Consider the following 97,226-nt stretch of genomic DNA (forward strand, 5'->3'; position numbering starts at 1 on the left):
TACAAACAATAATCCTAAAACACCAAAAGCTGGAAGAGCTTTAATTAAAATATCCATATTAATATGTGTTAGTTAGTTACTAATTTTTAACGCTGCCAAAAATAGAAAAATATACCTGATAAAAAAAGCTACCTTTAATTAAAGATAGCATTCGATTTTATTGTGTTCAAGGCTCTTGTTAAATTGTAAATGTTCTTTTCTTTTTGTGTTCACTCTCCTCATAGCGCTCTACACATTTCAAATAAATTTTCCGGGCTTCTTCGGCATTTCCCCAACCACCTACATCTACTTTTTTCTCCTCTAAATCTTTATAAACCTGAAAAAAATGTTCAATTTCACGAAGTCGATGTGGATTTAAATCATCAATATCTGAACGCTTATTCCACACTGGATCTGAAACCGGTACACAAATAATTTTTTCATCAGGTCCTTTTTCGTCAGTCATATGGAAAACACCAATTGGTCTTACCTCCATAACTACCATAGGGTACGATGGTTCTGTAGAAAGGACCAATACATCCAGGGGATCTTGATCTAACGCAAGCGTTTCTGGCACAAAGCCGTAATCACCAGGATACATCATGGAAGAGAACAAGGTTCTATCGAATCTTATTTTGTTCAATGCAAAATCGTACTCGTATTTATTTCTACTTCCTTTTGGAATTTCAATTAGAACATCAAAGGTAATTTTCTTACTATCTTTCATTTAATTCATATTTAGGTTACGCCAATATTGGAGCATTTGGTTCAAATTTTTGGGCTGCAAATATATAACATCAAGTCTGTTTTACCTAAGAAATTAGGCATTGTAATTTTTGACATTGGCGGCATTAATCCATTAAAAATAAAATCCAAAACTCCCTGTCACACCAAAGCGTCTGGCATCTGGTAAATCAAGATAATTCCCTCTAAAGTTGAAATCTATTCTTAGAATTTTAAAAATGTTTGCAATGCCAAAACTGTATTCATAATACACTTTAGAATTAGGTGCTATTAATGGGAATTCAAGCGGATTTCCTGTTGTGCTCAAAGCAATATTTTCGTCTGATAATTCACCCCAAACACCACGTAATGCTAGAATCGCCCTAAGATTGTATTTCTTTAAAAATGGTATTCTCGAAAATAGTCTACCATTAAAATTGTGTTCTAAATGGAGTGACGTATAAGTATCCGTAACAAACTCATAAAAATCTAACTGTGGGAATGTATTGTAAATTGAAAAATAAGTTTGGTTACCTGGAACAACACTCAACAATGCCAAAGGGACCTCGCCAAATGTTTTACCCATCTCCACAGAACTCACCAATCTTCCAAAACCTCCTATCTGCCATGGTTGAATATATGAAAACTGAAGTTTAGTATAATTAAAATCACTATTAAACCAATCGCTATCGCCTCGAGTTACTTGAGCAAATAATCTTGCGAAACTGTCATTTTTCTCTTTTCGTTCTACCCCAAATCCTGTCATTTGACGTTTAGGAAAGTAACCAAGTGAAAACCTACTTTCAAATTGGTAAACTTCAGATGAAACTCCTGTGGCAGAATCTGGGTCATTAAAATCCAAGCTAAAAGTTGGTGACGCACTGCTTATGCGTCTAAAGCTACCATCCCAACGTACTTCTAAATTTCGAAAAGGTTCTAATGCAATACCAAAATTAGTTAGGTTAATATTAGATAACTTATCATTTGCTCCCGCTGTAAATACAGCATTTGAGGCTAAGCTACGACCCAGTACATCCGTAGAACTGGTTAAGCTGGCTCCGATTTGTTCTATATCCCTCCTGTGACCCCCAAAAATGGTAAACCTACTTTTTTTGTCTAGTAACCATTTTCCGGAAATACCATGTTTGAATTTATTATCCCTAAAACCATATGCCAAAAACCCTTCTAATCGCCACAAATCATTTGGACCAAAATAAGTACGACCACCTGTTCGAATTCGTAAACCTTCAACATCGTTAAACCCTAAAGTTGAAAATATTGGCCCGTAATCAAAGTTGATGCTGGGGAATTCAATGTAACCAGATGCCAAAATACTTCCAAGGTTATAAAGTCGCTTAAACTTTTTGACTGTTTTAAGTGTATCAAGCATAGTGTAGACGCCCTTTTCATCCTTGTTTAGCGCTTCTAATCTATTTCTTTCCCAAAACTCGTCATTTCGGTTATATACATCCTCGTCATAATTATAAACCACTTTGTCATAATACTTTGGATCCTTTGGTTCATTAAATTTATAATTATCATAGAGGGTGGTCCGTTTCCCGTAAATGCCGCGAGATTTTTCTTTCTTATTTAAAGCAAAATCAGACAGAAAATAATCCCGCTTAATCAAAAAGACCGAATCATTTAGAACTTCAAATTCTTGTTCTATGTAAATTTCCTTGACCCAATTAATATTAGCACTCTTTGAGGCTTGCATATTAATTTCTTTTATGGCATAGGTCGAATCATTAACCCAAAAATCTCCTTTAAAAGTGAGTTCATTTCTACGCCTTGGGTAATACACAATATTATAACACCATTTGTTGTCTATAAATGCACTGTCCGACAGAACATAGTTATAAGTCTGGATACCTGATCTACCTATTGGGCTCACAAAACTTTTGTCAAAAAATTTAATGTAGTTGCTGTAAACATTATATTCTGAATAGAGATCGTCAATAAAATCTATTATGACTTGGTTGTTGCTAAAACCACTATTCTTATTTCCAACTAAATCCTGACGCTCTTTACCTATGACATTATCACCTGAAATATGTTTTACCGATTCGTTTAGAAAAACGGGCAGGTACGTTTTTCCTGTTACACTTGAGGTATCTACTTCCTCAAAAACAAATTCCATCCCCTTAAAGAGTTTACTCTTTATCAAGGTGCTATCAATTGTATTGAGATCAAATTCTACTTTTTCGTATTGATCGTATTCGTATTGATTAAACTGATTTAATCCATTTTGACGTTTGCGTTCCCATATTTTCTTAAGAAGCCTAATGGCAGGGTTTTCTGATGCTTTCTTCGACTGTTTACCTGTAACGATTACAACTTCATCAAGTGATGAGACTTCCTCTTTTAGAATAAACTTTAGATCAAAATTAACGCGTTTAACAATTGGGATTTCCAAACGCTCATAACCTATAAACGAAACCACTAGGGTATCCCAATTTTCGCTTGACTCAAGATAAAACCGACCATTCTCATTCGAAGTAGTCCCTTCTGTAGAACCTTTAAAGAGGATATTTGCATAGGCAATAGGTTCATTGTTTTCATCATAAACGTGACCACTTACCTTTGTTTGGGCAAATGCACAAATAGAAAATAGGGCAAATAGACTTGTAAGTAGTTTTAACCTCATACTAAAAACAAACTTCATCAATAACCAAATCTTTTGATTTTTTCTAGTTATTAATGAAGTTCATTAAACGCAAAAAAATGCGAATTATTTATTTATACATTACTTTTTTGACCGCTTTGATGACATCGTTACTGTTTGGAAGCCATTCTTCTAATAAAACTGGTGAATACGGTGCAGGTGTGTCTGCTGTATTAAGTTTAATAACTGGGGCATCCAAATAGTCAAATGCTTCAGATTGTACCAAATATGTAATTTCTGTCGCCACATTTCCAAATGGCCATGCCTCTTCTAGTACTACTAAGCGATTGGTTTTCTTAACTGAGTCTAGGATTGCTTTTCGGTCCATAGGTCTTACCGTGCGCAAATCGATAATCTCACAGCTAATTCCTTCTTCCGCTAAAGCATCTGCCGCTTTATACGCTTCCTTAATGATTTTACCAAAAGAAACAATTGTCACGTCAGTACCCTCGCGCTTTATATCCGCAACACCTATTGGAATTGTGTATTCGCCTTCAGGAACCTCTCCTTTATCACCATACATTTGTTCACTCTCCATAAAAATCACAGGATCATCGTCTCTAATAGCAGATTTCAATAATCCTTTTGCATCGTAAGGATTTGAAGGTACAATTACCTTTAAGCCTGGTGTGTTCGCAAACCAATTTTCAAATGCTTGTGAGTGTGTTGCTGCCAATTGACCTGCAGAAGCAGTAGGGCCTCTAAATACAATAGGACACTTAAATTGACCTCCAGACATCTGCCTAATTTTTGCAGCGTTGTTTATTATTTGATCAATTCCTACTAGTGAGAAGTTAAATGTCATATACTCAACAATTGGTCTGTTGCCAGTCATCGTAGATCCTATGGCAACACCAGCAAATCCTAATTCTGCAATGGGTGTATCAATGACACGTTTAGGCCCGAACTCATCGAGCATGCCCTTTGATGCCTTATAGGCTCCATTATACTCTGCAACCTCCTCACCCATTAGATAAACACTCTCATCACGGCGCATTTCCTCGCTCATGGCCTCGCATACAGCTTCTCTAAATTGAATTGTCTTCATTATCTTTCTTTTAATCGAATAGCAAAAATAGGAATAAATGAAAAACTAAATAAATCAAATTTCCTTTAAATTTATTATGCGTGCATAGTAAAAATTCGAAATAAAATAATTAACTTCGCAGTCGCAATTACTTAAACATTTAAGTACAATAAAATTGCCCAAAAAAGATTTTTTTTTTCTTCATTACGATAACGTTATCGTATTGATGCAATAAACAAACATAAACTTAAATAAGATTTGAAAATGAAGATTTTAGTCTGTATTAGTCATGTGCCAGATACAACATCAAAGATCAATTTTACAGAAGGCGATACAAAGTTTGACACCAATGGAGTGCAATTTGTAATTAACCCTAATGATGAATTTGGTTTAACGCGTGCCATGTGGTTCAAAGAAAAACAAGGTGCTAGTGTAGATGTCGTAAATGTTGGCGGGCCAGAAACTGAACCCACTTTAAGAAAAGCCTTGGCCATTGGAGCTGATGCCGCAATAAGAGTAAATACAGAAGCTGTAGACGGTGCAACAGTTGCTAAGCAATTAGCTAAAGTTGTTACAGATGGCGGTTATGATTTAGTAATTGCTGGACGTGAGTCTATTGACTACAACGGTGGAATGGTCCCTGGCATGTTAGCTGCTATGACAGGCGCAAACTTTGTTACCAACTGTATTAGCCTAGAAATAGATGGAACAAATGCTAAAGCTGTAAGGGAGATTGATGGTGGAAAAGAAACAGTTTCTACTTCTTTACCTTTGGTTATAGGTGGTCAAAAAGGTTTAGTTGAGGAAAGTGATCTTAGAATACCAAACATGAGAGGAATAATGATGGCAAGAAAGAAACCGTTAACCATTGTTGAGCCGGTAGACGCAAATGTTGAAACTAAATCAACAGGTTTTGAAAAACCTGCACCTAAAGGAGCCGTTAAGCTTGTTGATGCTGAAAATATAGATGAATTGGTGAATTTGCTTCATAACGAGGCAAAAGTGATTTAATTGAACTAAATCATTCCGAACGTGTTTCGGAATCTTTTGAAATTAAAGAAATAATTAATGAGATCCTGAAACAAGTTCAGGGTGACAAAACTAAGGAATATGTCAGTAATAGTATATACAGAATCAGAAAAAGGAAAATTTAAAAAAGTTGCATTTGAGGTTGTTTCTTATGCCAAGGCAATTGCAGACAAAATGGGTACGTCTGTAACAGCAATAGCTGTTAACGCTGAAAATCCTGAAAGCTTAGGCAATTATGGCGCTTCAAAAGTATTAGCGGTTAATGACGACAGTTTAAATGTTTTTAATGCAAAAAAATATGCTTCGGCCATAGAGCAAGCTACTAAACAAGAAAATGCAAATGTAGTTGTGTTGAGCTCTAGTGCAGACAGTAAATACTTAGCACCAATCTTAGCCGTTGGTTTAGAGGCAGGTTATGTATCAAATGTGGTTGAAGTACCTTCAAACACTGCGCCATTTACAGTTAAAAGAACAGCGTTTACAAACAAAGCATTTGCCCATACAGAAATAAACACAGAAGTTAAATTAATTGGTTTGTCCAATAATTCATTTGGTTTAGTAGAATCAGGAGGTAGTGCATCCGTTGAGACTTTTACTCCAAATATTCCTGACTCAGGCGTTACTGTAGAGTCCGTAGATAAGGCAACAGACAAAGTTAGCATCGCTGATGCTGAAGTAGTCGTTTCTGGCGGCAGAGGTTTAAAAGGACCGGAAAATTGGGCATTAATTGAAGATTTAGCTGAAGTTCTAAATGCGGCAACTGCTTGTTCTAAGCCAGTTTCGGACCTTGGTTGGAGACCTCATAGCGAACATGTTGGCCAAACCGGTAAACCTGTGGCATCCAACTTATACATAGCAATTGGAATATCTGGAGCAATTCAGCATTTAGCAGGTATTAATTCTTCAAAGGTAAAGGTGGTTATCAACACAGATCCAGAAGCGCCATTTTTTAAAGCTGCAGATTACGGCATCGTTGGCGATGCTTTTGAAGTGGTTCCTGTTCTGACAGAAAAATTAAAAGCTTTTAAGGCACAAAACGCATAATTTTATTAACTTGTATATTCCTTAGGACTGTTTAAATTAGGATTTTTTACTGTTGTATTATCGTTTTATCGATTGAACAGGAAAAACAACCAAAACTGTATTTTTCAGTTGGTAAAGTCCAAATTTAAACGGTTCTTTGTGTTTTAGATTTTATGAGTTTAGTTCGTTTAAATATAAAGGGTATTTCCTATAGCCAGACCCAAAATGGTGCTTATGCCCTTATACTCAATGAGGTTGATGGCGACAGAAAACTTCCTATCGTTATAGGTGCTTTTGAAGCACAATCCATTGCAATCGCATTAGAAAAAGAAATAAGGCCTCCACGACCGCTTACACATGATTTGTTTAAGAACTTTGCAGACCGTTTTGATATTGTTGTAAAACAAGTTATTATTCACAAATTGGTAGATGGTGTATTCTATTCCAGCCTTATTTGTGAACGCGACAAAATTGAAGAAATAATTGATGCTAGAACCAGTGATGCTATTGCTTTAGCACTACGGTTTCAAGCACCAATTTTTACCTACAAAAACATTTTGGATAAAGCGGGAATATATCTTAAGGTAAATCCTAAAAAAGACGATGAGGATCAAGATAGCATTTTAGTCGATGACCTTGTCGCCGAAGAAATTGAAAATGCAGTCATTGAACAAGAAGGCTTTAAAGACAAGTCCTTAGACGAACTTGAAAAACTACTGGAGGAGGCTGTAAAGAATGAAGATTACGAAAAAGCAGCCAAAATTCGCGATGAAATTTCCAAACGCTAACTAACTATCATTTCAATGTCAAAATTTTTCAAGGCCATCTTAGCTATATTTGTCTCAATTTGGTCAATTACCGCGCAAGATCTTGAAAAAAGCTGGCAATTTGAATCTATTAAAGACAGTACTAGCAATGCCCTTTTTGATATTACTGAGTCAGACACTTTAAACTTTAAAGATGGTAAGTTTAATTACACCCTTAAAGCCAAAAACAATTTAAAAGCACAAGGGGATTATCTTTACCAAAACAATATCTTGGTGTTATACTACACCACACCAAAAGACACAATTCGTCATTTTAGAATTGAGGCTTTGACCGACTCTTCATTGGTATTTACAGAAAACAAAATAACCTACAGTTACAAACCATTTGTTAAAGAACGAACAATTGCCAATGACATTATTCCCAGTCAAGGATTTACATTAAATAGTTTACTGCGTGGTGCATTGGGAATGCTTGTTTTACTTCTTATTGCCTTTTTATTAAGTAAAAATAGAAAAGCCATTAATTGGCGAACTGTTGGATTTGGCCTATTAGCACAACTTATTTTAGCAGTTGGTGTTCTTAAAGTCCCTTTTGTTCAGGCTGCTTTTGAATGGGTTGGCAGTCTTTTTATAAGCGTTTTAGATTTTACAATGGCAGGTACTAAATTTTTATTTGCTGCTTTTAGTACAAATGAAATTGCAGATTCCTTGTTAACCTTTGCTGTTTCAATACTACCAACAATCATTTTCTTTTCTGCATTGACATCGGTGCTTTTCTATTTGGGTATTATCCAGAAAGTAGTAAAAGGTATGGCTTGGTTGCTCACCAAATTATTACAAATATCTGGTGCAGAAAGCCTAAGTGTTGCAGGTAATATTTTCTTAGGACAAACAGAATCGCCTTTAATGATAAAGGCTTATCTCGAAAAAATGACCAAATCAGAAATTCTCTTGGTAATGATTGGAGGTATGGCGACCGTTGCTGGAGGTGTATTAGCTGCTTATATAGGGTTTCTTGGAGGAACGGACGAAGCACTTCGTTTATTTTATGCGAAACACCTACTAACTGCATCTGTGATGGCTGCTCCCGGTGCAATTGTAGTGTCTAAAATTCTGTATCCACAACAAGAAGAAATTAATTCAGAAATAAAAATAACCCAAGACAAGATAGGCTCTAATATTCTCGATGCGATTGCAAATGGAACAACAGAAGGATTAAAACTTGCTGTAAATGTTGGTGCCATGCTGTTGGTATTCTTAGCCTTTATTGCAATGATAAATGGTATTTTATCTTGGGCAGGGGATATTACCAATCTTAACTCATGGATTGCCAATAACACAACCTATAAAACCTTCTCACTAGAATTTATACTTGGTTACACTTTTGCGCCTCTCATGTGGTTAATAGGTGTTGCTAAAGAAGATATTGCATTAATGGGGCAATTATTGGGTATTAAACTGGCTGCTAGCGAGTTTGTGGGCTACATACAACTAGCAGAATTAAAAAATCCAGCTCAACTTCTTCATTTAAAATATCAGAAATCCATAATCATGGCTACCTACATGCTATGTGGATTTGCCAATTTTGCATCTATCGGCATTCAAATTGGAGGCATAGGGTCACTTGCTCCAGGGCAACGTAAAACCCTATCTGAATTTGGCATTAAAGCATTGATAGGTGGTACTTTGGCGTCTCTTTTATCTGCGACTATCGCTGGAATGATTATTGGATAAAAGCCCATTTAATTCCCCAAAGGGGAAAACACATTCTCGTTAATAACTTTTTATATCTGCGGACAGAAATCTGACGTCTTTAATATTCATTTTAATTAATTTCGTCTTAAATTATTTTAACTATATATAAAAGTTTCTTCCCTTTGGGAAGACAGTAGATGGGCCTATGAAACAATATCACGACCTAGTAGAACATGTTTTAGAAAATGGTAACGAAAAAATGGATAGAACTGGCACTGGCACAAAGAGTGTTTTTGGCTATCAAATGCGTTTTGATTTGAGCGAAGGCTTTCCAATGGTTACTACAAAAAAATTGCACCTTAAATCCATAATTTACGAACTTCTTTGGTTTTTAAAAGGTGACACTAATATAAAATATCTCACAGAAAATGGTGTTAGAATTTGGAATGAATGGGCGGACGAAAATGGTGACCTTGGGCCAGTTTACGGGCACCAATGGCGTAATTGGGCCAGTGAAGAAATCGATCAAATTAAAGCGGTCATTAATGGATTAAAAAAGAATCCAGACAGTCGAAGAATGTTAGTTTCTGCTTGGAATCCCTCAGTCTTACCTGATACCTCCAAATCGTTCTCCGAGAATGTTGCTAACGGCAAAGCGGCTTTACCTCCTTGTCACGCATTTTTTCAGTTCTATGTTGCAGATGGGAAATTGTCTTGCCAATTGTACCAAAGAAGCGCAGATATTTTCTTAGGCGTTCCTTTTAATATTGCTTCTTATGCATTGCTTACCTTGATGGTAGCACAAGTTTGCGGCTTTCAGCCAGGAGAATTTATTCATACGTTTGGCGATGCACATATTTATAATAATCATTTAGAGCAATTAGAATTGCAACTTTCAAGAGACATAAGGCCTTTACCAAAAATGATTTTAAATCCTGAAATAACAGATATCTTTGACTTCAAGTTTGAAGATTTCACACTAGTGGATTACAATCCGCATCCGCATATAAAAGGGGTTGTTGCGGTATAAAAAAACTTCATAAAAAAAGCGTCTCAATTGAGACGCTTTTCATTTTACTTTTTTAATTGCTTACAGGTTTAAAACACCATTCTCTGCTCCAGCGTAATCGCTCCATGCATATGCATCTGCTTGGTCGTCATTGATATAGGCACCATCAACAACATATCTAAACTCATAAGAATTATCTTTTTCTAAATCTACAGTCCCTTTAAAGGTTCCGTTTTTTAACTTTTTAAGCTTAACAGCCTTCTTTTCGTTCCATTCGTTAAATGTTCCAACAACTGCTACTTTTTTTGCTTCTTCTGCAGGCACAGAAAATGTTACTTTACAAACTGGCTTGCTTTTTAAATACTGCTTTTTAATTGCCATAATAGATAGATTTAATTTCGGGTCAAAAGTATAAAAGAAAAATCCACATATTGTAGTTTAATTAACTTATAACTAAAGAATTATTATTTTGGTAAAATAGACTTTACTTTTTCGTAAAGTTCATAATAATAGGGCGTAAAAATTAGTATATTGATAAGACTATTTTTATGGCTTAAGTATTGATAATCAACTATATCGTTTTCGATAATTACTAATTATCAAACTTCAGTTAATACTAAAACGTTTTAGTTAAAAAAGGGTATCTTTAACCCGTCAAATTTAGATTATGTTTGGAAAGAAAAAGCAAGTTTCTACGATAGACAAAGACCAGTTAGAGCTCATAGAATACGCTCAAAAAAGAATCCGTCAAAAAAAGCGTCTTTACTTACATTTTGTGGTGTTTTTAATTGGGGCCGTTTTCCTAATCATAGCTAATACAGTGTTGGGAATTGGTAAAGACTTTACCATTGCTGGCATAAATTGGTTTGTTTACGGCATCCTCATATGGCTATTCTTATTTATATATCACTTTATAAATGTGTTTATTACGAATAAGTTTATGGGTAAGGATTGGGAAAAACTTCAGCTCGATAAACTTGTTAACCAACAACAACAACGAATAGATGCATTAAAGCGTGACATTCTCAAAGAAGAATCTAAGATTGCACAGTCTCAGGCTTACAATGAATCTCTTTTAAAAGGTGAAACGGTCGTAAAAAAAAAGAATAGTGAATTAACCATAATAGTTGCGGTTGGTGAAAATAATGCCATTGGTAAGGACAATGATTTAATTTGGCACCTAAGCAACGACCTCAAACGGTTTAAAAAATTAACTAATGGGCATCATATCATAATGGGGCGTAAAACGTTTGAAAGTTTTCCTAAACCGTTACCCAATAGAAAACATATTGTAATTACACGACAAGACAACTATTCTGTACCAGATGGTGTAATAGTAGTGAATAATCTGAACGATGCGATAGACGCAGCTCAATCTGATGAGCAGCCGTTTATAATTGGTGGAGGTGAAATTTATAAACAATCTATGGCGTTGGCAGACAAACTAGAAATCACAAGAGTGCATGCTAGCTTTAAAGATGCTGATACCTTTTTTCCAGAAATTGACAAGACTATTTGGAAAGAAGTAAACCGCGAAACTAACGATGCTGACGAAAAACATGCCCATGCCTTCTCATTTATTACCTATATGAGAAAATAAATATTTCTATTTTTGCACCACTAAATTGAACATGATATGAAAGCATATATATTCCCAGGACAAGGCGCCCAATTTTCTGGAATGGGCCTGGATCTTTACGAAAAATCACCTTTAGCACAAGAGTTGTTCGAAACCGCAAATGAAATATTAGGGTTTCATATAACTGACATAATGTTTGAAGGCTCAGACGAAGATTTAAAGCAAACCAAAGTTACACAGCCTGCAATATTTCTTCATTCGGTAATATTGGCTAAAACATTAGGCAACCATTTTAATCCAGACATGGTTGCTGGTCATTCATTAGGTGAATTTTCTGCGCTTGTAGCTAACGGTGCGCTTACATTTGAGGATGGCCTTAAACTGGTTTCACAACGTGCCCAAGCGATGCAAAAAGCATGCGAAATACAACCTAGTACCATGGCTGCGGTTCTTGGTTTAGACGATGATATTGTAGAAAAGGTTTGTGGTATGACAGAAGGTGTTGTAGTTGCTGCCAATTACAATTGCCCTGGCCAACTTGTTATTTCAGGAGAGATAGACGCAGTAAATAGAGCCTGTGAAACCTTGAAAGAAGAAGGTGCGAGACGTGCGCTAGTTTTACCCGTTGGTGGTGCATTTCATTCACCCCTAATGGAACCTGCAAGAGAAGAATTAGCATCTGCTATTGAGAATACCGTTTTTAGCAAACCTAATTGTCCTATTTATCAAAATGTTACCGCCTCTGCTGTGACAGACCAAAAGGAAATCAAAGTTAATCTGATTTCTCAACTAACTGCACCGGTAAAATGGACTCAAACTGTTCAACAAATGGTCGCAGACGGAGCAATGCATTTCACTGAAGTTGGGCCTGGAAAGGTACTTCAAGGCTTGGTTAAGAAAATCCATCGAGAAGCCGAAACTGTATCTGCAAGTTTAGACACTAACGCCTAATTTTATTTGTTTTGAACAGAAACCTATTTATCACCCTTTTAATTGTTTTCAATATAGCAATAGATCAGATTTCGAAAGCCATAGTCAGGTCCAACATGATCGAAGGAGCGGCTGGAGAAATTGATGTAATTAAAGGTTATTTTCAACTCATATGGGTTGAAAATAAAGGTGCTTTCCTCGGCATGGGAAGTGATATGAACCCTACTTTAAAACTGATCTTTCTCTTAATTTTACCAACTGTAGTTCTTGGTTATGTTATATACTACATTATTAAAACCAAGGAACTGGACCGTACAAGTTTAATTGCCTTTTGTTGCATTGTAGGTGGCGGTATTGCAAATGTTTTTGACCGAATTGTCTATGGACAGGTTACAGATTTCTTCTTCATTAGAATTACCGATTCGATTAAAACAGGAATCTTTAATGTAGCTGATTTGTCAGTTACAACGGGAATGATTATGCTATTATTTAGCGGTGTCTTTACAAAGAAAAAAAAGACGACAGTTGCTTAGCGTTCTAGCACACAATTTTTACAATCCTTTACCTCGCCATAGTAAGTCTCACGGTATTTATGGATGGTTTTGTAGGGAATATTAAGAATTTGCTTCTTGATGTAGGTAACGTTTGTTTTTAAACGTCCCATTTTTCTGGTGAATCTTGTTTCTACCTTTGTTTCTCGTTTAACGCTTATCAATTTCATTAGTAATCAATTATCATTAGATGCAAAACAACAAAGACTAAGATGCAAACCCAAGTATATCTCGTTAAATTAGTGTTAAGCTATTTAAACGCTATGCTAAAAGATGTTTTCTAATAGTTTTCATCACATCTATATAAACAATCGCAAGTCGAAATAGTGCAATTTTTGATTTAACCTAATAGGCATCCAAAGGGATAAACTGTTATGAAATAGAAATTTCTAGCCTCGTATTTTTTTCTCCCAATTCCAAGCAGAGCGCATAGCGTCATCTAAACTAGATTCTGTTTTCCAACCCAGAACCTCATTGGCGTGTTTTGTGTTGGCATAAGCAGCTGTAATATCGCCTTCCCTTCGCTCAACAATTTTATAATTGAGCTTTGTTCCAGATACTCTTTCAAAAGATTGGATAACTTCAAGTACTGAGCTTCCTTTGCCAGTTCCCAAATTAAATACTTCATAGTTTGAAGCAGTCTTGTTTTGAAAAAGACGTTCTAAAGCCACAACATGTGCCTTGGCCAAATCTACCACATGAATGTAATCTCTTATACAAGTTCCGTCTGGTGTTGGATAATCGTCGCCAAAAACAGAGAGTTGTTCCCTCATACCAATAGCTGTTTGTGTGATGTACGGGACCAGATTTTGTGGTACTCCGATTGGTAATTCTCCTATTTCTGCTGACGGATGCGCACCAATTGGATTAAAATAACGCAATGCAATGGCATTTAAATCATTATTGACCTTACAAGCATCTCTTATTATCTCCTCACCTATTTGCTTGGTGTTACCATATGGCGACTCTGCAGGTTTGACAGGTGCGTCTTCTGTTATTGGTAGTTTATCAGCTTGACCGTAAACAGTACATGACGAGCTAAAAATGAAATTTTTTTGATCTAGTTCACAAATTTGCTGAAGCATGTAAACAAGAGTAGTTAGGTTATTCTCATAATACAAAAGTGGATTTTTCACACTCTCTCCTACCGCCTTACTTGCGGCAAAATGAATAACTCCAGCAATGTCATTATGCTTTTTAAAAAACATAATAACCTTTTCTTTATCTCTTAAATCTAAATTCTCAAAAACTGGTTTCTTACCTGTTATTTTTGCTATACCATCAAGTACATCAATAGAAGAATTGCTTAGATTATCAATAATTACAACATCGTATCCTTTATTCTGCAATTCTACAACGGTATGGGATCCTATAAAACCCAAACCTCCTGTAACTAATACTTTCATTATTATTTATTTGGAGTTATTTATAAAATCTAAAACGGTTTGAGTTATAAAGTTTATTTGATCATCATCTAATTCCGTATGCATTGGTAATGAAATTACGCTATTAATAAGCGTATTAGTCACTTTAAAATCATCTTCATTGTAGCGTTCATCCAAGTAGGCCTTTTGTCTATGAAGTGGAATAGGATAATACACACCGCATGGAATCCCGTTTTCATTTAAATGGACAACAAGTGCATCTCTATCTACGTCTCTTAGGTTTAGTGTATACTGATGAAATACATGGCAGTCACAAGTACTACAAATACCGTCACATTCAGTTCTACCAGATGGAATTGTAATCTGAGGATGGCCATTAAAAGCTTCATTATATTTTCTAGCGGCATTGCGACGCGTATTGTTGTATTCATCTAGATGTGGCAATTTAGCATCTAAAACAGCAGCCTGAATAGAGTCTAATCTTGAGTTTACACCCACCACATCATGATGGTAACGTTTGTACATACCATGATTTACAATTCCTCTAATTGTATGTGCCAAGTTATCATCATTTGTGAAAATTGCACCACCATCACCATAACAACCTAGGTTTTTAGAGGGAAAAAAAGATGTTGATGCCACATCACCAATAACACCTGTTTTTATTTTTGAGCCATTTCTTCGGGTGTAGTTAGCACCAATTCCTTGAGCGTTGTCTTCAATAACATACAGATTATGCTCTTTTGCCAGTTCCAATAGTTCATCCATATTGGCAGCCAATCCAAATAAATGCACTGGTACTATTGCCTTGGTCTTTGATGTTATGGCTTTTCGTACTGCTTCGACATCGATATTAAAAGTAACAGGATCAACATCCACTAAAACAGGTGTTAATTGCAAAAGCGCAATGACCTCAACTGTTGCGGCAAATGTGAAATCTGCTGTGATAACTTCATCGCCAGGCTCTAGCCCTAAACCCATCATAGCAATTTGCAGGGCATCTGTACCATTCGCACAAGGGATAACATGCTTGACACCTAAATAATCCTCTAAATTCTTTTGAAATTGATGCACCTTAGGTCCATTTATAAAGGATGCGCTATCCATTACTTCTTGAATTGATGGATCTACAACATCCTTTATTTTGGCATACTGACCTTGAAGATCAACCATTTGGATTTTTTTCATTCTACTGAAATACTTTAAATAGTTATAAGTCTTAAGACTTTAGCGAAAATACGAAAATGTAATTGCTACTCCAATGCAATTAATTGAAAGAAACGTATTTTAGCACAAATCTAAATTGTTGAGTGTTTTATATAACATAGGTGTCTATTTAATAGCTTTTATGCTAAGGATTCTTGCTGTTTTTAACCAAAAATTAAAACTTGGTGTAATTGGAAGAAAAAACACATTCAGATTATTAAAAAATGGTATCGCCAAGGAGCATAAAACATTTTGGTTTCATTGTGCTTCATTAGGTGAATATGAACAAGGTTTGCCCGTATTTAAGGCTTTACGTAAAACTTACCCTGATCATAAAGTTGTTTTAAGTTTCTTTTCGCCTTCAGGTTATGAAGTGCGTAAAAATACAGATGTGGCAGATGTTGTTGTTTATCTGCCACTAGATACAAAACGAAATGCCAAGAGGTTTTTGGATTTGGTTAATCCAGATTATATCATATTCGTAAAATATGAAATTTGGCCAAATCTCCTCAGTGAAATTAAAAGACGAAAAGCTAAGGCCATTCTTATTTCTGCGCTTTTTAGAGAAACTCAAAGTTTTTTTAAATGGTACGGTAAATTTATGCGTAACGCATTGAAAGCCTTTCAGTATATTTTTACTCAAGATGAAAAATCAAAGTTTCTTCTAGAAAGTTTTGGTTTTAACAATATAACTGTTGCAGGAGATACAAGGTTTGACAGAGTTTCTGATCAGCTAGCAATTAATAACGATATTCCATTTTTGGAAGAATTTGTATCTAACAATGTTTGTATTGTTTTTGGAAGCACTTGGCCTGCAGATGATGAATTGTATATAGACTATATAAATTCACATTCTAATAACGGGACAAAATTTATCATTGCTCCTCACAATGTTAAAGCCAATTATATTGAAGCCCTAAAAAATCAACTCAAGGTAAAAACTGTCTGTTATTCTGAAAAGAAAACCAAAAACCTTTCCGAGTATGGAGTATTTATCCTGGACACTATAGGTTATCTCTCAAAAGCATATAGTTATGCTTCCATTGCTTATGTTGGAGGAGGCGCAGGAACTACAGGGTTGCATAATATACTTGAACCCGCTGTATTTGGCATTCCTATATTAATAGGAAAAAATTATCAAAAATTCCCGGAAGCTAAAAGATTAATTCAACTGGGTGGTGTTAAGGCTGTAGCAACAAATCAAGAGTTTGAAAATCATTTAAACGCCTTATTGAAAGATGAATCCTTGAGACTTAAAATCGGTACAATAAATGGTAATTATATCAAAGAAAATAAAGGTGCTGTAAACCAAATACTTGATGTAATACGTATATAGAGCTCTGAGAAGCTAATATAAAATGGAAATTATGTTAAAATTTCATTAAAATTAGTATTTTGGTCAAGTAACAATTAACACTAAAACTATTAACATGAAAAGAATTGTAATGAGCCTTGCACTAGTTGCTGCTCTTGGATTATCATTAAACTCTTGTAGAGAGACAAAAGAAAAAGCTGAAGACGCTGTTGAAAATGCAACAGATGCAGCTGAGGATGCAGCAGATTCTGCAACAGATGCCGTTGACGAAGCTAAAGATATGGCAAGTGATGCCGTTGACGAAGCGACTGATGCAGCTAAGGATGCAATGGACAGCGCTAAAGATGCTGCTACTGATGCAGTAGATGCTGTTAAAGAAGGTGCTGAAGACATGGCTAACGATGCCAAAGATGCAGCAAGTGATGCGATGGATAAAGCTAAAAAGGCTGGTAATGACGCATTAGATAAAGCCCAAAAAGCTGGTAATGATGCAGTTGATAAAGCCAAAGGTACTATTGGTAACTAATTTATCTATAAAACTGAATTAAGAAAGCCTGATCAAATGATTAGGCTTTTTTTGTAGATTCGCTCAATTTAAGTTCACTCGGAACGATTATCGTTTGGCGTTCGTGCTCGTCGTTGTTTAAATTCTCTATCAAGAGCTTTATGGCCATCTCTCCTATTTCAAAGGCTTTTTGATGGATTATTGAAATCTTAGGGCTAGAAACAATTTGGGTATTTTCATAACCAAAACCAATTACAGAAATATCATCCGGTATTTTTCGTCCTAGTTTTCGCGCCATATTGAGCGCGACTATACCAGTAATGTGATCATTTGAAATTATAGCATCAATAGATTTATTCTTCTTCAAATAATTAAATAAGGCTTTTTCAACATTTTCAACATTGTCTAATTTTAACACATCAGCCTTAAGATTGTGTTCCTCAAGTGCCTTTTGATATCCTTTAATTCTCAACTTGCCAACACTCAACTCTTCTATATTGCTTATAAGCAAAATACTATTCCTGTTTTCTTTCTCTATGAGGTATTTGGTAGCCTCGTAAACCGATTTAAAATCATCAACAATTACCTTGTCACAATCAATTTGTCTAACCACTCTATCGAACATTAACACGGGTATTTTTCTATTTATAACGGCATCTATATGGTCCCATCGTTGTTTAACCTGGGTTTCTCTAGCTACCGCAATGATAAAACCATCAACACTACCGTTAGACAAAAGTTCCATACTTCTTGCTTCTTTAGAACAGGTCTCTTCGGACAAACAAACTATTATATCATAATTATTTTGTGAAGCTGCAGTCTCCGCACCATGCAAAACCTCCGCAAAAAAAGGATTAATAACCGTTGGTAGTATAACACCAATGGTTTTAGTTTTATTGGTTTTTAATTGCTGTGCAATTCTATTTGGCTTATAGTTAAGTTTTTCAGCCAACTCTTGAACCCTAATTTTCGTCTGTTCGCTTATTTCGTGACTATCGTTTAGAGCCTTAGAAACTGTAGATACAGAAATATTAAGAAGCTTCGCTAATTCCTTAAGTGTTGTCATATCTCAATAAATTGAATAAAAAAGGGCGTATTAAACATACACCCTTTTATTGATTATTTGCTATTCTTCAATCTAGTTTTTAACTAACTTGATTGTTTTACTACCATTTACTGTTGAAAGCTTAGCCAAATAAATTCCGCTTTTTAAGCTAGATGCATTGATAGTGACTTCTGTTGAATTCGGGTTTAAAACCATCACTTCCTTACCCAATAAGTCATAAATTCTAACTGAGGTAAGATTTTGATTATTTGAAGATGTAATATTCCAATTATCTTTAGATGGATTAGGGAATATTCTTAACTCCAAGTTAGCTGTAGCATCGTTAACACTCAACACCTCATCGTTATTTACCATAGATACATTGTCAATAAAGAAATTAGCTTGAGAACCTGGAGCTCCACCTGTTGCAGCATTAAACTGCAATGATATACCACCACTAACATCTGGCCCTACATTAGTAGTAAATTCAAAGGTGGTCCACACATCAGGATCAGCATTTGGAAAGACTGGTCCACCTCCCAAAAGTTCTGAAGCTGAAGTACCACCTCCAGAAAGTTCTGAAAATAACTCCGCAAAAAATACACCTCCTGCTGGGCCACTTCCTCGTAAATCAAATTTTATGGTTACCTCATCACCTGGATTAACAATACCTATTCCACGATTCGCACTTTTGATAGTACTTGCTGATGGCGCATTTGTATTATTTATGTTCGCTGCGAATGATCCTTCTGATGGATTTGTACCAACTACTGTCTGTTGGCCTGGTGAACTTTCTGCTTGTGTCCATCCCGTAAAGTCGCCTGTTTCAAAACTACCATTTTCAATTAATTCTGTGCCTGGAACTTGTATCGTGAAGTTGACAGTATAAGTTTCAGTAACACTACTATCTTCAGATGTAACATCAAATGTAGCAGCACCTGGAACGCCTGAAGCTTGCGTAATAGTTCCTACAACAGCGTTTGGATTATTTGTTACCACAGATGTAATTTGCGGAACTGGTGTAGCAGAAGCCAAACCAATATCATAGGTTGTTGTAGATGGCCCAAACCCATCTATGGTCACTCCATCGATTTGTAAATCAGATAATGATACATCCTGTGCTGGATTACCACATATTGCATCAAACGGAACTGTAGCGTTAGGTACTGTGTCTCCTAATTGCCAAGTAGCAGGACCTGTTCCAGTCTTACGCCACTGAATAAACTCAAACACCACATCTGTTGGTGGCGCTCCTGCCCATGTTAATGTTAAACTTACACCTCCAGTAATCGGTACAGGAGAGCCTATTGTTGCACCCGAAGGTGGTGTTCCTGCAATTCCTAAAAAGTTTGGTTCTCCACCAAGACCACCAGGATTGGTAGCTGTTAGCGTTATACTATCAGCACCTGTATTTTCAATAGTTAAATTTATAACTGAATCTGCATTACCACCAAAATGGGTTACTTCTGTATCACAAAATGCTGATTGTGGCGGCGTTCCACCTCCAGTATCGGGACAAACGCCAAATTCATCCATCTTATCTTCACCTGCCGCATGTATTCTGTTTGCGAATGAACTATTATCTGTATTAATAGTCACTCCATCATTGGTACAAGAAAGTAAGTCTTCATTCGTGTCGGCTGCAGCCGTACCAGCATCATCGTTTAAAATCCATTTGTATTCAAAACTAGCAGTAGGTCTAACAATAGCAGTATATGTTCCATCACCATTATCTACAGCTCCGGGACCACCAAATTCACTAAATCCATTTACATCATATAAGATGTAGTAATTCTCGCCTGGACCAGGTGCAGAAGCAGTCAAAGTCAACTCTGTGTAGACAACTCCAGGTTGTCTCCATGAATTAAAATAGGTTGTTGGCACATCAGCACCACCAATGGTAACACGTCTGTTACAGAAACTGAAGAAATTAGTGTTAAAATCAAAATCTACAGCCAAGTCATTTTCAATAGCTTGGCCTACAACTGTCGGAATTAAATCCTCCTGCAATGTATTGGTGTCTGTAAAAGTAACTAACCAAACATACTCGTTCTGCACATCGCCTGAACCACTCATGTCAAAGGACCATACACCCCCACCGTCATCAGTCGCTTGATAAACATTAAATGCTCCGCCAAAATTGGCAACCAATTGGACGTTTTGCACGTTAGTTAATTCGGTGACATCGACACTAACGGTCTGTCCCCAAATAAATCCTGTTAGCAACAGAAATACCAAAGTAATTTTTTTCATAATCGTTATTTATTTGTTGTTATTAATTAGTAATTCGCAAATTCCATCGTTACAATTTGCTATATCCGTAAATTTAAATATTAAAATTCAATTTTCTCTTAATTATACCTTAACAATAGACATACAACTAATTTCATCGCCTTAGATTCGATATTACGCCTTTTTTCAGAGCAAACTGAACAAATTCTACATTTCTAAATGTTAAACCAATTTACAATGTATGGGTAATGTTGTGTTCTTGAAGGCAATCTTATATGTCTTTTAAAATTTTAAATTTTCGTTTTTGTCCCAAAGGCCCCAATAGGCACCGACATCGCCTTCATCTCCTGTTTTCCAGGATTCATCAAAGGATGAAAAATAGAAAATAGGAATATCATTTTCTTTAGTCCAATTAACAGCATCAATAAAATACTTCATAAAGGCTGTTTGACTTGCTATTGCACCGTTATAGCCACCACCTTCACTAGGCCAACCTGTTTCGGTAATAATAATTGGCTTACCTTGTGCAGCATCTACAACCTGACCGTACATGGCTTGCATATGTCCAAGTGCATACTCAATTGGACATCCTTCCCAAAATGGATATAAGTTGGCTAAAAGTATGTCTGTTTGTTCCACTATTTCTGGATGGCGTGAAAACTCATAGTAGGCATCGACATAACCAACAGGTATATCCAAGCCCTTCAACGCCTCTCTTACCCTTCTAATATAATCTAACAACTCTTCCTTGGTTAAATCATTACGGTATAATACTTCGTTCCCTACAGCCGCCACATCTACATGACCCGCTCTTGCAAGTGCTATTAGCCCTTCTATTTCTTTCTCATTATCATCTTTATCATCACTTAACCAAGCTCCAACCAATGTCTTTAAACCGTGTTTCTTTGCGGCCACAGGAACATGCTCATTTCCCTCTATACAAGAAAAAGAGCGTATGGCCGTGACATATGGCTTTAAAATATTTATTCGTCGCTCTACTTGCTCAAAGCTTATATGGTCTCCTGGTTCTTGCCCATCTTCATACATACTAAAACAAATACCATGAAACCCACTATTTAACGTTTTTAACCAAAGGCTCTTCAATTCTTCAAGCGATAAACCAGATATATCTATACCTTGTGTCGCTTTTTGGCTGTAGCCTTTATACTTGTAATAACCTTCTCTTCTATAACCCATTAATTACTATATTTTGTTTTTATAATTCTCCTCGTCGTTCTATTAGTTCTGATTTTATTTCTCGCGCTCTATCTTCAGTTAAACTGTACTTCCACATCACCAGAACAGCTAATCCAGCGGTCAATGATGGTACAATTATATCTGCAATCCTCAAGTTATTCATTGTTTCTAAAGATTGTTCCGTGACATTTGGATCAAATCCAACAACACTTAGGATTACACCACCTAGAACTAATGCTATGGACTGTCCTATTTTTACCATTAACCAATAAATTGCACCAAATGTTCCTTCTTTTCTCGGCATTCCATTTTCTAATTCATCCAAATCACAGACATCTGCCGTCATAGACATCATGAGTGTAAATAATCCGCCCATACCAAAGGCAAACAAAGGAATTGGGACAAAGATTAGCCAAGGAATTTCAGTGCCTGGATCTATGCTAAACCATGACATTCCGATACTGTCTAATGTAGGATTAATAGATTCAAAAATTGAACCCACGCCAGAATTCAGACTTTTCGCTAGGCCTGTCTGGGAAAACTCAGCATTTAATTCTTTATCAAATCCCCACCATTTGAGGATATATCCAATAATTGACAACACTGTTGATATTATAAATGCATTCTTTTTACCCCATTTATTTGCCATTTTTGAAATAATCGGTATTACTATAAAGGCAGTAATCATAGCGTTTATGGTGTTAAACCATGCGGGCCAGGTCCCAGCTGTTTCGTAGCTACCATTATACATATAGAATACGATTATAAAAACACCAAATGCCGCAACTAGTTGAAAGCCATTAAAAACAAGAAATGTTGCACCACAAAGCTTCATAAATGGTCTGTTTTTTGAAACCTGTACAATTCCCTTTAACAAATCCTTCATGTTTGAAGCAAGTGATTTAAAATTGATTTCCTTACGATTTTCCATATGAGAGGAATCTATTCCCTTACAAAATAATGCAGGTAAAATCCCAAAAACAACACACATTATACCAACAATAAGCGCCATAGTTCGGACACCCTCCGTTTGGGTATTAAATGTTTCAGAATCTGGAATAATAACATATAACCATGGTACAATCATCCAAGCTATTTGACCCATAGTATTTGAAAATGCCATTAATCTGGTACGCTCATTATAATCCGAAGTCATTTCATATCCCAAGCCCACTAGTGGCGTTGCAAACATGGTATTACCAATTAAAAAGAGTAACTGAAGCACCATTACATGCCAAATAATATAGGTTTGAGATGCATTATCATCTAACTGCCACATTAAAAAGAAGAGAAGACCGCTAATTATAGCACCCACAAATATGTATGGTCTTCGTCTTCCCCATTTGGATTTTGTGTTATCTGAAATGAAGCCCATAATAGGGTCTGTAACACTATCAAATATTCTTGGTAAACCCCCTAGAAGTCCAGCCCAAAGTGGGTCCACACCCCAAGCTGTGAGTAAGAAGAACTGTATAAATACACCTAAAGTACCAGGTAGAATATTTAAAATAAAGTGTCCTGCACCGAATGCCGCTTTCTGTCCTACAGGTACTTTATCCTTCGCCGAAGTCTTGTATTGTGACATATGTTAATATATTTAGTTAGTTAGTTTCTTTTATGCTTTCGCTGGAATTATTATTGTTTGAATGGCGTGCGCATTAATTGAAATTTGCCTTGTTTCCTCGCCGAGTTTTAGATCGAATGCTTTTGTCTCATTTCCTTCATTAAAAACAACCACTGCTACCGAACCATCCGGGTTTTTTGCTGCAGCAACCATTAAGGAATCATCCGTTTTATCAACACCAACAACTTCTGCTCCTGGTCGAATATATTTACTAAAATGAGCCATTGTATAATAAAGCGGCGTAAAGTAAATTTCATCTTTATCGGGATCTACAATCACCGGTGCTATACACCAATTTTCAAACCAATTTGGCCCTCCTTTGATATCTAAAACCATATTCCAATCTACCCAACCATCTACCCAATTGTTCAAGCATCCTATTATATCTCTTGCATAACGATTAACCGGAGCGTATTTTGGATGTAAATGCTTGTCTTCTTCTGGTGCCCAGGTAAAACCCCAATCTGTAGCTTCTTTTTTCCAGTACCAAGAATCATCCTTCCAAACAGGGACCTCTGCATCTACACAGGCTTCGGACTGAATAAGCAATTTATCTGGTGCCTTATTATGAGCATATTGTAGTTCTTCTGGAAACACGTGAAATGTACTTGCATACCAATGAATCGCTGTCCCATCAAAATATTTTGACGTTTCCTCATTTTTAAATTGAGAATCTACCCATTCCCTTAGATGTTCTCTATTTTGATCGTATCCCAAAATCTTAAGCGCTCCCTTTCCATCTTCATTTAATCTAGGGCCTAAATGATTTACAACAAAATCTGTCATTTCATCAGGCGTATAATGCATACTTTCCCAGTTATTGCCATTACCTAGCGGCTCGTTTTCGACGGTGAATCCCCAAATATCAATACCTTGTTCTTTGTACGCATCGACATATTTTGAGAAGAACAAAGCCCATGTTGGATAATATTCTGGCAATAACTTACCACCAACCCAATCCTTATTATCTTTCATCCACGGTGGTGCAGTCCAAGGTGAAGCAAATAGTTTAAATCCATCACTGGAAATTGCACTGGCTTCCTTAATCATAGGTATTAAATCGTCCAAATCTTCCTTAACCGAAAAGTCTTTTAATTCTTTATCTTCCTTTGGCGTGTAAGAGTATTGTCCTAATGAAAAGTCACAAGAATTCATATGTGTTCTACATAATGAATAATGTGCACCATCCTTACCAAAATACGCCTGCAAAATGGTATCTCGATTTTTCTTGCTGAGTTGATTTAAAAGATAAGCTGAAGACTCTGTAAAGGCACCTCCAAAACCGGTAATGGTTTGAAATTTTTTATTCGGGTTTATCGTTATTGTTGATACATAATCTAAGGAAGCGAACTCGTTTAAAAGTGTTAATTTATTTCCACTTTCAGACGTTTCGTAAACATCTGCATTAAGTTCTATTTTCTCTTCCTTACAACTCATAGCTACCACTAACAAACAAAAAAATCCAAATTTGAGTAATTTCATAGTTTATCGATTTGCCATAATTTCTTCTTCTAATGGTGGTACTAAAACATCCTTTAGGAGTTCTTTTTTATCGCCATTATACGTTTTAGTAATTTCATTACCATTTCTGGTTAATCCTTCAAAAATCCCTTTGTCCACCAAATCCCAAATTGGAAATTTTGCCTGACCCTCTATAGTAAATAAACCAAAATGATTTTCAGAACCTTTTGGGTTATGCGAGTCTTTCCATTGCTCGTTAAAAGCCTCAAAATAAAAGCACGAAATACCTGCTCTATTTGTCCATCGTCTCATTTGTTTATAATACAGCCCTTGCTTGTATTCGTCTGTTGCTCGAGATCCATTTGGGCCATAATATCCTGTCGAGGTCGTTGCCCATCCTGTTTCACCAATATGTACAGGTTTGTTCACCCCTAAACTTTTCATATAATTTGTAACACTGTCGTATTGCATTTGGGCGAACTTTATAGCCCGCTCCATTGCCATTTCAATTTTAGTAGTGTCGGGCATATTGGAATGTGCCGCTGGTACACCCCAAAATTCTGGGTTATAATGTGTATTATGATAAGGATAGGTATGCATTGATATGAAATCCACAGCCTCAATCAATTTGTTTAAATCTTCGACATGGTATTTTGAGTCTCCTCCTCCCCAAGACGAAAAATCATCGGAACTGGTTATCCATAAATCCTTTGGCAACTTCCCGTCTTTTTTGAGATTTTGTAGATGTGTTACCCATTTTAAAATCACATCTGGTTGTACGTAGTATGAGGTTGCCCATTTTACCATCGCTTCATTCCCAACTGCAATAACTTTAACAATATCTGGGTATTTGTTGGCTAAAGCTACCGCTCTTTTAATTTCTCCAGCATTGTTTGGACTTTCAACATCATGATTAGGCTCTTTATCCGTCCAAGCATTTAAACAATCAATCCATGCACCGAGCATGACATACATTTCAAAATTCTCATCTTCTGATTTTAATTCGGAAATTGCTTTTAAAACATTGGAGGCATGTGGTAGTTTAGGCTGGACGTTATAGGTCCTCAATACCTTTACACCCATGGCAGATAATATTTTTAAATCTTCCTTAAGTTCGGATAGTGTTGGCTGGCTATCTCGTGTCTTCTCGCGATAACCGCCATATGAAATTGCCAAATAATCCGGATTTCCTAAAATATCTTTTGCTGTCACTTCTTTCTTAATTTGGGTTAAAGGAGCTTGATCCTTTTTATTTTCATCATTACAAGACACCACGAAAATTAAAGATATAACACAAGCTATTATTTTATTGATTTTCATGATACTAAATTTATTTTAAATAGTCCGCTTTAATATGAACCGTAATCGCTTTTACATTACCTGAACGATTAAAAACCAATTGACTCGTTGTCTTATCCAAGCCCATTTGTTTATAGGTTTCTGATTTACCATCGTTAAAAGCAACCACAGTTTTGTATTCTTTTGCGATTTCATAAATTACTGGCACCTGACAATAGGTGAATACAAGTTGATCTTTATTTACTTGTATTGATGTTTCATTACCATTTGCATCAACGTAATTAAATGTTTGTGAAGTACTGAGGAATTCATCCTTTCTGAGCATACAAGGATTGAATACTAACAATCCGTCTCTAACAAAAGCTCCCAGCTCTCCAAAACGACTTAAAATATCTTCCTTAACCTGTCCTGTCATTCCTGGTTGTTGTGCTCCCTTTCCAGCTGGTGTGTGCGAATAGGGATCCGTTGGGAATGCACCATAAAGTTCTGGTGATTTATGTACACCTATACCCTCGTTAATTTCATAATAATGCTCCAATAATCTACCCACAACTTCGGCAGATTCGTTTTCTGAAATTGCCTTATGGCAACATTCCATAACCGCTAATTGAAGTTTTGAAACCATATGCCAATAGATAGACCCTAGACCTTCATATCCATAGAAGGTTCCTGACCGACCGGTAAATGCCTTATGATTAAATAGCTCCTCAAATATTTGAAGCACATTAGATTTATCTTTTTTTGCTAGTTCCTCATAAGCTGTTCCCTCTAAGCTATCTAATGCCTGTTCTAAATCGTTAGCGTTTTTAAAATTGCCATTAAAATGGAAATTTCCTTCTATGTCCTTATTCAGAATATGGCTATTACCTTCTTTTATTAAAGAACTAAGTAATATTGAACTATTAACCGCCTTGGAAGGAATAGTGTTTCTATCCATAAACCCTTTTAAGTTCTTATATGGATATAATACATAACTGTATTGGTCTGCTCTAAATAACTTGCTGTTTTTAAGACCATCTAAAACTGATAAATTCTCTTTGGAGCTTAGGTAACCAGCACTCAACACAGCAACTTGCCCTTCAAGCATCTCGTCTAGATAAGAGATTGAAATGCCATTATCGCCTTTAACGGTCATTATATTATAGGCGTGGTATAAATTATCCTTTCTTATATTGGCTTCGATTGCGTGTTCTAAATGTTTTAGTGAGGTTCTTATAAAAGCCTTTAAATCTTCTGAAGATAAGGTCATCTTTTTACCTGAAAAAGAATGTTTGTAGATGGCTTCCCTATAAGCACTACCAGCTATTCCTAAACTATCAAGAATGGCTTTTCTGTCCTTGTCGTTGATTGAATTAGAGAGTAAATTTTCATTTTTTTGCAACGTAACTTTTATCGCTTGGAAAAATTCTGCCAACTCCAAAGAAACCTGAATATTAGTTGTTTTAGTATTTTCAAATACACCTTCAAAGAACTTTAAGAATCGCCTCAAGTAGTATAAAGTTACCATAGAAACGCCATTACCCACCAAGGCATTATTGGCATCATTCCATTCTGGTCGCTGTGTATTCATCCAGATACCACCTTCTGGAATAAAATTTGAAAGCTTTGCTAAAGTTGTAGCAAGGATTTTTTCCATGAAATTAGCTCTTACTACCGAACCGTCGTTATGCTGTAAAAGAGCGCCATCTGCTCCTATTTTTTCTCTCTTTTCCCTAATTTCATGATCTGAATCGTCATCAAATACTATAGTGTCCTTTGGATTATTTAGTAGGTCCTGATATTCTTTAATCCTATAGGGTACATTAGCATAAACAAAAATATCTTGATTGAAGAAACTCTCTAATTTCCCAGGGTTATAATCTTCCATAAATTCTAAAAACTTAAGCAGATATATAATCTGATGATCTCCCCAATAGCCTATATAAGACCAAGGATCGTCCGGCTCAATAGTTTCCCAGTCAAATCCGCCTTTAGTAACTCTGTAAGGATTATAACCATCAAAAGTTGTAGCATTTAAGAATTTATGAATCATATTCTCAATAAACTCTGGAAACGAGCAGGCTAATGCTTCCCAATTCTGAAAAATATCACGCCAATTACCTTCGTAATCTAATATTTTTGAACCGTCTACTTCACTTCTTGTATTTATGGAAAATTTGTTCCAAGGTCTACTCGGATCACCATGGCGCCTACTAAATTTTAATGGCAAATACTCTAAACAAAGACGCTTAAAATCCTTATCTGAACTTTTATCAGCAACATTTTTTAGCTCAGTTAGTGTAAACTTTTCTGGCAATGTCTTCAGGGAATGTTTACATTCTTCAGCAACCTTATTATTGGCATTTGCTAGATACCTTTCAAGATCCCATTTTTCAATAGTATAACCGTCATCAAAAATACCGCCTCGCATGATATTAAAGAGGGTATTGGAAAAATGGCGTGTATCTCTATAATTATCAGAGGTAAGTTGTAATGCATCAGATGATGCATTCAGCTTAATAAGTTTAGTTGTTCCAAGCTCAATGTTTTCGTCGAGTTCGGCTCTTAATTTATTTGGGCTCTTAATTTTACTCGAAACACTAACTATATCTGATGTGTCTTGATTTACATTGGTAACAATAACCCATTCTCTTGTCGCTTGAGATGCTAATTGCATTTTTGTAGTAACAAAGTAAGCGCCTTTTTCTGCCTTAACATCGGTCTCTTGTTCAATACTACCAAAATTTCTGAATTTATCAAGCTGCAAAGACGACAGTAAATACTTAGGTTCATCAATACCCAAAGACCAGGCAATATTTGCTTTAAGTGCTTCACTTGGTTCTGCTTTATCTACAATAATAGCACTTAGGGCAAAAATGCCAATGCCAGTTTCCTCAACTAATTCGGTGCGCTTGTAGGCATCTACCAGGTTACTACTTGCATTTTGTAACGCACTGCTAACACCGTAGGGCAAAACATTTTGAATTCCATCCAGAATATTTACTTCAAGATCGGAATGCGAATTATTGATTAATGTAGATTTTTTCACAAAACCGTACATATTACTAGAACACCATTCGTATCTAAAGGTTAGTTCTAGATCGAGATTCTCTTCTTCAAAAACAATAGCGTTTCCGTATACACTTTTGTATAGGTTACAACGTGTGTTGTAATTATCTTGAAAACGAATAGAAAAGGGTTCCCAGATATATCTTTCGCCATTTTTAGTAACCTGAAAGATAGATTTTGCACCTGTTATCTCAGAGGATTCGGTAACTTTATCGTCAGAATAATATGGAAAAAGTGAATATTCTGCATTTTTACGCCCAGCGGTTAAACCACCATTACTAGAAATGAACATCCAGTGATTGGAATCACTCACTATGCTCATAAAAAAGGGGCGCATTTGACTGCTATTTGATATTTTGAAATAAGCCTTGTTGTTCAATTCTACAGGCTCTAATCGAACATCTCTACCTTGTGTGATAGTATTTTTCACAATAAAGTTAATTTATGTTATAATTTTTCTTCGGGTACAAAAAGGTCAAGAGTTTAATTCTTGACCTTTTTATTATGATAAAAATTAATTTAGTCCAATCTTAAATCGTCAAAGTAAAAAACACGCTCTTCGGTCGTGAGGTCTCCATCACTTCCATTAGGATTATCAGGTTTTATTACAAGTTGATTGTAAGTTGTAGGCGACGCTGGTAAATTCTCAAATGTAAATTCTAACTCTACCCATTCATTGGCACCACCAGATACCTGCCTAAACTGAGGCGCTGGATTACCAGTTACTGGAGTTGTTTGAGGTACTAAAGCAAGCTCAAAGCGGTAAGTAACGTCAGGTACACTTGAATATACCTTTATTTTAAATGTATTGGTTGTTATATCAATTACCCCTGCTGGAAATGGATTCTGAATACCTCCCCATCGGTTAATGTTGGCTTGTTTTACAACTTGCAAGACATTGTCTGATGTATTTATACCGGATGGATTTGGATTTGCAACCAAACTTGGTATAACACCATCAGGTCCTATACTTGAGAACGACTCTATAAAAGACTCACAACCCTCAAAATCAACTGGAAAAGTTGTAGCAGCAACAACGTCACCAGAACAACCTCCTCCGCCACCGCCGCCAGAGCCTTGAACAAATAAAGATACATTATCAATATTAACTTCTCCGGCTTCAGCTGCTAAGTCAAATAAAACTCGAGCGTCTGGTGCATTGATATCTTCACCAGAATTTGGATCTGTGGCTACTAAAGTCAATTGATAAGTGGTTGGTGTACTAGAAATATTAACAGCCTGAGTGTTGCTCGCAAAGGTCCCTCCACTAAGACCAATTCCGGCAACTATACTTCTAGACCCTGTTGTAGCGTCTGTCCATGCGTCAAAAGTCAGTTCATAAGTTTCAGCTCCAGTAAGTGGTAGCTTTTGGCTTACATTAATTGTAAAAGCATTACCATTAGGGTCAGGGAATTCAATGGGAATTGAGTAATAAGTATTACCGCTTACCGTAACAATAGGTGCAGGCTCTAAATCATTGATGCCCTGTATCCAAGCAACAGTATTGCCATTCATATCCAAAGTCTGAAAATCGCCGTTAGTTAACAATCCATCATCAAAAGGTGGCGGTGGTGTTGCACCCTGTACCTGCTCAAAATCATCTACATAGAATACACCTGAAGCAGTCCCTGGGCCATCAACAAAAAGTACCATATCATTGTAACTACCTGAGGAGTTGAAGGTGAAAGTTAATTCCTCCCAACCGGTACCACCATGCATTTGTATATCTTCAGTATCTGCAGCTGTGCCATCTTCAAACTTTAATAGAATAGGTAAGGCCTGATTAGAAAATAACTTTAGCCTTACACCTTGTAAAGTTGAAAAATCTACAGGAACATCGAAATTGAAGAAAGCATTTTCAAATTCCAAACCAGCGTTAGTTATTTGACCTACCATTGTAGCATCAGGATTTATACCGGATTGCTCTGGATTTTCAATGATTGTAAATGATACATTACCTACAATTTTGTTGGCATAATCTATACTATCACAATCAAAATCAATAGGAAGTTCCAAATTGACCAATTGGCAGGGAACATCTGCTGTATTAATTTGCTCAATATCATCTAAATAAAATGTTCCAGATGTAGTCCCTGGACCATCCACAAATAGTGTAAGCCTGCTATAACTTGCTGCTGAATCAAAAGAGAAGTAGATTTCTTCCCATCCTGTTCCACTATGGCTTGCCACAGTCTCTATAGCTGGTAGTGTTCCTTCCTCAAGTTTAAGAAGTATATCTATTGGTGCAGTTGCCCAAAATTTCATTTTTATGGACTTGTCTGTTGTTAGATCTAATGGCATTCCTAAATCAAAAAAGAAGCCTTCGAAGGCAGCGCCGATATTTGTTAGGGCACCAACGTTGGACACATCAGGGTTGGCCCCAGAAGGATCCGGATTTTCAACTATGGCAAATGATGCACCGTTAAAGGTACCGACATTGTAGTCTACTAAAGGATTATCAAAAGTTATCGGAACTTCAACTTCTTCAGGAATCTGGATCGTGATTGTATCATCAAAAGTATCTGTATCGCCGTCTGAATTTTTGGCTGTTAATGTAATGGTATACGTTCCTGTTACATATGTTTTTTCGGGATTAATTATAGTTGATGAGGTGCCGTCCCCAAAATCCCACGTAAAAGAGCTTGCATTACTAGAAACATTAATAAAAGAAACGGTTCCTGTATCCTGATTAATTGTATGCGTAAATTTTGCTTCGAGCACAGGTTTTACCATGTCATCATCCTCGCATCCCCAATAGGTTAAAACGAAAAGGAGAAGTGTCATAATTCTCAGTCCTTGAATTGGTTTTTTCATTTTTAATAATTTTTATCGTTAGAGCCCTATTTAAAATTCCTGGCTTTATCCATTTTTAGGCATCCTTTTTTTTTAATACTTCTTTTTTATTGTTCATATACCCGAACATAATCTACTAACATCGTCTGTGGAAAGATGGTTTCTTCGTTAGGTTGCCCTGGCAAGTTACCTCCAACCGCAAGATTCAAAATAATGTAGAAGGGTCTATTATTGAAGACCCATTCGCCTTCTCCGTCTGTTTCATCATCTACATCTTCTGGTGTTAGTTGGTTATAGAGTTTATCGTCTATATAAAAATTAATGTAGTTAGGTCCCCATTCAATGCCATAAACATGAAAATCCGTATCTACCCTATCTTGTTCTAAAGTAAATGTCTTAGAAATAGAATTTCCTCCTGAATAACCAGGTCCATGAATAGTACCAAATATTTCGGTTGGACTGTCTCCTGTATTCTCCATAATATCTATTTCCCCGATATTAGGCCATACTTCTGTTCCATTATTATCGTCCCCCAATAACCAGAATGCTGGCCACATGCCTTTACCATAAGGCAACCTGATGCGTGCCTCAAAACGGCCATATAATTGTTGAACCTTACCTTTAGTCTGAATCCGTGCTGAGGTGTATTGTGCGTCATTAAAATCTTCTTGGCGCGCTGTTATTAGTAAAAAACCATTTTCTACCTTAACATTTTCCTCTCTGTCCGTGTATACCTGTAATTCATTATTTCCCCATCCTGGGATACCCTGATCGGAACCATCGCCAATTTCAATGTTCCAAAAGTTAGAATCTGGCGCACCCTCGACATCAAAATTGTCCTCTGCGACCAATTTTTTAAATGTAGCGACGGTCTGTGTTTCGTCCGTGTTACAACTAAAAACCAGAACCCCTAAAAACAATAGTAATACTATCGAATATGATTTTTTAATAAACTTCAAGATTTTCATATTTTTTTTTATTTCCATAGTTAACTTATTTTGAATTTTATTCCGCGTAGAAATAGATGTTGTCTAAAATTACACTTGAAATTGTCGGAACATTAGAAGCATTACTGGTATTAAACAATAACAATCCTATTCTTGACAAATCAGTAAGACCAGCGAAGCTAGACAATGGAATATCAAAACTTGCCCAACCATCCTGTACTAAATCAGATCCATTAATTAAAAATGAGCCAACAGATTCCGTAGCGCCGTAATTGGTTAACTGTACTAAAAATCTATCTTCTGCCTGCAAGGCTTCTGGGACAAGAATATCAATGTGTAAGTGCGTCAAATTTGTGGCGTCTACCGGTGTAACCGCTTCAGCAGGGAATATAACATCGTTAAATACAATACCCACAAAATTAAGATCCGTGTAACTAATTATGGTTTCTGTTCCTGCATTTACTACTCCACCAAGAGTTGTTTGGAATGGCTCAAAAAATGAGTTGTATCGAGACACAGGGATGTCATTGTAAGCGTCACTAAACAAAGAAACTACATTTTCTGCTGGTCTCGTTGGTACAGGTGCAAAGCTAAACACACTTGCAACATTTAGGTTTAATGATCCTTGCGCCATAACGCCATTTAAAGAAGCCGTTATTAACGTTTCTCCTAAACCAACAACCTCAATTAAACCATCTTCACTAACTGTTGCAACTTGTGGGTTTGAAGATGAGAATTCAAAGTAGTTTGGTCTAAGCTCTGTAGATAGGTTTTGACCATCAGCTAAATTTGTTGTGAAGGTCTGCCAATCCAATTGAGTAGGAATACCTACAAAACCTTCTTGAGTAAGATCTTGACCTCCAAATATTTGAGCACCCGTAAGACGCGTTGTTCCTAATTTTTCAAATTTAACTTCGTCAATCCATATCGTAAACCCCTGGTTGTTATTACTGGTTGAGTTCGTCGAAATAAGAAACATACCCTTCTCTTGAGTAAGCTTTGAGGGATCTGGTATTGGTACTATGACCTTTCTCCAGTTTGTGAATACCGGAACTTTTTGTCTGACGACAAAATTACCTTCTTCAAAATCTGCTCCAAAGCCAACTCTTTCTATATCTGCTGTTACAGTTGCCTTCGCCCAAAATGTCAATGCATCATAGCCTGTTAAATCCCTGCCTTCGCCTCTATCTTTAAATATTCCTCCTATAAAACTTCCATTAGGATCACTAGGTGTTGGAACATCAAAACGAATTGAAGTTGTACCTTGATAAGCGACGTCGTCATCTGTGTTAAAGGCTTGAGGGTTAGCCCCATCAGCTGGATCAAACGATATGAAGAAATCGTCTGTAAGACCGACAGGTGTATCCGTGAAAATTTCAGCTGTATTTGGGAAGGTTGCTGGTACGGCTTCGTCTGTTAAATCTCTTTCACAACCTAAATTGAAGATTAATATTAATCCTAATATGATTGCAGATCTACCTGTTTTGTAATTTATACTTTTCATCATGTGCATTTTTTTATCTTCCAATGTTAACGTGAATATAAGTTCGTATTTCCCACTCCGAACCATCAGGGAATCCCACAGGGCTCAATATTGGTTCTGGCGGGAAGGTATTTGGAGGGACATCCAATGGAGCGAAGCGATTAGAAAACTGATCTAAAGAGCGCCAGGTTCCTCTTAATCCAATAGTTGTATTTGGAAGAATAAACCAATCTGGTTTTCCAAAAGAGGTTGAAACATCCAACATTAATTGCATTGGGAACGTTAAGTTGAAATCCCTGTGATAATCAAAAGGTCCCCAGTCATTAACCTTAACATGGGTTTCTAGCTTCATTTTTTTATAAATAGCCCTAATGTCCGCACCGAAGCGTGTTATGGTTCTATCGCTATCGCCACGCCCTTGGCCATTACCATAATAGAAATTACCTATAATACCTAGATCAGGAGATAATTTTGATACCATTCTAGAATGCACCTCCCAAAGGTCTTGGGCAGGTACAGAAGTAGGAAAGGCAAAAAATTCACGGGTTGCCAAGAAACCAATATGTGCATCCATCGTAGTTGGCAGATGTCTGTATACAAAGCCTAAATTCATTGCAAACTTGGCATCCTCTGATCTGTCATTATCCCACTGGTACATCCAGGTTCCTGGTGTAGGGTCATACGTAAATAGGATTTCAGCTGCTGTGGTCTCTCTGTTCCAATCTCTAACAGCAAAGGGGTCATCAATTACATTTCTGAGACGACCTGGCGCATCACCGTTATTTGGCATTGGATCAACAATAGGTTGTTGCCACATGAAATTAGGTGCGATCTGAAAATTATCAAACGAATATGTAAATCCTGTTAAGAAATTTGTCATATTTCCACTACCTGAATCTTTCAATTTCCAACCTGTAAAAGTCTGTGTGGCATCAAAACCACCATTTGCCACCAAGCCCATTATGGAACCTTGCCCGTACCAATTAAATTTACCACCTTCATAGGTAAGCTTAAATTTACCTCCCCAATTGTCCTTAGCCTCAACCTTATCAACAAATACTTCGCCGTCTTTAACGTCCTGGAACGAACTTCCGTTCAATGGACTACCTGCCCAAATACCACCAAGCGTTAGATCGAACTTGCCAAATTCACGATTTACTGCGAATGAAGCACGTTCTGTAGGCCAAGCAGGTATAATACCAGATACCAACTGGTTTGCATCAAGTACTCGTCGCCCTGATTGATCGAATTGTAAATCAGTTTCAAAATCTCTGTGGTAAATTGCAGCTACATCGTAATGCCCAAACTTTTTTTGATATTTAAACAACATAGTTGGATTTGCTCCCCACCATAATTGTGGGCCAATCGCGGCTTTTAAACCATCAAGATCACCTTTACCATCAATCTCTGCACCTAGAATTTCACCTCCGTAAATATCGAGGTTTGGTCCGTAGTTAGCCTCTGGATAAAATCCGAAAAAGTCTCCTTCGTATTGCCAATGGTAATGCCCTGTACGATAGAATCCTCTTACATCAAAATCTTTTGCATTCCATTCAAACTCGGCTTGGTAAAGATTTACCCTATCGCCTCGATTAACAACTGCGTCGGTATCTTCATCAACTACTACGCGTCTCGTAATGGTCTCATAAAAAATTTCATCTATCGGATTCTGAGCTACATTACCGACAACGTTCATAACAACTTCGGCTCTGACATTAGCTGCTGCGTTAGCCTCAACACCAACAAAAAAGGACTGCATGTGGTCAAAACCAAGTTGATTTGGTACCGCATCCGGTTGCGTTGCGTCCGGATTTTCTGGTGTTGAAATTAATGTACCACCAGTATTAAAGGATGTGAATTTTGCTTGAAGTTGACTTATTCTTAATTTATCGCCACCAGCTTCACCTCCCAATGCCGCTTTATCTCCTCTTGCCCTCAGCACAGCGTCCATTATATTAATACTCTTAAAATAATTATCAATAAATTCGGTTGACATACCTTCATCATACGGGTTAAGCTGATGTGCTTCTTTTAAAGCGTAATACGATGCTCTAGGATAAAGATCATAAAGTCCTCTCTCATTTGTTGGACCCTTAGCACAAATCCCAAACCACTCCTCATTCATATTGTTTTGACCAGGCGCTAAATCCCAATCATATCCACCATTTGTCCATGACGCATTATTATCGTGTCTGTCTGCATTTTCTCTATCATCAAATCCATATTTCCACCAACCATCACTAAATTGAAACGTAAAGCCACCAATTGAGTTTCCAGCTTTGCCTAATCCATAAGCATTCTGATAAATCTCTTTCCAGTTGCCCAAATTATAGTACGCTTGCATTTTTTGATCTTCTTTGTTTTCCTTTGCATTGTAGGCATCAGATCCAAATTCGGTAAACATCAATGCCATATTAAGCTTTTCTTTGACCACGTCGAACATATCTGTGAAAGAAACACCACGGTACGTATTAGTACCGTATATATCGATATCTGGACACTCCTCTGCAATAATATCAATAAATAAAACGTCTCCATTACATAGTGCAACTGGTCGGGAAGGATCTATTGCCTTCATCGCAACTGCGGCATCATTCATTAACTTATACATAGGACGTCCTCGCTGTTCACCAATATATTGCTTTTGTTGATCGTCATCCGGAAAGTCCTCGGTTTCTGCACCTTGCCAGAAAAGACCGTAATTGTTCTCGTTTCCTAATAAATACAATAGCAATCCTGGTGTATCCTTATATTCTTCAACGAGCGTTGTTACCTCTGACATCAAAAGCGACGAAGTCTTGGGATCATCATAAATTGTAACGGGTGTCCACACACCATCTATGGTAAGACCATATCTACCAAACGAATGATTTAACATGGTATATATACCATAATTTTCGTAGATATATTGAATCCATCTTGCAGGAACACCAGTATACTGTCTTATAACATTAATGCCCATATTTTTGAGCAAAGACATTTCCGTATCTAGGCCGGCCTTAATGACATCATCTGATTTTTCCCAAAATCTTGCATCAACAGTATTAGTGCCTATGGGAATATAATCCCAATTCATACCATTAATCATAAAGTCCTTCCCATCTACTACCAATTTCATCCCGTTTGGATCTTTTACAACCGACACCTTTTGTGATTGGGCCGAAATTAATTGGGCAGCAAATAGAAAAACGAAAAGTCTAAAAAGATGTTTTCTCATAATTATCTCATTTTTGGAGGTTTTTGTATTGCTGTCTTATAAATTTGTAGAGACAGCATTAGATTGGTTAAAACTTCTGCAACTTAACATTAACTGTTATCAAATCATTAACTAGATGCTATACAAAAAATATACATAGCAACTTTTACTTACCTATTTTATCAATATCACAAAATTTAACTGATAAAATAAGGACTTGTGAATTTAATCATTTCTTAACAATTTTTGACAAAAACTTTTATTTTAACAACAATGTATAGCTAATGTATGGTTATAAAACCTATTTGTATAGGAGCTACAACTCGATGATATAATTTGATAGGCTTTGATTGTGGTCAAGTCCCATTTTTTTGCGCAAACGATATCGTTTAACCTCAACACTTTTATGCGAAATATTTAAAAGAGGTGCAATCTCCTTTGATGACAAATTAAGTCTCAAATAAGTACATAATCTTAAATCATTTGGTGTAATTGATGGGTGAAGCGATTTAATCTTTTTTATGAAATCCTTATCTACATTATTAAAGGCTTCTTCAAATAGCTTCCAGTCGCCTGTGCTTTTTAAACTGGCATTAATATGTCTTATAACCACCTTAACATCTTCCAAAGATTTAGATTTAGAAAGTTGGTCTTTGATATTATTTAGCAATTCATTGCGCTTCACAAGATTCATTGTGGCAATTCCCAATTCCCTATTCTTATTATCTATATCTAGTTGTAAATTCTTGTTTTTAAACTGAATTAGTTGGCGTTGATTTTCTAACTGCTCTAACTCTAACTCTCTGGCCTTGTTTTCGAGTAATTTGTCTCTTTGTTTTTTATAGTAACGCCTGTTTAAATAATGTATAGCATATAATATTAATATGCCAGCTAAACTATATGTAAGAATAGCAATTGTAGACAAATACCATGGTTTAGTTATATTAAACTCAAACGAAGCAACATTTTTTGAAATTAAATCATCTGTTTTTGCCCTTGCCTCAAAGGTATAATTACCATGAGGTAAATTCTCAAACAGAATTTCTGATCTATCAGTCCAACTGCTCCAATTATCAAAGTTACCTAGAAGTCTGTATTGATATGTTGTAGAAGACAAAGCATTATAATTTGGAACACTGTACTTCAGTCTTAGACTATTTTCTTTTGTCTTCAATTGGGCGGGCTTCCCTACCGTCAGTGGTTTGAACTCGCCTTGCGCTGAGCTGTAGGCTACACTATTTAAAGTTATCTCTTTTGGTTGCTCTTTAAATTTATTAAGGTCCATTATTAGATACCCTTCGGTTGTTCCAATAAGATACTTCTGATCCTTTAAATACAATATATTATCATAACCTGATTTACCCTTCCGAATTTTACTTGGTATTGGGATAGTTGTCACCAATGGCTCATCGGTTAACTTTCCGGGCTCCACATATACGATTTCATGCTTTGGAAATCCCCAAAGGCGATTATCCCCCTGATCATAAATTAGCTTGCCAGAAGCATATTTATCTTCACTGAAATAACTTGACAACAAAGAATCTATTTCAAATAACGACGTTTGATTATTAAAGGTAAAGACACCCTCCTGATTACAGTACAGAATGGAATTGTTATAACTAACTATACTTGATTTTGATCCTGTCTTATCTGAAACCTGCTTTATTTCTATGGCGCTTCTAAAATCTGTGTCAACAATAATTTTATAAACACCTTTATATTCATGACCTATTAAAATCTCATTTTTAGATATAAACTCTGCGTAGCGACTGGAAATATTAAATCCTTCTATTTTATTTCTTTTCCTCCATTGACCATTAACGTTATGAAGAACAAAAAGCCCTTTATAATTACCCGTTAATAGCAAGTCTGGTCTATCTTCGATAGATTTAATATTCCACGTGCCAAGTTCGTCAGAAATAAGCCTTGCGCGATTATTCTCTATTTGAAATGTTCCTTTATCATGGCCACAGAATAATTTACCGTTAACAACTTTTAATGTCCAAACCTGACCGTTTGTACCTTCTACAAATGAAAAACCCTCATCTGAATCTAAAGATTTGTTAAATAACCCTTGATTTGTACCTAAATATAATACCTCATTAAATTTCTCTGTTACATATACTGTTCCTAAAACGCCCAGTTTATCTTTATACACCATGTAAGGCGATTGATAATTAATAACATTAATCCCGTTATCCAGTCCCAACCAAATATTCCCAAAACTGTCTTCTTCTAATGATAGAATGGTATTATTACTCAATCCTGTAGATTGGTTTATACTTTGAAGCAGATTTCCTTTTGAGTCAATAATTAAAATTCCATTAGAGATCGTTCCTAAAACGAAACTACCATCTTGTAAACGCAAACCACTGTAAATACTTTCATTTAAAATTAACGGATCAGCAGATGTAATCCAATTAGATAACTTGCCATTTGAAAACAGATAAAAACCATTTTCTTTTGAAAGGAGCAAAACTTCATTGTTATAGTTAAAGACATTAATTACTTCTATGTCTTTTAACTCTTTGGAGTTGATTAGTAAAGATTCTTGTCCATTTTCAAATTTGAATAAGCCAATTCCACTTTTTTGAAAATAAACTACGCCATCTACCTCAAAAATTTTATTGATTCGATCGTTGGAATTAATAGTTCTAAATGTTTTTTCAAGTTCATTGTATATGTAAATACTTTCGAATGACTGGAATAGTATAAACTCCTCAATATTGATAATTCCCCAAATTTCTTCATCCTCTTTGATAAGTATATCCTCATTTTCAGCAACCAAAGATGTATAGAATAATTTTCCAAAGCCATTACGACGCCAATAACCAAATTCCATATAGCCTCCTGTGTACACAACATCATTAACACTTTTGACTGATCTTAAAATGACATTGTTTGGTGATTTATATACATTCCAGTTAGCACCTGTGTATTCTAGCAATCCAACATTGTTGGCCACATATAAAAATCCATTATCGTTCTGAGTTATAGACCAATTCTGGTCCTCGGCATTGTAATCTTGGGGTGTAAAAACTTTTATTGGTGGGATTTCTTGTGCCGATAAACCTAAAAAATATAAAAGAAAAAAAAGTGAAGACAGTTGTTTAAAATGGTTTGCCATGTTATTAGTTGAAATTAACCACAACAAATAAAATCTATTGTTGTAAAGTTACTAATATAGAAAAATTAAAGGTTATAACACTTTTTGTAGTGTTACAAAAACAGTTTGATAAACCGAAAACAATCTAAGGTAATATCAATAATTCATCGCTTGGTAATCTAAAATTGGGTATAATGGATATCACCTAACTTATGACCAATATCATACTATAAATGAAATTGGTTAGATATTTTTACTGATTAAGGAAATATGCAAGATATGCGAACAATCCAAAAATATCTTGGTGAAATAGTCTATGGTGGTATTGATGGTGCTGTCACCACTTTTGCTGTAGTATCTGGTGCAGTAGGAGCAGGCTTGAGTAACTCGGTAATAATTATTCTTGGTTTTGCCAATTTATTAGCAGATGGGTTTGCGATGTCTATTGGTGCGTATTTATCTGCTAAATCTGTTAATGACAGTAAAAACAGATCCCAAATAACAAACATAGTAGCATATACTAAAAAAAGGAAAACACTTTTGGATCACACAAAAGTAATTCTTAAACATCACGGCGTAGCTAATAAGGACTTGGACCTTTCTGCTGATAAGATCTTAGAAGAAACCCATGATTGGCACAACGATTTGAGAAAAGAAAATGATCCTCTTGCTTATAATAATAGATCACCTTTTAAAATTGGATTATCGACCTATTTTGCTTTTATATGTGTTGGTCTAATCCCACTTTTGATCTACGTTTGGGATATCATTTGGTCATTTCCTGGCCACTTATTTCTTTGGACAAGCATACTTACCTCTTTAGCTTTTGCGCTAATCGGGTTTTTAAAAACGCATGTTACAGGCACAAGCAAACTAAAGGGTGTAATAGAAACCCTCGCACTGGGTACAATAGCAGCTGTAGTTGCATACTATGTTGGTGATATTTTAGAGGCAATAGTTAATAAAAACTAATTGAAGCTATTTAAAGTTTATGTTAGTAAACGTTTTTGTTTGCCCTCCTTCATTACCAGCTTAATTAAACTGAATAGACTCTTTTTTATAGTTTGATATCGCTTTTTAAACTCACCTATTAGCTCAATTAAATTTCTGTGCTTACTCCTATAAGCAGCCTCTTCATCAAGCTGATCGATACCATCAACCATAATTGACAATCCTTTCTCATGAGCAATTACTGCTTTAAGTAGAACTTGGGTATTCTTAACTTCAATTGAAAGTTTGTCTATTATTTTTTTACTTTCTTCAAAATGATTGTTGTCAATTAAATTTAGGGTATAAGATTTAATTAAGTCTTCCAAAAAAAGTTGTTCCTCTTTGAAAAACTGTAATTCTGATAGCCATAACTTGGAAGCATCGTGCATATCCTCTGCACTTAACCACTCGGTGTGTTTTGCTTTGGTATGTATTGTTTTCATGATAGTGTGGTATTAAAAAAGCAGAGTACAAAACACCTAAAATGTACTCTGCTTAAAACGTGAATTTTTAAATAACCTCTATTACTTTTTTAGGTGTTTCTTCTGTAATCTCTTTTTTAAGAAGATTGAGCTTTAAAATACCATCTTTGTATGTAGCTTTAATGTCCGCCATATTATCTACAGTTTCTGGTAATCTTAAAGATCTTTTAAATGCATTGTAGCTAAACTCTCTGCGCATGTAATCATCCTTCTCTTCTTCTTTTTTCATTTCCTTTTTAGCAGATACGTTAAGCATATGATCTTCTAATGTAACTTCAAAATCTGATTTCTTAAATCCAGGCGCAGCAAATTCTACTTCGAATTCACCTTCTAATTCTTTAACATTCATAGCTGGCATTAAAGAATCATCTTCAAAAAAGTTATCGTTAAAAAAGAAATCGTCAGAGCTAAAAAAATCTTTTAGATTTGTATTATTCCATGGGAATAATCGGTTTCGGTTGTTAAACTTAATTAATGACATAGCTTTTATTTTATGGTTAAACTTGATTTCAACTAAAATTAGAAATCTACCCTCGTTCCTAAAATGATTTAGATCAGTTTAGAACTAAATAATGAGCTGTTCTACATCTGTTAATTTTGGAGTCTTAACTGCCCATTTAAAAACGGTTTGGAGCTTAACCCTAAATGCATTTAGAGCATTTGGTTCACCATGAATTAAATACACCTGTTCTGGGATATTTTTTATTTGGCCTAACCAATCCAAGAGTTCGCCTTGATCCGCATGTGCAGAGAGACTTTCAATGTGTTCTATCTGTGCTTTTACTGGGTAGTACTTTCCGAAAAACTTAATTTCATGAGCACCTTCTAATAATTGTCTTCCCCTTGTTCCTTCGGCTTGGTATCCAACTAATAAAACGCTTGTAGTTGGATCATCTATTAGCTGTTGTAAATATGTGAGTACACGGCCTCCCGTAACCATTCCACTGCCTGCTATGACAACTTTACAACGTCTGTCGTCAATGGTGTCCCATGTTTCCTTATACGAGCTCACAATATTTACATGGTTGCACATTGCATGATAGTCCGATAGTGGTAACTTATGCCATTTGGGATAATTTTTAAATACATGTAGGACATTGTTGCCCATTGGACTATCAATAAAAACTGGAATGTCTGGAATACGGCGTTGTTTATACAATTTCCAGAAAATATACATTAAAGTCTGAAGTCTTTCGACTGCAAAACTTGGAATAATAAGATTTCCTCCAACATTTATGGATCGATTAACCAAATCTGTTAATATATCTTCAACATTTTGCTTAGGATGCAATTTGTTTCCGTAAGTACTCTCTATAAACAAATAATCTGCCCATTGTGGTTTCTTGGGATCGCTAAGTAAGTAATCATTTTTTCGGCCAACATCTCCAGAGAACACAAAGCGTTTTCCATTGATATCAATTTCTATAAAAGTTGCTCCAATTATATGCCCATTATACTGAAACCTTACCTTTATGTTTTCAGAGATATTTTTCCATTCGTCTAATGGAACCGAATTAAAAAATTTTATGGTTTGTTCTGCCTCTTTTACCGTATAAAATGGTAATGCCGGATTGTGTTTGGTGTATTTTTCTTTATTAGCCCTGCTGGCTTCTTCTTCATGAATTTTACCACTATCCCTCAATATAATTTCTGCAATTGCTAAGGTTGGAGACGTACCAAGAATCCGACCTTTAAATCCTTGTTTAATCAATCTTGGTAAATACCCTACGTGATCCAAGTGACCATGGGTTAGCAAAACAACATCAATTGCATTTACATCTATTGGCAGGTCTTCCCAATTTAATTCCCTTAATTCCTTTAAGCCTTGAAACATGCCACAATCTACCATTATCTGGCATTCTGATGTTTCAATTAAGAACTTTGAGCCCGTAACTGTGCCTGCACCACCCAAAAAATTAACTTTAACTACTGACCTCATTATAATATTTTGAAGTTTTACATAAGGCCTCTATTTCGTCTAGGATTTTAGCTTTCCTTGCGTCTGATATTCCAAGATGGTCTAGGTAAAAAGCATCTCCAATAAGCTGCCTACATAACACGACATTTCGGCTTAATAGAAATTGTTTTTCCCTGTTGGTAAGTAAGGTTGAAACCGTTATTGGATAAAGCCCCAAGGCATCTATTCTATCCCTTAAACTTTCATTATTGGGATAATCCCAACTTAACAAATACAGACCACAACAACGACCGTATTGCACTGCGTCTTCTGAAAACCGAGTATTCGTTACTACCCAACAATTGCTTAATGCAGTTTGGTTGCCATTAACTTTCCAATTGGCTTTAATATCATCAAATCTAGAATTTATGTAAAGCGGAATTTTTACATTACAATTTAAACCTTGATCTCCATGAAATTTACACTCTATAATAATAGTGTCGTTGTTCTTATTAGCAACAACATCAATTTCATGAGATACACATTTCCCTTCTACAACCTCACCTACAGAGGTATCATATCCTGAGTAACGTAATATTTCCTGAATGAACCTTTCAAACGGAAATCCGGTTGGTCCGAGCTCATAAATTGCCTTTTTTAATTTGTATTTTGATGCTAAATAACTCTTCTTTCTTTTTAGTAGTGCAAAAGCTCTGTTGTAAATCTCTTTTGTAGATATACCTTGATAGAGCTCGTCCCTGACCTTATCAATTATACTATCGACTGTTTCTTTGTTGGCACCACTTCGTTTTAAGGAAGATCTCAGTTTACTTAAAGAAAATTTTACCCGTTTACCACTTGATTTAATAACCTCAAAATCCTTATTTTTCATAATGTATTGTACTAATGTTGCCAGGGCAATTTCTTACCCTGGCAACTCCCCAAACTAACCAAATAGCCGCCTTAACCTACCGGCCAATTGTAATTTTTTACTAACGCTTTAAGTTGGTTGTCAGTCATTTTTTCTGCTTTTACAACTTCTTTAATGCGCTTACCTAATATCGGATAATCTTTCTCCAATGCTTTAGAAAATTGTTGACCCATCATTGATGGTCCCAAAACCAGAATGTTGTTCGCATTTTCTATTTTTGGAATGATAGATTTTATGAAACTATTTACCCTGTGTTTTTCTCTTTCAAGAACGCGTCTATCTTTAATAATCTCCTGTGCGCCACCTGGTTTTTCCAACACTGATGGTTGCTCTAATAGTTCTTCCGCAAGTAAAGTAATCATATCTGTTTTTTCTTCAGATATAGTGACTATATGTGCTTTTTCCTTATCTATCCAGATACCTTTATTAATCATAACACTTAATTCTTATAATTTTACTGTATTCAATTTAAAACACTTATTCAAACTCAACAATGACCTTAGTCAATTTGTTCTGGCATTACTAAAAATGGAATCAAAGGTCTAAATCCTATTTTTTTAATAACTGGTTCTCTAATTATTCTCTCAAGACAATTATGCTTGTTATTTACCATTGCTAACATGTCAATTTCCAGATCTTTTACAAACTCTTTAATTTCTACTTCCTTGCTACTGTAGTCTGGCATCCAGTGGAATGTTGAGCTGAAATTGGATAACTTATCCTTCAAATTTGTGTAATTATAATCTTGTTCCTGGCTTAAAGCCTCCTCTTCATTAATATGTAAAATTCTAATCTTTGAATCATGTAGATCCGCCATGTCTACCAATGGTTTTAGTTGTTTGTCACTATATTCAACTTTAAAATCCGTGGGGAAAGCTATTTGACGCGGAATTACAAAATCATACTCATCTGGAACTAATAAAACTGGACAGTGTTTCATTTTCTTGATGACCTTTACAGTATTGCTTCCCATAAAAATCTCCTTTGCTCCTGTAGCTCCTTTGGTACCCATTACAACCAAGTCTATTTCGCTTTGCCTAACCTCGGTATCAATAGCCTCTGTTAATGGGTGTGTACTTAAAACTGTGTGGAATTCGTGATTAGCATTTGCATCTGAAGAAATAATCTGATCTCGTATTTCTAACAGCTCCACCAATGCGTTATCTTTCATCTTTCTCAATAAAGTATTTGAAAGGTTGGACATTGCAGACGCTTTAAATGCTGTAGAGTTTAAAATATAAAAGGTGCAATATTCGTCTTGAAACAACTTAAGAGCATAAACAATAGCGCTCCAAGAATTGTCTGAGAAATCCGTTGGCAATAGTATTTTTTTCATTTTGATTAGTGTTAACTGGTTCGTCTAATATTTTGAAGTGCCAAAAATGGAATATTAGTATGTAATGAAATATCATCTACTTTTGATCTAAACAACATATCTTCCAAATAGGAATGGCTCGTATTTACCATAACAAGCAAATCTATATTATGTGCTTCTATGTAATTTGATATTGCGCCAGAGATATCTTTATCATCTGCATTGACAAAATTGATTTGCAAATCTTCAAATTCACCTTTTAAAAACTCTTTGTTATCTACTTGCCTTCTCGAGAGGTTACTATATTTTGCTATGTAAATCACATCGATAATGGACCTAAAAGGTTTTAGCATGGTATATAACAATTTCAATTCTCTTCTTTTGTAAGGAATCAAAAAGTTGGTGGGAAAAAGCACCTTTTTGGGCTGGGTGTATTCATAAGCTTCCGGGATTACCAATACAGGGCAAGAGACATATTTTAAAACTTGCAGTGTGTTGCTACCAAAAGCATACGCATGATTTGCTCCCTCACCTTTAGTACCCATAACTATTAAATCTATGTTTTTCTCTATAACAACTTTATTTGCTTCATCCAATAGTGAATTATAGGCAGATATTATATTATAGCTAAATCTTTTGTGAGGTGCGATAGTGCTAACCTTTTCCAACAAGGATTCTAAATTTTTTGATGATTTTTTACTTGACATTAATTTAAGTTCATCAAACGATTTACTCTCGGATAATTTATGTGTATTATACACTTCATCTTCGTAGACATGCAAAAAGTAAAACTCACAATTATCGTATTTAAAAAACTCTAATGCAAACACTATGGAGTTCATTGCATTATCGGAAAAATCAGTTGGTAACAGCACTTTTTTCATTACAGGCAAATTTTTGTTAGAACCATAAAACTAAATTCTAATATGCACAACTACAATGATAAATATCATCTAGAACGCTTAAAAAGAAGTGGCAAAAAACAGAAACAGGGAGCAGTCACTCCCTGTTTCGTAGAACATTATAGATTTATGATATTGCTTTCGTAGCAGTTTAAAGATATCTTTTGGTCTTAAGAAAACTGAAAGTACTTAGAACTACACCATAACTCTAAAATGCTCAATACTTATGTTATTAAAAGCCCCCTTTTAACAACGCACAAGATATATAATACCTATGTTTCATAAAATGATATTGCTCAGTTTAACGACAAAAAAAGAAAACCAGAGTTTTAGCAAACTCTGGTTTTCCTCATGATTAATAGCATATTATATTAAGGACACTTACTCACCTTAATATTTGGCTAAACTTAACATATAAATTATCTATTAAAAATGATAATTATCATTTTTAAAAAGGTATCAAGCTATATACCTGATTTAGAAGGAATAAACCAATTAAAAATAATAAGGTATAAATCACCTGCACGAATTTAATATTGGTTACCTGAAGCCAAGTTACTGTCTTAACAGGAAATATAAATAAGCCTAACCCTATGATTAATGCAAACCAACCTATCAAGGTGATTATGATTTTATAATTAGATTCCCAAATATTATGAAAAATAATATTTATCAAACCAACAATAATTGCCAAAAATGAAAAAAGGATTAAGAACTTTTGGTCCTTTAAATCTTCAAAAATCTGCTTTATCCGTTTGGGATTTAGACTAAGAATAAGGAAAAATATGATTAAATACCATCCCCAAAATTTCGCAAAAGTTATTGAAATATCCATAGTTATTAATTATTGGTTTCGTGTAAAACAAGGAATGGAATATTAGTATGGTATGTAATATTTTCTACCCTTGAATGAAATAATATCTGTTGAAAATAGTTAAGATTTTTTGCTACCATAGCTATCATATCTACCTCCCTGCTTTCTGTAAAGCATTGTACGGCATCCTCTAATTTATTGTTAGTTAAAAAGAAAAATTTATGCTTGTAATCACCGAATAAATTTTGAAGAAAATCTCTGCCATTTTCCTGCTCTTGACTGAGTTCTGTACCTAATTTATTAACATGTAGTACTGAAAGCTCAGAGTCCTTTTCTTCAATTAGCTCTACCAGTGGCCGCAATGTTTTAAAGTTATTGTACGTTGAAAAATCCGTCGGGAATGCAATTTCCGTGATACCGTCATAAATGGCGTTTTCTGGGACAACCAAAGTGGTGCATTTTACTTTTACCACAACGTCGCCTGCATTGCTGCCTATTACAATACGCTTTAATCCAGAAGCGCCTTTAGTGCCCATAATGATTAGGTCAATATTCTTTTCTTCAACCTGTCTACGCACAGCATCTATAAAAAACCCGTACTCTACAACGCTATAAAAGCGATGATGATTCCTGTTTGAAATTTTTGATATTTTTTTTAGTAATCTGTGTAATTTAGCTTTTACAGGTTTAACGTAAACCTCTTCAATTACATCCTCTGTGCTTATGTAGGTAGGATCGTTTAGAATAGCTTGGCTCATTGTATTTACGTGTAATAGGTAAAACACGCAGGGCTCTTGTTTTAAAAATTCAAGTGCATACTCAATTGCGTTCCAAGAATTTTCAGAAAAATCAGTTGGTAATAGTACACTCTTCATAATCCTGTATTTTAAAAGAACTAATGTAATTGCTTTTACAAAGCCCTAAAATGACCTGCATCATTAAAAAGCATTTTCTATTCAATTTCTTTAAGTCGTTCTAAATCCAGTACCACAATATTTCTACCTTCAGACTTTATTATTCCTTCATTTTTAAAATTTGTAAGTGTCCTAATAAAGGTCTCTGTTGCCACACCTGCGACACTGGCAAGATCACTACGCGAAATTTTAATTGGATCTTCTGGCTTACGATTTATATGTTCTGCGAATTGCAAAATGGTATTCGCAGTTTTCTTGTTAACTGAGCTGTATGCCATTTGCAAAAGTTGTTCTTTTGTATTGCATAAATCGTCTGTTAGAAGATCTATTAAAGCAATGGCTACTTTATGGTTATCATTTAAAATAGCTGACAATTGAATAATTGAAATTCCCATTAAATGGGTAGTTTTTATTGCTGTGGCTGTTTCTTTGTGCGGTAAATTATGGGTAAAAGATGTATAACCGAATAGATCATCTTCTTTATAAAGCGCAATCGCCAATTCTTTTCCTTGGTCATCTAATTTATGGCATTTTACGGCGCCCTTTGTAATCAAATAGATATAATTTGAATGGTCACCTTCATGGTAGATAATTTCATTTTTATTAAAGCAAAATTCCTCACCATAGTCATCAAAGAAATTCTTTAGATCGTTTAAGGATCTTAATTCCTCATCTTCTTCATCTAAGTAAGTATTGGTACTTCTGCGGTCTTCCAAGATAGACGCTTTTGCCAACCTACTTTTTATTGCACTCAATAATTCATCCTCAGTAAATGGTTTGGTTATGTAGTCATCTGCACCCAAATTCATTCCTTTTCTTATATCTGAATGTTCTGTTTTTGCAGATAAAAATATAAATGGAATATACTTTAGTTTTTTGTTTTTGGATAGTTTTTCCAAAACCTCATATCCATCCATTTTTGGCATCATTATATCGCAGATAATAAGATCTGGAGGATTTGTCAGAGCAAGTTTTATCCCTTCTTTACCATTTGATACTTTAACAACACTATAATCAGCTAGTTCCAATAACTCTGCCGTATTATCTCTTAATACTATATCGTCTTCTATGAGTAATAGCTTAGCTAACATACTTGTTTGGAATTATTATTGTTACTGTTGTTCCTTTTTTTTCTTCGCTTTTCAACGAAATATTTCCTCCTAAGTTCTGGGCATGGGTTTTTGCTATATTTAATCCAATTCCTGTACCTTTAATATTTACTACATTTTGAGCTCTATAATATCTTGTAAATACATTTTCTAAATCATCTTTTGGTATTCCTAGACCTTCATCCTTAACCTCAATTTTTGTGATTCCATTAAGTTGTTCAATCTCTATGTCAATATCTGTATTTTCATCTGAATATTTTATTGCATTAAGTACAACGTTTGATAAAATTAATTCAAGAACTCTTTCGTCTTGATGCATGGTTATACCATCGATGTTATTTGGATAATTAATATGTTGGCCTGTTTTAAGAAGCATATTTGCATTATATACCACTTCGTTTATAACCTTACTTAATTTAAACTCGCTAATTTTATAATCTACCTTGCCAGACTCTAACCGTTCAATAGACAGAAAATCATTTAAAATTGCGTTTAGATACTGTACCTTCTCTTTAATAGTATTTAAATGCTTTTCACGCTTTTTTTGCTCGGTAGATTTCTGGTACTTCTCCAATAACATTACAGAAGTAGATATACCGCTTAATGGTGTTTTAAACTCATGTGATACAAGCGATAAAAACTTGGTTTTGAGCTCATTCAATTCTTTTTCCTTGCTTAATGCAACTTGTAATTGCTTGGTTCGCTCTTCAACTGTTTTCTCAAGCTTCTGCAAGTAATTTTTTTGATCTGTTATGTCAAGAACTATTGCTACTAAAACAGGTTTTTCGTTTAGATAAGACAACTGCAAATGAACATTAACCGGATATACAGAGCCATCTTTTCTTACGTGTATAGTTTCATATTCAACTTTCTCTTTTGCTTTAGTAATTAATGGGTCAAAGTATGCCTTCCGATAACTTTCCTCATCGACTTCATTTTTTAGATCAAAAGGCGTCATTTTTTTAAGTTCGTCCTGGGTATAACCCAAATTATTTAACGCTCCTGTGTTTGCCGAAATAAACAATAAGGTATTAGCATCAAACACATAAATCTCGTTTAAAGATTCGTTAAAAATCGCAGCTAAATGATTGCGTTCTTCCTCAGCCTTTACACGCTCAGTTACATCATTTTGAATGCCAATGAAGTTGGTGATTATGCCTTTTTCATTCGTAATTGGCGTTACGTATAAGTCATTCCAAAAAAGGGTTCCATCTTTTCTATAGTTCCTTAAAGTTACTAAGCAACTTTTTCCTGTCCTTATGGCTTTACGCAATTTGTCTAGTGGCTTCTGTGACCTATCTGTCCCTTGTAAAAACCTACAGTTTATACCTAAGACTTCTTTATTAGAATAACCTGTGAGGTCTGTAAATGCTTTGTTGCAATAAATAATAGGATTGTCTTGTCTCAAAGCATCTGTTATAATAATGCCATTACTCGCAGATTCTAAGGCCTTACTACGTAACATATAATCATACTCTGTTTCTTTTTGTTTAGAAACATCCCTGATTAATGCCATGACATAGGTATTGTCATAAATTTTAAATGGATTGAGCAGTACCTCAATTGGAATTATGTTGCCACTCTTACTAAGCCCATAAACATCTAATGACAACGCCATTCTTTTTTGCCCTACTTCTTCAATGTAATTTCTAAAGTGTTCTTTGTGTGCCTCGTGATAATTGGACGGCATTAAAATATCCAAAGGTTTACCATTAATTTCAGCATTATCATAACCAAAAATGGATTCTGCAGCTCTGTTTACCTCCATTATCTGTTGCTTCTGGTTTACAATCACCACAGCTTCAGAAACCGTTTCTAAAAGTATATTGAATATCTCTTGGTCCTGTCTTATCATTTCTTTTTGTACTATTGGTACATCTAATAAAAGTATGAATTTTGACTATGGAAAAGCATGACAATTATCACATAAAATAGCTCATATTATTGGTCATATCATCTTTATTTTATAAGCTTTTTAGTACCTTTAAATTGTGATATGAATATAGAATTCTATAAAAATATTGGCACCTTATTCTATGCAATCGCAAAGGCAGATGACAACCTTGCATTTGAGGAGTACACTAAGCTTACAGATTGTTTAGAGCGCGATTGGAATCTATTTGAAACCAGTACTGTTGAGATAATTAAAGAACAGTTTAACCACTTGCAGAGTCAGGACAAATTAGCAAGTGATTGTTTTGATTCATTTGTAGATTTTCTGCATCAAAACCCTGAGCTTTTTGATAGTGAATTAAAGTCATTAATTCTTAAAACCGCAAATGATATTGCATATGCCTTTTCAAAAATTAACAAATCCGAACTTACTTATGTGGCAAAATTGAACATAGAATTTAAAAAGACTTGAAAAAATGAAATCTAGTTTTAGTAAAATAATAAATTCGGAAATTCCGGTACTAGTAGACTTCTATGCAGATTGGTGTGGACCATGCAAAATGTTGGCACCAATTTTAAAAGAGGTTAAAGAATATCTTGGTGATAAAATCAAAATTGTGAAAATTGATGTAGATAAAAACCAAAACCTTTCAAGTACCTATCAGGTGAGAGGTGTCCCAACTATGTTGCTATTTAAAGACGGCAAACAAGTTTGGAGACAATCTGGTGTTCTTCAAAAAGCCGATATACTATCAGTTATAGAAAATTACCTATAAACTAAGCCTTAAAACATTGACTTTGGTCATTGTTTAGCAGCGCATCTAATTATACCTTTCATGGTTCAACATTAAAGGAAATCATCATGAGAAAGTTAGTTTGTTTGGCCGTTTTATTTTTTATTGTGCCCTTTGCACTATTTAGTCAAAATTTATCTAACCTAGAGTTCATATCTCCATTTCATGATGGTGTTGCAGCCATAAAAAAGGGAGAGCGTTGGGCATTTGTAAATAATCAAGGTGAATTAGTCGTAGATTTTAGAAATGATTTTGTATTATCTAATATCAATAAAAAAGAGTATCCGATTTTTAATTCTGATAGATGTTTAATTCATAAAAAGAAAGATGGCATCTTATATTATGGATACATTGATAAAAAGGGTAATGAAGTTATAGAACCTGAATTCCTAAATGCAACACCATTTACAAATGGCTTGGCCATAGTTCTAAAACTCTATAAAGACGTTTTAGGCACAAATGATGTGCTCGATAAAAAAATGATCGATTACAATTATATGGAAGTAGCAATCGATATGAATGGTGATATAGTTCATTATTTTACTGAAAAACCAGTTCATATAACCTTATCTCGAGACTTTTTGAGGAAACCACCTTTAATTAAAACCAAGTTTATCGCGGAAAATTTAATTGCCACTATGAACAAGGATAAAACTTGGTCTATTAAGAAGTACAAATTATAGCTCTTATGAGACTATTCTATTTATTGGTTATTGCAATTCTAATATGTAGTTGCTCAAATAGTAAGGAACATATAACACCAACAAAACGTTCCATTACAGAATCTGTATACGCCTCTATCACTGTTCAACCGGACAGCTTGTATCAAGTGCATTCTATTGTTTCTGGGATTTTACAACAAAACCTCGTGGAAGAGGGCAATCTTGTTAATAAGGAGCAACCCATTTTGCAAATCATAAATAACTCGCCCAAGCTTAATACCGAAAACAATAAGTTGGCAGCAGACTTAGCCTATGAAAACTATAAGGGTGAAGCTACTATTCTAAATGACATCAATAATGAAATTATTGCAGCTGAACTTAAATACAAGGATGACTCTATCAACTATTTTAGACAGTTAAATCTTTGGAAACAGAATATTGGATCAAAAGCACAATACGATTCGAAGAAATTAAATTATCAATTGTCTCTTAATACGCTCCATCTACTTAAAGACAAATACAAGCGAACAGAACATGAATTAAGGGTACAATTACAACAAGCGGAAAACAATTATAAAACGTCTCTAATTACTTCAGAAGATTTTACCATCGGCAGTAAAATCAATGGAAAAGTTTATGCCTTGTATAAAGAACCTGGAGAAATTGTTACAACCGTTGAGCCTTTAGCTTCCATTGGTAGTTCAGATAATTTTGTAATTGAAATGCTAATAGATGAGGTCGATATTGTTAATATAAATCCAAAACAAGAGGTATTAGTAACATTAGATGCTTACGAGAACAATGTTTTTGAAGCTTTAATTACCAAGATATACCCAAAAAAAGATATCAGGAATCAAACCTTTTTAGTTGAGGCTATTTTTAAAGATCCTCCAAAGAAACTCTATCCAGGTCTGTCTGGTGAAGCAAATGTAATAATCGCCAAACATGAAGATGTACTTACCATACCAAAGTCTTATTTAGTTGAAGACAATAAAGTATCCACCGATAATGGACTTATTGCCATTGAGATAGGCTTGCAAAATATAGAATTCATAGAGGTGATTTCGGGTATTTCGGAAGACACAAAAATCTACAAACCAAACTAATGGTTAATTGGAAACTTATTTTAAGCATTGCGAAAACTCATTTACTAACCAAAGTAAAACAAACAAGTATTGCCGCTCTTGGAGTAACCTTCGGTATTGGGGCTTATATCACTCTTGTTTGCTTTATGACTGGTTTAAATACAATGCTTGATAACCTCATCTTAAATCAGACACCGCACATTCATATTTACAACGAAATTAAACCTTCTAAAACTCAACCAATAGATTTATATGATGAACTCCAAAACAGTTTAAACATAGTACATTCTGTTAAACCTAAAATAACTCAAAAGAAAATTCATAACGCGCTTCCTATTATGGACTATTTGACTAATAATGAAAATGTTATGGCCGTTTTACCACAAATTGAGACTCAGATTTTCTACATCGCTGGTTCCATTGAAATAGGTGGAAATATAACAGGTATTGATCCTATTGCGGAGGCGACCCATTTTAACTTAAACAATAATATTATAGAAGGTTCTGCAGAAGATCTTAACGTTACGGATAATAGTATTATTCTAGGCGTTGGCATTGCAGATAGAATGTCGTTGAAAGTTGGTGATCGCGTACAGCTGAGTCCACTTGACGGTGGCTTGTTTCCATTAAAGATTGTTGGTATTTTTCAAAGCGGAATTGCCGATATTGATGCCATTCAGAGCTTTACCAACATAAAAACCATTCAACAAATTCTGGGTAAGCCCAAAAATTATATTACAGACATCAATGTAAAGTTAACAGATATTAAAAACGCTCCTGAAATGGCAAAGCAAATTGAAAAACAATTTGATTTGCGAGCAATAGACATACAGACAGCTAACGCTCAGTTTGAAACAGGAACAACAATTAGAAATTTAATTACATATGCCGTTTCCATAACGCTTTTAATTGTAGCTGGATTTGGAATCTATAATATTTTAAACATGCTTATTTATGAAAAAATGAATGATATTGCCATATTGAAAGCAACAGGTTTTTCTGGAAGAGATGTTAAACTCATCTTTATGAGCCAAGCTATGATCATTGGATTCTTAGGTGGAGTTTTGGGTTTATTAATAGGATTGGGTTTAACAAGTTTTATTGGCACGTTACCTTTTAATACAGAAGCGCTTCCGACAATTGAAACCTACCCCATTAATCTAAATCCCTTATTCTTTGTAATTGGTTTTAGTTTTGCCATGATATCTACCTTCCTTGCTGGTTATTTACCATCTAAGAGAGCTGAAAAAATAGATCCGGTCAAAATAATACGTGGACAATAATGAAACCTATTTTAGAAGCTAGACATATCAATAAATTTTTTAGAAAACCCGTTCTATTTCATGTCCTTAAAGACATAAATTTTACAATTAACAAAGGTGAGTTCACCTCTATTATGGGAAAGTCCGGTTGTGGTAAATCAACCTTGTTGTACATACTATCAACCATGGATACGGACTATGAAGGTGAGCTATCTTTAAATCAACAGCTCATCACAGGTGCAGAAAGGAAAGAACTATCTCATATAAGGAACAAATACATAGGTTTTGTGTTTCAATTTCACTATCTGCTACCTGAATTTTCAGTATTGGAAAATGTGATTCTGCCAGCAAAAAAACTTGGAGAAAAATCTGCCGAAGAAATAATCTCAGACGGTCATGACAAGCTGAAAATTTTAAATATTGATCACCTAGCAAAAAAACGTGCCTCTCAGATTTCTGGCGGTGAAAAACAACGTGTAGCCATAGCCAGAGCACTTATCAATAACCCAGCAATTATTATGGGCGATGAACCTACGGGCAACCTTGATAGTTATAATGCAGATAATGTTTTTAATATCTTCAGGCAACTCAGCGATGAAGAAAACCTATCCTTACTTGTTGTTACTCATGATGAAGATTTTGCAAAACAAACAGATAGAATCATCACAATGGGTGATGGTAGAATTATAAGTTAATCTCCACCAAAAAAATCTGCCACGTTTATTTCACATTGATGGTAACTTCTGAAAGAATATTCCGTGACGAATTGCCAATTTTCAATGTATAGTTTCCAGATTCAACCTCCCAAGCCTTATTACCAACATTATAATAAGCCAATTCTTTAACAGGTAATTCTATTGTGACTCTTTTTTTTTGCCCTTTCTGAACAAAAACTTTCTTAAACCCTTTTAATTCTTGTGCAGCGCGTTCTACCTCCGATTCGGATTTACTAACATATACTTGTACAACTTCTTTACCATCCATATCTCCAGTATTTGCAACTTCTAAAGAAATAGAAATTTTCTCATCGGTCGAATAGTTCTTTTTATCTGACTGAATATTTTTTAAATCAAAAGACGAATAGGACAATCCATATCCAAAAGGATATAATGGTTCTACATTCTTGGTATCGAACCAACGGTATCCAACCAAAATCCCTTCCTCATATATTACTGATGTGTCACCTGGAAAACTATTTGTGGCATGAGCCGGTGAATCTTCTAACGCTACAGGCATGGTCCACGGTAACTTACCTGAAGGGTTCACATTTCCTAGCAACACATCTGCTAAGGCATTCCCACCTTCAGAACCATTGAACCAACTCCAAACCAATGCTTGTGACTTTTCTTTTATAGCGCTTATATCAAAAGGTGCACCGCCAATCATAACCACAATTGCATTTGGGTCTACTTTTAGAACTTCCTCAATTAATTTAACTTGGCCAAAAGGAAGTTCTAAATCTGCTCTATCAGAGGCCTCGGTTTCATAATCGCGGTTAGAACCTGCAAAGATTATAGTTACATCAGAATTTTTGGCTGCATTAAGCGCTTTATCTAGCAGTTTAGGATCCAATTCGTCAATTGTAGTAAGCTGTTCCTGCGTTACTTCTCCAACCTCTGCCACTTCACCAAGAGCACCCTTCTTTTTTGGAGCATAGCGTTCTAGATAGCCTTCTGCGTAGTTTATTTTTACGGATTCTGGTAGTCTATTTTGCAGACCTTCTAATGGCGTCACCTCACGCTTGGTTTTTACACCGGCTCCAAAGCCACCTAGTGCATTCTTCTTCATCGCATTATTACCAATTACTGCAATAGATGTTATTTCAGATGTGTTTATTGGTAAAAGGTCATTACTATTTTTTAAGAGTACAACCGACTCTTTTGCTATGTCATAAGCATCCTTAAAGTGAGCCTCTGTATTTATGCTTCCTGTTTTACGATCGTCACTACCCATCCTTTTAACCGCATGCATCAATCGTAAAATTCGCTTTAAATGTATGTCCAGTTTTGCTTCAGACATTTTACCAGCTTTTATTGAATCCATCAATGGATCGGCCAAATAAAATTCATTAAACGGCTTTGGCGTTCCCATTTCAATATCCAAGCCGCTTCTGAGGGATTTCACCGATGTGTGAACCGCATTCCAATCTGATATCACAATACCTTCAAATCCCCATTCATCTCTTAAAACATCGTTTAACATATAGCTGTTTTCACAGAGATAGTCCCCACGAAACTTGTTATAGGCGCCCATCATACTATAAGCCTTAGCTTCAACCACCGCATCCTTGAATGCTGGAAGATAAATTTCTCGCAGTGTCCGTTCATCTATTTGAACATCAACAAAATCCCTATTAGTTTCCTGGTTATTTGCCGCATAATGTTTTACACAAACCGCCACATCATTGTCTTGCATACCAACTACAAAAGGAACCGTAAGTTTTTTATTTAAAAACGGATCTTCTGTAAAGTACTCGTAGGTTCTTCCTCCAAGAGGTGTGCGAATAATATTAATGGCAGGCGATAACAGCACATCCTTATCTCTTGCGCGAGTTTCCTCACCTACACTAAACCCAAATTTATAAGCTAATTCAGTATTCCAAGTCGCGGAGAGCCCTCCTCCTGCAGGATAATACGTAGCAAAATCATTATCTAAACCAGCCGGAGCCCAAGAATCTCTTGATATTTCTTCACGCACGCCTAAAGGACCGTCTGCCATTTTTAATTCTGGTATGCCCAATCGTTCAATACCAGCGGTTGAAAACATGCTTGTACCATGTAACATCCCCGTTTTTTCTTCTAAAGTCATTTGACTGATTAAAGAATCAATTTTTGCGTCAAAGTCATGTGTAATGTCTTTACCCTTATAGCTTACGGATGTTACGTCTTCATCCATTGTATTATCTGTTTTTTTTGAATCATTGCAGGACAAGCTAGTAATAGCTACTGCAACTACTGATGATAGGATTAGTTTTTTGAGCATTGATTTAGTTTTAGTAGTATCGATTTGTAAATTCTTGATTAAAGAATTTTAATACCAATTAAAAGTCCTATAAAGATATTTAAACATTTCCGTATTCAGTCTCTATAGACACATTTTTACACTGGAAATATAGAAAAATTAGTACTGCTATCAATTGACCAATATCATTTCAGGACATGCTGGGAATAACTACTTTACTAATCTGATTTTAAGACTTAAATAATGAGATATCGCGTACACAGAATTGATGTCAATAAGACCAATATGCAGGAGAAGTTAGAGGAGTTTTTAAATAGACTAAAAGGCGAAGTTGTTTCTGTAGTGCCAAATGTAAGGCCAACATTTCAGTTTATGGGTGCTACAGCAAAAGTGGATTACATTTTAATTATAGAGAAAAAGATTGATTTATAATGTTAGTCCTTTATTTTAAAATTTGATTTAAAGCAAACTTTACTCAAACTCCTTAAAAAAAAAAACCGAAACTTTCGTTTCGGCTTCTCATCTGTACTGAAGGCGGAAGTACTATAATCCAAAAATTCAATCTATCTAATCCCCCTGAAAATCGAGTTTAAGCCCTTTAAAAATAGTATTTTCACGCATATGATGCAATTTCCTTTTTTGCACATAGCTTGCACAACTTGACCATAATCCACTTTAATTATGGCAAATGTGAAAACCAAGCTCGATAGACGAAGAGCAAAATCTGACGGTACTTACAATATCATCTATCGTATTACGAATCACAAGAAAGTCTACACTATTAATTCAGGGATTTCAATCTTTAAATACCACTGGGATAGCGAGCATTCTAAAATCACAACACAGCACCCTAACTCAAAACTTCTAAACTTAAAACTACTTAAAGATTATTATACCATAGAGAAAGCTATCCTAACATAACGCTTAATTGTAGTACAGATAAGCTGTTCTAAAACGTCACTATGTAAAATAGCAGTTTTTCAATCATGTCTATAATTTTTCTTAATTTTAATCCACTCATTTCCAACATAACAACAATTACAGAAAAACAAAATTCTAATCAACAAATACTAGAGCGTTCAGAAGCACTAGAAACTAAAAAGACGAATCATGAAATTATTAAATCTAACCTTAGCCTGCATATCTACTATTTTGATATTTGCACAAGAGAAGCCAAATCTATTGCCACAGCGTATTGTCTTCGATGAATACCATGGTCAAAAAGTAGAAGACCCATATCGCTATATGGAAGATTTAAAAAATGAAGAGGTACTTAATTGGATGAAAGCCAACAACAAATATGCAGAAGATATGATGGCTACAGTCCCCGGAAGACAAGGATTAAAAGATCTTATGTTGAGTTTAGTAGCTAGAGAAGGAGATTATATATCAAATCTAAAAATCACCAATGATGGCACTTACTACTATATAAATCAGAAAGTAGGTGAAGAATTTGGTAAACTATATAAAAGAGAATGCTATGAATGTGATGAAGTTTTAGTTCTTGACCCAAAGATTTATAAACAAGAAAGTGATCAAGAGTATGCTATACAGAAATACATACCTAGTCATGAGGGAGATTTGATAGCGATTGAATTTGCAGTAAACGGATCTGAAAATCCAGAAACTAAATTTATTGATAATGAAGGAGATTTTAAAGCGGGGTATTTAGACCTAGCAAGAGTGTATTCTTGGCTTCCAAACGATGACGGTGTTATATACACAAAGCTCTCATCTGCAGATGTTACAACTATGGACCGAAAAATAGATTTAAATACTTACATACATATGTTGGGCACGAGTTCAAGTGAGGATAAAGTGATTTTATCTCGAAAAAATAATCCTAATTTAGATATTGAGCCGAATGAAATTCCTTGGGCTTATTATGATGCTGACGCCAAGAAGTTTTTTGGCTTTGCTAGTAGTGTTGACAACAGATTAAAGACATATCTGGGAATGCTTAAAAAAGATAATTCTATTGATTGGGAACCAATAACGGTGCATGAGGACAACATTGTTAGCGTTTCTGTGGGTACCGATGATATTTACATGTTAAGCTATAAAAATGCACCTAATAAAAGAATTTTGAAATTACCAGTCGATAAAATGGATATGAGTTCAGCAGTTGAAGTTGTTCCTGAAAAAATAGATGAAACCATAATCCAAATGAAGCCTACAATAGACGGCATATACTATGTAACTGTTAAAAATGGAATTGAAGCTAATGGCTATTTTTTACCAAAAAATGGTAAAGAACGTAAATTAGCATTTCCTTTTACAGCAGGTAATGCTAACATAAGTATTAAAAATGCACGTTCTTCCGAAGTTTGGTTTACTATAACAGGTTGGACCTCGCCTAATAAACGTTACCGTTATAATCCAGAAACAAATGTGTTTACTTACGAGCCATTAGAGGCGCCAATAGAATTTCCAGAATTAGAAAATGTAATAGCTAAAGAAGTTATGGTTACTTCTCATGATGGCGAACAAGTTCCAGTTTCAATTATATATGATAAAAATTTGAAAATGGATGGTAGTAATCCTGCCTTCATTTATGGCTATGGAGCTTATGGTAATTCTCAAGAACCATTTTTTTCACCAATTAATTTAGTATTAACCTCCTATGGTGTAGTATTCGTTGTGCCTCACGTTAGAGGAGGAGGAGAATTAGGTGTGGATTGGCATAATGCTGGTAAAAAACTAACTAAGCCCAATACTTGGAAGGATGGTATTGCAACTGCAGAATATTTAATAGAACAAGGCTATACTAGTAAAGGTAAAATTGGAATAGTAGGAGGAAGTGCAGGCGGTATTTTTGTTGGTAGAGCCATAACTGAACGCCCAGATCTATTTCAAGTAGCTGCACCTATGGTTGGATGTATGAATACTGTAAGAGGAGAAAATTCACCCAATGGCCCTGTAAATATTCCAGAATTTGGTACGGTAGAGGATCCAGAAGAGTTTACAGGCTTATTAGAAATGGATAGTTATCATCATGTAGAAAAGGGTGAAGACTATCCTGCACTATGGATTACTGCCGGAATGAATGATCCTAGAGTTATCGCGTGGCAACCTGCAAAATTCGCGGCACGAATCCAAGCTGCTGACCAAGATGAAGAACCTATATTATTCGTGACAGATTTTAGTGGAGGACATGGTCGAGGAGCTTCTTTTTCAAAAATGATGGATGGGTTATCAAGTATGTTTTCTTTTATGTTGTGGCAAACTGATCACCCTGAATTTAAGCCAGCTAATCGATCAGATAAAACTACACGCGAATGATGAATAAAAATAAATTATAAATCAGGTCATAGCTGTGCACATTACAAGCACATGGCTTCATTGGATTTAAAAAGGCTAGAAAACATCTTAGCTCAGCTGGATAGATCATCTGCCTTCTAAGCAGGCGACCATAGGCTCTTGTCTGTAAAAGAAGAAAACAAAATTTCTGATAACTATCAATAAGGTTTTTATTTTATAGAAAAGGCTTAAAAACTTTTTAATCGTACATAAATCGTGCAAATATAAAAACAAGAAATCCGCAACATCTTTAATATAAGATAGTTACGGATTTTATCTGTACTGAAGGCGGGACTTGAACCCGCACGGCCATAATGGCCATTGGATTTTAAGTCCAACGTGTCTACCAATTCCACCACTTCAGCATCCAAGTTGCAGACTGCAACTTAATTGGTATATATCGTATAGAGCGAAAGACGGGATTTGAACCCGCGACCCTCACCTTGGCAAGGTGATGCTCTACCCCTGAGCTACTTTCGCGTAGTTTTTTAAAGAACATTTCGCTTTAAAAGCGGATGCAAATTTAAACTATTTCTTAGAAAAGCAAAGACTTTTTTTAAATTAATTGAACACCTTTAAGCTTGTTTTTTCTTAACCAACATGCGCTTTATCTCATTGAGCTTCATGAGTGCTTCAACTGGTGTGAGCGTATTAATATCTGTATGTAAAATCTCATCTTTTATTTCCTCCAACAATGGGTCATCTAAATTAAAAAAGCTTAACTGCATATCATCTTTTAAAGACTTTACTTTGTCTGTTAGCTCTTCGCTAGAATGCGACTTTTCAAGTTTAGATAATATTTTATTAGCGCGTCTTATGACCTGTTGTGGCATACCTGCCATTTTAGCGACATGGATTCCAAAACTATGCTCACTGCCACCTTCAACTAGTTTTCTAACAAAAAGTACATTATCCTGCAACTCTTTTACCGAAACATTAAAGTTTTTTATACGTGTAAAGGTTTCGGTCATTTCATTGAGCTCATGGTAGTGCGTCGCAAATAAGGTCTTTGGCCTTGCCGGATGTTCATGTAAATACTCACTAATGGCCCAAGCAATGGATATACCGTCATAAGTACTGGTACCACGACCGATCTCATCCAGAAGCACCAGGCTACGTTCTGAAATATTATTAAGAATGGATGCGGTTTCATTCATTTCTACCATAAATGTAGACTCACCCATTGAGATATTATCACTCGCACCCACACGTGTAAATATTTTATCTACTAGGCCAATCCGAGCTTCTTTTGCCGGCACAAAACTTCCAATCTGTGCCAAGAGAACAATTAATGCAGTTTGTCTTAATATAGCGGATTTACCAGACATGTTTGGTCCAGTAATCATGATGATTTGTTGGGTTTCTCGATCGAGATAAACGTCATTTGCGATATAAGGTTCGCCTAATGGTAATTGCTTTTCGATTACCGGATGACGACCGTTTTTAATTTCCAAATCAAAGCTATCATCTATTTGAGGGTAATTGTATTTATTGGTTTTGGCCAAACTTGCAAACCCACAAAGACAATCCAATTGCCCTATCAACTGCGCATTTTGTTGCACCTGTATAATAAATTGGTGCATCCAAAGTACAAGCTCAGAAAATAGCTGCTGCTCAATCGCTAAAATGCGTTCTTCAGCTCCAAGGATTTTTGCCTCGTATTCTTTTAATTCTTCTGTAATATAGCGCTCAGCATTGACTAAGGTTTGCTTTCTAATCCATTCTTCTGGTACTTTATCTTTATGTGTGTTTCTAACTTCGATATAATACCCAAATACATTATTAGACGCTATTTTAAGAGATGGAATTCCCGTGCGTTCACTCTCACGCTGTAGCATAGCATCTAAATAGTCCTTGCCAGACTTTGACAATCCTCTCAATTCATCCAATTCTTGAGAAAAGCCTGTAGCAACCGTATTACCTTTTAAGACATTTACAGGTGCTTCTTCGTTTAAGGTTTGCCTTATCTTTTCACGAAGCAGATCACAATTATTAAGATTATCGCCAATAACTTTTAAGGATTCACTATCAGACGATTTTGCCATGGACTTAATCGGTACAATAGCTTCTAAAGAGTTTTTAAGCTGAATGACTTCTCTAGGGTTTACCTTAGTGGTAGCTATTTTTGAAATGAGGCGCTCAATGTCACCAATATGTTTTATTTGCCCTCGAATTTTTTGAAGTACAGCATCATTATCCAACAAATACTGAACCACTTCGTGGCGTTGTTTTATCTTATCTGCATGCTTTAACGGCAACGCCAACCATCGCTTCAAAGTGCGACCACCCATAGCTGAGATGGTTTTATCAATGACATTTATTAAGGTAACTGCATTGGCATTTGTGGAATGGTATAGCTCTAGATTCCTGATGGTGAATTTATCCATCCATACATAATCATTAGTTGCTATCCTTGAAATGGTAGCGATGTGCTCTAGTTTATTATGCCGTGTTTCACTTAAATAATGCAATATTACACCAGATGCTATGATACCTTCGTATAAATCTTCTATTCCAAAACCTTTTAATGTTTTGGTGTTGAAGTGTTTGGTTAAGGTCTCATTAGCATAATCTGCTTGAAATACCCAATCTTCAAGATAAAAGGTATGAAAGTCATTTCCGAAAGTTTCAGTGAAATCCTTTCTGCACTCCTTGGAAATTAAAACTTCACTGGGACTGAAATTCTGAAGCAGTTTATCTATATATTCAGGATCACCTTGAGACGTTAAAAACTCACCTGTAGAAATATCCAAAAATGAAACACCTATGTACTTTTTGTCAAAATGCACAGCACATAAAAAGTTATTGGACTTAGAATGTAAGATATCATCATTCAATGCCACACCAGGTGTAACAAGCTCAGTAACACCACGCTTCACAATTTTCTTGGTTAATTTTGGGTCTTCTAGTTGGTCGCAAATGGCAACACGTTCTCCTGCCCTTACAAGTTTTGGTAAATACGTATTCAACGAATGATGCGGAAAACCAGCTAATTCAGTTTCGCTCTCACTGCCGGCTCCGCGCTTCGTTAAAATAATGTCTAAAATCTTAGAGGCTTTAACGGCATCACTTCCAAAGGTTTCATAAAAGTCACCTACTCTAAACAACAACAACGCATCAGGATACTTTGCCTTAATGGCGTTGTATTGCTTCATTAATGGTGTTTCTTTTTTTGCCTTCTTAGCCAAGAGTTTTATGTATTTTTGTTGATAATGTAAGTGTGCTAATTTAGCCAAATAGCTAAGTTATTTAAAGTGAAAAGGCCATAAGTTATCTACAAAAAGAAAGAGATTTCAACATGCGAAAGTTAAAAAACGATGAATTAGACCGTCTTGGGATTTCAGAATTTAAACTTGCTGAAAAATCACCAATCATTATAATTCTCGATAATATTAGAAGCCTAAACAACATTGGCTCTGTATTTAGAACCAGCGACGCCTTTCTTATTGAAAAGATTTACCTCTGCGGTATAACCGCCAAACCACCACACAATGAAATAAGAAAAACCGCATTGGGAAGCACGGAATCCGTAGATTGGGAGTATGTTGAAAATACCATAGACATAGTTGAAAATCTAAAAGCAGAAAATGTAAAAATTTGCTCCATAGAACAAGCTGATAATGCTACCATGCTGAATGATTTTGAACCTCAGCCTAATGTGAAATATGCTTTTGTTTTTGGTAATGAGGTGAAAGGGGTTTCACAAGAGGTAGTTAATGCTAGTGATATTGTGCTCGAAATCCCACAATACGGTACAAAACATTCTTTAAATATTGCGGTAAGTGCAGGTGTTGTGATTTGGGATGTGTTTTCGAAAATTAAAAGTTTAAACACTTGAATATGACAAACAAAAAAATATTTCCAATTTCGTTAGCCGTAATAGGCATAGTTGTAATTCTGTTTTCTACGGGATCATCAATCCTGACCTATGACTTATTTGGAATCCCAGCAGGTAACCTCATTATTTGGTTTGGTTTCATATCCCTTCAACTCGCAGTTTATAGCTTTCAAAAAGGCTTTAAGGCAAGCAATTCAATATTAGGTAAATTGATTCGGAATTTGATGCGCTTGTTGATTGGTATTTCAATTTTATGGTTTGGTATTGCGTATTTACTATCTGGAAATTTGAATTTTGATTTTAGTTCTAGTGCTACCGGATATCTCGGTAGTCCAGAAGCATCCATTCTTTACTGGAATATTATATATGCATTAATTGTGGCACCAATTGTCTTAATGATAGCCTATTCACTACTAAGATATTTTGAACGCCTTAAAGAGACTAAATAATGTCTTCTTCTAAAAATCCCTGGCCCACAAAAGATGCAATGATGCAGATTTATGAAAAACACCTCTGGGGTGGGGAGGAATACGATTTTTATTCTGGTTATGGCTCGCACGATTTACAAATTGTTCAACCTTATGTTGACACTGTTAGGGCGTTTTTTGAATCGCATAATCAAAACCTGACGGTTTGTGACTTTGGCTGTGGCGATTTTAATATTGGAAAACGATTAGTACAGCACACATCAAAATACATTGCTATTGATATTGTGCCATCACTTATTGAGCGCAATAAAAAACTGTTCAAAGCATCGAATCTCGAGTTTCATTGCTTGGATATTTCGCAAGACAAGTTACCAGAGGCAGATTGTGTGATTTTGCGTCAAGTACTTCAACATTTATCAAATAAAGAAGTAAAGCGTATTGTCAAAAAACTAATAAATTACAGATTTATCATTCTAACTGAAAATCTTCCTAGTAGTAAATTCACAAGAAATACTGATATTATTTCTGGCCAAGGCATACGATTAAAACACAATAGTGGAATAGACCTTTTGGTCCAACCGTTTAATTTAAAAGTAAAGTCAACAAAAATTCTAAGTGAGGTCATTTTAGAACATAAAAAAGGCAAAATTGTTAGCTGGTTATATGAGCTATTTTAGCTATTAATTTCATTTAGTAACCACAAGTAGTCCTCGCGCTTTTTTACAAAATCACGCTCAGAAATATCAATGATTTTTACGTTTAGTTCAGTCTGGTTGCGTAAAAAGCTCAGATAACCCGAATTGATTTTATCCAAATACTCATCTTGAATTTCCTTTTCGTACTTACGCCCTCTTTTTTTTATGTTTTCCTGAAGTCGTTGCGTATTTTGATAAAGGTAAACGTACAAATCTGGTCTGGCAATATCCTTATACACCTGGTAAAACAGCTTTCTGTACAATCTAAATTCATCATCTGGCAAGGTCACTTTTGAAAAAATAAGCGATTTATGCACATCATAATCGCTTACCATAAAATCCTTGAACAAATCTAACTGCGATAAATCGTCACTAATTTGCTGATAACGATCTGCTAAAAAAGACATTTCTAAGGTGAACGCATAACGCTCTGGTTCCTTGTAGAATTTTGGCAAAAATGGGTTATCTGCAAAACGCTCTAATATTAATTTGGCATTAAAATCTTGTGAAATTTTGGTAGCCAAGCTGGTTTTACCAGCACCAATATTTCCTTCTATTGCAATAAAGTTAAAATCCTTAAAACCAAACTGCTTTAATGGATTTTTAAGCCATTTGTTAATGGGTTTGATAGTCGATTTATCTTCACATTCCTCTAACAATTGCGAAATTGATTTTTCCAGTTCTGGATGTTCTACGTCTTTAGCAATATCAAACAAGGGTTGCAAAACAAATCGACGCTTATGCATTTCCGGATGTGGAATCGTCAATCCTTTTTGCTTATGGATTTCATCTTTAAACAACAGGATGTCCAAATCAATTTCGCGCGACTCATAACCCTCGGTTCTTGAGTTTTTTCGGCCCAGCTTTTTTTCAATTCTCTGCAGTTCTTTTAAAAGTTTCGTGGGTTTCAATTCTGTTTCTACACAAAGACATGCATTGTTAAAAACATCTCCCTCAAAACCCATTGCAGGTGTCTCATAGACCTTAGAAAGCTTTTTAATAGTTCCTATTGTGTTGAATATGGCATCTACCGCCATCTGCAAATTTTGGAGTTTAATGCCTTTGTTACTTCCTAGCGCTATATAAACGGTATTTGTAAATCCCATGGAAAAGGCAAAATAAATAAAAGATATATTATTAGATTATCTTTGCACCAACATTTTATCGACAAATTTTGATGCACCTAAAAGACAAGTTATTGGCCCAACGTATTTATCTTCTGCTAGGTGCGCTTTTTATAACCTCTTTGGTAGTTTCCAATTTAATTTTTCAAAAGTTCTTTTATTGGTATCCATTTGATGTTGAAATTTTTGGCACAAAGCTATTTGAGATTTCAGTAGGTATTTTGCCGTATCCCATCACTTTTCTTATTACTGACTTAATCAGTGAAATCTATGGTAAAAAAAGAGCTAATGATGTTGTTGTCGCTGGTATTTTTGCTTCGTTTTTTTCCATGCTTATTATTTACACTTCAAATGCTGTCCCAGCCACACCTTGGTCTCCAGTTCAGGACAGTACATTCACGAATGTTTTTGGCAGTACTGCAATAGCTGTTTTTGCGAGTATGATGGCTTATTTATTAGCGCAATTTGTAGACATACAGATTTACCACTTTTGGAAAAATCTTACCAAAGGTAAACATCTATGGCTTCGTAATAATTTTTCAACGTTTTCATCACAATTTGTTGATACAGCAACAGTACTGCTGTTGCTTTGTAGTTTTGGAAAAATTGAATGGGATAAATTCACAGGTCTACTCATTGCAGGATTTATATTCAAGGTTATGATTGCAATGATTGATACGCCCTTTCTTTATTTAGGCGTCTATGTATTCCGAAAACGATTTAAACTTAAAGTAAACGAAGAAATTGACCTTCTCTGAGTCGTTATAAAGCATTTAAATCTTGCTAAAGTTTACTTAACACACAACCTTTTTAAGTCGTAATTCGTATACTTTTATAGAGAATCTATCATTATGAAAAAATTACTAAAAGTTATTGGAATCCTATTGTTCCTTTTCTTAGCTGTTCTGATTGCTATTCCGTTTATTTTAGAATCTAAAATAGATACTATTGTGCAAAATTATGCGCACAAAAACCTTAACGCAGATTTAAGTTTTGACGATGTTAATCTAAGCCTAATCAGCAGTTTTCCAAAAGCGGAAGTAAGTGTAGAAAATCTTAAAATCACTAATAGAGCACCCTTTATGGACGAAACTTTAGCCACAGCCAAATCCATAGCTTTTGAGATGCCAATAGGGCAATTATTTAAGGATGCTAGCAAACCATTAGCCGTAAATGAAATTATTGCAAATGAACTGCTCTTAACGATTAAGACAAACCAGAATGGATCTGTAAATTATGATATTTTAAAAGAGCAAGAAGGTCCTAAAACCGATGGTGATGCTTCATCAAGCGGATTTCGTTTTGATGTTGAACACTATGAAGTAACTAATAGTGCGTTTACATATTTGGACGAAGAATCGAATACTCAGTTTCATGCTACAGAAATTAACCATTATGGCAATGGTATTTTTTCGGGCGAAAAATCCGAATTAGAAACGAAGACCGAAACAAAAGTTAGTTTAAGTGTCGACAGCACTAACTACCTCGATAATACCAAAATAAAACTAGAGGCTCTAATCGATCTTAGTTTAGAAGACAACAAATACACATTTAGAGAAAATAAAGGGTTCATTAATGCCTTACCGTTAGAGTTTGAAGGTTTTGTGCAGTTGGTAGAATCTGGTCAACAAATTGATCTAAGTTTTAAAAATCCTGAATCGTCTTTTAAAGACTTTCTAGCTGTAATCCCCAAGGCATATTCAAAGAATATTGAAAACGTTAATACAACTGGTAATTTCACAGTCAATGGAAGAATAAAAGGATTAATTTCGGATGAAACAATTCCAACAATAGATATTAGTCTAAGTTCTAACAACGCGTCTTTTAAATATCCAGATTTACCAAAAAGTGTTGACAACATAAAAATTGATGCATCTATAAAAAACACGACAGGTAATGTTGACGATACCTATATAGATATTAATGAATTGAATTTTAAAATAGATGACGATAGCTTTAAATCTGAGGCACATCTAAAAAATATAACTCAAAATATGTTAGTCAGTGCAAATTTAGATGGCGTTCTTAATCTTGCTAATGTTACTAAAGCCTATCCTGTTACTATAGAAAACCAGCTAAGCGGTATTCTAAAAGGAAAGCTAAATACAGTTTTTGACATGAACGCTATTGAGTCCAACGCTTATCAACGCATTAAAAATAATGGTAGTGTTTCCTTGACGGACTTTATTTTTTCATCTGAAGATATTGTAAATCCAATACAAATTAATAAAGCAACCATGACCTTTAAACCAGGTGTTGTTACCTTAAACAATCTTAACGCCCAAACTGGTAAAAGCGATTTTTATGCAACTGGTCAAATTTATAACCTGTTAGGATTCTTATTAAGTGATAAAAAATTGCAGGGTGATTTCAAGGTCACTTCCAATAATTTTAGTATTGAAGATTTCATGGTTGAAGACGAATTGGCAACTGAAAACTCCAATAAAACCACTCAAGATACAGAGTCTTTAAAAATTCCTGATTTTTTAGACTGTTCAATCTATGCCAATGCTCAAAATGTGTTCTATGATAATATTAATCTAAAGAATGTTAGTGGAAAGCTCCGCATTAAAGATCAAAGCGCTAATTTAAGTGAAATGACCTCAACATTATTTGGTGGGAAATTAGGAATTAACGGTAATGTAACAACCAATAATTCAAAACCAAGTTTTGATATGCAATTGGCCATGCAACAATTTGACATTTCCCAATCCTTCAACGATTTAGAGCTCTTAAAGGCACTTGCGCCAATAGCCAAAGTCATACAGGGAAAACTAAACTCCACAATTAATATTAGTGGTTTACTAGATAAAGATTTTGCCCCAGATTTAAGTACAGTATCTGGAAATGCTCTTGCTGAAATTATCACGTCTAATATAGATGTTTCTAATAGCCCATTACTTGCAAATCTAGATGCAGAGTTGAATTTTATTGATTTTAATGCACTACAAAAGAATATTAAAACAAAATTAGTCTTTAATGATGGACAGGTTTCTGTTGATCCGTTTACCATTAATTACAAAGACATACCTATCGAGGTCTCAGGATCACATGGCTTCAATAAAAATATGAATTACAAGGCAATACTAAGCGTACCAGCAAAATATCTCGGGAGTGAAGTAAATCGATTAATAGGTCAGATCAATGACCCTGAAGTGAATAAAATGGCAATTCCTGTTACCACCAATATAAGTGGTACATTTTCAAAGCCAGACGTTTCAACAGACTTGGCAAGTGCTGTAACGAATCTTTCAAAACAACTTGTTGAAATTCAAAAACAAAAACTTATCGGGAAAGGAAAGGATAAGTTAAATGATCTAATAGGAAATGCTCTAGGAGGAAACAAGAACGCCAAAAAAACTGATTCTGCAGTAGCTAAGGGAGATAGTATCAAAACCAACACAACAGAAGACAAGGTTAAAGAGGGCGTAAAGAATGTACTAGGTGATATTTTAGGTAAAAAGAAATCTAAAAAGGATAATAAAAAGCAAGATTCTACCAAAAACAATTGATTTTTGGACTAAAACACCCTTTTTTTTGCCAAAATTTGTTAATAAAAGTAATTTTTTTTGGAAATCTTAATTATTCAATTAGATTATAAGTTATCTAAATTTAAAACAACTATATGAGGCAATTAAAAATCACCAAGCAGGTTACCAACAGGGAAGACAAATCGCTAGATAAATACTTACAAGACATCAGTAAAATTCCCCTAATAACTGCAGACGAGGAAGTAGAATTAGCACAACGAATTAAAAAAGGTGATCAAGAAGCATTAGAAAAGTTAACAACCGCCAATTTAAGGTTTGTCGTATCAGTAGCTAAGCAGTATCAAAACCAAGGGTTGAAGTTGCCAGATTTAATAAATGAAGGAAATGCTGGATTAGTTAAAGCTGCAAAGCGTTTTGATGAGACCAGAGGATTTAAATTTATCTCTTATGCAGTATGGTGGATTAGACAAGCCATTCTTCAAGCGCTGGCAGAACAATCACGTATTGTTAGGTTACCTTTAAATAAAATTGGCACTATAAACAAGATCAATAAAACGTTTTCTCACTTAGAACAGATACATCAAAGGCCACCAAATGCTGAGGAAATTGCAAGAGAATTAGAAATAAGTGTAAGAGAAGTAAAGCAGTCCATGAAAAACTCTGGACGCCATTTATCTATGGATGCTCCTTTAAAACAAGGCGAGGATTTCAGTTTATACGATGTTGTAAGTGCAAGTGAATCGCCTAAACCGGATAAGTCCTTGATGAAGGATTCACTCAACATAGAAATCGAGCGTGCCCTCGATACTTTAACTCAAAAAGAAAGTGATATAATTAGGTTAAATTTTGGAATTGGTGACCAACCTGCAATGACACTAGAAGAGATTGGAAGTATATATGACTTAACACGTGAACGTGTAAGACAAATTCGCGAGAAAGGTATCAGAAGATTAAGGCATGCAAGTAAAAGTAAAATTTTAAAAACCTATTTGGGGTAATTAATTTTTTATTTTCAAATAGTTAGATTATATTTGCCGTCCGTTTGAGAAATTGATTATTAAAAACTATCATTAGATGATAAAGATTGAAATAAAAGAAGGCGAAAACATTGAAAGAGCGTTAAAACGTTATAAACGCAAGCACAGAAATGTTCAAATTATGCAGAACTTAAAGGAGTCGCGCTATTTTACAAAGCCTTCTGTAAAAAGAAGAAGAGAAATCCAAAAAGCTCAGTATATTCAGAATTTAAGAGATCAAGAGAATATTTAAGATCATTCTACATAAAAATGAAAAGAGCAACAATTGTTGCTCTTTTTTTTGTCAATATTTGCTCATACCCGAACATTTATTGACGTCTTAATCATAGCAATGTTGAAGCTATGTTTTAAGTATATTTAATCACGTTAACGCTTATCGCAACTTAATCTTTTCAAATTCATTTTCCGCCTTAACCTCTATCGGCTCTATTGGTCTATCCTCATAAAAATGTTCAAAAGTTTTGTTAGTCGTGTAGTCATCCGTTAAAACTTTGTATACCATTATAACAAGAAAAATCTGGCCTAATACTGTTAAATAAAATACCCAACCAAAAGGAAAGTCCATTGCAGACATAATGGTAATGGTAATCAATAATAAGGTTGTTATGGCGATGTACAAAAAGGGTGAGGTTTTCATTTTTAATATTTTTGTTTAAAATTACTTATTATTTGTTAAACAAAATAATTTTTAACGGAATACTAACACCTTAATATCAGACAAATAAAGCCCTATAAGTCCAACTCAACGACCAATCCCTCATTAGCTCTGATATTAAAAACTGTGTCGTCTTCAAAAATGAGATATTGCCCTTTAAGCCCCTTTAAAACTCCTTGATATTGCTGTACTTTACTCAAGTTTAAACTTCTAGGCTTAGTAGGATATTGTTCAACTGGAAATACTAAGTTTGTTTCCTGATTGTTCTCAATAAAGTAGGCCTTAGCTTCTTCAGGAATATGCGTTTTAAGTCTTTCGCGCCAAGAAACAAGATCTTCATCTTTTAAATCATTTTTAAGCATATTTCTCCAATTGGTTTTATCAGAGACATAATCCTTCAGAGCCACTTCAGTTATACCTGCCAAATAACGGTTGGGCACCTCAACTATTTCAATGGCTTCATGGGCTCCCTGATCTATCCATCTTGTTGGTATCTGACTTTTTCGTGTTACACCTACTTTGACGTTACTAGAATTTGCCAAGTAAACAATATGAGGCTGTAATTGAATCTTTTTTTCATACTCTAAATCACGATCTTCCCTACCTAAATGAGCTGTGCTCAATTCTGGTCGCATTATCCAATCACCAGCAGTTGGTTGCTCAAAAAAGCAAGAACGGCAAAAACCTTGTCTAAAAATGGGTCGATCTAAACCACAACTCAAACATTGATGGCCAACTAATTTGATAGAAATAGTTTTATTAATTAGCTGATTCATGTGGATAAAGTCGTTTTCAAACACCAAATAATATTGTATTGGGTCTAAAAACTCCGTCTGCATTTTAGTAAGTACGCCTTTATAAATCATTAAAGAAATTTATTATTTTTAGCATCCAAGTCTCAATAAAATTTACCATTTAGAGCTCCGAAGAATGACGGTTTAAGTTTATAACAAAAATTACAATTAATTAAATCTCGCTGAGCGAGTAAAGATAACCAATCCATGCCAATTCCCATTGTAAATTCTATTGCTTCATGGTTCTTAAAAAAACGATTTCATCAAATTGAATTGTTTTTAAAATACCCTAACGAGGTACAGAACGAATTGCTCTTTAGCCTTTTAAAGTTTGCAAAAGACACCGAGATTGGTAAACAGTACGACTTCGCGTCTATAAAAACCTATGATGAATTTAGAGACAGATTACCAATAGTAAGTTATGAAGAAATACAACCTTTAATAGAACGCTCACGCCATGGCGAACAAAATATATTTTGGCCTAGACCTATAAAATGGTTCGCCAAATCTAGCGGTACCACCAATGCTAAAAGCAAATTTATACCTGTAAGTAACGAATCTTTGGAAGATTGCCACTATGCGGCTAGTAAGGATTTGCTCTGCATGTATCTAAATAATAACGGAGACTCCCAATTATTTACCGGTAAAAGTTTACGTTTGGGAGGTAGTAAAGAATTATATAAAGAAAATGGTACTGTTTTTGGGGATTTAAGTGCAATCCTCATAGACAATATGCCTTTTTGGGCCGAGTTTAGCAGTACGCCTAGTAGCAAAGTTTCATTAATGAGCGAATGGGAAACAAAAATGGATGCCATTGTAGAGGAAACTATTCATGAAAATGTTACGAGTTTGGCTGGTGTTCCCTCATGGATGTTGGTTTTGTTAAATAATGTCCTCGATAAAACAGGCAAGGACAATTTATTTGAGATTTGGCCAAATTTAGAAGTTTACTTTCATGGTGGAGTAAGTTTTAATCCTTATATAGAACAATACAGAGCTATTTTGCCTTCCTCCAACTTTAAGTATTATGAAATTTATAACGCCTCGGAAGGATTTTTCGCAATTCAAGACCAAAATTATACCGGTGATTTACTTCTAATGCTAGATTATGGTATTTTCTATGAGTTTATACCAATGGATACTTTTGGCACTAGCAACCAAAGGGTAATACCATTAAGCGAGGTTAAACTAAACACAAACTACGCCTTAATAATTACGACCAATGCTGGTCTTTGGCGCTATAGAATTGGAGACACGATACGATTTGTGAGTCTAAATCCACATAGAATAAAGGTTTCTGGAAGAACAAAGCATCATATTAATGCATTTGGTGAGGAATTAATAATTGAGAACGCTGAAGACGCGCTTAAGAAAGTGTGCAAACGGACCAAATCAGAAATTGTAGAATACACCGCAGCACCTATTTTTATGCAAGGTAAGGAAAAAGGTGCCCACGAGTGGATCATAGAATTTAAAACACCGCCTCAAAACATGTCTTATTTTGAGGAGCTCTTTGATAATGCTTTGAAAGCGTTAAACTCAGATTATGAAGCGAAGCGCTATAATAATATGACCCTTAATAAACCCAAAATTCATTGTGCAAGACCCAGCTTGTTCTACGATTGGTTAAAACAAAACAATAAATTAGGGGGTCAGCACAAAGTACCTCGCTTATCTAATTCTCGAGAATATATAGAAGAACTTCTTAAGCTTAATACAGAAGTCTAATACACCAAACCATTTATCGTTAAAAATTGTTCTTATAATTCTTACATCGATAAATGCTTCTACTTTAGCCAAAAAATTGTTCCTAAAATATCCAAATCGGCTAAAGGTTCTATATTCGTAACGAAGAGAAAGAAACACATATCTCGTCAACAGATAAAATATTGCAAGCAATATTTATTAATCAATCCTAACTAACATAAAAAACCACAACATCTTCAATGGATATTGTGGTTTCTTTTCATGTGTTTAATCTTAATTAAGACACTGCCTTTAGTTTTTTCAATGTTGATTTTGACAGCCTATCCTCTGCATAGGCTTTTGTTACATTAAGTTTAGTCTCGCCAGAACCAGGCAAATCAAACATGGCTTCGGTTAAAATTTCTTCACAAAGCGAACGCAGACCACGTGCTCCTAGTTTATATTCAATAGCTTTTTCAACAATATAATTTAATGCACCTTCGGTGATGCTAAACTCAACATCGTCCATGGCAAACAGTTTTTTATACTGTTTTATAATTGCATTTTTAGGTTCCGTTAATATTGCTCGCAAGGTATTCGCATCTAGTGGATCCATATGAGTTAAAACAGGTAAGCGTCCTATAATCTCAGGAATTAGACCAAAATCTTTAAGATCTTTAGGTATGATATACTGAAGAATATTATCGTTATCTACAGTATCTGCATTGATTGAACTATAACCTATAGCTTGCATATTTAGACGCTTGGTTATTAGGCGCTCAATACCATCAAAAGCACCACCTGCAATAAACAATATATGCTCTGTGTTTACTTCGATGAACTTTTGGTCAGGATGTTTACGTCCTCCTTTTGGCGGTACGTTTACTACTGTTCCTTCAAGCAACTTAAGCAAAGCCTGTTGGACACCTTCTCCTGAAACGTCCCTTGTGATTGATGGATTATCACTTTTGCGGGCAATTTTATCAATCTCATCAATGAAAACGATGCCACGTTGCGCTTTTTCAAGGTTATAATCGGCTGCTTGTAGCAATCGTGTTAATATACTTTCTACATCTTCACCTACATATCCGGCTTCTGTTAGAACTGTAGCATCTACAATAGCCAAAGGTACATTAAGCATTCTGGCAATGGTTTTTGCCATTAACGTCTTACCTGTCCCTGTTTGACCCACCATAATGATATTACTTTTTTGTATCTCAATATCATCTTCAGATGGTGTTTGAAGTAAGCGCTTATAGTGGTTGTAAACAGCAACTGACATGACACGTTTAGTGTATTCTTGACCAATGATATATTCATCCAAGAAGGCCTTTATTTCTTTAGGTTTTCTTAGCATTAACTCAGAACTAAGCTCTGAGGTACCGCTTTGTTTATACTCTTCAAGGACAATACCATGTGCTTGCTCTATACATCGGTCGCATATGTGAGCATCTAAGCCTGCAATTAGTAAATTTGTTTCTGACTTTTTCCTACCACAAAACGAGCATTCTAATTCTTCCTTTGCCATAATATTAGTTCTAATTAATAGATATAGTCGTAAATTATCACAACTACTTGCGCTCTAAGACTTCATCTATCATACCATAATCCAATGCCTCACTAGACTTCATCCAATAATCTCTGTCTGAATCTTTTTCAACTTGATCATAAGGCTTACCAGAATGATTTGATATAATAGTATATAATTCTTCTTTTACTTTAATAGTTTCCCTTACCGCAATTTCCATATCAGACACTTGTCCCTGAGTACCACTCATTGGTTGATGTATCATTACCCGAGAGTGCTTTAAAGCAGAACGTTTTCCTTTTTCACCAGCACATAATAACACAGCTGCCATGGAAGCTGCAATTCCTGTACAAATCGTTGCAACGTCTGGTTTTATAAATTGCATTGTATCGTAAATTCCTAATCCTGCATAGACACTACCACCCGGAGAATTAATATAAATTTGAACATCCTTTGAAGCATCTACACTTTGTAAGAATAATAGCTGTGCCTGGATAATATTTGCAACCTGGTCGTTTACACCCGTGCCAAGGAAAATTATTCTGTCCATCATCAGTCTTGAAAAAACATCCATGGCTACAGCATTCATCTGTCTTTCCTCAATTATATTTGGTGTTAAATTGGTTGGGTACATACTTGTTATAATTTTATCGTAATATGTACTGCTTATACCTTGATCTTTTATGGCGAATTTTTCGAATTCTTTACCGTAATTCATGTTTTTTAATTTGATTTTTGATTAAAAAAAAAGCGTAAAACCTCATCAGTTTTACGCCTTAAAGATACTAATATTTTTACAGACTGATTAACTGTAAAATTCTTTCACGAAATCATCGTAAGTGATTTCTTTTGTTTTGAGGTTTGCTTCTCTCTTGTAAAGGTCTAGTAACTTTTGACTCATTAATTGCTCAGACAAACGTTTTACCTCATCTTGATTTGATAATATTCTCGCGGCAATATCCTCTAATTCTTTTTCAGTAGGATTCATTTGGCCAAATTGTGCCATTTGCCCTTTTATCATTTCCATAGCATAAGCTTTTAAATCTTCAAACTGCACCTGTAAATTATGCTCTTGTATTAGCTTGCCTTCAATAAGCTGGTAACGCATGCTTTTTTCAGATTTTTCATATTCTTCTTTTGCCTGCTCTTCGGTCATTGGTTCTTCACCTGCTGTTTGCATCCATTTTTGCAGGAATGTCGCTGGTAAATCAAATTTTGTGTTTTCAACTAAATATTCAGTAACATCATTTAATAGCTTTTGATCACCTTGTTGCGTAAACTGTTTTTCAGAATCTGCTTTTATTTTTTCCTTCAGTTCAGTTACAGTCGTAACTATTCCTTTTCCAAATAGTTTATCAAAAAGCTCCTGATCTAAATCTGCTAACTCTCTTTTGTTAATTTCACTAACTTCAAATGTAACCTCAACGTCTAGACCATGAACATCGTCGTGTGAAACTTTTAGAAAGGTCATTAGATCGTGGTCATCATTAAACAACCCCTTAGTTTTAAAAGTTACTACATCTCCTACTTTAGTTCCTATTACCATTTTGGGATTTGATTTTCCTTTAAGTCTATCTAAAGTAAAAGTGGCAACATTTTCTATCCCTTCGGCTTCATTAGAAAATTTACCAGTAATTTCAGACTCTTTTGAAACTTCTTCTTGAGAAATTAATTTACCATATTGCTTTCTGATATGATCAACTTGGTTATTTATCATTTTATCGTCTGCAATAATGTTATAATGTGTTATCGCTTTTTTACTTTTAAGTTTAACATCAAACTCAGGTGCTAGACCTAGTTCAAATTCAAAAGAGAATGCATCAGAATCCCAATCTAGATCATCCTGTGGTTTTGGCAACGGATTACCTAAAACATCTAGTTTTTCTTCAACAAGATATTTCCCAATGGCATCTTGTAATAATTTATTAACTTCATCTACAAGCACTGCTTTGCCGTATTGCTTCTTCACTAAGCTCATTGGTACATGGCCTTTTCTAAACCCTGGAATGTTAGCAGATTTACGATAATCCGATAATATCTTTTCTACCTTATCGCTGTAATCTTCTTTTGCGATATCTACCTTAACTACTGCATTGAGTTCGTCGATGTTTTCTCTTGTAATATTCATTTTTATTGCAACTAAAATTGGGCTGCAAAAATACAACTTTTTTCGCAACCCAACAATACTTTAATTCTTTGGATTATTGTACCTTCTTTTGCTCGTTGAATATTGAATACAAAATAGATTGCAATATAGATAACAGAATACTAAATAAAACTGCCGTTAAAAAATTTGAAACTGCAAAACCATCTATTAGTTTATCTGCCAAGAGTATAATTACCGCATTAATAACTAACAGAAAAAGCCCTAAGGTCATAATGGTTACAGGTAATGTTAAGAGTATTAAAAAAGGTTTTACCAAGAGATTCAGTACCGCTAAAACAACAGCCACAATTACGGCGTCCAAATAACTATTTACAGTGACGCCATTTAAAATATAGGCAAGGATAAAAACGGCAAGGGCATTTACTAAAAGTCGAAGTAACAGATTCATATAAAAGGTCTTTATCCCTAATTTACAAATTTTATTACAGCGTTATAGAATTCAGATGGATTTTCTGCATGTAACCAATGTCCTGCGTTTGTAATACTAATGATGTTAGAATTTGGAAAATGCCGTTTAATTATGATCTCATCTCGTTCTCCAATATATTCAGAACGGTCTCCTCTAAGAAACAAGGTGTCCTTGTTGAAAACAGCATGAGACGGCAGGGCTTCACCTACTTCAGAAACATTCTCCCTTAATACGTCTAAATTTATTCTTAACCCTAACTCTCCTTTATGTACCCAGTATAAGTTTTTTAATAAAAATTGTCTAATGCCAAGATCAGAAATATACTCTTCAAGTACTTGGTCTGCTTCTAGCCGTGTTTTTACGAATGAAAAATCCAACTGACTTAGTCCATTTAGAATGGTGTCGTGATGCACAGGATAATATCTCGGTGATATATCCGCAACAATCAAACGATTTACGTATTCTGGATACTCGCACGCAAAAAACATAGCTGTTTTTCCGCCCATAGAATGGCCGAGCAGGACGATGTCTTTCAAATTTTTTTCATCGCAGTAGTTTTTTAGGTCTTTAGACATTAATTCATAGTTAAACTCATCAGAATGGAAACTCCGACCATGATTTCTTTGGTCTACCAAATGCACCTGAAAATCTAATTCTGAAAATTGTCTGGCAAGAGTTTTCCAATTATCACCCATACCTAAAAATCCATGCAAAATTACAAAAGGTCTTCCATGACCAATAATGTTTGAATGCAATATCATTTTAGACGATGTAAATACATTTGAATTACATTTTCTACCCCTAAATACAAGCTTTCTGCAACTAAGGCATGACCTATAGAGACTTCCAACAATCCAGGTATGTTTTCTTTAAAATACCGTATATTATCAAGTGAAAGATCATGGCCAGCATTGACTCCCAATTGCAAGGCATTTGCTAAACCAGCACATTCCATATAAGGATTTATTCCTTCTTTGTTTCCTAATTTATAGTGATGTGCGTATGCCTCGGTGTAAAGCTCTACACGATCTGTCCCAGTTTCCTTAGCGCCTTCAATTTGATGCAAATTGGGGTCCACAAATATTGAAGTTCTTATGCCATTACTTTTAAATTCTTTAATCACATCGATTAAAAAATCCTTGTGCTTAATTGTATCCCAACCTGCATTTGAGGTTATGGCATCTTCTGCGTCTGGCACCAATGTTACTTGGGTTGGCCTAATGTCCAGAACCAAATCAATAAATTTAGGTATTGGATTACCTTCTATATTATATTCTGTATTAACTACAGATTTCAGATCATAAGCATCCTGGTATTTAATGTGACGCTCATCTGGTCTTGGATGTATCGTGATACCTTGCGCTCCAAAACGTTGTACATCCTTCGCAAACTCCACTACATTAGGCACGTCTCCTCCTCTACTATTCCTCAGTGTAGCAATCTTATTAATGTTTACACTTAGCTTTGTCATTTTAGCTCAATTTTTGAGTGCAAAAATACGAAGTATAACACGCTTATTGTGGTTATTTTTAATTAATTTGCGATACAAGAAAGTCCCTATATGCAATTGAAAGAATATATTATAAATGACATACAACCCTTGGAGTTAACGGATAAAATAAGTGATTTACAACTCTTGTTTAATCAGCTAACGTATTCTCATATACCAATTCAAAAAGAAGGCGTTTATATGGGTTGTATTTCAGAAACCGATGCGCATTGTTTTGATAGTGCAATTTCAATCATGGATTGCAATTATGCTATTGAAGGATTTTTTGTGAGAGACTCAACAAATTGGCTCGATGTATTAGAGGCTTTTGCTCAAAACGATTCTAATATTATGCCTGTCCTTGGAGCGGATAATAGTTATTTGGGATACTATGAACTAAATGACATAATCCATCTGTTTAATGAAACCCCTTTCTTCTCTGAACCAGGCGGTATAATTATTGTCGAGAAAGGAATTAACGATTATTCATTTAGTGAAATTAGTCAAATTGTTGAATCTAATGATGCCAAGATATTAGGTGCTTTTATCTCAAAAATGGACGGCGATCTGGTAAGGATTACTATAAAAATAGCAAACGCTAGTTTAAACGAGGTGATTCAAACCTTTAGAAGATATAGTTATAATATCGTATCTGGACATGAAGACGATACCTATCTAGAAAGTTTAAAAGAGCGATCTAAATATCTTGATAAATACCTAAACATGTAGTTGTATGAAAATTGCTGTTTATGGTCAAAATTACTCTAAGGAAACCTCACAGGAAGCCTTTGAATTACTTCTCCCAGTTTTATTGGGCCATAATACTAAAGTTTTTGTAGAATCGGATTTTTTAAGTACTCTAAATTCTGAGATTAAAGCAACCAACGCTATCGGCGAATTTAAAAAACTTGATAGGTCTTATGATCTATTAATTAGCATTGGCGGTGATGGTACTATTTTGAGGGCAATTACTTTCGTAAGGGATTTTGGAATCCCAATTGTTGGGATTAATACCGGAAGGCTTGGGTTTTTAGCAACGATTCAAACCGATGAAATAGCTGCAGCTTTCGAGCAACTATTTAATGGTGACTACAAAATTTCAGAACGATCCCTTTTATCTGTTAAAACCGATCCACCAAACAAAACGATAGAAGAGACGAATTTTGCTCTTAACGAAATTGCAATAAGCAGAAAAAATACAACCTCAATGATTACTGTAGAAACTCACCTTAATGACGAGTATTTGACTTCTTATTGGGCAGATGGGCTTATTTTATCTACACCTACTGGCTCTACAGGTTATTCCTTAAGTTGTGGTGGGCCAGTAATAACTCCAGATGCTACAAATTTTGCTCTTACACCAATTGCTCCACACAATTTAAGTGCAAGACCATTAATAATTCCAGATACTACAACGGTAAAATTTAAAGTAGATGGCAGGGAAGACCAATTTTTAATGTCCTTAGATTCTCGTATTATTACCCTACCCAATACCACAAACGTTATAATTAAAAAAGCAAATTTTGCAATTAAAATGGTCGAGTTATTGGATGAGTCTTTTTTAGACACACTACGAAAAAAATTACTCTGGGGAGAAGATCGCCGCAATTAAACAATAAATAAACATTTAATCTGTTTATTTCTAAGACAATTTATCACAAATTGCCTATGGGTCGCCATAATTATTATATTTGCAAACTTTGAGGATTTTATGCGGTATTTAACCCTGCTTATATTGTTCACTTCATTCGGAAATTTGGTGTCGGCACAGATTTACGAAGTAGGTATTTTTGCTGGTGGAAGCAATTTTATTGGTGATGTCGGTTCAACAAATTATATATCCCCTAATCAACCTGCTATAGGAGGAATTTTTAAATGGAATAGAAGTCCTAGACACGCCTTTAGATTATCCTTAATTTTTAGTGATTTGGAGGGTATAGATAGTAAATCTAGTGATCCAAGACGGGTACAACGCGATTACAGTTTTAATAATAGCATTTTAGAAATTTCTGCAGGAATGGAATTTACATTTTGGGATTTTGACCTACATAAAGTAGGAATACAAGGAACACCCTATTTGTATACTGGTATATCTCTCGCGAATCACGATAATTTTTATTTTGATCAAAACGGAGTAATAACTTCTGAGAATACAACAAGTTGGGCCTACGGAATTCCTATGGTTTTAGGGTATAAGACCAATATTTCTACTCATTTGGTGCTTGCCGCTGAAATAGGAGCCAGATATACATTTACTGATGAGATTGATGGAAGTGTTCCAGACGCAGAATTTAGGGAAGGATTTAGTTTTGGCAATACAAACAGCAATGATTGGTATATGTTTACAGGATTTACACTAACTTACACCTTTGGAAGAAGACCTTGCTATTGTAATTTTTAAATGAGCCTGATAGAAAAGATAAATAGAGACAATTTACCAAACCATGTTGCCATAATAATGGATGGCAATGGGCGCTGGGCCAAACAAAAAGGCTTACTAAGAGTAATAGGCCATGAAAATGGCACCAAAGCGGTTAGAGAAACTGTTGAAGCAAGTGCAGAACTGGGCATCAAAAATCTGACACTTTATGCGTTTTCGACAGAAAACTGGAATAGACCAAAATTAGAAGTGCAGACTTTGATGAAGCTCCTTGTTAAATCATTAAAAAAGGAAATAAAAACCCTTCAAGACAACAATATAAAGCTTTCTGCAATCGGATGTTTACAAGATTTACCAAAAAATGCATATGCTGAACTACAAGATGTTATCGAAAAGACAAAAAATAATACGAATATGACATTAACTTTAGCGCTAAGCTATGGTTCTAGAGAAGAAATTGTTAATGTTATTAAAGAATTATCAGTTAAAGTTAAAAATAATATAATTTCTTCTGAAAGTATTGATGAATCAATTATAAATAAGCATCTTTACACGCAAAATTTACCAGATGTTGACCTACTAATTCGCACTAGTGGTGAACAACGTATTAGTAATTTTTTGCTATGGCAAATTGCCTATGCAGAATTATATTTTACAGATATTTTATGGCCAGATTTCAAAAAAGAAAATCTGTACGAAGCACTCATAAACTATCAAAACAGAGAACGAAGATTTGGAAAAACTAGCGAACAACTTACGCCTTAATAAAGTACTCTCCTTTACCATATTACTAATTACCATACTGTTTCTCTCAACATCGGCTATGGTTAACGCTCAGGTTGAAGGCGCTAAATATTTAATTAAAAACATTACCGTTACCGGGAATACAAATTTTAGTCCGCAAACAATTATTGCCTATTCTAAACTTCGAAAAGACGAAGAAATACAGCTAAATGGCGAAAAAATTGCTAATGCTATAAAGACGCTATGGAAATCCAATCTCTTTAGTAGCATAGATATTTACATAACCAACATAGACGGCAATACTGCGGACCTTGAAATTAATCTTATGGATTTACCTGAACTATTAGACTTAACTGTTTCAGGGGTAAAGAAAGGTAAGATTGATGAAATCAAACAAGAAAATAATCTTCAAACTGGCGTAAAGGTTACTGAAAATTTAATTGCAAATACAAGAAATTATCTCACAAATAAGTATAAGAAGAAAGGATTTCTAAATACAAAGGTAAATATTGTTACCACGGAGGTAATTGACTCTGTTAAAAAAGAGCGTGTAAACATGCTCATCAAAATTGACAGAGGAGAAAAGGTGAAAATAAAAAACATCACCTTTTCTGGCAATGAAAAAATTAAGGATAAAAAGCTTCGTAAAGCAATGAAGAATACGAAGAAAAGAAACCCTATAAGAATTCTTAAACGATCCAAGTATATAGAAGAAGACTATAAAGAAGATTTAACACGTGTTGTAGACTACTACAAAGAAAATGGTTATCGTGATGCGAGAGTTGTTTCCGACTCCATTATTTTCAACAACGATCAGACCATTAGTTTAAACATTGATGTAGAAGAAGGAGAAAAATACGTTTTTGGCAAAATTGATTTTGTTGGGAATACAGTATACAGTGACAACTACTTATCGAGTATTTTAAAAATAAAACCTGGTGACACCTATAATGGTGTTGAACTTCGGGAGCGTATTGCAGACCCAAAAAATCCTGATGCAAATGATTTAACTAATGCCTATCAAAACTTTGGGTATATGTTCTCTACGATTAACCCAGTAGAAGTTAGCGCTGAAGGCAATGTAATTGACATGGAAATAAGGATTTCCGAAGGTAAACCTGCTTATTTTAATAATGTTACCGTTGTTGGAAACGATGTTACGAATGATCACGTAATCTACAGAGAAATACGAACCAGGCCTGGTCAGCTTTACAGAAAAGCAGATATTATCAGAACTATACGTGAGCTAGGACAGTTAGGCTTTTTTGATGCACAGCAAATTGCGCCAAACATTAAAAATCCAAACCCAGTTGATGGCACCTTAGATGTTGAGTACTCCGTTGTTGAGCAGGGTTCTAGCCAAATTCAATTACAAGGTGGTTACGGTGGTGGTGGATTTATTGGCACATTAGGTCTATCATTCAATAATTTCGCAATTAAAGATATCTTTAAGAAAGAAGCCTATAAACCAGTACCAAGAGGTGATGGACAAAGTCTAGCATTGCGTTTGCAAGCCAGCCAGTTTTTTCAAACCTATAGCTTTTCATTTGCAGAGCCTTGGCTAGGTGGTAAAAAGCCGTTTCAGTTATCGACATCACTGTCTTATTCAAGACAATTTTTATTTAATCCTAACAACAGAAGACCAGACCGAAGCAGAAGTTTTAACATTACTGGTTTAACGCTTGGTTTATCAACAAGATTAACAAAACCAGACAACTACTTTTTACTATCGCAAGCGCTAAGTTATCAGCATTACGCTCTAAACAATTATAACACTGGTTTATTTACCTTCGGTGATGGTACGTCCAATAACTTATCCTATACCATTGGTCTAACACGGAACAACCTTTATGTTGACCCTATTTTCCCAACGGGAGGTTCCAATTTCTCAGTTTCAGCAAAGTTTTCGTTCCCATATTCATTATTTAATGACGTAGATTACAAGGCACTTAAAGATGAAAGGGATGCACTAGATCCAAGTGATCCAGACGATTTTGCTCGAATTGGGGAAATAGATCAGGAACGTTTCCAATGGTTAGAGTTTTACAAAATTAAATTCAGAGTAGATTGGTATACCGAAATCGTTAAAAAATTAGTCTTAAGGCCAAGTTTGGAGTTTGGGTTCCTTGGGGCCTATAACAATGATAGAGGAGTAATTCCTTTTGAGCGTTTTTTCTTAGGAGGTGACGGACTAGGTAACTTTGCCCTTGACGGTAGAGAGATAATTCAATTACGTGGATATCCAAACCAATCCTTATCTGCCCAAGATGGTGGTTCAATCTACAACAAGTTTTCTCTCGAATTGCGTTATCCAATTACATTAGGAGCACAGGCAAAAATCTATGCCTTGTCTTTTGTAGAAGGCGGAGCTTCGGTAAATAGTTTTCAGGAATTTAACCCGTTTGAACTTCAAAGATCAGCTGGAGTTGGGGTTAGAATTTTTATGCCAGCGTTTGGTCTTCTTGGTATTGATTTTGGACACGGATTTGACCCAATACCAGGTCAAACACAAAAGAATGGATGGGAAACACATTTCATTATTGGACAACAATTTTAAGTTTGGCACGATATTTTCTAAAGGCTTAATAAGGATTTCATCATGGTGTTAAAATTTTTAAGAATATATTTCGTTAATTTGAAGTAAAGTAACACTGAAAAAAAGGAAACAATTGGTTTTGCCAAAGATGTCCCAAAACAAAAATAATTTAATGATGAAATTTAAAGTTCTTTTTTTACTGGCATTTACAGGGTTAATGAGCTTTTCTGCTTTGGCACAGCGTGGTGTAAGAATAGGTTATATTGATACGGAATATATTTTACAAAATGTTCCTGAATATCAAGAAGCCTCTACACAACTAGATAAAAAAGTATTGCAATGGAAGTCTGAAATTGAAAAGAAACTGAGCGTTATTGAGCAAAAGAAAAAAGAACTTGAAAACGAAAGTGTTCTTTTAACTAAAGAGCTTTATGAAGAGCGCATGGAAGACATTTCTTTTGAGGAAGCCGAAATCTTAGATTATCAACAAAAACGTTTTGGTCCCAATGGGGATTTAATGATTCAAAAACGTCAATTAATAGCACCTATACAGGATCAAATATTCGCAGCAGTTCAAGAAATAGCAACTTCTAAAAAGTATGATTTTGTTTTTGATAAATCTGCCGATGTGGTCATGCTTTATTCGGCGGAACGTTACGATATAAGTGAACAAGTCTTAAGAACCATAACTAGAGCTTCAAAGCGAACACAAGCTAAGAATAATAAGGAACGTAAAGAATTAGAGGAAGAGGAAGTTGTTCCTGTTGTTGATTCAGATAAGGATGAACGCCAAAAAGCCTTGGAAGAACGAAAGGCTACTCGTGAGGCAGAATTAGCCGCAAAGCGTGCTGAGCGTGAAAAAGCTCTAGAAGAAAGAAGAAAACAACAGCAGGAAGCAAGGGAAGCAAAAAGACGCGAAGCTGAAGAGAGACGCCAAAAAGTACTTGAGGCAAGAAACACTACAGAAAACAAAGAAACGGAAACAGAAAAAGAAGTAGAAGAGGAGGCAGAAGCAACTACTGAAGCAAAATCTGAAACTGAAACTGAAAAGAAAACCTCTGATGTAACGTCTAAAACAAAAGAAAATAGTTCTGAAAAAGCGGAAGCAAAGAACCCAGCAAAAGAAGTTAAAAAAGATAGTACTAGTAATACTAAACCAAAAACTCAAGCCGAAATTCTAGAAGAGAAACGTCAGCAAAAGTTAAAGGAAAGAGAAGAAAGAAAAAAAGCATTAGAGGAAAGAAAAAAACAAATAATTGAACAACGAAAAAAAGCACGTGAAGAGCGTGAAAAACAACTAAAAAAGAGAGATTCTGTAGCAAACGCTAAGAAAGGAGAAGGAAAAAATTAATTATAACACACAAATACAACTTTAGAAAAAATGAAACATTTAAAAACTTTATTTATTGCAACAGCACTTTTTATTGGAGCTACTAGTTTTACAGCTGCACAGAGTAACATTGCACATATTGATACGCAAGAGCTAATAAAAGCAATGCCAGAATACAAGGCTGCTCAAGCGGAAATTGAGAAGCTTGGAAAAACGTACCAGCAAACAATTCAAGGCTCAATAAAAGAATTAGAAACAAAATTGAAGCAATATGATGCTGAAGCACCAAGCCAAACTCAAGAAGAAAATCAAAAGCGTATGCAGGAGGTTGAAGGTATGAAGCAAAGCTTAAATCAATACCAACAAAAAGCGCAAGAAGACTTACAGAAAAAAGAATTTGACCTTTTAAAACCTATTACGGAAAAAGCTAAAGCTGCTATTGAAAAGGTTGCTGCAGCACAAAATATCGATTATGTATTAGAAGCTGGAGGTTTAATTGTGGCACAAGGAAAAGATCTTATGGCAGATGTTAAAGCGGAATTAGGCTTATAATAATACTATCAAATATATTTTAAAAAGTCGCTTAATTAGTAAGCGACTTTTTATTTTTGTTTCAATGAGCAACAATCCAATTGGCATATTCGATTCTGGTATTGGCGGTACTTCAATTTTTAAGGAAATTCATAGTCTACTCCCAAACGAAAATTGTATATATCTTGCTGATAGTAAAAATGCACCTTATGGCAATAAATCAAAAGATGAAATACTTCAGCTTAGTATAAAAAATACTGAATTACTGCTTAAGCATAATTGTAAACTTGTTGTTGTAGCCTGTAATACTGCTACAACAAATGCTATCTCCTATTTAAGAGGTAATTACGATATTCCTTTTATAGGCATAGAACCAGCAATTAAACCCGCTGCATTAAATACTAAGAACAATGTAGTTGGTATACTGGCAACAAAAGGCACTTTGAGCAGTAAATTATTTCATAAAACCGCTGATCTCTATGCAAGTGGCATTAAAGTAGTTGAACAAGTTGGTGAAGGTATTGTACCTTTAATTGAAAATGGTCAATTGGAGTCTGAAAACATGGAAGCACTCCTTAGGACCTATATAGAACCAATGGTAGAAGCTAATATCGATTATCTTGTCTTGGGTTGTACGCATTATCCTTATTTAATACCTACGCTAAAACGAATGCTTCCTAAAAATGTAACGATTATAGATTCTGGATTAGCAGTTGCAAAACAAACAGCAGCAGTATTAGATTCAAATGGTCTGTTAAATGACAATTTAAATTCGCCTTCCATAAAGTTTTACTCAAATGGCGATTTATCCGTTATAAAATCAATTTTAAAGGCTAAGTTCGTCATTGAATTCCTAGATTTCTAAAAAGCATCTCTAAGTCTTATTTCCATTTATATGATATTGTTTTTTATCTATAATTCCAATTCTGGACCATTGAACGCACTGATTGATGTGGGCCACAAACTCATTAACCCCAAAACCTACCCTTGCAGTCTATGTAAACTTACCTATGACACTTTTTCAGAAAAGGCAGCTTGGAAATCATTCAAAAAACGTAATAAAATTGATATGAGATTTTACCATAAGGATGAATTTGAAATTGCGTACCCAAATGAAAATTTCACCTATCCATTAGTCCTAATGAAAAATGGCACTGAGTTTTTTACATTATTAAGCAAAAAAGATCTCGACAAGATTAAAGATGAAAATGAACTAATTAAAAAACTGACTAGTCTTCTTTAAACCATCCTGAATACTTAACATAGTTGTTTGCTATTCGATCTATTTCACCAGAAATTAATTCTTCGCTTATATCTTTAACTTTTTTAGCTGGTACACCAGCATATATGCTACCGGTTTCTACAATCGTATTTTGAGTTACTACCGCTCCGGCAGCAATTATGGAATTACTTTCTACAACACAATCATCCATAATAATACTACCCATACCAACTAATACATTGTCATGAATTGTACATCCGTGAACAATAGCATTGTGTCCAATCGAAACATTATTTCCTATTGTAGTTGGAGATTTTTTGTATGTAGCGTGTATCACGGCTCCGTCTTGTACATTTACTTTGTTACCCATTTTAATGAAATGAACGTCTCCTCTAACCACGGCATTAAACCAAATACTACATTCATTTCCCATAGTAACTTCGCCCACAATTGTGGCATTTTCCGCTATAAAACAGTCTTTTGGTATTTGAGGTTTAATTCCTCGTACAAGTTTAATTACAGGCATAATTATTTAAAATATGATAGTAGTTCTGATTTCCTTGAAGCAGACACCATTACTTCCTTTCCATTGCTTAAAACCACACTTCCTCCTTTTCCCTTTACATACTTAACCACTTCGTTAACATTAACCAAGTAGCTTTTATGTACTCTTACAAAGTTACTATCTTTCAAGCGTTCCTCAATGTACTTTAAAGTTTTACTTACCAGCTTCTTTTTGTTGCTGTTAAGATAAATTTCAGTGTAATTATCGTCTGCCTTGCAATACATTATATCTGCTGTTTCAATAATTTCGAATCCATCTTGCTGTGGTAAAGTTAATTTGCCATTTACAGCCTTGGTCTTGGGCGTCAAAACCTGATTGTGAAGTGCTTCTTCTTTTGTTTTGATATCCGTAACATAATCTACTGCCTTTATTAATTCGTCAATTGATATTGGCTTCATTAAATAATAAGATGCGTGTGCATTTAGGGCGTCAATTGCATAATGGTTGTAGGCAGTAACAAAAATGGTTTCAAAATCAATATCGCCAACTTTATCCAATAGGTCAAATGCATTTCCATATGGCATTTCAACATCAAGAAACACGACGTCTAATTCATTATTTCTAATGAGCACTAAGGCCTCTTCAATATTTTGTGCTTCGCCCAAAACCGCAATATTAGGACAATATTTTGAAAGATAATTCCTTAATATTTCTCTACTTTTTGCCTCGTCTTCTACAATTATGGCATTTAATTTCATTTTAATTCTTTTTAAGTGTTACAACGACCTTAGTACCTTTATCTTCAGAGGCTTGATAATCAGCTACGGCAACATCTACTCTGTCCTTGTACATTTCGTTGAGAATTTTAACCCGCTTTCTGATATTACTCATCCCTGTTGAGTTTTTCTTCTTTTGGTTTGCCGTTTTCAGTCCTTTAGAGCGATCCCTCCCAATACCATCATCTGTCACAGTAATAGTTATTTCTTCGTTTGATTTAGATTCTAACTTTATATCAAGCTTCCCCTTTCCCTCTTTATATCGCAATCCATGCCAAACTGCATTTTCTATATAAGGCTGTAAAAGCATTGGCGGAATTTTAAATTCGTCAATATTTATTTTCTCATCTATATGAATTGTATAATCAAACTTATCCTGAAATCTAAAATGTTCTAATTTTGTATATAGCTCAATCAATTCAATCTCTTTTTGCAACGGAATAAAATCTTCTTCACTATTCTCTAAAACAGCTCGCATTAAAAATGAAAAATCAGTCAAATACTTATTTGCTGTCCGTTCGTCATTTGTGGCAATGAAACTGTTAACCGAGTTCAATGCGTTGAAAATAAAATGGGGATTCATTTGACTTCTGAGTGATTTTAATGCCAATAAGTTGTTTGCAAGTTTTTGTTGCTTTATATATTTAAACATAAAATAGCCAGTTACCAAAAGAAGGATCAATCCACCAACAAGCGAATAAATAATGAGCTGTTGCCTCTTGTTTCTTTCTTGGGTCAACTCGTATTTGCTCTCGGATAGAGCTCTATCACTTTCTAAGGATGTTATTCTGTTCTGTTTTTCCAAAATATTTTTTCTGAAGCGATTAACCTGAGATATTTCTATTTCTTTTTGCGCGTAGAGTTCATCATAAAGTTCATCTACTACAGCCTTGTAGGTGTCCAAATATTCGAGTCCCTTTTCGTTATTACCAGCCTTAATATTAACCTCAGAAAGTTTACGCGCCGCGTCTTTCTTAACTACTAGATCTTCTTTCTTATCTGCCTCTTCAAAACTTCGTTCTAGGTACGGAATAGCATTCTTCAAGTCATTTTTTAAGTAGTAAGCATTACCTATTTTATAGTTTTGTTTCTGAAGTGTTATTGGGCTTTCGTTTGCTAGGACAGTATCTTTTTCTAAGTCAATGATTCCTTCAATTGCCTTTTTTCGTAATTCTATTTCACTGTCATAATCCTCCACATCGGCACTGAATTCTGCAACCTTAACCTGCTCCTCGACTGCCCTAGACCGGTTTTCTTTTTCAGCTAGATTTAATGAATTACTAAAATAATTTCTTGCTTGTGTCAGTTGGCCTTGTGCTTTGTATACTTCTGCTATCTTTGAATTTAAATCTGTAATCTTTGGTGAAATTAGGTGCTTATTCGCAACTTTTAGTCCGTCTTGGTAAGAAGAAATAGCGTCACTGTAATTCTTTATCTTTAAAAACGAATCGCCTAGGCCTTCATAAAACTCTGCCCTTTGATAATTTGAAAGATCCTCTGCATTTATATTTTGATAAGTCTTAATACTTATATCGTATTCTTCATTTCCATGATATGCTTTAGCCAATTTGAGCACTACTGATGAGGATTCGGTATTTTGGATACTAATTTTGTAAGCTGAAATTGCCAAATCATATTGTTTCCAGTACATATAAACATCTCCCAATAGTTCATGTGCTTGTGCACTCTGATTAGAGCTAATGTCTTTATCTAAAGCATCACCGATAAACTGGATGCTTTTTTCTGCATCCTTCTTTAAATAAATATCTGCGGAATCAATTAGCCGATTAAATCTTAAGCTCAATGTTTCTTTTCCGAACCTCTTTCTATAACTGTTATTGCCATCTGAAACCTCTATATTGATTCTATCACCACTTTCAATGGTGTAAAATATTGTTTCAAAGTCTCTATGCCTTATAGTAAGTTCATCGCCAATCTTAGCTCTAATGTTAAAATTCCCATCTTTATTAGTAGTTGTGTAAAACCCATTATTCACTTCAATAGACACTTGTTCTAATGGCTCTCTTGAGTTTTGAATATAAACAGAGCCTCTTATATCAAAATACCCAACCTCCTTCTCAGCTTCAGCCTCCTTTTTATTCTGACCAAATAAACTAAAGCTCAGTGTGAATATGAAAATGTAAAATAATGTGAATTTAATTTTCATTTAATTGAAATTGATTATCGTACTAAACATACATACTTTATTCCGTTTGAAAAAATTCACAAATTCCAATTTCTGTTGATTTAGGGTTAAAACACCCGTGTATACTAAACGCCAAAAACAATTTACTCACCCAAATACAGCCATCACTCATCGTAGCTTTTCTTTTTTCCTTTTTTGAAAGAGCTTTACCATATAATCAAAAAACGAATTATTATGAAAACACATCACTTGTCCTTTTGGCTTGTTCTCTGTTGCTCAATATTGTTGAGAGCACAGCATAAAGGAAATTATAATCAAATTACACCGGATATTTCAAGGCAAAATATTCTAAACTCAAGTAACGCTGCACTTTACAACCCAACGGTACAGCAACAAATTCATAAAACGCTTCACCCTAGTACCTCAATTACTATCGATGTAAAGGCCTTACAAAATGTCAGTGCAACAACCTATACTGCCATTTTTAATGTTACTCAAATTGGCACTACAGCAGAGGAAACAAATGCCCTGATGAAGAAAAAAATAGACAGTATCAAAGCAAGGCTTAAAACCATAGGAATTTCCAATGATAATGTAGCAATCGACGTTATTTCTTTCATTCCAATTTATGAGGTGGAGATTACCAAAAAATTATTCAGTAAAACATACACAGAAGTACCTAAAGGTTTTGAACTTCAGCAAAACATTCACATTCAGTTTTCAAAGACTAATCAATTTGAAAACATACTTGAAGCATGTGCTAAAAGTGAAGTTTACAACCTTGTCAAGGTTGATTATTTCATTGAAGATATTCAAGCTGTATATAAAAATTTACAGGACCAACTTTTAGAGTTTATTGAAGATAAAAAGACCTATTACAAAATGCTTGGCTTTGATTTAGCAAAGTATAATGTTGCTGTTGCAGATGACAAATATTGCTACTTCCCAAAAGACTTTTACCAAAGCTATCAAGCTTTTAATAGTGTCTCTTTTGAGGCCTTTGATAAAGAAAGAGGCGTTACATCGGCAAAAAAACAAACCTCATATTATTACCAACCATTAACGTATGAAAATTACGATATCGTAGTAAATCCATCAATTCTAGAACCCGTAGTTCAGATTGGTATGAATATTAAACTCCTATTCACTCCTAAACCTAAAGAGGAGAAACAAGAACCAATCATCGAAACAGAGATTGAACATAAGTACTACGTAATCTCTCCAAACGGAACAATCGATGTAAAAGAATTAAACACTAAAAAATAATTATCATGAAAATATTATTAAACATTAAAATTTTAGCTATATGCTTCCTGTCAAGCACAGGCTGTAATGCAAATACCAATAATCACAAACAAAACCTTGCAGTTTCAGAAACCATAATAGAAACTATAGAAAAGGAGAACAAACCTGAAATTAAAGTTGCACTATTATTAGACACTAGTAACAGCATGGATGGGCTAATTGATCAGGCCAAGGCACAACTTTGGCAAATTGTCAATGAACTATCTTATGCAAAGTGCAATAAACAAAACCCTAATCTAAAAATTGCTCTATATGAATATGGAAATGACAATCTTAATGCAAAAGAAGGTTATGTAAGGCAAGTAATTGCATTTAGTGATGATCTAGATGAAATCTCAAAAAGTCTTTTTTCACTTACTACAAATGGTGGCAACGAATTTTGCGGTAAGGTAATTCAATCTGCAATAAAACAATTGGACTGGGGAAATAATGAAAATGATCTAAAGTTTATATTTATCGCTGGTAATGAACCGTATACGCAAGGCAATGTGAACTATAAAGATGCTTCAAGACTCGCACACCAAAAAGACATTACTGTAAATACCATTTTCTGTGGGGATTACGACCAAGGCATTTCCACTTTCTGGAAAGATGGAGCAGACTTAACTCATGGAAATTATATGGCCATTAACCATAATAAGGCTACAGTTCACATTGCGACACCTTATGATGATGAAATACTAGAACTAAACGAAAAATTAAATAAAACTTATGTCGTATATGGTAGTATGGGTAGGTACAAAATGGAGCTTCAAGCTGAGCAAGATTCTAATGCACAAAGCTATAATAAAGCAAATGCAGTGAGCAGAACGGTTAGCAAAAGTTCAAGATTGTACAAAAACAGCTCGTGGGACTTGGTTGATGCTGAATTAGATGAAAATTTTGACTATAAGAAATTAAAAAGTGAGGAGTTACCCAAAGAACTAAAAAATAAGTCTGAAACTGAAATAAAATCATATTTAAAAGAAAAACGAACTGAGCGAGAATTACTACAAAGTAAAATCTCCAAACTAAATATAAAAAGACGTAACTACATTCTAGAAAACTCGGATAAAAGTAATAACGGTCTTGAAAACGCCATGATAGAAGCAATCAAATCTCAAGGAAAGCGCAAAAATTACACATGGTAAAAATATAAGAGGCTCAATTTATTAAATTGAGCCTCTTATATTTTAATTAACTGCAGGACAATTACATTCGTATTTCTCTCGCCTGCAATTAAAGTTATAGCCTAAGGTTATTTGATGAAACCCACCAGTGTTGAAATTAATTGTATTGGCTTGATACGAATATGTGTATGCAAATACAAATTGTTTGTAGTCAACACCAATAAAAGGTGTAATATATTGTAATTTTTGACTGCTTATACCTCCACCATCAACAAATTCGGCACCATCCAAACTTCGTCTATAAGATAAGCCACCCCAAACTTTACCAAAATCCATTTCACGATAAACTTTAGCATTAATGTCTATTGTTGTTTCTTCAGTAGCATCCCTGTACATTAACATAACAGAAGGCTCATAACTCCATTCACTCCCATATTTACTAAAAACATATCCAGTAGAAAATAAATACGTTCTTAGATTATCAAACTCAAAACCTTGTTCATTAAAGTTGATACCTTCATTTTTCAAAATATTTTTAGCAGTAAAATGTGCATAAAAATCTAAGAAGTGATATGAAAATCCAAAATCAATATTAAAGTTTGTAGCACTTTGCTCAATACCAGCTATTAGTTGATCAAATTCACCCGGTGCCAAAAAATCTGTTTCATCAAGCTTATATTGAAGAAAACCTGCACTCAACCCAAAAGAAAGCATGTTTAAGTCAATTTCATTTCTTGAAAACATTAAGTGATATGCAAAAGTTGCATAGCCACCAACTGTTGAATGATATCCATTTGAATCATTAAAGAAGATTCCTCCAATACCCACTGGAGAATCACCAACCCTACCATTAGCACTTATCGTTTGCAAGCTTGGCGCGTCATCAATTCCAAACCACTGTTGTCTTGCTGTCATCCTCACTTTAGAACAATTAGCAACTCCAGCCATCGACGGGTGAATTAAATAATAATTATCAGTTAAGTAATCTGAATAAATGGGAACGCCTTCTTGGGAAAAACCAAAGTTTATAATAAAGGCTAAAAATGCAATAAAACTATATTTTTTCAAATTCATTATTTTAACGTTTCAAGGTAAAATGGGCCCTAAGTTCCTTTCTGCGGTCCGTTCCCGGCTCGTCGTACTCCACGGTGAACCAGTAGTCGCTGCTCGG

The 97,226-nt window shown here is 35.0% G+C and carries 85 protein-coding genes and 2 tRNA genes (1 of these 87 cut by a window edge); 39 read left to right on the forward strand and 48 right to left on the reverse strand.

Annotated elements, in window-relative coordinates:
* The 4 genes from LBU54_RS12185 to LBU54_RS12200 all read right to left on the reverse strand — a co-directional run.
* A protein-coding gene (locus tag LBU54_RS12185) for a sodium-translocating pyrophosphatase (protein WP_224530092.1) crosses the window boundary here: on the reverse strand, positions 1 to 57 show its 5' portion. 2,313 nt of this gene lie to the left of the window's left edge; 57 of the gene's 2,370 nt are visible here — the first part of the coding sequence; its start codon is at positions 55 to 57; the stop codon falls past the left edge of the window.
* Between the two features lie 121 nt (positions 58 to 178).
* A complete protein-coding gene (locus LBU54_RS12190; protein WP_224530101.1) occupies positions 179 to 706 on the reverse strand; it encodes an inorganic diphosphatase in 528 nt (175 codons plus the stop codon).
* A gap of 132 nt (positions 707 to 838) precedes the next feature.
* The gene (locus LBU54_RS12195) at positions 839 to 3,349 is read right to left on the reverse strand and encodes a DUF5686 and carboxypeptidase-like regulatory domain-containing protein (RefSeq protein ID WP_224530102.1); all 2,511 of its coding nucleotides are present in this window, start codon (positions 3,347 to 3,349) and stop codon (positions 839 to 841) included.
* Between the two features lie 88 nt (positions 3,350 to 3,437).
* Complete coding sequence (locus tag LBU54_RS12200; protein WP_224530105.1) at positions 3,438 to 4,415, reverse strand: pyruvate dehydrogenase complex E1 component subunit beta; 978 nt, start codon at positions 4,413 to 4,415, stop codon at positions 3,438 to 3,440.
* A gap of 243 nt (positions 4,416 to 4,658) precedes the next feature.
* Between LBU54_RS12200 and LBU54_RS12205 the strand changes: the two genes are divergently transcribed.
* From LBU54_RS12205 to LBU54_RS12225, 5 genes are all read left to right on the forward strand, one after another.
* Positions 4,659 to 5,405 (forward strand): electron transfer flavoprotein subunit beta/FixA family protein, encoded by a 747-nt coding sequence (locus tag LBU54_RS12205; RefSeq protein ID WP_224530108.1) that lies wholly within the window; start codon positions 4,659 to 4,661, stop codon positions 5,403 to 5,405.
* Positions 5,406 to 5,504: 99 nt separating this feature from the next.
* Positions 5,505 to 6,467 carry an electron transfer flavoprotein subunit alpha/FixB family protein gene (locus LBU54_RS12210; RefSeq protein ID WP_224530113.1) on the forward strand — a complete coding sequence of 321 codons (963 nt, stop codon included), beginning with the start codon at positions 5,505 to 5,507 and terminating at the stop codon, positions 6,465 to 6,467.
* A 152-nt stretch (positions 6,468 to 6,619) separates the two neighbouring features.
* Positions 6,620 to 7,234, forward strand: a complete 615-nt coding sequence (locus tag LBU54_RS12215) for a bifunctional nuclease family protein (RefSeq protein WP_224530114.1) — start codon at positions 6,620 to 6,622, stop codon at positions 7,232 to 7,234.
* 15 nt (positions 7,235 to 7,249) lie between these two features.
* The gene (locus LBU54_RS12220; RefSeq protein ID WP_224530118.1) at positions 7,250 to 8,947 is read left to right on the forward strand and encodes a nucleoside transporter C-terminal domain-containing protein; all 1,698 of its coding nucleotides are present in this window, start codon (positions 7,250 to 7,252) and stop codon (positions 8,945 to 8,947) included.
* 166 nt (positions 8,948 to 9,113) lie between these two features.
* The gene (locus LBU54_RS12225; RefSeq protein WP_224530120.1) at positions 9,114 to 9,938 is read left to right on the forward strand and encodes a thymidylate synthase; all 825 of its coding nucleotides are present in this window, start codon (positions 9,114 to 9,116) and stop codon (positions 9,936 to 9,938) included.
* Positions 9,939 to 9,998: 60 nt separating this feature from the next.
* Here LBU54_RS12225 and LBU54_RS12230 read toward each other — a convergent pair whose 3' ends face one another.
* Positions 9,999 to 10,298 (reverse strand): isoamylase early set domain-containing protein, encoded by a 300-nt coding sequence (locus LBU54_RS12230; protein WP_224530122.1) that lies wholly within the window; start codon positions 10,296 to 10,298, stop codon positions 9,999 to 10,001.
* 286 nt (positions 10,299 to 10,584) lie between these two features.
* On the opposite strand from LBU54_RS12230, the gene LBU54_RS12235 reads away from it, so the two are divergent.
* From LBU54_RS12235 to lspA, 3 genes are read left to right on the forward strand one after another with little or no spacing between them, the layout of a single operon-like run.
* On the forward strand, positions 10,585 to 11,517 hold the full coding sequence (locus tag LBU54_RS12235; protein WP_224530125.1) for a dihydrofolate reductase: 933 nt from the start codon (positions 10,585 to 10,587) through the stop codon (positions 11,515 to 11,517).
* Between the two features lie 36 nt (positions 11,518 to 11,553).
* A complete protein-coding gene (gene fabD / locus LBU54_RS12240; RefSeq protein WP_224530128.1) occupies positions 11,554 to 12,447 on the forward strand; it encodes an ACP S-malonyltransferase in 894 nt (297 codons plus the stop codon).
* An 11-nt stretch (positions 12,448 to 12,458) separates the two neighbouring features.
* On the forward strand, positions 12,459 to 12,959 hold the full coding sequence (gene lspA / locus LBU54_RS12245) for a signal peptidase II (RefSeq protein WP_224530132.1): 501 nt from the start codon (positions 12,459 to 12,461) through the stop codon (positions 12,957 to 12,959).
* On the opposite strand, the gene LBU54_RS12250 is transcribed toward lspA, so the two are convergent.
* The 3 genes from LBU54_RS12250 to LBU54_RS12260 all read right to left on the reverse strand — a co-directional run bounded on the left by LBU54_RS12250 (position 12,956) and on the right by LBU54_RS12260 (position 15,550).
* Complete coding sequence (locus LBU54_RS12250; protein ID WP_224530135.1) at positions 12,956 to 13,147, reverse strand: hypothetical protein; 192 nt, start codon at positions 13,145 to 13,147, stop codon at positions 12,956 to 12,958. The genes lspA and LBU54_RS12250 overlap by 4 nt on opposite strands.
* Positions 13,148 to 13,366: 219 nt before the next feature.
* Positions 13,367 to 14,386: a UDP-glucose 4-epimerase GalE gene (gene galE / locus LBU54_RS12255; RefSeq protein ID WP_224530336.1), complete on the reverse strand. Its 1,020-nt coding sequence runs from the start codon at positions 14,384 to 14,386 to the stop codon at positions 13,367 to 13,369.
* Positions 14,387 to 14,389: 3 nt separating this feature from the next.
* Positions 14,390 to 15,550, reverse strand: coding sequence for a DegT/DnrJ/EryC1/StrS family aminotransferase (locus LBU54_RS12260; protein WP_224530138.1), 1,161 nt, complete (start codon positions 15,548 to 15,550; stop codon positions 14,390 to 14,392).
* A 160-nt stretch (positions 15,551 to 15,710) separates the two neighbouring features.
* On the opposite strand from LBU54_RS12260, the gene LBU54_RS12265 reads away from it, so the two are divergent.
* Together LBU54_RS12265 and LBU54_RS12270 are read left to right on the forward strand one after the other, a co-directional pair.
* Entirely contained in the window at positions 15,711 to 16,904 is a 1,194-nt protein-coding gene (locus LBU54_RS12265; protein WP_224530141.1) for a 3-deoxy-D-manno-octulosonic acid transferase, read from the forward strand.
* A gap of 94 nt (positions 16,905 to 16,998) precedes the next feature.
* Positions 16,999 to 17,409, forward strand: a complete 411-nt coding sequence (locus LBU54_RS12270; RefSeq protein ID WP_224530144.1) for a hypothetical protein — start codon at positions 16,999 to 17,001, stop codon at positions 17,407 to 17,409.
* 40 nt (positions 17,410 to 17,449) lie between these two features.
* Here LBU54_RS12270 and LBU54_RS12275 read toward each other — a convergent pair whose 3' ends face one another.
* From LBU54_RS12275 to LBU54_RS12330, 12 genes are all read right to left on the reverse strand, one after another.
* Positions 17,450 to 18,454, reverse strand: coding sequence for a LacI family DNA-binding transcriptional regulator (locus LBU54_RS12275; protein WP_224530147.1), 1,005 nt, complete (start codon positions 18,452 to 18,454; stop codon positions 17,450 to 17,452).
* 72 nt (positions 18,455 to 18,526) lie between these two features.
* Positions 18,527 to 20,686, reverse strand: a complete 2,160-nt coding sequence (locus LBU54_RS12280) for a T9SS type A sorting domain-containing protein (RefSeq protein ID WP_224530150.1) — start codon at positions 20,684 to 20,686, stop codon at positions 18,527 to 18,529.
* Positions 20,687 to 20,947: 261 nt separating this feature from the next.
* A complete protein-coding gene (locus LBU54_RS12285) occupies positions 20,948 to 21,862 on the reverse strand; it encodes a glycoside hydrolase family 17 protein (protein ID WP_224530154.1) in 915 nt (304 codons plus the stop codon).
* Between the two features lie 19 nt (positions 21,863 to 21,881).
* Entirely contained in the window at positions 21,882 to 23,447 is a 1,566-nt protein-coding gene (locus tag LBU54_RS12290) for an MFS transporter (RefSeq protein ID WP_224530159.1), read from the reverse strand.
* Between the two features lie 30 nt (positions 23,448 to 23,477).
* The gene (locus LBU54_RS12295) at positions 23,478 to 24,968 is read right to left on the reverse strand and encodes a glycoside hydrolase family 30 protein (protein ID WP_224530161.1); all 1,491 of its coding nucleotides are present in this window, start codon (positions 24,966 to 24,968) and stop codon (positions 23,478 to 23,480) included.
* Between the two features lie 3 nt (positions 24,969 to 24,971).
* Positions 24,972 to 26,267, reverse strand: coding sequence for a glycosyl hydrolase family 17 protein (locus tag LBU54_RS12300; protein WP_224530166.1), 1,296 nt, complete (start codon positions 26,265 to 26,267; stop codon positions 24,972 to 24,974).
* A gap of 10 nt (positions 26,268 to 26,277) precedes the next feature.
* Positions 26,278 to 29,727 carry a hypothetical protein gene (locus LBU54_RS12305; protein ID WP_224530340.1) on the reverse strand — a complete coding sequence of 1,150 codons (3,450 nt, stop codon included), beginning with the start codon at positions 29,725 to 29,727 and terminating at the stop codon, positions 26,278 to 26,280.
* An 86-nt stretch (positions 29,728 to 29,813) separates the two neighbouring features.
* Positions 29,814 to 32,108, reverse strand: a complete 2,295-nt coding sequence (locus tag LBU54_RS12310) for a PKD domain-containing protein (protein WP_224530167.1) — start codon at positions 32,106 to 32,108, stop codon at positions 29,814 to 29,816.
* Positions 32,109 to 32,194: 86 nt separating this feature from the next.
* Positions 32,195 to 33,073: a glycoside hydrolase family 16 protein gene (locus LBU54_RS12315; protein WP_224530169.1), complete on the reverse strand. Its 879-nt coding sequence runs from the start codon at positions 33,071 to 33,073 to the stop codon at positions 32,195 to 32,197.
* A gap of 19 nt (positions 33,074 to 33,092) precedes the next feature.
* Entirely contained in the window at positions 33,093 to 34,541 is a 1,449-nt protein-coding gene (locus LBU54_RS12320; protein ID WP_224530185.1) for a carbohydrate-binding protein, read from the reverse strand.
* 10 nt (positions 34,542 to 34,551) lie between these two features.
* Positions 34,552 to 37,734, reverse strand: a complete 3,183-nt coding sequence (locus LBU54_RS12325; protein ID WP_224530186.1) for a glycoside hydrolase family 2 TIM barrel-domain containing protein — start codon at positions 37,732 to 37,734, stop codon at positions 34,552 to 34,554.
* A 295-nt stretch (positions 37,735 to 38,029) separates the two neighbouring features.
* Positions 38,030 to 40,840, reverse strand: coding sequence for a triple tyrosine motif-containing protein (locus tag LBU54_RS12330; RefSeq protein ID WP_224530189.1), 2,811 nt, complete (start codon positions 40,838 to 40,840; stop codon positions 38,030 to 38,032).
* A gap of 258 nt (positions 40,841 to 41,098) precedes the next feature.
* On the opposite strand from LBU54_RS12330, the gene LBU54_RS12335 reads away from it, so the two are divergent.
* A complete protein-coding gene (locus LBU54_RS12335) occupies positions 41,099 to 41,791 on the forward strand; it encodes a VIT1/CCC1 transporter family protein (protein ID WP_224530193.1) in 693 nt (230 codons plus the stop codon).
* A gap of 17 nt (positions 41,792 to 41,808) precedes the next feature.
* Here LBU54_RS12335 and LBU54_RS12340 read toward each other — a convergent pair whose 3' ends face one another.
* From LBU54_RS12340 to LBU54_RS12390, 11 genes are all read right to left on the reverse strand, one after another.
* A complete protein-coding gene (locus LBU54_RS12340) occupies positions 41,809 to 42,252 on the reverse strand; it encodes a hypothetical protein (RefSeq protein ID WP_224530196.1) in 444 nt (147 codons plus the stop codon).
* Positions 42,253 to 42,319: 67 nt separating this feature from the next.
* Positions 42,320 to 42,772 (reverse strand): Hsp20/alpha crystallin family protein, encoded by a 453-nt coding sequence (locus LBU54_RS12345; RefSeq protein WP_224530198.1) that lies wholly within the window; start codon positions 42,770 to 42,772, stop codon positions 42,320 to 42,322.
* An 84-nt stretch (positions 42,773 to 42,856) separates the two neighbouring features.
* The gene (locus LBU54_RS12350) at positions 42,857 to 44,230 is read right to left on the reverse strand and encodes an MBL fold metallo-hydrolase RNA specificity domain-containing protein (RefSeq protein WP_224530200.1); all 1,374 of its coding nucleotides are present in this window, start codon (positions 44,228 to 44,230) and stop codon (positions 42,857 to 42,859) included.
* Positions 44,214 to 45,080 carry an ATP cone domain-containing protein gene (locus LBU54_RS12355; protein WP_224530202.1) on the reverse strand — a complete coding sequence of 289 codons (867 nt, stop codon included), beginning with the start codon at positions 45,078 to 45,080 and terminating at the stop codon, positions 44,214 to 44,216. Before LBU54_RS12355 ends, LBU54_RS12350 begins: the two co-directional genes overlap by 17 nt.
* 71 nt (positions 45,081 to 45,151) lie before the next feature.
* Positions 45,152 to 45,553, reverse strand: coding sequence for a hypothetical protein (locus LBU54_RS12360; RefSeq protein WP_224530203.1), 402 nt, complete (start codon positions 45,551 to 45,553; stop codon positions 45,152 to 45,154).
* A gap of 65 nt (positions 45,554 to 45,618) precedes the next feature.
* Positions 45,619 to 46,455, reverse strand: coding sequence for a universal stress protein (locus tag LBU54_RS12365; protein WP_224530205.1), 837 nt, complete (start codon positions 46,453 to 46,455; stop codon positions 45,619 to 45,621).
* A gap of 11 nt (positions 46,456 to 46,466) precedes the next feature.
* Entirely contained in the window at positions 46,467 to 47,318 is an 852-nt protein-coding gene (locus LBU54_RS12370) for a universal stress protein (RefSeq protein WP_224530207.1), read from the reverse strand.
* Positions 47,319 to 47,784: 466 nt separating this feature from the next.
* Positions 47,785 to 48,171 carry a hypothetical protein gene (locus tag LBU54_RS12375; RefSeq protein WP_224530210.1) on the reverse strand — a complete coding sequence of 129 codons (387 nt, stop codon included), beginning with the start codon at positions 48,169 to 48,171 and terminating at the stop codon, positions 47,785 to 47,787.
* 5 nt (positions 48,172 to 48,176) lie between these two features.
* Complete coding sequence (locus LBU54_RS12380; RefSeq protein ID WP_224530213.1) at positions 48,177 to 49,025, reverse strand: universal stress protein; 849 nt, start codon at positions 49,023 to 49,025, stop codon at positions 48,177 to 48,179.
* A gap of 77 nt (positions 49,026 to 49,102) precedes the next feature.
* Entirely contained in the window at positions 49,103 to 50,155 is a 1,053-nt protein-coding gene (locus LBU54_RS12385; RefSeq protein WP_224530216.1) for a response regulator, read from the reverse strand.
* Positions 50,145 to 52,028, reverse strand: coding sequence for a sensor histidine kinase (locus tag LBU54_RS12390; protein WP_224530219.1), 1,884 nt, complete (start codon positions 52,026 to 52,028; stop codon positions 50,145 to 50,147). The genes LBU54_RS12385 and LBU54_RS12390 overlap by 11 nt, the downstream gene beginning before the upstream one ends.
* Before the next feature lie 141 nt (positions 52,029 to 52,169).
* Here LBU54_RS12390 and LBU54_RS12395 point away from each other — a divergent pair, with 141 nt between their 5' ends.
* The 6 genes from LBU54_RS12395 (at position 52,170) to LBU54_RS12420 (ending at position 56,564) form a co-directional block, all read left to right on the forward strand.
* Positions 52,170 to 52,538, forward strand: coding sequence for a tellurite resistance TerB family protein (locus LBU54_RS12395; protein WP_224530221.1), 369 nt, complete (start codon positions 52,170 to 52,172; stop codon positions 52,536 to 52,538).
* A 4-nt stretch (positions 52,539 to 52,542) separates the two neighbouring features.
* The gene (gene trxA, locus LBU54_RS12400) at positions 52,543 to 52,842 is read left to right on the forward strand and encodes a thioredoxin (protein ID WP_224530224.1); all 300 of its coding nucleotides are present in this window, start codon (positions 52,543 to 52,545) and stop codon (positions 52,840 to 52,842) included.
* 86 nt (positions 52,843 to 52,928) lie between these two features.
* Positions 52,929 to 53,543, forward strand: a complete 615-nt coding sequence (locus LBU54_RS12405; protein WP_224530230.1) for a WG repeat-containing protein — start codon at positions 52,929 to 52,931, stop codon at positions 53,541 to 53,543.
* Between the two features lie 5 nt (positions 53,544 to 53,548).
* Positions 53,549 to 54,628, forward strand: coding sequence for an efflux RND transporter periplasmic adaptor subunit (locus LBU54_RS12410; RefSeq protein ID WP_224530231.1), 1,080 nt, complete (start codon positions 53,549 to 53,551; stop codon positions 54,626 to 54,628).
* Positions 54,628 to 55,890 carry an ABC transporter permease gene (locus tag LBU54_RS12415; protein ID WP_224530232.1) on the forward strand — a complete coding sequence of 421 codons (1,263 nt, stop codon included), beginning with the start codon at positions 54,628 to 54,630 and terminating at the stop codon, positions 55,888 to 55,890. Before LBU54_RS12410 ends, LBU54_RS12415 begins: the two co-directional genes overlap by 1 nt.
* Positions 55,890 to 56,564, forward strand: a complete 675-nt coding sequence (locus LBU54_RS12420; RefSeq protein WP_224530234.1) for an ABC transporter ATP-binding protein — start codon at positions 55,890 to 55,892, stop codon at positions 56,562 to 56,564. The genes LBU54_RS12415 and LBU54_RS12420 overlap by 1 nt, the downstream gene beginning before the upstream one ends.
* 25 nt (positions 56,565 to 56,589) lie before the next feature.
* Here LBU54_RS12420 and LBU54_RS12425 read toward each other — a convergent pair whose 3' ends face one another.
* A complete protein-coding gene (locus LBU54_RS12425) occupies positions 56,590 to 58,851 on the reverse strand; it encodes a beta-glucosidase (RefSeq protein WP_224530238.1) in 2,262 nt (753 codons plus the stop codon).
* 222 nt (positions 58,852 to 59,073) lie between these two features.
* On the opposite strand from LBU54_RS12425, the gene LBU54_RS12430 reads away from it, so the two are divergent.
* The 3 genes from LBU54_RS12430 (at position 59,074) to LBU54_RS12440 (ending at position 62,112) form a co-directional block, all read left to right on the forward strand.
* Positions 59,074 to 59,262, forward strand: a complete 189-nt coding sequence (locus LBU54_RS12430; protein WP_224530241.1) for a hypothetical protein — start codon at positions 59,074 to 59,076, stop codon at positions 59,260 to 59,262.
* A gap of 249 nt (positions 59,263 to 59,511) precedes the next feature.
* The gene (locus tag LBU54_RS12435; RefSeq protein ID WP_224530243.1) at positions 59,512 to 59,751 is read left to right on the forward strand and encodes an Arm DNA-binding domain-containing protein; all 240 of its coding nucleotides are present in this window, start codon (positions 59,512 to 59,514) and stop codon (positions 59,749 to 59,751) included.
* Positions 59,752 to 59,940: 189 nt separating this feature from the next.
* A complete protein-coding gene (locus LBU54_RS12440; RefSeq protein ID WP_224530245.1) occupies positions 59,941 to 62,112 on the forward strand; it encodes a prolyl oligopeptidase family serine peptidase in 2,172 nt (723 codons plus the stop codon).
* Positions 62,113 to 62,410: 298 nt separating this feature from the next.
* Here the strand turns inward: LBU54_RS12440 and LBU54_RS12445 are convergent.
* The 3 genes from LBU54_RS12445 to mutS all read right to left on the reverse strand — a co-directional run bounded on the left by LBU54_RS12445 (position 62,411) and on the right by mutS (position 65,318).
* Positions 62,411 to 62,495: transfer RNA gene (locus tag LBU54_RS12445), tRNA-Leu, on the reverse strand.
* A gap of 43 nt (positions 62,496 to 62,538) precedes the next feature.
* A tRNA-Gly gene (locus LBU54_RS12450) sits at positions 62,539 to 62,610 on the reverse strand.
* A gap of 95 nt (positions 62,611 to 62,705) precedes the next feature.
* Positions 62,706 to 65,318, reverse strand: coding sequence for a DNA mismatch repair protein MutS (gene mutS / locus LBU54_RS12455; RefSeq protein ID WP_224530343.1), 2,613 nt, complete (start codon positions 65,316 to 65,318; stop codon positions 62,706 to 62,708).
* Between the two features lie 110 nt (positions 65,319 to 65,428).
* On the opposite strand from mutS, the gene LBU54_RS12460 reads away from it, so the two are divergent.
* From LBU54_RS12460 to LBU54_RS12470, 3 genes are read left to right on the forward strand one after another with little or no spacing between them, the layout of a single operon-like run.
* Positions 65,429 to 65,968, forward strand: coding sequence for an RNA methyltransferase (locus LBU54_RS12460; protein WP_224530251.1), 540 nt, complete (start codon positions 65,429 to 65,431; stop codon positions 65,966 to 65,968).
* 2 nt (positions 65,969 to 65,970) lie between these two features.
* Entirely contained in the window at positions 65,971 to 66,417 is a 447-nt protein-coding gene (locus LBU54_RS12465) for a hypothetical protein (protein WP_224530253.1), read from the forward strand.
* Positions 66,417 to 67,073 carry a class I SAM-dependent methyltransferase gene (locus LBU54_RS12470; protein WP_224530255.1) on the forward strand — a complete coding sequence of 219 codons (657 nt, stop codon included), beginning with the start codon at positions 66,417 to 66,419 and terminating at the stop codon, positions 67,071 to 67,073. The genes LBU54_RS12465 and LBU54_RS12470 overlap by 1 nt, the downstream gene beginning before the upstream one ends.
* Here the strand turns inward: LBU54_RS12470 and folK are convergent.
* On the reverse strand, positions 67,070 to 68,197 hold the full coding sequence (gene folK / locus LBU54_RS12475) for a 2-amino-4-hydroxy-6-hydroxymethyldihydropteridine diphosphokinase (RefSeq protein ID WP_224530257.1): 1,128 nt from the start codon (positions 68,195 to 68,197) through the stop codon (positions 67,070 to 67,072). The genes LBU54_RS12470 and folK overlap by 4 nt on opposite strands.
* Before the next feature lie 71 nt (positions 68,198 to 68,268).
* Here folK and LBU54_RS12480 point away from each other — a divergent pair, with 71 nt between their 5' ends.
* The 4 genes from LBU54_RS12480 (at position 68,269) to rpsU (ending at position 72,975) form a co-directional block, all read left to right on the forward strand.
* On the forward strand, positions 68,269 to 68,973 hold the full coding sequence (locus LBU54_RS12480; protein WP_224530345.1) for a queuosine precursor transporter: 705 nt from the start codon (positions 68,269 to 68,271) through the stop codon (positions 68,971 to 68,973).
* 93 nt (positions 68,974 to 69,066) lie between these two features.
* Positions 69,067 to 71,727 carry an AsmA-like C-terminal region-containing protein gene (locus LBU54_RS12485; protein WP_224530259.1) on the forward strand — a complete coding sequence of 887 codons (2,661 nt, stop codon included), beginning with the start codon at positions 69,067 to 69,069 and terminating at the stop codon, positions 71,725 to 71,727.
* 113 nt (positions 71,728 to 71,840) lie between these two features.
* Positions 71,841 to 72,704 (forward strand): sigma-70 family RNA polymerase sigma factor, encoded by an 864-nt coding sequence (locus LBU54_RS12490; protein ID WP_224530261.1) that lies wholly within the window; start codon positions 71,841 to 71,843, stop codon positions 72,702 to 72,704.
* A 76-nt stretch (positions 72,705 to 72,780) separates the two neighbouring features.
* On the forward strand, positions 72,781 to 72,975 hold the full coding sequence (gene rpsU / locus LBU54_RS12495) for a 30S ribosomal protein S21 (protein WP_224530262.1): 195 nt from the start codon (positions 72,781 to 72,783) through the stop codon (positions 72,973 to 72,975).
* Between the two features lie 141 nt (positions 72,976 to 73,116).
* Here rpsU and LBU54_RS12500 read toward each other — a convergent pair whose 3' ends face one another.
* A complete protein-coding gene (locus LBU54_RS12500; protein ID WP_224530263.1) occupies positions 73,117 to 73,380 on the reverse strand; it encodes a hypothetical protein in 264 nt (87 codons plus the stop codon).
* Positions 73,381 to 73,472: 92 nt separating this feature from the next.
* On the reverse strand, positions 73,473 to 74,264 hold the full coding sequence (locus LBU54_RS12505; RefSeq protein ID WP_224530264.1) for a DUF2797 domain-containing protein: 792 nt from the start codon (positions 74,262 to 74,264) through the stop codon (positions 73,473 to 73,475).
* A 135-nt stretch (positions 74,265 to 74,399) separates the two neighbouring features.
* On the opposite strand from LBU54_RS12505, the gene LBU54_RS12510 reads away from it, so the two are divergent.
* Complete coding sequence (locus LBU54_RS12510; RefSeq protein WP_224530265.1) at positions 74,400 to 75,920, forward strand: GH3 auxin-responsive promoter family protein; 1,521 nt, start codon at positions 74,400 to 74,402, stop codon at positions 75,918 to 75,920.
* A gap of 256 nt (positions 75,921 to 76,176) precedes the next feature.
* On the opposite strand, the gene clpX is transcribed toward LBU54_RS12510, so the two are convergent.
* The 6 genes from clpX to LBU54_RS12540 form a co-directional block, all read right to left on the reverse strand.
* Positions 76,177 to 77,406: an ATP-dependent Clp protease ATP-binding subunit ClpX gene (clpX, locus tag LBU54_RS12515; RefSeq protein WP_224530266.1), complete on the reverse strand. Its 1,230-nt coding sequence runs from the start codon at positions 77,404 to 77,406 to the stop codon at positions 76,177 to 76,179.
* Positions 77,407 to 77,449: 43 nt separating this feature from the next.
* Entirely contained in the window at positions 77,450 to 78,124 is a 675-nt protein-coding gene (clpP, locus tag LBU54_RS12520; protein ID WP_224530267.1) for an ATP-dependent Clp endopeptidase proteolytic subunit ClpP, read from the reverse strand.
* An 87-nt stretch (positions 78,125 to 78,211) separates the two neighbouring features.
* Entirely contained in the window at positions 78,212 to 79,534 is a 1,323-nt protein-coding gene (gene tig / locus LBU54_RS12525; RefSeq protein WP_224530268.1) for a trigger factor, read from the reverse strand.
* Between the two features lie 73 nt (positions 79,535 to 79,607).
* A complete protein-coding gene (locus LBU54_RS12530) occupies positions 79,608 to 79,961 on the reverse strand; it encodes a phage holin family protein (protein WP_224530269.1) in 354 nt (117 codons plus the stop codon).
* 17 nt (positions 79,962 to 79,978) lie between these two features.
* Entirely contained in the window at positions 79,979 to 80,743 is a 765-nt protein-coding gene (locus LBU54_RS12535) for an alpha/beta fold hydrolase (protein WP_224530270.1), read from the reverse strand.
* The gene (locus LBU54_RS12540) at positions 80,740 to 81,453 is read right to left on the reverse strand and encodes a pyridoxine 5'-phosphate synthase (RefSeq protein ID WP_224530280.1); all 714 of its coding nucleotides are present in this window, start codon (positions 81,451 to 81,453) and stop codon (positions 80,740 to 80,742) included. Before LBU54_RS12540 ends, LBU54_RS12535 begins: the two co-directional genes overlap by 4 nt.
* Positions 81,454 to 81,543: 90 nt before the next feature.
* Here LBU54_RS12540 and LBU54_RS12545 point away from each other — a divergent pair, with 90 nt between their 5' ends.
* The 9 genes from LBU54_RS12545 (at position 81,544) to LBU54_RS12585 (ending at position 90,235) form a co-directional block, all read left to right on the forward strand.
* Positions 81,544 to 82,200, forward strand: coding sequence for a CBS domain-containing protein (locus LBU54_RS12545; RefSeq protein WP_224530282.1), 657 nt, complete (start codon positions 81,544 to 81,546; stop codon positions 82,198 to 82,200).
* A gap of 4 nt (positions 82,201 to 82,204) precedes the next feature.
* Positions 82,205 to 83,083 carry an NAD kinase gene (locus LBU54_RS12550; protein ID WP_224530284.1) on the forward strand — a complete coding sequence of 293 codons (879 nt, stop codon included), beginning with the start codon at positions 82,205 to 82,207 and terminating at the stop codon, positions 83,081 to 83,083.
* Between the two features lie 99 nt (positions 83,084 to 83,182).
* Positions 83,183 to 83,872, forward strand: a complete 690-nt coding sequence (gene porG, locus LBU54_RS12555; protein WP_224530286.1) for a type IX secretion system protein PorG — start codon at positions 83,183 to 83,185, stop codon at positions 83,870 to 83,872.
* Positions 83,873 to 84,616, forward strand: coding sequence for an isoprenyl transferase (locus tag LBU54_RS12560; RefSeq protein WP_224530290.1), 744 nt, complete (start codon positions 83,873 to 83,875; stop codon positions 84,614 to 84,616).
* The gene (locus LBU54_RS12565) at positions 84,585 to 87,152 is read left to right on the forward strand and encodes a BamA/OMP85 family outer membrane protein (protein WP_224530293.1); all 2,568 of its coding nucleotides are present in this window, start codon (positions 84,585 to 84,587) and stop codon (positions 87,150 to 87,152) included. The genes LBU54_RS12560 and LBU54_RS12565 overlap by 32 nt, the downstream gene beginning before the upstream one ends.
* A gap of 151 nt (positions 87,153 to 87,303) precedes the next feature.
* Positions 87,304 to 88,482, forward strand: a complete 1,179-nt coding sequence (locus LBU54_RS12570; protein WP_224530298.1) for an OmpH family outer membrane protein — start codon at positions 87,304 to 87,306, stop codon at positions 88,480 to 88,482.
* Positions 88,483 to 88,512: 30 nt separating this feature from the next.
* On the forward strand, positions 88,513 to 89,013 hold the full coding sequence (locus LBU54_RS12575) for an OmpH family outer membrane protein (RefSeq protein ID WP_224530301.1): 501 nt from the start codon (positions 88,513 to 88,515) through the stop codon (positions 89,011 to 89,013).
* Positions 89,014 to 89,077: 64 nt separating this feature from the next.
* A complete protein-coding gene (gene murI, locus LBU54_RS12580; RefSeq protein WP_224530305.1) occupies positions 89,078 to 89,857 on the forward strand; it encodes a glutamate racemase in 780 nt (259 codons plus the stop codon).
* 30 nt (positions 89,858 to 89,887) lie between these two features.
* On the forward strand, positions 89,888 to 90,235 hold the full coding sequence (locus LBU54_RS12585; RefSeq protein WP_224530308.1) for a GTPase: 348 nt from the start codon (positions 89,888 to 89,890) through the stop codon (positions 90,233 to 90,235).
* Here LBU54_RS12585 and LBU54_RS12590 read toward each other — a convergent pair.
* Genes LBU54_RS12590 through LBU54_RS12600 form a run of 3 tightly spaced genes read right to left on the reverse strand, consistent with a single transcriptional unit; the run spans position 90,222 to position 93,662 of the window.
* Positions 90,222 to 90,740: a gamma carbonic anhydrase family protein gene (locus tag LBU54_RS12590; protein ID WP_224530313.1), complete on the reverse strand. Its 519-nt coding sequence runs from the start codon at positions 90,738 to 90,740 to the stop codon at positions 90,222 to 90,224. The two genes, LBU54_RS12585 and LBU54_RS12590, sit on opposite strands and share 14 nt — an antisense overlap.
* Before the next feature lie 2 nt (positions 90,741 to 90,742).
* Positions 90,743 to 91,477: a LytR/AlgR family response regulator transcription factor gene (locus tag LBU54_RS12595; RefSeq protein WP_224530315.1), complete on the reverse strand. Its 735-nt coding sequence runs from the start codon at positions 91,475 to 91,477 to the stop codon at positions 90,743 to 90,745.
* A gap of 1 nt (position 91,478) precedes the next feature.
* Complete coding sequence (locus LBU54_RS12600) at positions 91,479 to 93,662, reverse strand: histidine kinase (RefSeq protein WP_224530316.1); 2,184 nt, start codon at positions 93,660 to 93,662, stop codon at positions 91,479 to 91,481.
* 213 nt (positions 93,663 to 93,875) lie between these two features.
* Between LBU54_RS12600 and LBU54_RS12605 the strand changes: the two genes are divergently transcribed.
* Together LBU54_RS12605 and LBU54_RS12610 are read left to right on the forward strand one after the other, a co-directional pair.
* Complete coding sequence (locus LBU54_RS12605; protein WP_224530319.1) at positions 93,876 to 94,907, forward strand: SIMPL domain-containing protein; 1,032 nt, start codon at positions 93,876 to 93,878, stop codon at positions 94,905 to 94,907.
* A gap of 5 nt (positions 94,908 to 94,912) precedes the next feature.
* A complete protein-coding gene (locus LBU54_RS12610; protein WP_224530321.1) occupies positions 94,913 to 96,076 on the forward strand; it encodes a vWA domain-containing protein in 1,164 nt (387 codons plus the stop codon).
* 42 nt (positions 96,077 to 96,118) lie between these two features.
* On the opposite strand, the gene LBU54_RS12615 is transcribed toward LBU54_RS12610, so the two are convergent.
* Positions 96,119 to 97,129, reverse strand: a complete 1,011-nt coding sequence (locus LBU54_RS12615) for a PorP/SprF family type IX secretion system membrane protein (RefSeq protein ID WP_224530323.1) — start codon at positions 97,127 to 97,129, stop codon at positions 96,119 to 96,121.
* Between the last annotated feature and the right edge of the window lie 97 nt (positions 97,130 to 97,226).

The organism is Winogradskyella alexanderae, from assembly GCF_020166335.1.
Lineage (GTDB): Bacteria > Bacteroidota > Bacteroidia > Flavobacteriales > Flavobacteriaceae > Winogradskyella > Winogradskyella alexanderae.

Bases quoted from the DNA above. Each gene is read 5' to 3' on its own strand.
- LBU54_RS12540 (WP_224530280.1), bottom strand. From the start codon at position 81,453: ATGACAAAGCTAAGTGTAAACATTAATAAGATTGCTACACTGAGGAAT.
- LBU54_RS12280 (WP_224530150.1), bottom strand. From the start codon at position 20,686: ATGAAAAAAATTACTTTGGTATTTCTGTTGCTAACAGGATTTATTTGG.
- LBU54_RS12330 (WP_224530189.1), bottom strand. From the start codon at position 40,840: ATGGCAAACCATTTTAAACAACTGTCTTCACTTTTTTTTCTTTTATAT.
- LBU54_RS12250 (WP_224530135.1), bottom strand. From the start codon at position 13,147: ATGAAATTGATAAGCGTTAAACGAGAAACAAAGGTAGAAACAAGATTC.
- clpX (WP_224530266.1), bottom strand. From the start codon at position 77,406: ATGGCAAAGGAAGAATTAGAATGCTCGTTTTGTGGTAGGAAAAAGTCA.
- LBU54_RS12215 (WP_224530114.1), top strand. From the start codon at position 6,620: ATGAGTTTAGTTCGTTTAAATATAAAGGGTATTTCCTATAGCCAGACC.
- LBU54_RS12380 (WP_224530213.1), bottom strand. From the start codon at position 49,025: ATGAAGAGTGTACTATTACCAACTGATTTTTCTGAAAATTCTTGGAAC.
- LBU54_RS12435 (WP_224530243.1), top strand. From the start codon at position 59,512: ATGGCAAATGTGAAAACCAAGCTCGATAGACGAAGAGCAAAATCTGAC.
- LBU54_RS12275 (WP_224530147.1), bottom strand. From the start codon at position 18,454: ATGACAACACTTAAGGAATTAGCGAAGCTTCTTAATATTTCTGTATCT.
- LBU54_RS12595 (WP_224530315.1), bottom strand. From the start codon at position 91,477: ATGAAATTAAATGCCATAATTGTAGAAGACGAGGCAAAAAGTAGAGAA.
- LBU54_RS12190 (WP_224530101.1), bottom strand. From the start codon at position 706: ATGAAAGATAGTAAGAAAATTACCTTTGATGTTCTAATTGAAATTCCA.
- LBU54_RS12610 (WP_224530321.1), top strand. From the start codon at position 94,913: ATGAAAATATTATTAAACATTAAAATTTTAGCTATATGCTTCCTGTCA.
- LBU54_RS12300 (WP_224530166.1), bottom strand. From the start codon at position 26,267: ATGAAAATCAATAAAATAATAGCTTGTGTTATATCTTTAATTTTCGTG.
- LBU54_RS12590 (WP_224530313.1), bottom strand. From the start codon at position 90,740: ATGCCTGTAATTAAACTTGTACGAGGAATTAAACCTCAAATACCAAAA.
- LBU54_RS12290 (WP_224530159.1), bottom strand. From the start codon at position 23,447: ATGTCACAATACAAGACTTCGGCGAAGGATAAAGTACCTGTAGGACAG.
- LBU54_RS12345 (WP_224530198.1), bottom strand. From the start codon at position 42,772: ATGTCATTAATTAAGTTTAACAACCGAAACCGATTATTCCCATGGAAT.
- LBU54_RS12220 (WP_224530118.1), top strand. From the start codon at position 7,250: ATGTCAAAATTTTTCAAGGCCATCTTAGCTATATTTGTCTCAATTTGG.
- LBU54_RS12385 (WP_224530216.1), bottom strand. From the start codon at position 50,155: ATGTTAGCTAAGCTATTACTCATAGAAGACGATATAGTATTAAGAGAT.
- trxA (WP_224530224.1), top strand. From the start codon at position 52,543: ATGAAATCTAGTTTTAGTAAAATAATAAATTCGGAAATTCCGGTACTA.
- LBU54_RS12295 (WP_224530161.1), bottom strand. From the start codon at position 24,968: ATGAAATTACTCAAATTTGGATTTTTTTGTTTGTTAGTGGTAGCTATG.
- LBU54_RS12465 (WP_224530253.1), top strand. From the start codon at position 65,971: ATGACAAACAAAAAAATATTTCCAATTTCGTTAGCCGTAATAGGCATA.
- LBU54_RS12370 (WP_224530207.1), bottom strand. From the start codon at position 47,318: ATGAAAAAAGTGCTGTTACCAACTGATTTTTCCGATAATGCAATGAAC.
- LBU54_RS12615 (WP_224530323.1), bottom strand. From the start codon at position 97,129: ATGAATTTGAAAAAATATAGTTTTATTGCATTTTTAGCCTTTATTATA.
- LBU54_RS12310 (WP_224530167.1), bottom strand. From the start codon at position 32,108: ATGAAAAAACCAATTCAAGGACTGAGAATTATGACACTTCTCCTTTTC.
- LBU54_RS12560 (WP_224530290.1), top strand. From the start codon at position 83,873: ATGAGCCTGATAGAAAAGATAAATAGAGACAATTTACCAAACCATGTT.
- LBU54_RS12530 (WP_224530269.1), bottom strand. From the start codon at position 79,961: ATGAATCTGTTACTTCGACTTTTAGTAAATGCCCTTGCCGTTTTTATC.
- fabD (WP_224530128.1), top strand. From the start codon at position 11,554: ATGAAAGCATATATATTCCCAGGACAAGGCGCCCAATTTTCTGGAATG.
- LBU54_RS12460 (WP_224530251.1), top strand. From the start codon at position 65,429: ATGCGAAAGTTAAAAAACGATGAATTAGACCGTCTTGGGATTTCAGAA.
- LBU54_RS12490 (WP_224530261.1), top strand. From the start codon at position 71,841: ATGAGGCAATTAAAAATCACCAAGCAGGTTACCAACAGGGAAGACAAA.
- clpP (WP_224530267.1), bottom strand. From the start codon at position 78,124: ATGAATTACGGTAAAGAATTCGAAAAATTCGCCATAAAAGATCAAGGT.
- LBU54_RS12440 (WP_224530245.1), top strand. From the start codon at position 59,941: ATGAAATTATTAAATCTAACCTTAGCCTGCATATCTACTATTTTGATA.
- LBU54_RS12575 (WP_224530301.1), top strand. From the start codon at position 88,513: ATGAAACATTTAAAAACTTTATTTATTGCAACAGCACTTTTTATTGGA.
- LBU54_RS12405 (WP_224530230.1), top strand. From the start codon at position 52,929: ATGAGAAAGTTAGTTTGTTTGGCCGTTTTATTTTTTATTGTGCCCTTT.
- LBU54_RS12505 (WP_224530264.1), bottom strand. From the start codon at position 74,264: ATGATTTATAAAGGCGTACTTACTAAAATGCAGACGGAGTTTTTAGAC.
- LBU54_RS12285 (WP_224530154.1), bottom strand. From the start codon at position 21,862: ATGGGTTATAGAAGAGAAGGTTATTACAAGTATAAAGGCTACAGCCAA.
- LBU54_RS12210 (WP_224530113.1), top strand. From the start codon at position 5,505: ATGTCAGTAATAGTATATACAGAATCAGAAAAAGGAAAATTTAAAAAA.
- LBU54_RS12585 (WP_224530308.1), top strand. From the start codon at position 89,888: ATGATATTGTTTTTTATCTATAATTCCAATTCTGGACCATTGAACGCA.
- LBU54_RS12355 (WP_224530202.1), bottom strand. From the start codon at position 45,080: ATGAAAAATAAGGATTTTGAGGTTATTAAATCAAGTGGTAAACGGGTA.
- LBU54_RS12500 (WP_224530263.1), bottom strand. From the start codon at position 73,380: ATGAAAACCTCACCCTTTTTGTACATCGCCATAACAACCTTATTATTG.
- LBU54_RS12415 (WP_224530232.1), top strand. From the start codon at position 54,628: ATGGTTAATTGGAAACTTATTTTAAGCATTGCGAAAACTCATTTACTA.
- murI (WP_224530305.1), top strand. From the start codon at position 89,078: ATGAGCAACAATCCAATTGGCATATTCGATTCTGGTATTGGCGGTACT.
- LBU54_RS12205 (WP_224530108.1), top strand. From the start codon at position 4,659: ATGAAGATTTTAGTCTGTATTAGTCATGTGCCAGATACAACATCAAAG.
- LBU54_RS12375 (WP_224530210.1), bottom strand. From the start codon at position 48,171: ATGGATATTTCAATAACTTTTGCGAAATTTTGGGGATGGTATTTAATC.
- LBU54_RS12535 (WP_224530270.1), bottom strand. From the start codon at position 80,743: ATGATATTGCATTCAAACATTATTGGTCATGGAAGACCTTTTGTAATT.
- LBU54_RS12430 (WP_224530241.1), top strand. From the start codon at position 59,074: ATGAGATATCGCGTACACAGAATTGATGTCAATAAGACCAATATGCAG.
- LBU54_RS12270 (WP_224530144.1), top strand. From the start codon at position 16,999: ATGAAAAGAATTGTAATGAGCCTTGCACTAGTTGCTGCTCTTGGATTA.
- LBU54_RS12425 (WP_224530238.1), bottom strand. From the start codon at position 58,851: ATGCTCAAAAAACTAATCCTATCATCAGTAGTTGCAGTAGCTATTACT.
- LBU54_RS12350 (WP_224530200.1), bottom strand. From the start codon at position 44,230: ATGAGGTCAGTAGTTAAAGTTAATTTTTTGGGTGGTGCAGGCACAGTT.
- LBU54_RS12395 (WP_224530221.1), top strand. From the start codon at position 52,170: ATGAATATAGAATTCTATAAAAATATTGGCACCTTATTCTATGCAATC.
- folK (WP_224530257.1), bottom strand. From the start codon at position 68,197: ATGGGATTTACAAATACCGTTTATATAGCGCTAGGAAGTAACAAAGGC.
- LBU54_RS12420 (WP_224530234.1), top strand. From the start codon at position 55,890: ATGAAACCTATTTTAGAAGCTAGACATATCAATAAATTTTTTAGAAAA.
- LBU54_RS12410 (WP_224530231.1), top strand. From the start codon at position 53,549: ATGAGACTATTCTATTTATTGGTTATTGCAATTCTAATATGTAGTTGC.
- LBU54_RS12510 (WP_224530265.1), top strand. From the start codon at position 74,400: ATGCCAATTCCCATTGTAAATTCTATTGCTTCATGGTTCTTAAAAAAA.
- LBU54_RS12225 (WP_224530120.1), top strand. From the start codon at position 9,114: ATGAAACAATATCACGACCTAGTAGAACATGTTTTAGAAAATGGTAAC.
- LBU54_RS12200 (WP_224530105.1), bottom strand. From the start codon at position 4,415: ATGAAGACAATTCAATTTAGAGAAGCTGTATGCGAGGCCATGAGCGAG.
- porG (WP_224530286.1), top strand. From the start codon at position 83,183: ATGCGGTATTTAACCCTGCTTATATTGTTCACTTCATTCGGAAATTTG.
- LBU54_RS12265 (WP_224530141.1), top strand. From the start codon at position 15,711: ATGCTAAGGATTCTTGCTGTTTTTAACCAAAAATTAAAACTTGGTGTA.
- LBU54_RS12605 (WP_224530319.1), top strand. From the start codon at position 93,876: ATGAAAACACATCACTTGTCCTTTTGGCTTGTTCTCTGTTGCTCAATA.
- LBU54_RS12360 (WP_224530203.1), bottom strand. From the start codon at position 45,553: ATGATTAATAAAGGTATCTGGATAGATAAGGAAAAAGCACATATAGTC.
- LBU54_RS12325 (WP_224530186.1), bottom strand. From the start codon at position 37,734: ATGAGAAAACATCTTTTTAGACTTTTCGTTTTTCTATTTGCTGCCCAA.
- LBU54_RS12230 (WP_224530122.1), bottom strand. From the start codon at position 10,298: ATGGCAATTAAAAAGCAGTATTTAAAAAGCAAGCCAGTTTGTAAAGTA.
- LBU54_RS12195 (WP_224530102.1), bottom strand. From the start codon at position 3,349: ATGAGGTTAAAACTACTTACAAGTCTATTTGCCCTATTTTCTATTTGT.
- LBU54_RS12470 (WP_224530255.1), top strand. From the start codon at position 66,417: ATGTCTTCTTCTAAAAATCCCTGGCCCACAAAAGATGCAATGATGCAG.
- LBU54_RS12260 (WP_224530138.1), bottom strand. From the start codon at position 15,550: ATGAAAAAAATCCAAATGGTTGATCTTCAAGGTCAGTATGCCAAAATA.
- LBU54_RS12570 (WP_224530298.1), top strand. From the start codon at position 87,304: ATGATGAAATTTAAAGTTCTTTTTTTACTGGCATTTACAGGGTTAATG.
- LBU54_RS12320 (WP_224530185.1), bottom strand. From the start codon at position 34,541: ATGATGAAAAGTATAAATTACAAAACAGGTAGATCTGCAATCATATTA.
- LBU54_RS12340 (WP_224530196.1), bottom strand. From the start codon at position 42,252: ATGAAAACAATACATACCAAAGCAAAACACACCGAGTGGTTAAGTGCA.
- LBU54_RS12235 (WP_224530125.1), top strand. From the start codon at position 10,585: ATGTTTGGAAAGAAAAAGCAAGTTTCTACGATAGACAAAGACCAGTTA.
- tig (WP_224530268.1), bottom strand. From the start codon at position 79,534: ATGAATATTACAAGAGAAAACATCGACGAACTCAATGCAGTAGTTAAG.
- LBU54_RS12315 (WP_224530169.1), bottom strand. From the start codon at position 33,073: ATGGAAATAAAAAAAAATATGAAAATCTTGAAGTTTATTAAAAAATCA.
- LBU54_RS12365 (WP_224530205.1), bottom strand. From the start codon at position 46,455: ATGAAAAAAATACTATTGCCAACGGATTTCTCAGACAATTCTTGGAGC.
- rpsU (WP_224530262.1), top strand. From the start codon at position 72,781: ATGATAAAGATTGAAATAAAAGAAGGCGAAAACATTGAAAGAGCGTTA.
- LBU54_RS12600 (WP_224530316.1), bottom strand. From the start codon at position 93,662: ATGAAAATTAAATTCACATTATTTTACATTTTCATATTCACACTGAGC.
- LBU54_RS12550 (WP_224530284.1), top strand. From the start codon at position 82,205: ATGAAAATTGCTGTTTATGGTCAAAATTACTCTAAGGAAACCTCACAG.
- LBU54_RS12485 (WP_224530259.1), top strand. From the start codon at position 69,067: ATGAAAAAATTACTAAAAGTTATTGGAATCCTATTGTTCCTTTTCTTA.
- LBU54_RS12545 (WP_224530282.1), top strand. From the start codon at position 81,544: ATGCAATTGAAAGAATATATTATAAATGACATACAACCCTTGGAGTTA.
- LBU54_RS12480 (WP_224530345.1), top strand. From the start codon at position 68,269: ATGCACCTAAAAGACAAGTTATTGGCCCAACGTATTTATCTTCTGCTA.
- LBU54_RS12390 (WP_224530219.1), bottom strand. From the start codon at position 52,028: ATGATAAGACAGGACCAAGAGATATTCAATATACTTTTAGAAACGGTT.
- LBU54_RS12335 (WP_224530193.1), top strand. From the start codon at position 41,099: ATGCGAACAATCCAAAAATATCTTGGTGAAATAGTCTATGGTGGTATT.